We start from the raw sequence: 113,799 nt of genomic DNA, 5'->3' as shown, positions 1-113,799 counted from the left end.
GGCCACCGTGGGCGCCGCCGCGTCGCCGCTGACCAGGATGGTGCGCTGTGCCGTCATTCCCGACCCGTCCCCGTTTCTCGGTGTCAGCCCTCGACGCGCTTCTTCAGGCCGGCCAGCGCGCGGTCGATGATGACCTTCTCCGCCTTGCGCTTGATCATCCCGAGCATCGGGATCTTGACGTCGACGGCGAGCTGGTAGGTGACCTCGGTGCCGCCCTTGCCGAGCGGGGCGAGGGTGTAGGAGCCGTCCAGCGAGCGCAGCATCTGGCTGCGGACCAGCGTCCAGCCCACCTCGCGGTCGCCGTCCCAGGTGTAGGCGAGGACGTGCTCGTCGCGGATGGCGCCGGCGTCGAGCAGCAGGCGCACCTGGGCGGCGCGGCCGTTCTCGGCGGTCTCCAGCACCTCGATCTCCTTGACCTCGCCGGTCCAGGCCGGGTAGGCGGCGAAGTCGGCGATCACGGCCATCACCTCGGCCGGGGTCGCGTCGATGGTGATGCTCGACCTGGTGTGCTCCGCCATGGAATGGCCCTCCGCGTCGTCCCTTGCCTGCTGGTCCGGCCGAGCCTGCTCGGCCGGGTGCGCCCGGAGCAGGCTATCGCGCCCGGCGATCCCCTCTGTTCCACGGGCCTCCGGGCGGGTCCACACACCGTCAGGCGGTCGGGCGGGGCTGGGCGGGGCGGGGCAGGGCGGGCTACCGGCCGGTCACCTCGGGGCTGCCGTAAGGTGCCATTCGAACGACCCGGTCACTGCCTGGTCGGAACCGGCTGGTCGGACCGGTCAGGTGTGACACTTCGAACACCGGAGCCGACCCCCCTGGTCGAATCTGCCTACCGGGCAGTAACGTCCTGCCGTCCCGCAGCGTCGCGAACGAGGAGCAGTCTTGCTCGACTTCAGCCTTCCGGCCCTCTACCAGGTACCGAGCGGCGGTAACCTCTCCGACCTCGTGCACCAGAACGCCGAGCGGCACCCCGACGTCGTGGTGCTCAGCCGCAAGGTGGACGGCCAGTGGCAGGAGTTGACCGCCGCCCAGTTCCTGGTCGAGGTGCACGCGGCCGCGAAGGGCCTGATCGCCGCCGGCATCGAGCCCGGCGACCGGGTGGGCATCATGTCCCGCACCCGCTACGAGTGGACGCTGCTGGACTTCGCGATCTGGTCGGCCGGCGCGATCACCGTGCCGGTGTACGAGACCTCCTCCCCCGAGCAGGTCGAGTGGATCCTCGGCGACTCCGGCGCGGTCGCGCTGTTCACCGAGACCGAGCAGCACGACCGGACGGTCGCCGGGGTCCGGGACCGGCTGCCGGAGCTGAAGCACACCTGGCAGATCGAGCACGGTGCCCTGGCCACCCTCGCCGAGACCGGCCAGAAGGTCACCGACGCCACCGTCACCGAGCGGCGCTCGGTCGCGACGGCCGACTCGATCGCCACCATCGTCTACACCTCGGGCACCACCGGCCGCCCCAAGGGCTGTCAGCTCACCCACCGCAACTTCCTCGCCGAGTGCGGCAACGTGGTGGAGCGCCTCGCCCCGCTGTTCCGCACCGGTGAGAGCTCCGTCCTGCTGTTCCTGCCGCTGGCCCACGTGCTCGGCCGGATCGTCGAGATCGCGCCGGCGATGGCCCCGATCAAGCTGGGCCACGTCTCGGACATCAAGGACGTCACCGCCGAGCTGGCCTCCTTCCGCCCGACCCTCATCCTGGGCGTGCCCAGAGTGTTCGAGAAGGTCTTCAACACCGCCCGCGCCAAGGCCCAGGCCGACGGCAAGGGCAAGATCTTCGACAAGGCGGCCGACACCGCCATCGCGTACAGCCGGGCGCTGGACGCCGGCGGCGCCGGACTCGTCCTGCGGCTCAAGCACGCGGTCTTCGACAAGCTGGTCTACAGCAAGCTGCGCGCCGCGCTCGGCGGCCGGGCCACCCACGCGATCTCCGGCGGCGCCCCGCTGGGCGAGCGGCTCGGCCACTTCTACCGGGGCATCGGCTTCACCGTGCTGGAGGGCTACGGCCTGACCGAGACCTGTGCGGCCACCGCCTTCAACCCGCACGACAAGCCGAAGATCGGTACCGTCGGCCAGCCGCTCCCCGGCTCCGCGGTCCGGATCGCCGAGGACGGCGAGGTGCTGTTCAAGGGCCCGCAGGTGTTCACCGGCTACTGGAACAACCCCGAGGCCACCGCCGAGACCCTCAAGGACGGCTGGATCTCCACCGGCGACCTCGGCTCGCTCGACTCCGAGGGCTACCTGACCATCACCGGCCGGAAGAAGGAGATCATCGTCACCGCGGGCGGCAAGAACGTCGCCCCCGCGGTGATCGAGGACCGGATCCGGGCCCACGCGCTGGTCGGCGAGGTGATGGTGGTCGGCGACCGCAAGCCCTTCGTCGCCTGCCTGATCACCGTCGACGAGGACTTCTTCCCCAAGTGGAAGGAGCTGAACGGCAAGCCGGCCACCGCCACGCTCGCCGAACTGCGCGAGGACGCGGACCTGCTGGCCGCCCTCCAGTCCGCCGTGGACGACGGCAACGCGGCCGTCTCGCACGCCGAGGCGGTCAAGAAGTTCCGGCTGCTGGACACCGTGTTCTCCGAGGAGAGCGGGCACCTCACGCCCTCGCTCAAGCTCAAGCGCAACCTCGTGCTGAAGGACTTCGCCGCCGACGTCGAGGCGATCTACCAGCGCTGACCGGCGCGAACCACCGCCCCGGGTCAACCCCGGGGCGCCGCCGTCACCCCGCCAGCAGCGAGGTCAGTCGGCCGGCCAGCAGGTCCCAGCGCCAGGAGCGGTCCACCCAGCGGCGCCCGGCCTCGCCCATCCGCCGGCGCAGCCCCTCGTCGTTCAGCAGCCGGACGATCCGCTCGGCCGCCGCCGCGGGCGAGCCGCCCTCCACCACGTACCCGGTCTCGCCCTCCAGCACCGCGTCCGGCGCACCGCCGGAGTCCCCCGCCACCACCGGCAGGCCGGTCGCGGAGGCCTCCAGGTAGACGATGCCGAGGCCCTCCACGTCCAGCCCGCCCCGCCTGGTCCGGCAGGGCATCGCGAAGACGTCCCCGGCCCCGTAGTGCGCGGGCAGCTCCGACCACGGCACCGCGCCGGTGAAGCGCACCGAGCCGCGCACCCCCCGGGCGTCCGCGAGCTTCTCCAGGTCCCCCTGGAACGGGCCGCCGCCGACGACCAGCAGGACGGCGTCCGGCACGTCCGCGAGGATCTGCGGCATCGCCTCGATCAGGGTGTCCTGGCCCTTGCGCGGGACGAGCCGGGAGACGCAGACGACCACCGGCCGGTCCGCCAGCCCGAGCCGCCGGCGCAGCTCGGCGCCGCCGGAGTCGGGGTGGAAGGTCTTCTCGTCCACGCCCGGCGGCAGCTGGACCATCCGCCCGGCCGCCTCCGGCCCGACGGCGGCGGCGATCCGGGAGCGGGTGTACTCGCCGAGGTAGGTGAGGGTGTCGGTGCCCGCCCCGATCCGGCGCAGCAGCTGCCGGGCGACCGGCAGCTGCGCCCAGGCGGCCTCGTGCCCGTGGGTCATGCCCAGCAGCCGGCCGGCCCCGGCCCGGCGCAGCGCGGGTGCCATCAGCCCCAGCGGCGCGGCGGCGCCGAACCAGACCGAGTCGCACTTCTCGGCCTTCAGGATCTCGGCGGCCCGCCGGGTGACCCGCGGTGTGGGAACCATCACCTTCGTGCGGTCCCGGATCACCGGGAACGGCTGCTCCGCGTCGAACCGGGCCACCTCGGTGCCGTCGCGCCAGGTCGAGGCGTACACCACGATGCTTCCGGCAGGCTGACGAATCGCCATGTTGTGGACGAAGGCCTGGATACCGCCGGGCCTCGGCGGGAAGTCGTTGGTGACGATCAAGGTTTTGTGCATCAGGCCACGGCTCGCTCGGTCGGGGGGTGCTCGGTGTACCGCTGGGTGATCCGTACGATAGGTCAACACCATGACCCGCCGGGAACGGATCCGCGCACGGCAACCGTTTCACCCCCGGGTCTGTCCTAGTACCTAGGCAGCCGGTGGGGCCCGGCCGAACACTGGCGCCGCGCCCGACACCGACGGCCCGGGCGTCCGTCGCACGACGCCTCCGGTGGGACGTCCGAGACGAACGAGGGAGCGCAGTGGAGTTGGCCCCGGCCACCGAGTCCGGTACTTCCAGCGGCGCCGACGGCACCGGCACGGCGCTGGCCGTCCGCCAGGAGCCCCCGCAGACCCCTGCCCGCCCCGCCGGGCGCGCCGGGGCCCTGTGCGCGCTCGGCGCGAGCTGGCTGGCCAGCCGGGCGCTGCTGCTGCTCCTGGTCACCGGGGTGCTGAAGGTCGGCGGCGGGGACGTCACCGCGGACGTCTCGGTGATCTACCACGGCTGGTACGGAGTCCTGCAGACCGGCACCTTCCCGCTGGACGACGTGACCTGGCAGTACCCGCCGGGCGCCGCGCTGATCATCCTGCTGCCGGGCCTGCTGCCGTGGTCGTACATCGTGTCGTTCTGGGTGCTCTGCGGGGTCGCCGACGTGGTCGCGATGGCGCTGCTGGTGCGGACCGGGCTGCGCCGGGGGCGGGCGCTGACCGGCGCCTGGGTCTGGGTGGCCGGCGTGCCGCTGCTCGGCCCGATGATCTACAACCGGTACGACATCATCGTCACCGCGATCGCGGTGGCAGGCCTGATCGCGCTGGTCCGCCGCCCCGCGCTGGGCGGGCTGCTGCTGGGCGTGGGCGGGATCATCAAGATCTGGCCGCTGCTCGGCCTGATCGGCACGCCCTCCGGCCGGCGCACCCGCCGCGCCTGGACGTCCGCCGCGGCCACCGCCGCCTCGATCGGCTTCCTGCTGGCGGCCGGTATGAACGGCGCGTTCGAGTTCCTGACGTTCCAGAAGGACCGCGGCATCGAGGTGGAGTCGGTCGGCGCGCTGCCGCTGCACTTCGCCCGGATGGCCGGGGCCTGGGACGGCAAGGTGATGATGAACTACGGCTCGGTCGAGATGCTCGGGCCGTGGGTCACCGTGATCACCAAGGTGATGATGGCCGGCACCCTGCTGGGCTTCGGCTGGCTGCTGCTGTGGCGCTTCACCGCCAAGCGCCGCAACGCCGCGACCATGTACGACGCCGGCCTGACCGCGCTGCTGATCTTCACGGTGACCAGCCGGGTGATCAGCCCGCAGTACCTGGTCTGGCTGGTCGGCGTCGCGGCGGTCTGCCTGACCGTGCGCGGCACCAGCCAGCGCCCGGTGGCGGTGCTGGTCCTGATCGCGACCCCGCTGACCACGGCCGAGTTCCCGTTGATGTTCAGCCAGGTGTACAACAGCCAGGCCGGGGGCGTGACGGTCCTGGGCCTGCGCAACGGGCTGCTGCTGGCCGCCACCGTGCTCTCCTGCGTCCGGCTCTGGCGCTCCACCCGGGGCTCGGCCCAGCTGCCGCCGACCATCGTGCTGGCCCGCCCCGAGCCGGCCTCCGTCGGCGGCTACCCGGTGCGGCCCGGTATCGCGTACGAGCAGGACCTGCTGGACGGCATCGAGCGGCCGACCGTGCCGGCCACCCAGACCGCGCCACCGCCCCAGCGGCGGCGCTAGGCGCCAGCCCGTCCGGCCCTCAAGGCAGGCCCCCAAGACCGGCCCTCAAGACCGGCCGGGACCGAGCAGCCTTGCCGTCTCGGCGATCCACAGCCTGGTGAAGGCCTCCAGCCCGAGGCCCAGCTCGGCCCCGAGCACCCGGTCCAGCAGCCGGTCGCGCTCCTGCGTCCCGTCCGCCGCGCCGACCGCCCGGTAGAGGGCGACCAGCCGCTCGGGCCCGTGCCGCCGGGCGATCAGGTCGCAGGCCAGCCAGGACAGCTCGTACGCCTGGGCGATGCCGCCGGCGCCCGCGGTGAAGTCCCGGTCGGCGGGGAGCGCGGTGGGCAGCCTCCCGGCGGCGACGTCCCGGGCCAGCTCGGGGGCGATCTGCCGCGCGGTGCGCCCGGAGCCCAGGTAGCCCGTCCAGTCGGCGACGCCCTCGGAGAGCCAGAGCGGCGTCCAGGCCCGGGTGTCGGCCCGGGTCGCGACGTGCACCGCCTCGTGCGTGACCACCACCTGCCGGCCGAAGGCGCTGAGCCGCCCGTACGCCTCCGGGTTGACCAGGATGCGGTCCGCGGGGGTGTCCAGGGGCGCGCCGGGGGCGGCCGTGGTGACGGCGGCCATCCCGGCCCAGTCCGCCGCCCCGGCCTCCAGCAGCCGGGCGAACTGCTCCTCGGTGGCGGGCAGTTCCAGCAGCAGCCGACCCGCCCAGCCGGTGCCCCAGACCGCCTCCACGGCCGGGACGGCCAGGTCGGCGAGGGCCGCGGGCTCCGCCGGGTCCGGCCCGCCGGCCAGCCCGAGAACGAGGGCGCGCGCGCCCCGGGCGGCCCGGACGGTGCCGAGGTCCCAGATCGGCGGGGCGCCGCCCGCGCTCTCCTCGTGCTCGACCCGCCAGCCGTCGGCGGCCCGGATCAGGGCGAGCCGGCGCGGGTACACCACCGGGTGGTCGTCGTAGCCGTCGATCCGGACCGCCAGCTCGGCGGAGACGGCGAGCCTCCCGAGCTCGCCGGCCGGGCCGGGCACCACGTTCCGGTAGACGGACTCGGCCGCCGGCACTCCCGCGGGCAGCGTGCGCCCGGCCAGCAGCGCGGCCACCTCGGCGCGGTCGTCGGCCGCCGAGCGGACGGGGGCGGCGGGGGCGGCCCGCGGCAGCGAGAGCTGGGCCAGCCCGCCCACGGCGAGCAGCAGCGCGCCGCGCCGGGAGAGCCCGCGGCGGCGCCCGACGGCATCGGCGCCGCCCGCGGAGCCCTCCGCGGCGCCGTCGGCACCCTCCGCGCCGTCGGCCCGGGTCGGATCGGTACGGCTCAGAGCCGGACCACCCCCGCGACGGGCATCGCGTTGACGCTCTCGTAGCGGACCTTGGCACCCGGGTAGGGGGCGTGCACGATCACCCCGCCGCCGGCGTACATGCCGACGTGGTGCATGTCCCGGTAGAAGATCACCAGGTCTCCCGGTCGCGCGTCGGAGATGCTGACCCGCTGGCCGGCCGACGCCTGGGCCTGCGAGGTGCGCGGCAGGGTCACTCCGGCCTGCCGCCAGCTCCAGTACATCAGACCGGAGCAGTCGAACGCGCGGGGGCCGGTGGATCCGTACACATAGGGCGAACCGATCATCCGGACCGCGGCCGCCAGCGCGGCGGCGCCCCGCTCGGAGGCGGGCGGCGCCGTCCCGAGGTCGAGCCGGTCCGTGCCCCGGGTGGCGCGCTGCTCGGCCTCCCGGGCGTCCTGCGCCGCCATCCGGGCCCGCTCCGTGGCCCCCAGGCTGTTGAGCAGCCGCTGCGCCTTGGCCAGCCGCTGCTGGATCTGCTGCTTGCTCTCGGCGAGGGCGTGCCGGGTCTGCTCCAGCTCGGCCAGCTTGGCGGAGGTCTCGGTGCGCCGCTGGTCCAGCCGGCGCTGACGGGCCACCACCTCGTGCAGCGTCTCGTTCTGCCGCTCGGCGGCGAGGTCCAGGGTGCGGGCCTTGGCGAGGTAGCCCTCGGGGTTCGTGGAGAGCATCAGCTGGACGGTCTGCGCCATGCCGCCGCCCCGGTACTCGGCGCCGGCGACCGTGGCGAGGTCGCCGCGCAGCTGGTTGAGCTCGTCCTGGGCGACGGCGATCTGCTGCTGGAGCGCGCCGGTCTCGCCCTGCAGCCGCTGCTGGACGTCCTGGGCGGCGTTGACCTTCTCGGAGGCCTGCTCGGCCTCCTCGTACAGCTGCTCGACCTGGGCCTTGACGTCCTTGCGGCTCGACGGCCCGTCCGGCGGTCCCGGGACGGCCTGGGCACTGCCGCCCGCCGTCACGCCCAGCGCGGTGGTGGCCGCCGCGGTGAGCACCAGCGCACGGGCGAGGACGTGTACACCTGACAGTTGGGGACGGCGGTGCACGGCCATGCGGTGGCGGTTCCAATCCTGCGGTCCGGCCCCGCCGCCACCCCCGGAACGGGCGGCTCGGGAAGCGGGAGTCCGGTGGCAGACGTTAGCGAGTCCCGGCGATCGAGTCCAAACCCCTCCCAACCCGAATATTTGACCCCTAATCGGACATCAGCTCGACCAGCCGGAAAAGCCGCAGGCCCGGCCTCCCGCGAGGGGAGACCGGGCCTGTCGGAGCCGATCGGGGATCAGAGGCGCACGATGACGGAGACCGGCATGTTGGAGGCCGCCTCGTAGCGGACCGAGGCACCCGGCTTGGGGGCGTGGATGACCTGGCCGCCACCCACGTAGATGCCCACGTGGTGGTTGTCGCCGTAGAAGATCACCAGGTCGCCCGGCTGGGCGTCGGCGATGTTCGAGCCGATCCGGGTACCGGCACTGGCCTGCGCCTGCGAGGTGCGCGGCAGCGACACGCCGGCCTGGGCGTACGCCCAGCTGGTGAGGCCCGAGCAGTCGAAGGAGCTGGGACCGGTGGCGCCGTACACGTACGGGGCGCCGAGCTTGCTCTCGGCGGCGGCGATCGCGGCGGCGGCGCGCGAGCTGTTGGCCGCGGGCGCGGCGGGCTTGGCCGGGGCGGGCTTGGCCACCGGGGAGGGCGCCTCGGACGGCGCGCTGATGTCGCTGCGGGGGGCGCTGTCGCGGGAGGCCCGCTCGGCGTCCGCCTTCGCCTTGGCCTCGGCCCTGGCGGCGTCCGCCTTGGCCTTCGCCTCGGCGGCGGCCTTGGCCTCGGCCTGGCGCAGCGCCTCGCGCTCCTGCTCGGTCAGCGTGTTGAGCAGGTCCTGGGCCTTGGCCAGCTTCGCCTGGACGTCCTCCTTGGACGCCTTCAGCTGCTGGGTGGTGGCCTCGAGCTCGCCGAGCTTGCCCTGGGCCTCGTTGCGGTCCTGGTCGAGCCTGCGCTGCTGCTCCTGCAGGTCCTTCAGCGCACCGGACTGGGTGCTGCTGGCCTGGGTCATCGCCCCGGCCTGGGTCAGGAAGTTGTCCGGGCTGGACGAGAGCATCAGCTGGACCGTCGGCGATATGCCGCCGTTGCGGTACTGCTCGCCCGCGAGCTCGGCGAGGCCGCCCTGGGCCTCGGTCACCGAGGCCTGCTGACGCGCCACCCTGTCCTGGAGCTCGCCGACCTGCTTCTGCAGCTCCTGCTGCTTGGCCTGCGCACCGTTGTACTTCTCGGTGGCGACCTCGGCCTGCTCGTTGAGCTGGTCGACCTGCTCCTTGACCTGGTCCTTGGTCGGCGTCGGGTCGGCGTGGGCACCGGACTGCGCGGAGAGCGCGACGGCCGCGGCGGCGGCGGCGGTCAGGATCGAGACGCGGGCGCGGCCGGCGGGCTTGGGACGACGATGGGACGCCACGAAGGCGGACTCCTTCTTCCTACATCCGCCTACCGGGTGAGCTGACGGGTTCGGGCTGGAAGCGTGCCCTACGACGCCTCACCGACCGTTCCACCGGTCGACCTGGCGCCGATTCACCCCGGAGGAACGTGTGGTTCCCCGGCTCCGGTCCACAGCGCCCCCGACTACTGGGCTCCCCGTCGGGCAGAAGACCTGCCCCGCTGCTTCACGAACTCGGCGGTAACCCCCGCCGCCACCCTGAGTGGGTGATCGACTGTGCGGTGGTTCGAATCCCGACCCTAGTGACAGAACCGTGATCCGTTCAAATCCTTGTCAGAAAAAAGACGGAACAAGTCCCAAGTTCATTTGTGAATATGACCGGGCGTGATCGCCGGCGTACGCGGAGCTGATCGATTCTCACCATGTGGTCGACTGACCCCCGTCGATGGCGTGTCCCACATCACAGGAGCCCGACATGGCAGCGGGCGTGGCGATCCGTCAGCAAATGTCCGAATTGAAGGCATTGCAGGGCATTGGCCCTGCAATGCCCGAAGGACCGTCAGACCCGGCGGATCGCGTTGATCTTCATCGCGTCGGCCTTCATCACCTTGACCACGTCACCGGTGTGCGGCGCGTGCACCACCATGCCGTTGCCGATGTACATCCCGACGTGGCTGCGGTCGTCGCGGTAGATGATGAGGTCGCCCGGCTGGGCCTCGGCCAGCGAGGGCACCCGCGAGCCGTAGTTGGCCTGCGCCTGCGAGGTGCGCGGCAGCGAGACGCCGGCCTTCCCGTACGCCCAGACCATCAGCCCGGAGCAGTCGAAGGTGTTCGGGCCGACGTCGCCCCAGCCGTACGGCGAACCCTGCTTGCTCATCGCGTTGGTGACGGCCGCGCCGGCGAACCCGGAGGCCTGCGGCAGGGTGCCGAGGTCGGCCCGGGCCGCGTCGCGCGAGGCGCGGTCGGTCTGCTGCTGGGCGGCCTTGAGGGCGGCCCGGTCGGCGGCGCTGAGCGAGTTCAGCAGCGCCTGGGCGTCCCTGAGCTTCTGGTTGACGTCCGCCTTGGCCTGGTTCAGCTCCTTGGTGGTGTTGTCCAGGGAGGCGAGAACGGCCGCGGCCTCGGTCTTCTGCTGGTCCAGGCGGCGCTGCTGGTCCTGCAGCCCCTTGAGCGCCTCGGCCTGGCTGGAGCTGGCCTGCTGCACGCTGGAGGCCTTGTCCAGGTAGCCGGACGGGTCGGAGGAGAGCATCAGCTGCACGGAGGGGTCGATGCCCCCGGTGCGGTACTGCGCGCCCGCCACCTCGGCCAGGCCGGCCTGAAGCTGGGTCATCTGGTCCTGGCCCCGGGCCACCTGGTCCTGGAGCTGGTCCGCCTGCTTGCGCAGCTGGTCCGTCCGCTCCTTGGCGCCGTTGTACTTCTCCGCCGCCTGCTCCTGCTCCTCGTTCAGCTGGTCGATCTGCGCCTTCACGTCCTCCTTCTTGGAGGGGTTGGGCGCAGCGTGGGCACTGACCTGGGCGGAGAGGGCGACCGCGGTCGCTGCGGCGGCGGTGAGCACGGAGATCCGCGCGCGGCTCGCCTGCTTGGGACGGCGGTGGGAGGCCAAGGGGACTGCTCCTTCTTCCATCGGCCTCACCCGAATGAGTGAGAATCCGGAAAATAGGTTTGACGCCAGACCCTAGTGAAGATCACAGCTTTGCGCCACTCCCCCGATGGCGTGAACCCCCGTCCACCGCCATGACTTCACAAGACCGCCACACCCTCGCAAACCAGCGGCTGACCAGGCGTCACTCCGCTTTCCCCGGCCGTTGCCGGGCTCAGGGGCGGGCCAGCCGGTTCAGCAGCAGCACGGAGGCGACGGGGCGCGCGCCCGCCTTCCGCACGCCCTCCGCGACCTCCCGGTCGGTGGAGACCACCACCACCGGGCGGCCCTGCGGCTCGGCCCTGACCAGTCGGCGGATCAGCTCGTCCGCCGTCTCGCCGGTCCGGCTGAACCGCACCCGCACCCCGCGCGGCGGCGCCATGATCACCGGAACGTCCAGGTCCTGGCCGTCGAACACACAGGTGACCTCCGCCTGGGTGCGCTGGGCCAGCATCGCCAGCCCGCCCAGCAGCCGGATCCGCTGCTGCTCCAGCGGCAGCGCCGGATAGCCGGTCTTGGTCACGTTGTAGCCGTCCACCACCAGGTGGACCTGCGGGATCGCCAGCAGCTGGTCCAGCAGCGCCGGATCGTCCTCCGCCAGCCCCCGCCGGGCCACGTCGTGCGGCGAGGCCGAGCCCGGCACCACCGCCTCCACCAGGTCCGCCGGGCGGATCTGCGAGACCGGCAGCGCCAGCTCCCGCTGCAGGCCCTGGGCCGACTGCAGCACGGTGTCCAGCAGCAGCCTCAACCGCATGTCCTCGACGCTGCGGCCCTCACGGGCCGAGCGGCGGCCCTGCTCGGCGGCGGTCTCCAGCTCGGAGATCCGGTGCCGCAGCCGCCGGACCTCGCTCTCGCCGGTGCCGCGCTCGGCCGCCGTCTGCGCCTTCAGCGCCTCCAGTTCGGCGGCCACCCGGCGGGTCTCGGCCTGCGCCCGGCGGGTGTCGCTCTCCAGCGAACGCACCTTCTTGCGCAGTGAGTCGGCCTCCTTGCGGACGTCCTCGGACTCGGCCCGCTGCCGGTCCAGGTCGACCCGCGCGGCGGCCCTGACCTCGGCCAGCTCCGCCTGCAGCTTCTCCACCAGCCGACCCGCCTCGGCGGCCGCGCCCTCGGCGCCGGCCCGCTCGGCCTGCTCGCCGGCCTCGGCGACCAGCCGGCTCCAGCCCGCCGAGCGCACCAGGTAGGCGGCGGCGGCCACGTCCATCGGGTCGGCGGCGCCGGGGACGCTGCCCGACTCCAGCGCCTTGACCAGGTCCGGCTGGCCCAGCCGCAGCCGCTCCGCTATCCGCACCCGGAAGGCCGGCTCGGACTCCAGCGCGGCCGCCAGCGCGGTGGCCGCGTACTTGGCCCGCCGGGCCGGGGTGAACTTCGCGTACTGGCGCAGGGACTGCGGGAGCTCCGCGGCGGGCAGCCCGCCGAGCGCGTCGGCGGCCAGGCCGACCACCCGGCGCCGGACACCCTCGGGCAGCGGCCGGTCGAGCCGCTCGGTGCGTCCTGCCGCCGGCTCGTCAGCACCGGAGTCGTCCGCGGCGGCCGCCTCGGCCGAGGCATCCGCACCGGGCGGGACGGCCTCGACCGCGTCCGGCGCCTGCCCGTCCACAGCGGGCTGCCGCCCCTGCGGCCCGGCGGGCTCCTTCGCTGCGTCCACCACGTCCTCGGCTCCGATCCTCGTCCAGCGGGGTACGGCCCGCTGCCGCCCGCGTCACACTCCGTGCGCTCTGTCTGCATTGTCCCGTGCGGTGGACGGCCGCGCCGCGCACCGCCCACCACACGGGTCGGGCGTCAGGCCTGCTCGGCGGGGGCCTCCGGGCCCTCGGCACCCGGGCGGGCCACCAGCTCGACCTGGTCGACCGCGTTGCACCAGCGACAGCGCACCGACTCGACGGTCTCGCTGTGCACCTCGGTCTCCTCGACCTTGGAGTCGCCGGCCAGGTCGAAGTGCAGGAACTCGGTCACCCGTGCGGTGCGGGTCACGTCGAAGCGGGTCAGGTTGCCGCACAGGGTGCAGCGCCAGCGCGTCTCGGCGGTCAGGGCGGGGACGGTCATCGGGGGTCCTCTCGGGTGGTCCCTGGATGGGCTCAGGCGCTCCCCCCGAGGCCCCGGCGTCGGCGGCGGGAGGCGGGAATGCCCGCCCCAAGCCTATTGCCTGGGGCAACCGTCCCGACCACCGGTCAGGACGAATCCCCCGCTTCGCCTCCTGCGCCGGACCGGCCGGACGGGCCCTACGCCACATGCCGTACCGCGCGGTGCCGCCCGCGCCGGGCGGCGCGATGCTGGGCCGCATGGCGATCCCGGTCCTCGACCACACCGGAGCACTGGGCGGGCGCCCGGCCGGCCGTCGTCCCGCCGTCACCTACACCCTGATCGCGCTCAACACCCTGGTCTTCCTGTGCGGTCCGGCCGCCGGGCTCAACCCGCTCTACGGGACCGGCCAGAGCCGGGTCTGCGCCGAGCAGCGGTACGAGCAGCGCTGGGGCGCGGTACCGGCCGAACTGCTGGCCGGACGCCCGCTGGACGCCGAGCAGCTGGCCGAGGCCCCCGATCCGGTGCCGGGCTGTCCGGCCGCCCCCACCCCGGGCAAGCACCCGGCCCTGTCGGTCCTCAGCGCGCTCTTCCTGCACGCCGGCTGGCTGCACCTGCTGGGCAACCTGCTCTTCCTCCAGGTCTTCGGGGCCACCGTGGAGGAGCGGCTGGGCCGGGCCCGCTTCGCCCTCTTCTATCTGGCGGCGGGCTCGCTGGCCACCTACGGCTACGCGCTCGCCGAGGCGCACTCCGCCGACTCGACCCGGGTGCTGATCGGCGCCTCCGGGGCGATCGCCGCGGTCCTCGGCGCGTATCTGCGCCTGCACCCCCGCGCCCGGGTGACCACCCTCGTCCCGCTGCTGCTCTTCCTGCCGCTGCGGTTCCCGGCCTGGCTGGTGCTCGGCCTCTGGTTCGCCCTCCAGTGGTGGTCGGTCCACTCGGCGGGCCCCGGCGTCGCCTACCTCGTCCACGTCATCGGCTTCTCGGCCGGCTTCCTCTACGCCTGCACCCTGGCCACCCGCCCCCCGCGACGGCCCGGCTGACGCCCGATACGCTGGCGGGACCCCACAAAGGAGCCCGAACAGTGATCACCGCCATCGTCCTGATCAAGACCAGCGTCGACCGCATCCCGGAGATCGCCGAGGCGATCGCGGCCATCGAGGGTGTCAGCGAGGTCTACTCGGTGACCGGCGGCTACGACCTGGTGGCGATGGTGCGGGTACGACGGCACGACGACCTGGCCGAGGTGATCCCCGGTCGGCTGAACAAGGTCCCGGGGGTGGCCCAGACCGAGACCCAGATCGCCTTCCGCACCTACTCGCAGCACGACCTGGAGGCCGCCTTCGCCCTCGGCCTGGACGGCTAGGCGTCCCCTTCTAGGCGTCCCGGCGGCTGTCGGCGACGCAGCGGCCGCCCTCGTTGCGGTAGGTCCAGGCAGCGCCGTCCGTGACCAGCTCGCGGACGGCGGTCAGGAAACGGTCGATGTGCTCGTCCGGGGTGCCGGCCCCGAAGCTGACCCGGATCGCGTTCAGGCTGCGCTCACCCGGCAGCGACGGCTCGGGCGCCCCGCACTCGGACGGCGCCACGTCCTCGTCCCCGAGCAGGGTCCGCACCAGCGGGTGCGCGCAGAACAGGCCGTCGCGCACCCCGATGCCGTACTCGGCGGACAGCGCCGCCGAGAAGTGCGAGCTGTTCCAGCCCTGGACGACGAAGGAGAGCACGCCCACCCGGGCCGAGTCCGCGCCGAACAGGTTCAGCACCTTGACCTGCGGGACGTCCGCCAGCCCCGCCTTGAGCCGGTCGATCAGCTGCTGCTCGCGGGCCTCCAGCGCGTCGAAGCCGGCCTCGGTGAGCGCCCGGCAGGCGGAGGCGATGGAGTAGACGCCGATCACGTTCGGCGAGCCGGCCTCGTGCCGGGCCGGGCCGGTGTGCCACTGCACGGCCACCGAGCCGTCGGTCTCCCGGGCCACCGTGCGGGTGGCGCCGCCGCCGGCCAGGTACGGCTCGGCCGCGTCCAGCCAGTCGGCCCGGCCGGCCAGCACCCCGGCGCCGAACGGCGCGTACAGCTTGTGCCCGGAGAAGGCGATCCAGTCCACGCCCAGCTCGCGCACCGAGACCCGGTGGTGCGGGGCCAGCTGCGCGGCGTCCAGCACCACCCGGGCGCCGTGCCGGTGCGCGACCCGGGTCAGCTCGGCGACCGGCCACAGCTCCCCGGTGACGTTCGAGGCGCCGGTGACGCAGAGCAGCTTGGGGCCCTCGGGCGCCTCGGCCAGCGCGGCGTCGAACGCGGCGACCGCCTCGGCGTGCGAGCGGGGCGCCCGCAGGTACTCGACCTCCAGACCGGCGTGCCGCCAGGGCAGCAGCGAGGCGTGGTGCTCGGTCTCGAAGGCGAACACCCGGGTGCCGGCCGGGACGGCGCCCGCCAGCAGGTTGAGCGAGTCGGTGGTGGCCCGGGTGAAGACCACCTGGTCGCCCTCGCGCAGGTCCAGGAACTCGGTGACGGTCCGGCGGCTCTGCTCGAACAGGTCGGTGGAGAGCTGGGAGAGGTACCCGGCGCCGCGGTGCACGCTGCCGTAGTAGGGGGCGTAGGCGGCGACGTCGTCCCAGACCCGCTGCAGCGCCGGCGAGCTGGCGGCGTAGTCCAGCGCCGCGTAGGTGACCTTCTCACCGCTGGCCAGCGGGACCTCGACATCCTGGCCGAGGACGGCGAGCGGGGCGCAGATTTCGGTGGCGACGGACATGAGGATGCACTCCTTCGGGGTCAAGGACCCCGGGAGTGCATGTATGCCGGGTGTCCGCGCTTGCCACGCGGACGGTTCGCCACGTGACCCGGTCCTCACCCAGGGCACCCCGCCACGGAAGGAGGGTTGCCGGACAGCAAGCTGGGGCTTGTCGCTGTCACTCATGACCTGGCACGACTCTAGGTCGCGTCCACCCGATGGTCAAACAGGGGTCCGCCATTCGGACAAGCCGAAGGGCCCGCGCCGACTGCCCGGTGCGGGCCCCAACCATCGCGTCACACCCGGCTGGTGGCCTCCGACCAGCGCTTCAGCACGTCCTGGGCGGCGCCCGAGTCGACGGCCGCGGCGGCCCGCTCCAGGCCGACCGCCAGCTGCTCGACGAGCGGCGCGTCGGTCAGGTCCAGCGCCACCAGCGCCGACGCGGCGTTCAGCAGGACGGCGTCCCGGACGGGCCCGCGCTCCCCGGCCAGCAGCCGGCGCGCCACCTCCGCGTTGTACGCCGGGTCCGCGCCGCGCAGCGCCTCGATGCCGACCAGCTCGATGCCGAGGTCGCGCGGGTCGAACACGGTCTCGGTGACGGCGCCGTCGCGCACGATCCAGACCCGCGAGGTGGTGGTGATGGTCAACTCGTCGAGGCCGTCGTCACCCCGGAACACCAGTGCGCTGGCGCCGCGCCGGGCCAGCACCCCGGCGATCAGCCCGGCCAGCCGGGTGTCGAAGCAGCCGATCGCATGCGCGGTCACCTTGGCCGGGTTGGTCAGCGGGCCGAGGGTGTTGAACGCGGTGGGCACCCCGAGGCCGCTGCGGGCCGGGGCGGTGTGCCGCATCGCGGGGTGGAACTTCGCCGCGAAGCAGAAGGTCAGCCCGACCTCCTCGGCGACCTCCGCGACCCGCCGGGCGGAGAGGTCCAGGTTGACGCCCAGCTTCTCCAGCACGTCCGAGGAACCGCTCGCCGAGGAGGCCGCCCGGTTGCCGTGCTTGACCACCTTGGCGCCGGCCGCCGCCGCGACGATCGCGGCCATGGTGGAGATGTTGACGGTCTTCGCCCGGTCGCCGCCGGTGCCGACGATGTCCACCGCCGGACCGGGGATGGACAGCGGCTCGGCGTGCGCGTACATCGAGTCCACCAGGCCGACGATCTCGTCGACCGTCTCGCCCTTGGCCCGCAGCGCCACCATGAAGCCCGCCATCTGGACCGGGGAGGCCTCGCCGCTCATGATCCGGTCCATCGCCCAGGCCGTGTCGGCCCGGTCCAGGTCCTCACCGCGCAGCAGCGCCGTCAGGATGTCCGGCCAGGTGCGGACCACCTGCACGGGGTCGTTGCCGCCGTTCGCAGGGTTCACGTTCACCATGGCCGACTCCAGCTCTGCTCGGTTCCCCGGGGGGTGTCCCCGGGACTGGAGTCAGCCTATCGAGCGGCGGGGTGCCCCCGGCCCGCCCTGGCCCTACTTCTCTAGTAATGAGACGCCGCTCAGCGGGCGGCCGGGGCGCGCTTCTCCAACCGGGCCCGGAGCAGGGTCGCCGCGGCCTCGGCCAGCGCCATCGGGTCCACCGGGTGGGAGATCGCGGCGTCCGCCCGGCTCCAGGCCGCGAGCCAGGAGTCCTGCGGCCGGCCGATCAGCACCAGCACCGGCGGGCAGCCGTAGATCTCGTCCTTCAGCTGCCGCCCGAGCCCGAGCCCGCCGGCCGGGACGGCCTCGCCGTCCAGGATGCAGAGGTCCACTCCGCCCTTCTCCAGCGCGCGCAGCACCGCGGGGGTGGTCGCGCACTCCAGGTAGGACAGCTCCGGCAGATCCGACGCGGGCCGCCGGCCGAGCGCCGTCAGCACCTGCTCACGGGTGTTGCGGTCATCGCTGTAGACGAGGACGGTGAGCGTCTCGTCGGTCGTGTACGCCATGGACCCTGCTCCCTCAAGTGTGATCCGGACCACGTTCGCCTGATCCGGATGCTACTCCCGTTCCCCCGCCGCCGAGGCCGTCCCGCGCGATCGTTCTCAAGCCGCCGCGCCCACGGCTCGCCCGAGCGGAGGACGCCCCGTCACCCCGAGCCGCGCACTCCACCCGTACGGCCGATATCCGGCCTCCCCCATAGCCCCGGCGGGCCCTGGAGGGGTGCAGCGACACGCAGGGCATCAGGGTCGTAGGGCCCTCCGAGGAACCGTCAGAAAAGGGACACGCCGCTGCTCAGCCACTATCCGGACGCCCCGTCGACCCCCAGGGGGGCATACCGCACGCACCGGACACTCCGAGGGACACCCCCCGGCGTGAAGACGGAATAAGGGACCGACATAATGTCCGTCGTGGCGACAGCAACAGCAGTAGAAACCGGGCACGCGCACGGATCGGTCAACCGGCCGAACATGGTCAGCGTCGGAACGATCGTCTGGCTCAGTTCCGAGTTGATGTTCTTCGCGGCCCTCTTCGCGATGTACTTCACGCTCCGCTCCGTCAAGGGAGCCGAGTTCTGGAGCGAGAAGGCGCACGCCCTCAACGTGCCCTTCTCCTCGGTCAACACCACGATCCTGGTGCTCTCCTCACTGACCTGCCAGCTCGGCGTGTTCGCCGCCGAGCGCGGGGACGTGAAGAAGCTCCGTTCGTGGTTCGTCATCACTTTCGTGATGGGCGCGATCTTCATCGGCGGCCAGGTCTTCGAGTACACCGAGCTGGTCAAGAAGGACGGCCTCTCGCTGTCCTCCGACCCGTACGGCACGGTGTTCTACCTGACCACCGGCTTCCACGGTCTGCACGTGACGGGTGGTCTGATCGCCTTCCTGCTGGTCCTGGGACGGACGTACGCAGCCAAGCGCTTCACGCACGAGCAGGCCACCGCCGCGATCGTGGTGTCGTACTACTGGCACTTCGTCGACGTCGTGTGGATCGGCCTCTTCGCGACCATCTACCTGATCAAGTAACCAGCTGATCAGGTCGCTGGCCACCGGCCCCGGGTCCCGCCCTCACCGGCGACGGCCCGATTTGCCGGTGGCGACGCTCCCACCGACCGACCGCGCGCGCAGCCCTAGAACAGGCAGCCTCGTGCCGGCCAGACCGGCCGCCGGGTGCACCCACCAGTCGACCAGATCCTGACACCGGGGTTATTCCGTGAAAAAGCTCTCCGCACGACGGCGCCACCCATTGGCGGCGCTGGTCGTCCTACTTCTCGCCCTGGCGGCAACCGGGGGGCTGTACGCCGCGTTCGCGCCCGCCGACAAGGCGCAGGCCGACGTCGCCGCGCAGTCGCTCGCGATCGATGAGGGCAAGAAGCTCTTCGCCGTGGGCTGCTCCTCCTGCCACGGCCTGAACGGCCAGGGCAGCAGCGACGGTCCGAGCCTGGTCGGCGTCGGTTCCGCCGCGGTCGACTTCCAGGTCGCGACGGGCCGCATGCCGGCCCAGCAGCCCGGCGCCCAGGTGCCGAGCAAGAAGAACATCTACTCGCAGGCCGAGATCGACCAGATGGCCGCCTTCGTGGCCTCGCTCGGCCCCGGCCCGGTGACGCCGACCTCGGAGCAGTACACCTCGACCAACCCCGAGGACATCTCCAAGGGTGGCGAGCTGTTCCGCACCAACTGCGCCCAGTGCCACAACTTCGCCGGCCAGGGCGGTGCCCTGACCCAGGGCAAGTACGCCCCGTCGCTGGAGGGCGTGGACGCCAAGCACATCTACGAGGCCATGCAGACCGGCCCGCAGAACATGCCGTCGTTCCCGGACACCACCATGCCCGAGGAGCAGAAGAAGCAGATCGTGGCCTTCGTCCGCCACACCACCAACGATGAGCCGAACCCCGGTGGTCTCACGCTCGGCAGCCTCGGTCCCGTGACCGAGGGCCTGTTCGGCTGGATCTTCGGTCTCGGCGTGCTCATCGCGGTCGCGATCTGGGTCGCCGCCCACACCACCAAGGCCAAGAAGTCATGAGCCAGGACATGTCAGAAGAGAACCTTCCGGAGTCGCACGGCTCCGCCGGGCACCACGAGGTGGCCGCCCAGGGCGATCCGTTCGCCGACCCGGGCCTGCCGGCCCACGAACCGCGTCGCACCGACATCGACGAGCGGGCCGCCAAGCGCGCGGAGCGCCAGGTCTCGCTGATGTTCGTGGTCTCGATGCTCGCCACGGTGGGCTTCATCGCCTCCTACGTGGCCATCGACCCGGACAAGATCGTCTATGTCTGGCCGCTGGGCAACATCAGCGCGATGAACTTCGCGCTGGGCATGACGCTCGGTGTCGCGCTGTTCTGCATCGGCGCGGGTGCGGTCCACTGGGCCCGCACCCTGATGTCGGACCACGAGATCCCGGCCGAGCGCCACCCGATCGAGGCCGACGACGAGGTCCGCGCGGACGTCATCGAGCAGTTCAGGACCGGCGCCGCCGAGTCCGGCTTCGGCCGCCGCAAGATGATCCGCAACACCCTCATCGGCTCGATGGCCCTGGTGCCGCTCTCCGGTGTCGTGCTGCTGCGCGACCTGGGCCCGCTGCCCGAGGACAAGCTGGAGCACACCGGGTGGGCCGAGGCCACCCCGGCGGATCCGTTGGCGCTCATCAACATGAACACCAACCTGCCGATGAAGGCCGAGGACATCACCGTCGGCTCGCTGACCTTCGCCATGCCGCAGGGTCTGCACACCCACGACGAGGACTTCCAGCAGCAGATCGCCAAGGACGCCCTGATGCTGGTCCGCATCTCGCCGGACGACATCAAGGACGACAAGTCCCGGGAGCTGGGCTTCGAGGGCATCCTCGCCTACTCCAAGATCTGCACCCACGTCGGCTGCCCGATCAGCCTGTACGAGCAGCAGACGCACCACGCGCTCTGCCCCTGCCACCAGTCGACCTTCGACCTGGCGGACGGCGCGCGTGTCATCTTCGGCCCGGCCGGCCACCCGCTGCCGCAGCTGAAGATCACCACTGACGAGAAGGGCTTCCTGGTCGCCACCGGCGACTTCGACGAGCCCGTCGGCCCGAGCTACTGGGAGCGTGCTCGATGAGTAGCGCGAGCAGCACCACCTCCGGTGCCGCGAAGCCGACCGGCAGCACGCGTGCCAAGCCCGCCAACAAGTGGGAGCAGGCTGCTGACTGGACGGACGGCCGGCTGGGGATCTACTCCCTCGCCAAGGCCAACCTGCGGAAGATCTTCCCGGACCACTGGTCCTTCATGCTGGGCGAGATCTGCCTCTACACCTTCATCATCATCATCCTGACGGGCGTCTACCTGACGCTCTTCTTCAAGCCCAGCATGGGCGAGATCATCTACGACGGCTCGTACGTCCCGCTCAAGGGCATCCCGATGTCCGAGGCGTACGCGTCGACGGTGGACATCAGCTTCGAGATCCGCGGCGGCCTGCTGGTCCGCCAGATCCACCACTGGGCCGCGCTGGTCTTCGTGGCCGCGATGCTCGTGCACATGCTGCGCGTGTTCTTCACCGGCGCGTTCCGCAAGCCGCGTGAGATCAACTGGGTCTTCGGCTTCCTGCTGCTGGTCCTGGGCATGTTCGACGGCTTCTTCGGCTACTCGCTGCCCGACGACCTGCTGTCCGGCACCGGTATCCGGTTCATGGAGGGCGCCGTCCTGGCGACCCCGCTGATCGGCACCTACGTCCAGATGTTCCTGTTCGGCGGCGAGTTCCCCGGCCACGACATCGTGCCGCGGTTCTTCACCATCCACGTGCTGCTGATCCCGGGCATCATGCTGGGCCTGCTGACGGCCCACCTGATCCTGGTCTTCTACCACAAGCACACCCAGTGGGCGGGCCCGGGCAAGACCGAGAAGAACGTCGTCGGCATGCCGCTGATGCCGGTCTACATGGCCAAGGCCGGTGGCTTCTTCTTCCTGGTGTTCGGCGTCATCGCCGCCATCTCGGCGGTCGCCTCGATCAACCCGATCTGGGCGTACGGCCCGTACCGCCCCGACCAGGTGTCCACGGACGCCCAGCCGGACTGGTACATGGGCTTCTCCGAGGGCCTGATCCGCATCATGCCGGGCTGGGAGATCAGCCTGTGGGGCCACACCCTGAACATGGGTGTGTTCATCCCGCTGATGGTGGTCTTCCCGCTGGTGCTGGTCTCGATCGCCGCCTACCCCTTCATCGAGGGCTGGATCACCGGCGACAAGCGCGAGCACCACATCCTGGACCGCCCGCGCAACGCCCCGGTCCGCACCGGGCTCGGCGCGGCCTGGATCAGCCTGTACCTGGTGCTGCTGGTCGCGGGTGGCAACGACCTGTTCGCCACCCACCTGCACCTGTCGCTCAACGACGTCACGTACGCCGTCCGGATCGGGTTCTTCGTGATCCCGGTGCTCACCTTCATCATCACCAAGCGCTGGTGCCTCGGCCTTCAGCGCCGGGACAAGGAGAAGGTGCTGCACGGCCGCGAGACGGGCGTCATCAAGCGCCTGCCGCACGGCGAGTTCATCGAGGTGCACGCGCAGCTGCCGCAGAAGGACCTGCACACCCTCACCTCGCACGAGCAGCCGGAGCCGTTCGAGCTCCCGGCCGAGACGGACGAGAACGGCGTGGCCCGCAAGGCCGGCATCCTCACCCGTACCCGGGCGAAGCTCTCCCGCGGCTACTTCGGCGAGGGCAGCCAGATCGCCAAGCCCACCGCCGAGGAGCACCACGAGATCACCAGCGGCCACGGCCACCACTGATCCCGTACGCACCCCCAGCGTCACCCCCGAGGGCCGCCGACCAGAGATCCACTGGTCGGCGGCCCTCGGGCTTTCCCCGTCCGACCGCCCCTCAGGAGCCTCCCGTGCAGCTGTCCGTCGACCCCGCCGCCGCCACTCCCCCGTACGAGCAGATCCGGGAGCAGATCGCCGAGCAGGCCCGGAGCGGGGGCCTGCCGACCGGGCTGCGGCTGCCGACCGTCCGGGCGCTGGCCGAACAGCTGGGCCTGGCCGCGGGGACGGTGGCCCGCGCCTACCGGGAGCTGGAGGCGGACGGGGTGGTGGAGACCCACGGCCGGCGCGGCACCCTGATCGCCGCCACCGGGGACACCGCGCACCGGCTGGCCGCGGCGGCCGCCACCGAGTACGCCGAGCGGGCCCGGCGTCTCGGCGTGTCGTCGGCGGACGCCCTCGCGGCCGTGGCGACCGCGCTGGGGCTGGCCTACCAGGAGGCCGGCGAGGAGGCCTGAGCGGGCCTCAGAGCTCCGGGCGGATCATCCCGGTGGCCCGGGACTGGGAGGGCGGCACGGTGGTGCTCACGGGCTGCCCCAGGGCGCTGTGCTTGACCCAGTCGGCCCAGGTGACGTTCCAGTCCCCGAAGCCGTTGCCGAAGGGCTCCATGCCGGGGCCCTGGCTGTTGACCACCGTCACCAGGTCGCCGACCCGGGTGTTCTGGTAGAACCACTTGGCGTTCTCGGTGCTCATACCGGTACAGCCGTGGCTCACGTTCGCCACGCCCTGCGCGCCCACCGACCAGGGGGCGGCGTGCACGTACTCGCCGCTCCAGGTCACCCGGGTGGCCCACTCGACGTTCAGGTCGTAGGACTCCGAGCTGCCGGCGGCTATCCCGATCGTCTCGCCGCTCATCCGCACCTGGCGCTCCTGGCCCAGCACCACCTTGATCCCGTTGCGGGTGTCGAAACCGGGCTTGCCGGTGGTCACCGGGAGGGTCCGGACCACCTCGCCGTTGCGCTTGAGGGTGAGCTCGTGGGCGGCCGCGTCGACCACCGTCTCCACCCGCTCGCCGATCCGCACGGCCAGGGCGGCGCGGTCGCCGCCGTAGAGGCCGTCCGCGACCCGGCTGCCGGTGCCGTCGAAGGCCAGCGCGACGGAGGTGCCGACCGGCCAGTAGTCCTCCGGCCGAAAGTGCAGGTTCTTGTCGTCCACCCAGTACCAGGAGCCGGTGACGGCGGGCTGGGAGGTGACGGTCAGGGCCCGCTCCACCTCCTGGCGGGCCTGCGGGTCCTTCACCGCCTCGGAGAGCTGGACGGTGAGCGGCTGGCCGACGCCGTAGACGCCGCTGCCGGAGGAGTCCGGGCCGAGCTTGGCGGTGAGCAGGCGCTGCGCGGCCACCGTGCTGAAGCCGGCGGTGGTCTCGCCCCGGCCGCCCTTGCCGTCGTCCGCGGCGATCCGGACGGTGTAGTCGGCGGCGGCCTTCAGCCGCCCGGTGGTCTGCCAGCTGCGCTGGTCCTCGGAGAGCACGCCTGCCACGACCCGGCCGTCCGGGCCGACCACGGTGACGTCGGTGAGCCGGCTGCCGGGGACGGCCGTCACGGTGACGGACTGGGCGGGGTCCACCTTCCCCTCCGCGGACAGGTGGACCAACGGCGCCGCGTCGACCCGGTGGACGGCGCCCACCGTGTCGTCGGGGCCGTCGGACGAGCAGGCGGCCAGGGGGGCCAGCACTGCGAGGGTCAGCGAGATGCCGCCGATGGTTGCGATTCCACGCCTGTCGGCCATGACCGCCTCCGAGGGTTCGCACGATTGATCAGATCGTAGGAACGGCTCAGGGTGAGCGACATCCGGGGGACCCGCCGTTGGACCACTGGAGTGAGGCCCTCACTCCGCGGACGCAACAGGGCCGGGCATCCCGTGCGGGATGCCCGGCCCTGTGCCAGGGGGGAGGACCTACTGGTTCTGGTTCTCGCCCCGGTAGAACTCGAAGACCCAGCCGTACAGGCCGACCAGGATGACCGGGATCGACCAGAACAGCAGCCACCAGCCGAAGATCACGCCGCAGAAGGCGAGCGCGCCACCGATGGCCAGCGAGAGCGGCTGCCAGCTGTGCGGGGCGAAGAAGCCCAGCTCGCCGGCGTCGTCCGCGACCTCGGCCTCGGGGTTGTCACCGGCGCCGCTGTCCACCCGGCGGGCGGTGAAGGCGAGGTAGTACCCGATGAAGGCGCAGAGACCGAAGGAGAGGAACAGCGCGGTGGTACCGGCCGGCTCCTTCGACCAGAGGCCGTAGGTGATGGCCATCGCGAGAATGAAGACCGCGAAGCCCAGGAAGATCTTGCCCTGTTCCTTCATCAGGCGTCCCCACCCTTCTTACCCTTGCCGAGCTGCGGGTTGTCGTACTTCACCGGGGTCACACCGGCGAAGTGCTTGGCCGGCTCACCGTGGTTCTCCAGGTAGTCCAGCGCGGCGATCTCCGGGTGGTGGAGGTCGAAGGCCGGGGATTCGGAGCGGATCCGGGGCAGGGTGGTGAAGTTGTGCCGCGGCGGCGGGCAGGAGGTCGCCCACTCCAGCGAACGGCCGTAGCCCCAGGGGTCGTCGACCTCGACCTTCTCGCCGTACTTGGCGGTCTTCCAGACGTTGTAGAGGAACGGCAGGATCGACAGACCGAGCAGGAACGAGCCGATGGTGGAGACGGTGTTCAGCGTGGTGAAGCCGTCCGAGGCCAGGTAGTCGGCGTAGCGGCGGGGCATGCCCTCCGCGCCGAGCCAGTGCTGGACCAGGAAGGTGGCGTGGAAGCCGATGAACAGCGTCCAGAAGGTGATCCGACCCAGGCGCTCGTCGAGCATCTTGCCGGTCATCTTCGGCCACCAGAAGTGGAAGCCGGCGAACATCGCGAAGACGACGGTGCCGAAGACCACGTAGTGGAAGTGGGCGACGACGAAGTACGAGTCCGAGACGTGGAAGTCGATCGGCGGGGAGGCGAGCAGAACACCCGTCAGACCACCGAAGAGGAAGGTGACCAGGAAGCCGACCGTCCAGAGCATCGGGGTCTCGAAGCTCAGCGAGCCCTTCCACATGGTGCCGACCCAGTTGAAGAACTTCACACCGGTCGGGACCGCGATCAGGAAGGTCATGAAGGAGAAGAACGGCAGCAGCACCTGCCCGGTGACGTACATGTGGTGCGCCCACACCGTCACGGACAGACCGGCGATCGCGATGGTGGCCGCGATCAGGCCGGAGTAGCCGAACATCGGCTTGCGGCTGAAGACCGGGATGATCTCCGACACGATGCCGAAGAACGGCAGCGCGATGATGTACACCTCGGGGTGGCCGAAGAACCAGAAGAGGTGCTGCCAGAGCAGCGCCCCGCCGTTGGCCGGGTCGAAGACGTGTGCCCCGAACTTTCGATCCGCCTCCAGCGCGAACAGCGCGGCGGCCAGGACCGGGAAGGCCAGCAGGACCAGGACCGCGGTCAGCAGCACGTTCCAGACGAAGATCGACATCCGGAACATCGTCATGCCGGGCGCGCGCATGCAGATGATCGTGGTGATGAAGTTGACCGCACCGAGGATCGTGCCGAAGCCGGAGAAGGCCAGACCCATGATCCACATGTCGGCGCCGATGCCCGGCGAGCGGACGGCGTCCGACAGCGGGGAGTAGGCGAACCAGCCGAAGTCGGCCGCACCCTGCGGGGTGACGAAGCCGGCCACCGCGATGGTCGAGCCGAACAGGTACAGCCAGTACGCGAACATGTTCAGACGCGGGAACGCCACGTCCGGGGCGCCGATCTGGAGCGGCATGATCCAGTTCGCGAACCCGGCGAAGAGCGGCGTCGCGAACATCAGCAGCATGATCGTGCCGTGCATCGTGAACGCCTGGTTGAACTGCTCGTTCGACAGGATCTGGGTCCCGGGACGAGCCAGCTCGGCGCGCATGACCAGGGCGAGGATGCCGCCGATCAGGAAGAAGGCGAACGACGTGCCCAGGTACAGGGTGCCGATCGTCTTGTGGTCAGTGGTCGTCAGCCACTTGATGATGGTCGAACCCGGCTTCCGGGTCCGCTGCGCCCCGCCGACCGTGACGGCCCCGGCGCCCCCGCCGGCCGCGGCGGGCTCGTTGAGGATGGTCACTTCTCTTCACTTCCCATGGTCGTGATGCCGGAGGGCAACGCGCCGGTCTGACCCTTGGCCCGGAGCTCCGCCAGGTGCTTGTCGTACTCGGCGCGGTCGACGACCTTGACGTTGAACAGCATGCGCGAGTGGTCGACGCCGCAGAGCTCGGCGCACTTGCCCCGGTACTCGCCCTTGACGTTCGGGGTGACCTCGAACTGGTTCACCACACCCGGCACGACGTCCATCTTCATCAGGAAGTTGATGGGCCAGAAGTCGTGGATGACGTCCCGCGAGGTGAGCCGGAACAGCACCGACTCGTTGACCGGCAGGTACAGGGTGGGCTCCTCCTGGGGGGTGCCCACGTCGTACGCCGCGTCCTTGTTGGCCGGGTCGGGGTTCTCGGTGTTCTCGTAGTTGAACGCCCAGCTCCACTGGAAGCCCACCACGTTGACGGTGTGCTGCGGCTTCTCGGAGACGGAGATCAGCCTCGACTCGTCGCGGGCGACGAAGTAGAAGAGAACCGACACGATGATGATGGGGACCGCGGTGTAGAGCGCCTCGATGGGCACGTTGTACCGGGTCTGCGGAGGGATCTGCACACCGCTGCGGCTGCGCCGGTGGAAGATCACGCTCCAGATGATCAGACCCCACATCAGTGCGCCCACTGCCAGAGCCGCGATCCAGGAGCCCTGCCACATGTGGAGGACCAGGGGCCCTTCCTCGGTGACGGGACTCGGGAGGCCAAGCCTGGGGAGGTCGTTGGCCGAGCAGCCGGTAGCGGTCGCGATGACGAGGCCCAGTGCCAGCGCCTGAGGCAGCTTCCGCCGCATCGTGCGCCGCGGCGAGCGGTCGGAGCCGTTGGGACTCACGTAGCGCCTTCCCGAAGTCTCGCCCGCCTTCGCGTCGCCCCGAGGAGGATTGTGAGCCTCCCCGGCGACCCGTCCACGGGCACGGTTTGAATGCTTATGCGGGCCAAACCCTACTCCAGCCTTATGCGCTGCTGACGGGCAGGTCCCGGTAACGCGCCGCCCGGTCGCCCGATCAGGCCCCGCAAGGGCTGCGCCGCAGGTCATCGTAGCCATTCGAGGCCCGTACGCCCGATCGGGGGATGACCTCGGACAACGTGGGTGACGGTCCGTCGGACGCGGATGAAACGGACATTCGGGGTGATCGACTGACGGACGGTGAGAGCGCGCGGCGGCCGGAATGCACCCGGGAGTGTCGTTAAATGTGAGCGTGTACTTCGATGTGGCCTCCACCGCACCGCTCCACCCCGTCGCGCGGCAGGCGCTGACCGCCGCCCTGGACGAGGGCTGGGCCGACCCGGCCCGGCTGTACCGCTCCGGGCGGCAGGCCCGGATGCTGCTGGACGCCGCCCGCGAGACGGTGGCCGGGGTGCTGGGCGCCCGGGCCGACGAGATCTCCTTCACGGCGAGCGGGACGCAGGCCGTCCAGCTGGGCGTCCTGGGTGCGCTGGCCGGCAACCGGCGGCGCGGCGGGCACCTGGTGCACTCCGCCGTCGAGCACTCCAGCGTGCTGCACACCGCCGAGCGGCACGAGGCGGCCGGCGGCGGCGTCTCGGTCGTCCCGGTGGACCGGCTCGGCCGGGTCTCCCCCGACGGCTTCGCCGCCGCGCTGCGGCCGGACACCGCGCTCGCCGTGCTGCAGTCCGCCAACCACGAGGTGGGGACGGTCCAGCCGGTGGCCGAGGTGGCCGGGCTGTGCGGCGGCGTCCCGCTGCTGGTGGACGCCGCGCAGAGCGCCGGGCGGCTGGACGTACCGGGCGGCTGGTCACTGCTGACGGCCAGTGCGCACAAGTGGGGCGGGCCGGCCGGGGTCGGGGTGCTGGCGGTGCGCAAGGGCGTCCGGTACGCCTCGCCGCTGCCGGCCGACGAACGGGAGGGCGGCAGGGTCCCCGGCTACGTCAACGTCCCGGCGATCGTCGCCGCGGCGGCCTCGCTGCGCGCGGTCCGGGCCGAGGCCGAGCGGGAGAACGCCCGTCTGCACGCCCTGGTCGAGCGGATCCGCAGCAGGGTGCCGCAGCTGGTACCCGAGGTGGAGGTGGTCGGCGACCCGGTGCGGCGGCTGCCGCACGTCGTCACCTTCTCCTGTCTGTACGTCGACGGCGAGGTGCTGCTGACCGGGCTGGACCGGGCCGGCTTCGCCGTCTCCTCGGGGTCCTCCTGCACCTCCTCCACGCTGACGCCGAGCCATGTGCTGGCCGCGATGGGCGTGCTCACCGAGGGGAACATCCGGGTCTCGCTGCCGTTCGACGCGGCCGAGGCCGACGTCGAGCGCTTCCTTGCCGTGCTGCCCGGGATCGTCGACGGGATCCGCGCGCCGCTGGGGCTGGACCTGCCGTCGCCGGCGGCGGCGCGGGGCGCCGAGCGGGAGCGCCCCGGGTCGGACGGGCCGGTCACCGTGGTCGACGCGCTGGGCAAGCGCTGCCCGCTGCCCGTGATCGAGCTGGCGAAGCGGATCGGCGCGGTGCCGCTGGGCGGGACGATCGCCGTGCTGGCGGACGACGAGGCCGCCCGGCTGGACATCCCCGCCTGGTGCGGGATGCGCGGGCAGGAGTACGCGGGCGAGGCCCCGGCCGCCGACTTCGGCGGCGACCGGGGCTCGGCCTACCTGGTGCGGCGGACTACTTGACCAGGTGCGCGCGGACGTCCGCGGCGGCCTCGGCGCCGTAGGCGGCCTCGAAGCGCGCCAGGAAGGCGTTCGGGCGCAGCTCGTACTCCTGGGTGCCGACGGTCTCGATCACCAGGGTGGCGAGCATGCAGCCGAGCTGGGCGGAGCGCTCCAGCTCCAGGTCCCAGGACAGGCCCGCCAGGAAGCCGGCCCGGAAGGCGTCGCCGACGCCGGTCGGGTCGGCCTTGGTCTCCTCGGGGGCGCAGCCGACCACGACCGGGGCCTCGCCCTTGCGGTCGATCCGGACGCCCTTGCTGCCCAGGGTGGTGACCCGGGTGCCGACGCGGGTGAGGATCTCGTCGGCGTCCCAGCCGGTCTTGCTCTCGATCAGCGCGGCCTCGTACTCGTTGGTGAAGAGGTACGCGGCGCCGTCGACGATGTCGCGGATGTCGTCGCCCTCCAGGCGGGCCAGCTGCTGGGAGGGGTCGGCGGCGAAGGCGTAGCCGCGGGTGCGGCACTCCTGGGTGTGGCGGACCATCGCCTGCGGGTCGTCGGCGCCGATCAGCACGAGGTCCAGGCCGCCGACGCGGTCGACGACCGGCTTCAGCTCGATGTTGCGGGCCTCCGCCATGGCACCGGTGTAGAACGAGGCGATCTGGTTGTGGTCCTCGTCCGTGGTGCACATGAAGCGGGCGGTGTGCCGGGTCTCGGAGATGTGGACGGACTCGCAGTCCACGTTGTTGCGCTCCAGCCAGCCGCGGTACTCGGCGAAGTCCGCGCCGGCCGCGCCGACCAGGATCGGGCGCAGTCCGAGGACGCCCATGCCGAACGCGATGTTCGGGGCGACACCGCCACGACGGATGTCGAGGGTGTCGACCAGGAAGGACAGCGACACGGTGTGCAGCTGCTCGGCGACGAGCTGGTCGGCGAAGCGACCGGGGAACGTCATCAGGTGGTCGGTCGCGATCGAGCCGGCAACGGCGATACGCACGGAAGGTCTCCTCAGGATGGCGGCATGCCACTGGACAGCGGGGGCGAACCCACCCACGGTACCGGGCCGGGGGCGGGCGGCAGCAAGACCGCCTCTTTCGGCACTGCCGGGGCTCGAAGGTGTACTACCTCCGGGTAGCCCTGGTGGCGGCCCGACGGGCGGCCTAGGGTCGCTGACAGGGGCCGGTCCGGGCCCTCACAGGACCGTGGCGCCACGGCCACGGCACGGTGGATCGGAGCGATGGCCGATGATGCCCAGTCAGCACCCGATGCGTGTTCCCGCAGCTCTGCGGGGTGACGCGGACGGCGAGACGCTCGACGCGCTGGTGGACTCCTCCCGGCAGCTGCGGCGGTTCTGGCCGCTGCTGGCGACCGGTCCTGAGCCCAGTGCGCCCGCCGGCCCCGGTTTCCGGGTGTCCTCGGGGGCCCAGCGGGTGGTCGCGGGAATGGCCGAATACGGGCTGTAGGGCGTGATCCGGGGGTCCGGGGGCGCGGCGGGAACCGGAATGGTCCGGGGCACGTCACATCCCCGCGGTGCGGCCGTGAAGGCGGTGCCGCTGAACCCTCGGGAGGATGTTCAGATGGATCTGGAGACGATGCCCCGGCGTACCGGTCGTCCGCAGGCCGGCCGGCCCCGCGGACGGCGGGCGGCGGCACTGGCCGCCCTGGTACTGGCCGCGGTCACCGCGGTGGCCGGGTGTGACGGGGACGGCAAGTCCGCCTCGGACTCGGCCGCCGCGAGCGCGACCGCGTCCGCGTCCGCCACGCCCTCTGCTTCGGGCTCGGCGTCGGCCCCGGCACCGGCCACGACGCCCGACCCCGGCTCCCCGCCGGTGGCGACCCCGTCGGCCGATCCCTCGGTGCCCGCCCCCGATCCGCGGCCGGCCAGCCCCTCACCGGCGACCGTGCCGCCGACGCCGCCCCAGTCGCCGACTCCGGCGCCCACGCCCCCGGGCAACGGGATCGCGGTCGGCGAGCCGGCGCCGAACGGGCCGTCGACCCATCCGGCGATCACCTACCGGGCGGACGGCAGCAGGCTGACGGTCTGGTTCTACGGCGGGATCTGCGAGAAGTACGCGCTGAAGGCGGACGAGTCCCACCCGGGCCGGGTGGACATCCGGGTGGTGATCGCGGCGCCGATCCCGGCCGGTCAGGCCTGCAGCGAGATCGCGAAGCGGCAGACGGTGACCGCCGATCTGAAGCAGCCGCTGATGGGCCGGGCGGTGACCGACCTGTCGTCCGGCCAGCCCGTCCCGCTGGACGCCGACCCGCGGATCGGCCCGGACCCGGTCGGTCCCGAGGTCGCCGGCGGGCCGCAGTAGCGGCGGACGCGCGACGGTACGACGGAGGCGGCCCCGGGTGATCCCGGGGCCGCCTCCGTCGTACCGCTCAGCCGCTCAGCCCTTCAGCCTCTCGGCCGCCGGGCTGGTCGGCCGCCTAGCTGAACGAGTCGCCGCAGGCGCAGGAGCCCGTGGCGTTCGGGTTGTCGATCGTGAAGCCCTGCTTCTCGATGGTGTCGACGAAGTCGACGGTGGCACCGCCGAGGTACGGGGCGCTCATGCGGTCGGTGACGACCTTGACACCACCGAAGTCCTTGATCACGTCGCCGTCGAGCGAACGCTCGTCGAAGAACAGCTGGTAACGCAGGCCGGAGCAGCCACCGGGCTGGACGGCGACGCGCAGTGCGAGGTCCTCGCGGCCCTCCTGCTCCAGCAGGCCCTTGACCTTGGCCGCGGCGGCATCGGTAAGGAGGATGCCACTCTCGACGGTGGTCTCGTCCTGGACGGTCATCTGCTTTCTCCCGGTCTTGACGACGGTCTGCCGCCAGTGCCAACCAACGACCGCCCGGATTCATTTCCCGGACGGCGGGTGTGTTTCGCACGACTTCGGCGGCGGAATTTCTCGTGGGCCGGGTGTACCACCCGCTTCCCTACGCTCCCCATGCTCGCACAACCGGCGGGGCACGGTCACCGCCCGAGCTGCGGATCCGGGCGAACCGGCCCCGCGCGGGGGCCCGGACGGCCAGGATGGACGGCATGCTCCTGCGCCAGGTCCAGGACACCGCCGCCGACGCGGAGGCCGTCCAGTCCATCGCCCGCGCCGCGCTGGCCCCGCTCGCGGATCCGCCCGGCGGCGCGTCCGCGGACGCATCGCCGGTCTACCAGCTGGCCCGGACGAGACACCTGGTGGGCACCGACCCGCAGGGCTGCTGGCTGGCGGAGAGCGACGGCGAGCCGGTCGGCACGGTGCTGTCGCTGCGCCGCGAGGGCCTGTGGGTCCTGGCGCTGTTCGCGGTACGGCCCGAGGTCCAGGGCAAGGGGGTGGGGCGGCTGCTGCTGGAGCGGGCCGCCGCGTACGGGCGGGGCTGTCTGCGCGGGATGCTGTGCGGCTCGGCGTCCCCGGCGGCGGCCCGGCGCCACCGGCTGGCCGGGTTCACCCTGTACCCGGCGATGCGGCTGAGCGGGCAGGTGGACCGCTCCGGGCTGCTCGACCCCGGGGACATCCCGGTGCACCCCGGCAACCGCGCCCACCGGCACCTGCTGGACTCGGTGGACCGCCGGCTGCGCGGCGCCGCGCACGGCCCCGACCACGAGCTGATGCTGGCCCACTGCGAGGAGCTGCTGGTCGCCGACGCGCTGGCCGGCAGCGGCTACTGCTACCGGGACGGCGGCGAGGTGCGGCTGCTGGCCGCGACCTCGAAGCGGATCGCGGCCCGGCTGCTGCGGGAGGCGCTGGCCCGGGTGCCGGCCGGGGTGGAGGCGCGGGTGGAGCACCTGACCGCCGAACAGGAGTGGGCGCTGGACGTGGGCCTGGAGCTTGGCCTCACCCCGCAGACTCAGGGCTATCTGGGGCTGCGCGGGATGCGGCCGCCGGCGCCGTACCTGCCGGACGGCGCGCTGTCCTAGGGCCCATCCGGCCCTGGACGACGACACCCCCGCCGGGCGGGCCCGGCGGGGGTGCGTGCGGAGCCCGCCGGGGGCTCCCGGTCAGACCATGGTGTCCAGGATCTCCCGGACCATCTCCATCGTGGTGCCCGGGTGCAGGAAGGCGAAGCGGGCGACCGTCTCGCCGTCCCAGCCGGTCGGGGTGACGAAGCCGATCTGGTCCGCGAGCAGCTGCTGCGACCAGCGGTAGTAGTCCTCGCCGGTCCAGCCGGTGCGGCGGAAGCAGACCGCGGACAGCTGCGGGTCGAACAGCAGCTCCAGGTGCTCGCTGTCGCGGATCAGCTGGGCGGTGTCCCGGGCCAGGGTGAGGCCGGTCTCGATGGCGTCGGTGTACGCCTCGGTGCCGTGCACGGCGAGCGAGAACCAGAGCGGCAGGCCGCGGGCGCGCCGGGTCAGGTGGTAGGCGTAGTCGGTGGGGTTCCACTCGTCGCCCTCGGTGTGCAGGACATCCAGGTAGGAGGCGTCCTGGGTGTGCACGGCGCGGGCGAGCTGCGGGTTGCGGTAGAGCAGCGCGGCGCAGTCGAACGGGGCGAACAGCCACTTGTGCGGGTCGACCACGAAGGAGTCGGCGTGCTCGATGCCGTTGTAGCGCTCGCGCACGGACGGGGCGAACAGGCCGGCACCGCCGTAGGCGCCGTCCACGTGGAACCAGAGGTCGCGCTCGCGGGCGACCTCGGAGAGGCCCTGGAGGTCGTCGACGATGCCCTCGTTGGTGGTGCCGGCGGTGCCGACGACCGCGATGACGGTCTCCGGGTTCGGGTCGGCGGCCAGGGCGGCGCGCAGCGCCTCACCCGTGAAGCGGCGGTCGACGGTCGGGACCTTGAAGGCCTCCACGCCGATGATGTTGAAGGTGTTCTTGACCGAGGAGTGCACCTGGTCGGCGACGGCGATCCGCAGCCGGGCCTCCGGGCCGACGCCGAGCCTGCGGCGGGCGGTGTCGCGGGCGACCACGAGGGCGGAGAGGTTGCCCGCCGAGCCGCCGGAGACGAAGGTGCCGCCTGCCGTGTCGGGCATGCCCGCGCGGTCCGCTATCAGGCGCAGCACCTGGTTCTCGGCGGCGATCGCGCCGGCCGCCTCCAGCCAGGAGATGCCCTGCAGGGAGGCGCAGGAGACGACCATGTCGAAGAGCAGCGCGGCCTTGGTGGGGGCGCACGGGATGAAGGACAGGTAGCGCGGGCTGTCGGCGGAGATCACCGCGCGGGACAGCTCGTGGTCGTAGAGCTTGAGCACGTCGGCCGGGCTGTTGCCGTGCGGGTTGAGCAGTCCGGCCAGCTGGGCGCGCAGGTGCTCGCCGTCGCCGGGGTGGTCGAGCGGGACGGGGTCGTACTGCAGCCGCTCCCGCATGTAGTCGAATACCAGGTCGACCAGCTCGTTGTCGGGCCGGTGCATGCGGTCGGGGGCTGCGGACACGGGTGTCCCTCTCGGCTGTGGGGTGTCGGGGGGCGGCCCGGTGGCGTGTGAGGGATTCGCGGCGCGCTCCGGACGAGATCAGCCTAGGCAGCGGTGGGCCTTCCCCGCGCGTCGGAACGCGGCTGGTCAGGCAGGTTTCGGGCGTCTTCGGCGGGCTGCGCGCAGGATTCCTGCGCAGCCCCGCGCGTGGTCCGGACGAGGTCAGCCGATGAGCTGGGAGAGCACCACCGAGGAGCGGCTGCGCTGGACGCCGGGCTCCTTGCGGATGCGCTCGATGACGGCCTCCAGGTGCCGCATGTCGGGCGCCCGCAGGTGCACCAGGGCGTCCGGGTCGCCGGTGACCGTCCAGGCGGCGACCACCTCGGGGAACTGGCGCAGGCTGGCGAGGATCTCCTCGGGGGCGGTGCGCTCGCGGCAGTAGACCTCGACGAAGGCCTCGGTCTGCCAGCCGAGCACGGACGGGTCGAGGACGACGGTGAAGCCGCGGACGATGCCGCGTGCCCGCAGCCGGTCGATCCGGCGCCGGACGGCGGTGGCCGAGAGGTTCACCTGGAGCCCGATCTCGGCGTACGAGGCGCGTCCGTCACTGCCCAGCCGGGCGAGCAGCAGCCGGTCGGTGTCGTCCAGGGCTGCCCCGCCCACCTCGTGCGCTCGGCTGCTGCTCATCGGTGCGGGGCTCCACTGGTCGTACGGGATCGGCGGGGGCGGCGGCCGCCGAAACGGTTCGGCACCATTCTGGCGGATGACAGGACCGAGTCCACCGCTGGCAGATGACGGCCGGTGGTCCTCCCGCGGTCGGCGAGTCGGACGATCCGCCCCTCCTCAGCCGACGCCATCGGGCCCGGATACCGATTCGACCACGCCGGACGCGGCCTGGCACGCCTGCGGCGGCGCCGGACGGGCCGAACCGGCAAGCGGTTCTCGTCACATCGACAGGATGGCCATCGTCAGTCTGACGCTAACCGGTTATCATAGATAGCGTCAGATAGACGAGAAGGCCTGCACCGACTGATCGGCCGCACAGAAGGGCACCCGCCCGTGACCACCACCATCACCGAGACCTACGGCGTCGACCCCGCACCGACGCCGCTCGCTCTGCTGCTGCTCGGCCGTGAGGCCGACCCGAACAGCGAGCGCGGCGTCGAGTGCCCGGGCGACCTCCCGGCCGCCTCCGACCCCGACCTCGTCGAGCGCGCCCGCGCGGCCAAGGCCGCGCTCGGTGACCGGGTATTCATCCTCGGCCACCACTACCAGCGCGACGAGGTGATCGAGTTCGCCGACGTCACCGGCGACTCCTTCAAGCTCGCCCGGGACGCGGCCGCCCGCCCGGAGGCCGAGTACATCGTCTTCTGCGGCGTGCACTTCATGGCCGAGTCGGCGGACATCCTCACCACCGACGCCCAGCAGGTCGTCCTGCCGGACCTCGCGGCCGGCTGTTCGATGGCCGACATGGCCACCGCCGAGCAGGTCGCCGAGTGCTGGGACGTGCTCACCGACGCCGGCATAGCCGACGTGACCGTCCCGGTCTCGTACATGAACTCCTCCGCCGACATCAAGGCCTTCACCGGCCGGCACGGCGGCACCATCTGCACCTCCTCCAACGCCGAGCGGGCGCTGGAGTGGGCCTTCGAGCAGGGCCAGAAGGTCCTCTTCCTGCCCGACCAGCACCTGGGCCGCAACACCGCCGTGCGCGAGATGGGCCTCTCGCTGGACGACTGCGTGCTCTACAACCCGCACAAGCCGAACGGCGGCCTGACCGTCGAGCAGCTGCGCAACGCCAAGATGATCCTCTGGCGCGGGCACTGCTCGGTGCACGGCCGGTTCTCGCTGGACTCGGTGAACGACGTCCGCGAGCGCATCCCGGGCGTCACCGTGCTGGTGCACCCGGAGTGCCGGCACGAGGTCGTCTCGGCGGCCGACATGGTGGGCTCGACCGAGTACATCATCAAGGCCCTGGACGCGGCCGAGCCCGGCTCCAAGTGGGCCATCGGCACCGAGCTCAACCTGGTCCGCCGGCTGGCCAAGGCCCACCCGGACAAGGAGGTCGTCTTCCTGGACCGGGCGGTCTGCTTCTGCTCCACCATGAACCGGATCGACCTGCCGCACCTGGTCTGGGCGCTGGAGTCGCTGGTCGAGGGCCGGGTGCCGAACGTGATCACCGTCGACCCGGAGACCGAGAAGTACGCCAAGGCGGCGCTGGACCGGATGCTCGCCCTGCCGTAGCCGTGCCGTACGCCGAAGGGCGGGCCCCCTCCGTGGTGGAGGGGGCCCGCCCTTGCGTCTGGCGCGAGACGGCGGCTATTCGGGAATGCCGGGGATCAGGCCGTCACCCTCGGCCCGCAGCAGCTGCCGGACCTCGTCGATCGTCGCATCGGCATCCGGAAGGATCAGGTCGGACGGCTCCAGCGAGTCGTCCGGCAGCGGGGTTCCGAACTCCTTCACCGCGCCCAGCAGCTCGCCGAGCGCTCGGTGGAAGTGTTCCTCGTCCCCCGACTCCAGTGCGGTGAGCAGCTCCTCGTCGAGCTCGTTGAGCCGGTTCAGGTGGGCGTCGCCGACCTGGAACTGCCCCTCACCCATGACCCTCATGATCATGCCGTGCGTCTCCCTGGTTCGTGGGGTGAAGCTCAGATCACTTGTTGTAGTTGATGGTGGGCGGGGTCTGCTGCGGCGGCGCGTCGTGCTGCTGCTGCTTGCCCTGCTCGATGGCCTGCGGGCCGGCGGCCGGGGAGCCACCGGTCAGCTCCGCCTTCATCCGGGCCAGCTCCAGCTCGACGTCCGAGCCGCCGGCCACCCGCTCCAGCTCCGCCTCGATGTCGTCCTTGCGGCCGAGCCCGCTGGCGTCGTCGAGCGCACCGGAGGCCAGCAGCTCGTCGATCGCGCCCGCGCGGGCCTGCATCTGGGCGGTCTTGTCCTCGGCCCGCTGGATCGCCAGGCCGACGTCGCCCATCTCCTCCGAGATCCCGGAGAAGGACTCCGCGATCCTGGTCTGCGCCTGGGCGGCGGTGTAGGTGGCCTTGATGGTCTCCTTCTTGGTGCGGAAGGCGTCCACCTTGGCCTGCAGCCGCTGGGAGGCGAGCGTGAGCTTCTCCTCCTCGGCCTGGAGCTGCTGGTACTGCGTCTCCAGATCGGTGATCTGGGACTGCATGCTGGCCTTGCGGGTCAGCGCCTCGCGCGCGAGGTCCTCACGGCCGAGGGACAGCGCCTTGCGGCCCTGGTCCTCGTACTTCGCGGACTGCTGCTGGAGCTGGGTCAGCTGGAGTTCCAGGCGCTTGCGCGAGGTGGCTACGTCCGCGACGCCGCGTCGCACCTTCTGCAGCAGTTCGAGCTGCTTCTGGTACGAGTAGTCGAGCGTTTCACGCGGATCCTCCGCCCGATCCAAGGCCTTGTTCGCCTTGGAGCGGAAGATCAGCCCCATACGCTTCATGATTCCGTCGCTCATGGGCCTCGGGTGCCCCCTTCTCCGGCCTGCGGTCTCTATCTCGTTACCAGACACGACGAGTGTATGTGCAGCGAGCCCGTCGCCGCAGTGCACCTGCCTGCAACAAGACTGCTACAGCGACCCCGCCGGTGCCTCATCCCCGGGGTGGATCCGCCCCTCATTCCCCGATGCGTCCATCGGAGTGATCCCCTACGGGAAGGGCGCCGGAAACCCTCCGACCGGCCGGGTCGGCGACGATCGATATGCGTTTGGGTCCAAGGCCACCGGAAGAAGCCGCCCGGCACCCCGTACGCTGGTGGTGTGTTCCGACGCCGTTCAGATGATGCCGCCGCCTCCGCCGCCGTGCTGGAGAAGCAGGACGAGACCCAGCCGCGCGACCCGCAGGCGAAGAAGGGCCGACCCACGCCCAAGCGCAGTGAGGCCGAGGCCCACCGGCGCACCCGGGTGACCGTGCCCAAGGACCGCAAGGAGGCCTCCCGCCAGGCCCGTGACCGGATGCGCGTCGAGCGCGAGAAGCAGCGCACCGCGCTGCTGGAGGGCGACGAGCGGCACCTGCCGGCCCGTGACAAGGGCCCGGTGCGCAAGTTCACCCGGGACTTCGTCGACGCCCGCTGGTCGCTCGCCGAGTTCTTCCTGCCCGCCGCGGTGGTCATCCTGGTCCTCAGCATCGTCAAGGTGCCGGCCCTCCAGCTGCTCTCCACCGTGCTGTTCCTGCTGTTCTTCGTCCTCGTGGTGCTGGACTTCGTCCGCCTCGGCTTCGGTCTGCGCAAGCAGCTCGGCGAGCGGTTCGCGGGCCAGAACACCCGCGGCGCGGTCGCGTACGGCCTGATGCGCATCCTGCAGATGCGCAGGCTGCGGCTGCCCAAGCCGCAGGTGCGGCGCGGGGAGAAGCCCTGACCGCCGAACCGGTGGACTCCGGCTGGGCCCCACCGTCCTGGGAGGGGCCCGGCCTGTACGCACTGCCCGGTCAGGGCGGGGGCGGCCACGACCGCCTCGCCCAGGAACGCCAGTCCCATGACCGGCTGCCCTCGCGCAGCGGCTCCTTCGCCGGCGGCACCGGGCCGTGGCTGGAGCGGCTCGGGGGCCTGCGCAACCTCGTCCGGCAGGAGCTGGTCGCCCGGCAGCTCGCCGAGCAGCTGGTCGGCCGCAGCGCCCAGCGCGTCCTCGACATCGGCTGCGGCCAGGGCACCCAGGCGCTGCGCCTGGCCCGGGCCGGCCACTTCGTCACCGGCATCGACTCCGACCCGGTCGCCCTCGGCGTCGCCCAGGGCGCGCTCGCCGAGGAGCCGCCCGAGGTCCGCGGCCGGATGCAGCTGCTCAGCGGCGACGGCCACCAGTGCGGGCGCTGGTTCGGACCGCGCAGCTTCGACGTGGTGCTCTGCCACGGCGTCCTGATGTACCTGCCCGACCCGGACCCGATGATCGCCTCGCTGGCCCGGCTGCTCGCGCCCGGCGGGCTGCTCTCCCTACTGGTCCGCAACCGCGACGCGCTGGCCCTGCGGCCCGCCGCCACCGGGGACTGGCGGGCCGCCCTGCACGCCTTCGAGAGCGACCGCTACTACAACCGGCTCGGCCTGGCCGCCCGCGCCGACCGGCTCGCCGACATCGCCGTCACGCTCTCCGAGGTCTCGGTGCCGCTGCGGCACTGGTACGGCGTGCGGGTCTTCACCGACAACGCGCCCGACGACGCGGCGCCGCCGGTGGACGGGCGCCAGCTGGCCCAGCTGCTGGAGGCCGAGGACAAGGCCGGACGCACCGACCCCTACCGGCAGGTCGCCGCGCTGCTGCACGTCTTCGGCGCCAAGTAGCGCCAACCGAGCCGACCGGACCGATCGGCCGGGGGGCCGCTCAGCCCTCGTGCAGGCTCATCGAGTAGACCTCCCGGTCGTCGTCGAGCAGTACGGCGGTGTCCACGCCGTCCTCGACCAGCTGCTTCCAGCTCTCCCCGATCCAGGTCTCGGCGTCCCCCTGGCCGGCGAACTCCTCCTGCGGCCCGCTCGGGGCCACCACGGTGCCGTCCGTCTTCTCGTACCGCCACGTCCAGACCATGCCCGGTTCCTCCCGCCGACGACGTGCCTGTGTTGCTGCGCACCTTAGCCTGCCCGGTGGGATCTTCCCTATGCCTCGTGGGGCCCGGCAGCGCGGGCCCGGCCCGACCCGCCGGGCGCCCCCTTGGCAGGATGAGCCCATGGCACCCGACCTCGCACCCTCCCGCACGCTGTTCCTCGGCGGCGCGCGCTCCGGCAAGTCCACCAGGGCCGAGCAGCTGCTCGCCGGGTACCCGGACGTGCTGTACGTGGCCACCGGCGGCACCCGGGACGGCGACGGCGAGTGGGCCCAGCGGGTCGCGCTGCACCGGGAGCGGCGCCCGGCGAGCTGGCGCACCGCCGAGACCTGCGACCTGGAGGCCGTCCTGGCGGACTCCGCCGACCGGGCGCCGGTGCTGATCGACTGTCTGGCGCTGTGGCTGACCGCGGTGATGGACGAGTGCGGCGCCTGGGACGACCGGGTGTGGGCGGACGGCGGCGAGGCCGCGGTGCAGGCCCGTTGCGAGGCGCTGGCCCTGGCCTGGGGAGCGAGCGGGCGCCGGCTCGTCGCGGTCAGCAACGAGGTCGGGATGGGCGTCGTCCCGGCGACCGCCTCGGGCCGCCGCTTCCGCGACACCCTGGGTCGGCTGAACATGGCGGTGGCGGACGCCTCGGAGCGTGTGCTGCTGGTGGTGGCGGGGCAGGTTCTGCAAGTCAAGCCCGCCGCCGGCTGAACACCGGCGACGTGTAGCCTTCCGACCGATGGACACGACCGTGGATCTCGATACGTTCTCCTCGCTCGTCGAGCGCCCCGACGAGAGCGCCCGGCGGGCCGCCGACGAGCGCTGGCAGGCGCTGGAGCGGCCGCGCGGCGGGCTCGGCCGGCTGGAGGAGCTGGGCAGCTGGCTGTCGTCCGTACAGGGGCGCTCCCCGGTACGGCCGCTGTCGGCGCCCAAGGTGCTGCTGTTCGCCGCCGACCACGGGGTGGCGGCCCTCGGGGTGTCCCGGCTGCCCCAGGGCGGCACGGCCGCCCGGGTCCGGGCGGTCCTGGACGGCACCGCGCCGGTCGCCCTGCTGGCCCGGCGCTTCGGCGCCGAGGTGCGGGTGGTCGACATCGCGGTGGACGCGGACCCGTCGGACTTCCCCGACGACGTGGTCGCGCACCGGGTGCGGCGCGGCTCCGGGCGGATCGACGTCGAGGACGCGCTGACGCCCGAGGAGACGGCCAAGGCGTTCCGGGCCGGCATGGCGGTCGCCGACGAGGAGGCCGACGCCGGGACCGACCTGGTGGTCCTGGGCGACCTCGGGGTCGGCTCGACCACGGTGGCCGCGGTCCTGGTCGGCGCGCTCTGCGGGACGGACGCCGCCGCGGTGACCGGGCGCGGCTCGGGCATCGACGACAACGTGTGGATGGTCAAGTGCGCGACCATCCGGGACTCGCTGCGGCGGGCCCGGCCCGTGCTCGGCGACCAGCTGGCGCTGCTGGGCGCCACCGGCGGCGCCGACTTCGCGGCGATCACCGGCTTCCTGCTGCAGGCCGCCGTGCGCAAGCTGCCGGTGGTGCTGGACGGCGTGGTCTCCTCGGCCTGCGCGCTGGTCGCACAGCGGATCGCGTTCCGGGCGCCCGAGTGGTGGCGCGCCGGACAGTCCAGCGGCGAACCGGCCCAGGCGAAGGCCTACGACCGGCTGACCCTGACCCCGATGCAGGAGCAGGAGATCACCATGGGCGAGGGCGTCGGCGCGCTGATGGCGCTGCCGCTGCTCCAGGCCGCGGCGGACAGCCTGGCCGAGCACTCGCCCGCACCGTTCATCCCCGCGGCGCCGAAGGAGCAGCCGAAGCTGCCCTCGGCGGCGGAGCTGCTGAGCCGGGTCTGAGCCCGGACGGCTCGGGGCCCTGACCGGCGCCCTGACCGGCACTCCTCCGGCGCTCCCGTCGGGGCGGGCGGCGACCCGATCCCGACGAAGGAGCGATGAGCATGCACGGCGGCGAACAGACGCGGGCCCCCGCCGGCTGGGGCGACGGGCTGCGGTTCGCCTTCGGGACGCTGTCCGTGCTGCGGGTGCGGGTCGAGCGCTGGGACCGGTCGGCGGCGGCGCGGGCGATGGTGGCCGCACCGGTGGTCGGACTGGTCCTCGGCGCCGTGGCCGCGGGCACGGGAGCGCTGGCGGCCTGGCGCGCGGGCGGCCTGCTCGGCGCGGTGGCGGCGGTCGGGGCGCTCGCCGCCCTGACCCGGGGTCTGCACCTGGACGGCCTCGCCGACGTCGCCGACGGCCTGGGCAGCGGCAAGCCCGCCGAGGACGCGCTGCGCATCATGAAGCAGTCCGACATCGGACCGTTCGGCGTGCTGACCCTCCTCCTGGTGCTGCTGACCCAGATCGCCGCCCTGGCCGGAGAGTTCGACGCCTCCCTCGCCCGCGGCGCCCTCGCGGTGCTCACCTCGGCCGTCGCCGCCCGCTGCGCGCTCACCTGGGGATGCCGCCGATCGGTGCCGGCCGCCAGGCCGGGCGGCCTCGGCGCGATGGTGGCGGGCACCGTCCCGCTCGCCGCGGCACTGGCCTCCTCGGCCGGCGCGGCGCTCGCCCTGGCCGCCCTCGGACTTTCCGACGGATGGTCAGTCCTGCGGCTCCCGGCGGCAGTTGCGGTCGGCCTCGGCTGCGCCTGGCTGCTGCTGCGGCGCTGCGTACGGCGGCTGGACGGGATCACCGGGGACATCCTCGGGGCGCTGGCCGAGACCGCGGCGACCGGCTCGCTGCTGGCGCTCGCACTGCTGGGCTGACCACAGGCCCGCAGCGCCCCCGAAGTGCCGTATCCGACGGCGGGAGACCGGGCGGCGCGTGATCCCAGCATGCGGACTACCATGCGTGGAGCACCGCAGCCCTGCACCGTCGCAGGTCCTGCCCGGCCTCCGCGCGTTGAGGAGCCGGGGCCTCTGGTGTGTGCGACCGCCCGACCGGCGGCGCACGCGCCAGGGGCCCCGGGCCCGGCGCCCGGTGGCGGGGCGGCCACCGCGTCGGCCGCACGGCTGCGCCGGTGCGGCAGCCGAGCCGCGACCGGCCGTGGACCGCGAAAGAACAGGACGCATTACGTGACTGCATTGTCTGTGAGCACCTCCTCCGCCGCCTCGCTGCGCGCGGACGCCCTGGTGATCGGCGTGGCGAAGGGCGCCAAGGGCATCGTGCTGACGTCCGGCGCCGAGGCCGTGAGCGAGGCGTTCGAGGGCAAGCTGGCCGAGGTCCTCACCACCCTGGGCGCGACCGGCGCCGAGGGCGAGGCCGTCAAGGTGCCCTCCCCCGCCGGCCTGAAGGCCGCGCTCGTGCTCGCGGTCGGCCTCGGCGAGGCCGCCGAGGCCGGTTACGACCTGGAGACCCTGCGCCGCGCCGCCGGCGTCGCCGCCCGCACCCTGGCCGGTTCGAAGAAGGTCGCGCTGGCGCTGCCGGCCGAGGACGCCGAGGAGACCGAGGCGATCGCGCTGGGCGCCCTGCTCGGCGCCTACTCCTTCGGCACCTACAAGAACGGCGGCGGCAAGGAGCCGGTCGGCGAGCTGGTCCTGCTGGCCGCCCGCAAGGGCAGCAAGGACGCCAAGGCCGCCGTCGAGCGCGCCGCGGTCGTCGGCGAGGAGATGAACCGGGCCCGCGACCTGGTGAACACCGCCCCGAACGACCTGAACCCCAAGAGCTTCGCCGCGATCGCCCAGGCCGCCGGCAAGGAGCACGGCCTCAAGGTCGAGGTGCTGGACGAGAAGGCGCTGCTCAAGGGCGGCTTCGGCGGCCTGCTGGGCGTCGGCAACGGCTCGGCGAACCCGCCGCGGCTGGTGAAGGTGGCGTACACCCACCCGAAGGCCAAGGCGACCCTCGCGTTCGTCGGCAAGGGCATCACCTACGACTCGGGCGGCATCTCGCTGAAGCCGGCCGGCCACAACGAGACCATGAAGTGCGACATGGCCGGCGCCGCCGCCGTCTTCGCCGCCGTGGTGTCCGCCAAGCGCCTGGGCCTGGCCGTCAACGTCACCGCCTGGCTGGCGCTGGCCGAGAACATGCCGTCCGGCTCCGCCACCCGCCCGGGTGACGTGCTGCGGATGTACGGCGGCAAGACCGTCGAGGTGCTGAACACCGACGCCGAGGGCCGCCTGGTGCTGGCCGACGCGATCGTCCGGGCCGGCGAGGAGAACCCGGACGTCATCGTCGACGTGGCGACCCTGACCGGCGCGATGCTGCTGGCGCTGGGCAGCCGCACCTTCGGTGTGATGGCCAACAACGACGAGCTGCGCGAGACCCTGCACACCCTGGCGGGCGAGGCGGGCGAGCAGTCCTGGCCGATGCCGCTGCCGGCCGAGCTGCGCAAGGGCATGACCGAGACCACCATCGCCGACCTGGCCAACATGGGCGAGCGGATGGGCGGCGGCCTGGTGGCCGGTCTGTTCCTGAAGGAGTTCGTGGCCGAGGGCATCGACTGGGCCCACCTGGACATCGCGGGCCCGGCCTTCCACGAGGGCGCGCCGTTCGGCTACACCCCCAAGGGCGGCACCGCGAGCGCGGTGCGCACCCTGGTCCGCTTCGCGGAGCGGACCGCGGCGGGCGCCAAGGCCTGACCGAGGGCTTCCCTGGACGGGGTCCGGCGCACTCGCGCCGGGCCCCGTCGGCGTCCCACCCCGGGTTACCTGTGAGTAGGGGCCCGACGGGAAACGCACCCCTGTTCGCTGCGGGCGAAACTTTGTTCCGCAGTGCGGAACCCGCCGGTCCGCCACCCGGTGAAACCCCCGCGCCGCTTGCTGTCAACCCCGCTTTGAGCTGCGACGATGCCCTTCCGTCGGGGGTGCTGCCACCCTCGTGACCACCCTTCGGGACGCCCCAGGGGTGGACCCGGACATCAGCCGCCACGAACAAGTGCGAAGATGTATTTCCGGCACGACTGGGCGCCCCACAAAGGCTTCCGACCCACCGGACCGCGACCGGCCCGGCGACCCACCCCATTGCATGGAGGACGTGACGTGGCGAACGACGCCAGCACCGTTTTCGACGTAGTCATTCTCGGAGGCGGAAGCGGCGGTTACGCCGCGGCGCTCCGCGCCGCTCAGCTGGGCCTGAGTGTCGCCCTGGTCGAGAAGGGTGAGCTGGGCGGCACCTGCCTGCACCGCGGCTGCATCCCGACCAAGGCGCTGCTGCACGCCGCCGAGATCGCGGACGAGACGAAGGAGGCCGCCGAGTTCGGCGTGCTGGCCACCTTCCAGGGCATCGACATCAACGGCGTCCACAAGTACAAGGACGACGTGATCGCCGGCCTGTACAAGGGCCTGCAGGGCCTGGTGGCCTCCCGCAAGGTCACCTTCATCCAGGGCGAGGGCCGGCTGTCCTCGCAGACCTCGGTGGATGTCAACGGCCAGCGCGTCGAGGGCCGGCACATCATCCTGGCCACCGGCTCCGTGCCGAAGTCGCTGCCGGGCCTGAACATCGACGGCGACCGCGTGATCTCCTCCGACCACGCCCTCAAGCTCGACCGCATCCCGAAGTCCGCCGTCATCCTCGGCGGCGGTGTGATCGGTGTCGAGTTCGCCTCGGTCTGGAAGTCCTTCGGCGTCGAGGTCACCATCGTCGAGGCGCTGCCGCACCTCGTCCCGCTGGAGGACGAGAACTCCTCCAAGCTGCTGGAGCGCGCCTTCCGCAAGCGCGGCATCAAGTTCGAGCTGAAGGCCCGCTTCTCGGGCGTGGAGTACACCGAGACCGGTGTGCGCGTCTCCACCGAGAACGGCAAGCAGATCGACGCCGACCTGCTGCTCGTCGCCATCGGCCGCGGCCCGGTCTCGGCCGGCCTGGGCTACGAGGAGAACGGCGTCGCGATGGACCGCGGCTACGTCCTCGTCGACGAGTACATGCGCACCAACGTGCCCACCATCTCCGCCGTCGGCGACCTCGTCCCGACCCTGCAGCTGGCCCACGTCGGCTTCGCCGAGGGCATCCTCGTCGCCGAGCGCCTGGCCGGCCTGAAGGCCGTGCCGATCGACTACGACGGCGTCCCGCGCGTGACCTACTCCAACCCCGAGGTCGCCTCCGTCGGCATCTCCGAGGCGAAGGCCGTCGAGCTGTACGGCAAGGACAAGGTCGTCACCCTCAAGTACAACCTGGCCGGCAACGGCAAGAGCAAGATCCTGAAGACCGCCGGCGAGATCAAGCTCGTCCAGGTCAAGGACGGCGCCGTGGTCGGCGTCCACATGGTCGGCGCCCGCATGGGCGAGCAGGTCGGCGAAGCTCAGCTGATCTACAACTGGGAGGCCCTGCCGGCCGAGGTCGCGCAGCTCATCCACGCTCACCCGACCCAGTCCGAGGCCCTGGGCGAGGCGCACCTGGCGCTGGCCGGCAAGCCGCTGCACGCGCACGACTGATCACGCCGCAACACCCCCCATTCCAGTACGCAAGACTTGATAGGAGTCGCTGAAACCATGGCGGTCTCAGTAACACTGCCCGCGCTGGGCGAGAGCGTTTCCGAGGGCACCGTCACCCGTTGGCTGAAGGCCGAGGGTGAGCGTGTGGAGGTCGACGAGCCGCTGCTCGAGGTGTCCACCGACAAGGTCGACACCGAGATCCCGGCCCCGGCCTCGGGCATCCTTGCCTCGATCAAGGTCGCCGAGGACGAGACCGTCGAGGTCGGCGCCGAGCTCGCGATCATCGACGACGGATCCGGCGCCCCGGTCGCGGCCGCCGCTCCGGTCGCCGAGGCCGCTCCGGCCGCCCCGGCCCCGGTCGTGGAGGCGCCCGCCGCCCCCGCCCCGGTCACCGAGGCCGCCCCGGCCGCCGCTCCGGCCGGCGACGCCACCCCGGTCGTGCTGCCCGCGCTGGGCGAGTCCGTCACCGAGGGCACCGTCACCCGTTGGCTGAAGGCCGAGGGTGAGACCGTCGAGGTCGACGAGCCGCTGCTCGAGGTCTCCACCGACAAGGTCGACACCGAGATCCCGTCGCCGGTCGCCGGCGTCGTGGTGAAGATCCTGGTCGGCGAGGACGAGACCGCCGAGGTCGGCGCCCAGCTCGCGCTGATCGGTGCCGCGGGTGCCGTCGCCGCTGCCGCGCCGGCTGCTCCGGTTGCCGCTCCGGCTCCGGTTGCCCCGGCCGCCCCCGTGGCCGCCCCGGCCCCCGTGGCCCCGGCTGCTCCGGTTGCCGCTCCGGCTCCGGTTGCCCCGGCCGCCCCCGTGGCCGCCCCGGCCCCCGTCGCCCCGGCCGCCCCCGTGGCCGCCCCGGCGCCGGTCGCCCCGGTTGCCGCTCCGGTCGCCCCGGCGGCCGACAGCGGTGACGGCTACGTCACCCCGCTGGTGCGCAAGCTCGCCTCCGAGCAGGGCGTCGCCCTGGCCTCCGTCACCGGCACCGGTGTCGGCGGCCGCATCCGCAAGCAGGACGTCCTGGCCGCCGCCGAGGCCGCGAAGGCCGCCCCGGCGCCCGTCGCCGCCGCCCCGGCCGCCGCGCCGAAGGCCGCCGCCGCGCCGTCCCCGCTGCGTGGCCAGACGGTCAAGATGACCCGCATCCGCAAGGCCATCGGCGACAACATGCTGAAGGCCCTGCACGAGCAGGCTCAGCTGACCAGCGTGGTCGAGGTGGACGTCACCAAGATCATGTCGCTGCGCGGCCGCGCCAAGGACGCCTTCGCCGCCCGTGAGGGCGTCAAGCTGTCCCCGATGCCGTTCTTCGTCAAGGCCGCCGCCCAGGCGCTGAAGGCCCACCCGGTCATCAACGCCCGGATCAACGAGGCCGAGGGCACCATCTCCTACTTCGACACCGAGAACATCGGTATCGCGGTGGACTCCGAGAAGGGTCTGATGACCCCGGTCATCAAGGGTGCGGGCGACCTCAACATCGCCGGTATCTCGAAGAAGACCGCGGAACTGGCCGGCAAGGTCCGCGGCAACAAGATCACCCCGGACGAGCTGTCCGGTGCGACCTTCACCATCAGCAACACCGGCTCGCGCGGTGCGCTGTTCGACACCGTCATCGTGCCGCCGAACCAGGTCGCCATCCTGGGCATCGGCGCGACCGTCAAGCGCCCGGTGGTCATCGAGGCCGACGGCGGCACCGCCATCGGCATCCGCGACATGACCTACCTGTCGCTCTCCTACGACCACCGCCTGGTGGACGGCGCCGACGCCGCCCGCTTCCTGGTGGCCGTCAAGGAGATCCTCGAGGCCGGCGAGTTCGAGGTCGAGCTCGGCCTGTAAGGTCCGATCGCCCCACGGAACCCCGCGTCGTCCCCGGACGGCGCGGGGTTCCGTGTTGTCGCGGACACCGTATTTTCACCGGCCGACCGGGCGTTTCGAGGCCGCTACGCATGCGCGGGCGCGGGCGAACAGGGATGCTTGAGCGGTGATGGACGAGACCGACTTCTGGCAGATCATCGACGAGACCCGGGAAGCCGCCGAAGGCGACCCCGACGAGCAGGCGGAGCGGCTGGTGGAGCGGCTCGTCCAGCTGACCCCGGACGACGTCGTCGACTTCGCCCGGCTCTTCGAGGCCCGGTTCCAGCGCGCCTACCGCACCGACCTGTGGGGTGCGGCGTACCTGCTGCTGGACGGCGCCTCCGAGGACACCTTCGACTACTTCCGCTGCTGGCTGATCGGCCAGGGCAGGGAGGTCTTCGAGGGCGGGCTGTACGAGCCGGACGACCTGGCCGACCTGCTGCCCGAGTTCGACGAGGAGGAGGACGGCGAGGCCGAGGACCTCGGCTACGCGGCCGACGAGGCGTACGAGCAGCTGACCGGGTTGCCGCTGCCCGACGTGGGTGAGCGGCAGCCCGCACGGCCCTCCGGCGCCGCACTGGACTTCGACGACCCGGACGCCATGGCGAAACGGTTCCCCAAGCTCTGGGAGCGCTACGGGGACTAGTCCCCGCCGGGGCGGCCCCGGGCCGCCCGGGGCCGTCCCAGGGCGTCCTCGGGGACGGCCCGGTCGGTCAGGTGCCGGAGCCGGAGCTGCTGTCCTGCTTGATGCCCTTGACGATCTGGTCCAGCACCGTCGCGTCGGGCGCGTTCGGGTCGTCGTCCACGCCGCCCTCGAAGGCGACGAAGCCTCCGCCCTTGGCCGGCACGGCCACCATCAGGATGTACCCCTGGGTGCCGTCCGAGGTCTTGACGTGCCAGCGGACGGCGTAGCCGGAGATGCCCGCCACGGTGGTGTTGGAGGAGCCCGCGTCGGTGTGCGAGGTGATCCCGGTGAAGATCGCCGCGGCGTAGATCGGCATCGCGGCCTCGGCGGCGGCCCTGGCGCTGGCGCCCTGGATGGTGTCCTTCTCGATCGAGAACTGGCCGCGGATGCACGAGCCGCCGCCCGGGCAGGCGTAGCGGCCGCTGCCCAGGAAGACGGTCGAGTGCGTGGTGTCGCTCTGGGCGTCCCAGCCCTCGTAGATCGGCACGGTGATGCTGTGCTGCTTGTCGGCGACGGTGTCCTTGAGGACCGGCGGCGGCGCGGTGCGCTCGGTGGGCGTGGGTGTCGGCGTCGGCGTCGGCGTCGGGCTGGGCGTGCGGCGGGTCGGGCTGGGGCTCGGACTCGAGGTGCCCGTGGTGGTGACCGTGACGGTCGGCGTCGGGTCGGCCTTCGGGGTCCCGCCGCCGCTGGTGAGGGCGACCGCGGCCACGATGCCGACCACGGCCAGCACCGCAAGACCGATGCCGACGGCCACCCCGGGCTTCATCCGGCCGGACGGCGGGGACGGATAGCCGCCGGACTGCGGGTAGCCGTAGCCCGGCTGCCCCTGGGCCGGGTAGCCGTAGCCCGGCTGCCCCTGGTTCGGGGCGCCGTAGCCGTACGCGGGCGGTTGGGCGGGGGCCTGCTGTGCCGGCGGCTGCCAGGCCTGGGTCGGGGCGTCGGCGAGCTGGGCGCCGCCCGCCTGGACGGGGCGCACGTCGCTCGTCCAGGCGTTGCCGTCCCACCAGCGCTCATGGCCGGCCGTGCCGTCCGCACCCGGTACCGGGTACCACCCGGGAGGCGTCGAGTTGCTCACTGCCGTACCGTACCCGGCCCGGAGGCGGTCCAGACAGGGTGGATGTGTTACGACTCTGCACCACCCGCGCAACCGATCTGACGACTCGTCAGTAACCCTCGGCGGGCGGTGCGGGGGGCGGGTTCAGCCGGTCAGCGAGCGGGCCATCCAGATGTCGTCCACGTACCGGCCGTCGAGCAGGAACTCCTCGGAGAGCGAGCCCTCGACGACGAAGCCGCAGCTCTCGTAGAGCCGGCGGGCCGGGGCGTTGTGCCCGAGCACCCGCAGGGTGATCCGCCGGGCGCCCTCGGCCTCGGCCGTCGCGCAGGCGGCCCCGACCAGGGCCCGGCCGACGCCCCGGCCGCGCGCGGCGGAGTCGACCGCCAGGCCCTGGATCTGGCGCACGTGCCGGTTGCTGGCCAGCGGGGTCGGGGGCACCACCCGGACGTAGCCGACGACCCGGCCGCCGAGCAGGGCCAGCAGGAACTGGTCCGGGGAGTGGCGCTCGTCGAACACGCCGGCGTCCGCGGCCGGCTGCGGGGCGACATCGCTCAGCCAGGACCAGGCGGCCCGGTTGAGCTCGGCGAGCGCCTTCTCGTCCTCGAACCGTGCTGGTCGTATCGTCAGATCTTCGTCGTGCATGCGCGTCATGCTAGTCAGCCGCGCCCCCGGCGCATCCCGAATTCCAGCTGCGAGGATGGCCGCATGCGCATCGCGATCACAGGTTCCACGGGATTGATCGGCTCGGCCCTCGTCCGCTCGCTGCTCGCGGACGGCCACGAGGTGGTGCGGCTGGTCCGGCACCACTCCCGGACCGGGCCACAGGCCGACGGCTCGACGGCGATCGGCTGGAACCCGCAGCTGGGGCAGGTCGACCGGGAGGGGCTGGCGGGGGTCGAGGCGGTGGTGCACCTGGCCGGCGCCGGCGTCGGGGACCGCCGCTGGACGGACGCCTACAAGCGGGAGATCCGGGAGAGCCGGGTGCTCGGCACCGAGACGCTGGCCGTCGCGGTGGCCGGGCTGCCACAGCCTCCCCGGGTACTGCTCAGCGCCTCCGCCGTCGGCCTGTACGGGCAGACCGGCGACCGGGTGATCGACGAGGACTCCCCCGCCGGGGACGACTTCCTGGCCGAGGTCTGCGTCGAGTGGGAGGCCGCCGCCACACCGGCAGAGCGGGCCGGTGTCCGGGTGGTCCATCCGCGCACCGGAATGGTGCTCTCCACCGCGGGCGGGGCCGGCGGGCGGCTGTTCCCGCTGTTCCGGCTCGGACTGGGCGGGCGGCTCGGGGACGGCCGGCAGTACTGGAGCCTGATCTCGCTGGCCGACGAGGTCGCCGCCCTGCGCTTCCTGCTCGACCGGGAGGACCTCTCCGGCGGGTTCAACCTGACCGCGCCGGAGCCGGCCACCAACGCCGACCTGACGGCGGCACTGGGCCGGGCGCTGAAGCGTCCGACGCCGTTCCCGGTGCCGGAGGCCGTCCTGAAGACGGTCCTGGGCGAGCTGGCGGTCGAGGTCGTCGGCAGCCACCGGGTGGTACCCCGTCGGTTGCTGGAGGCCGGCTTCCGCTTCGAGCACCCGGACGTCGACGCGGTGGTGCGCGCCGCGCTGTAGCCCCCGTACGACATTCGCCCTGGCCAAGGGCATATGCCCGGCGGGGTCGGGGCGGGGCTCCGGGAGGGGGCGCACGGGAGCACACGGCGGGCGCGCTGCACGCCCCTGGTGACCGTGCGCGCCCGTCGGCCCCCGAACCCGGCCCCCGGGCGCACAGTCCGTGACCGCGCCGCCACCCGGCGCCGCCGAACCCCTCCCCCGCCCGGATACGGGCCGATGGTCCTGTCTGACGTTCCTACTGACTGGGCATCACATCGTCGGACCGTGTCCCGGCACCCCGCTGCCTGCGTCGGCCGAAGCTCCGGGACCAGGGAGGGAGCACGCCAGTGCCCACGTACGACTTCACTCGCCGCACCCGCCGACAGTCCGATCCGGACGTCATCGTGGTGGGCGCAGGACTCGCGGGCCTGGCCGCCGCCCGCGCGCTCACCGGCCACGGCCTGGTCGTCCAGGTCCTGGAGGCGACGGACCGGATCGGCGGCCGAACGGCCACCCGCGAGCTGGACGGGTTCCGGCTCGACGACGGCAGCCACCTGCTGAACACCGCCTACCCCGAGCTGCGCCGCAGGCTCGACCTGGACCGCCTGGACCTGCATCCGCTCGCCCCCGGCGTGCTGGTGCAAAGCGGCGGCCGGCGGCACCGGACCGGGGACCCGCAGCTGACCGCCGCCCGGCAGGCCGCCGCCCGCGCCCCGCTGGGCAGCCCGCTGGACAAGGCCAGGCTGGGCAGCTGGCTCAGCCGCCTGGCCGCCACCCCGGTCGCGCGGCTGCAGGCCCGGCCGGAGACCACCGCGGCCCGGGCGCTCACCGACCGCGGGCTCGCCCCGCGCACCGTGGACGGCTTCCTGCGGCCGCTGCTCACCGCCCTGCTCAGCGACCCGGCCCTGGGCACCAGCAGCAGGGTCGCCGACCTGGTACTGCGCTCCTACGCGCGCGGACGGCTCTGTCTGCCCGCCGGGGGCATCGCGGCCGTGCCGGCCCAGCTGGCCGCCGCCCTGCCCGCCGGCGCCGTGCGCACCGGGGTGCGGGTCACCTCGATCGCCGCCGACGGGGTGGAGACCGCCGGGCACGGACGGATCGGGGCGCAGGCCGTGGTGGTCGCCACCGACGCGCGGTCCGCCGCCGACCTGCTGCCCGGACTGCGACTGCCCGACTTCCACCCCGTCACGACCTTCTACCACGCGGCCGACCGCTCCCCGATCGGTGAACCGGTCCTGCTGCTGGACGGCGACCGGCCGCACGGCAACCCGCCGCTGGTCTCGCACTCGCTGGTGCTCAGCGAGCTGCACCCCTCGTACGCCCCGGCCGGGCAGGCGCTGATCGCGACCACCGTGCTCGGTCGGCGCGCCTTCGACGCGGGCGGGCCGGCCGCGCTGGAAGGGGCGGTGCGCGGGCGGCTGACGGAGCTGTACGGGACGTCCGCCAAGGGCTGGCAGTTCCTGAGCGTGCGGCACGTACCGGACGCGGTACCGGTCATGCCGCCGCCGCACAACAACCGCCGGCCGGTGCGGCTGCTGGCCGGACTGTACGTCTGCGGGGACCACCGCGACACCAGCAGCGTCCAGGGTGCGCTGGTCTCCGGGCGGCGGGTGGCCCAGGCCGTGCTGCGCGACCTCGGACTGCCGGCCACCGAGCGGGAGGCGGAGGCGGCGGCCTGACACGCGCCGGGCCGGCGTGCGGCGGGCCGGGCGCGGCGGGATAAGACGCGGCGGCCGGGGTGCCGGGGCGGCCGTGGACCGCGTGCCAGTATGCCGATATGACCGCTGTTCGAATGGTTTCCCCCGTCATGTCAGGACCGGCCGTACGGTGAGCGCCGACTTCCAGGTCGAGCCGCTCGCCCTGATCCTGATCCCGGCCGCCGCCGTGGCCGCGCCGCTCCTGGCCGACCGGCTGCTGCGGTGGGTCGCCGTCCCCACGGTGGTGTTCGAGATCGTGCTCGGCGTGCTGATCGGCCCCGACGTCCTGGGCTGGACACACGCCGACGACCTGGTCGGCGCGCTCTCCGACTTCGGCCTGGCCATGCTGATGTTCCTCGCCGGATACGAGATCGACTTCGCCAAGCTGCGCGGCGGCCCGCTCAAACGGGCGGCCGCCGCGTGGCTGGTGGCCCTGGTGGTGGCGCTCGGCGTGGGCGCGATGGTCAACCGGGACCCGCTGAACGGCGCCTTCGCCGGACTGGCGCTCACCACCACCGCGCTCGGCACCATCCTGCCGATCCTCCGCGACTCCGGTGAGCTGCCCACCCCGTTCGGCTCGCTGGTGATGGCCACCGGCGCGGTCGGCGAGTTCGGGCCGATCATCGCGGTCGCGGTGCTGCTCAGCGGCAACACCCCGCTGCGGACCGCCGTCATCCTGGGCGCCTTCGCGGTGATCACGACGGCCGCCGTGGCCTACGCCCGGCGGCCCCGGCCGAGCTGGATGACCCGGCTGATCCGCCGCACCCTGCGCACCTCCGGCCAGTTCGCGATCCGCACGGTGATCCTGGTGCTGGCCGTGATGGTGGCCGCCGCGATCTGGCTCGACCTGGACATGCTGCTCGGCGCCTTCACCGCCGGCATCGTCTCCCACCTGCTGCTGGCCGACGTCCCGGAGGCCGAGGAGGAGGTGATCGAGGCCAAGCTGGAGGGCATCGGCTTCGGCTTCCTCGTCCCGGTGTTCTTCGTGGTCAGCGGGATGAACTTCGACCTGGCGGCGCTGCTGGACCAGCCCGGCACGCTCCTGCTCGTACCGGTGTTCCTGGTCCTGCTGCTGGCCGTGCGCGGACTCCCGACCGCCCTGCTGGCCCCGGCCGGGCTCGGCCGGCACGACCGCGCCGCCCTCGGCCTGTACGGCGCCACCGCGCTGCCGCTGGTGGTGGTGATCACCACGATCGAGGTGGACGCCGGGCACCTGCCGTCCTCCACCGCGGCCGCGCTGGTCGGCGCGGGCCTGCTCTCGGTGCTGCTGTTCCCCCTGCTGGCGCAGCGGCTGCGCGGCACCGTCCGCCGGCCGGCCGCCGTGGACGGCGACCGGCCGAGGGTGAACGCCGAGAGCTGGTAGCCGTACCGGCCGTCAGATCACCCCTGCCTGGCGGGCCGTCTCCTCGAAGGCGCGGGCCACCGGGCTGCCCCGGTACGGGGTCAGCCGGCGGTGGAAGTCCCGCACGTACTCCAGGGAGCGGGCCGAGCGCATCTCCCCCGCCGCCCGCAGCGCGTCGGTGGCCATGGTGCACGCCTCGTCCAGATCACCCATGCCGAGCCGGGCGGTGGCCAGCACCAGGCGGCAGAAGATCCGGCTGCGGGCGTACGCGGGCGAGCGCAGCCGCAGCGACTTCTCCGCGTGCTGGGCGGACGTCCGCCACTGCTGGAGGTCCCGGTAGCAGTGGGCGAACTCGTCGGCCAGCTGCGCCTCGTCGAAGTAGCGCGCCCAGGAGGGGAGTTCATCGCCCGGACGGCCCGTGCCGAGGGCCCGCTCGGAGCGGACCAGGGCGGTGGTGCAGGCCCGGACGTCCCCCAGCAGACCGTGGCCGCGGGCCTCGGCGGCGTGCAGCAGCGACTGGACGGCGGGCGGGACGGCGGTGCCGACGCCCTGCTGGGCGACCCGTGCCAGCTGGACCGCCTCCCGTCCGTGGCCGAGGTGCACCGCCTGCTGGCTCATCGTCACCAGGATGTACCCGCCGAGCGCGCGGTCCCCCGCCGCCTGGGAGAGCCGCAGCGCCTGGACGAAGTAGCGCTGGGCCAGGCCGTGCGCCGCGATGTCGAAGGACGTCCAGCCGGCCAGCCTGGTGAGGTCGGCGACCGCGCCGAACAGGGCCCGGCCGATCTGCTCACCGTACCGGCCGCGCAGCATCGGCTCGGCCTCGCTCTCCAGGTAGCGGACCAGCGCCTGCCGGGCGTGGCCGCCGCCGTACGCGTGGTCCAGCGCGCGGAACAAGTCCCCCACGGCGCGGATGGCCGCGATGTCGCCCCGCCCGACCCGCAGGGCCGGGCGCTGCTCGCGGGCCGGGTCGGAGTACGGCGGTTCCACGGCCACCGGCGGGCGGCGGCTCTGGGTCGGCACCCGGCCCAGTGCGGTGGAGGCGGCGGTCCCCGTCCCGGCGGCCGTCCGGGCGGACGGCGCGCCGGGCGCGGCGCCGCGCGCCGGGGGTGCGACGGGCGCACCGGGCGCGGCCGGTCCGCCGGCGGGCGCACCGGGGACGGGCGGACCGGCCGCGGGCGCGCCGCCGGTGGGATCGGGGCGGGCCAGGGTGGAACCGTCCCGGGCGACCCGCTCGTCGGTGCGGCCGATCAGCCAGTCCCGGCTGGGCACGACCAGTCCGGCCGGGGTGAAGGCGATCCGGCGCAGCTCGGACTGCGGTCCGTTGTCCTTGCGCCACATGCTCGCCACGATGTCCACCGCCTCCTGCGGGGTCTCGGCGAACTCCAGGCCGGCGTAGACCGGGGCGCAGGCGTCCAGGCCGAGGTCCTGGGCGGTGAGGCGGCGGCCGAGGCGGCGGGTGAAGACCTCGGCGATCAGTGCCGGGGTGGCGCCGCGCGGCTGCTGGCCGCGCAGCCAGCGGGTCACGGAGGTCTTGTCGTAGCGCAGGTCCAGGCCGTGCTCCAGGCCGAGCTGGTCGACCCGGCGGGCCAGGCCGGCGTGCGAGAAGCCGGCCTCCTCGATCAGGGCGGCGAGCTGGCCGTTCTGCGGGGCCGGGCCGGCCTGACCGGCCGCCGGCGGCGCGGCCGGGGCGGTGGCTGGGGCGGCGGACCCGCCCTGGGTGGCCTGCGCGGGCAGCCGCGGTTCGTCGGCGGTCGGGGCGTCGGGGGCGTCCGGAAGGGCCCGACCGACCGGACCCGGGTGCTGGTCGAGCGGGTCGAGCGGTCCGTACGCCGGACTGTCGGTTGCAGGCCGTTGGGGCATAGTCAGTCAACACCTCTCGGACGCCGTACCGGCTCCACCAGTACTTCGGCTGCCTGTGGCGGCGCCCCCTGTCGGGAATCGGCGTGAATGTAGCGAGCATTCGGGCGCTATGGGTGGTTCTGACCGAGCAATCCTCCGAACGGGTGAAGCAAGCGCGCCCATTGTGGGGAAGCCCGGACAGGATGGGTTTGGCTCTCACCGCCCGACCGGCCGTTCGACCCTCGTGGTGGTGGTCGACACAGCGGGGCGGGGTGCTGTGGTGCCCCACCACATAGGAGACCGGCCCGCGGATTCCTACCGTTCTCGGCCATGGACACCACTTCAGCCCGCCCGCTCGACGGTCGTACGGCCCTGGTCACCGGGGCCGCCTCGGGCATCGGCCGGGCCTGCGCCGAGGCCCTCGCCGAGGCCGGCGCCCGGGTCTACGTCGTCGACCTGGCGGCCGGCCCGGCCAAGGAGCTCGCCGCCCGGATCGGCGGCGTCGCACACGTCGCGGACCTCTCCGACCCGGATGCGGTGGAGGCCCTGCCCGACGACGCCGACATCGTGGTCAACAACGCCGGCCTCCAGCACGTCGCGCCGGTGCACGAGTTCCCGATCGACCGCTTCACGCTGATCCAGCGGGTGATGGTCGAGGCCCCGTTCCGCATCCTGCGCCGCACCCTGCCGCACATGTACGAGCAGGACTGGGGGCGGGTGGTCAACATCTCCTCCGTCCACGGCCTGCGGGCCAGCGCCTTCAAGTCGGCCTACGTGACCGCGAAGCACGCGCTGGAGGGGCTGAGCAAGACGGTCGCACTGGAGGGCGCGCCGTACGGCGTGACCAGCAACTGCATCAACCCCGGCTATGTGCGGACCCCGCTCGTGGAGCAGCAGATCGCCAGCCAGGCGCTGGCGCACGGCATCCGCGAGGACGAGGTGGTGGAGCAGATCATGCTCGACCGCACCGCCGTCAAGCGGCTGATCGAGCCCGACGAGGTGGCGCAGCTGGCCCTCTGGCTCTGCTCCCCGCACGCCTCGTACATCACCGGCGCCAGCCTGCCCGTGGACGGCGGCTGGACCGCGCACTGACCCCGGTCGCACCGCCTCCCCCGTCTCCCCCGCCCGACCCCCGCGCTCCTTCCCACCCCGAGGTGATCCCGCCATGGCCAAGTCCCCCGCCGCCGCGAGAGCGGACTCCCCGCTCTGGAAGGTGGTCGGTGCCAGTCTGATCGGCACCACCATCGAGTGGTACGACTACTTCCTGTACGGAACAGCCGCCGCGCTGGTGTTCGGCAAGCTGTTCTTCCCGAACACCGACCCGCTGACCGGCACGCTGCTGTCGTTCCTCACCTATGCGATCGGCTTCGCCGCCCGGCCGCTCGGCGCCCTGGTCTTCGGGCACTTCGGCGACCGGATCGGCCGCAAGAAGCTGCTGGTGGTGAGCCTGCTGCTGATGGGCGGTTCGACCACGCTGATCGGCCTGCTGCCGACGTACCACCAGGTCGGCGCCGCGGCCCCGGTGATGCTGACGGCCCTGCGGCTGGTGCAGGGCTTCGCGCTCGGCGGCGAGTGGGGCGGCGCGGTGCTGCTCGTCTCCGAGCACGGGGACGCCCGGCGGCGCGGGTTCTGGGCCTCCTGGCCGCAGGGCGGCGCCCCGGCCGGCAACCTGCTGGCGGCGGGCGTGCTGTCGCTGCTGACCACCGTGCAGTCGGATGCCACCTTCCTCGCCTGGGGCTGGCGGGTGCCCTTCCTGCTCTCTGCGGTCCTGGTGGCGGTCGGCCTGTGGATCCGGCTGGCGGTGGACGAGTCGCCGCTGTTCAAGGAGGCGCTGGCGCGCTCCGAGGCACGCCGGGCGACCCGGCAGGAGGCCGAGCAGCCGCCGCTGGTGGCCGTTCTGAAGCACCACTGGCGGGAGGTGCTGGTGGCGATGGGCGCACGGATGGCGGAGAACATCTCGTACTACGTGATGACCACCTTCGTCCTGGCGTACGCCGTGACCCAGGTGCACCTGCCCAAGCAGACCGCGCTGAACGCCGTCCTGATCGCCTCGGCGATCCAGTTCGCGCTGATCCCGGTGTTCGGGGCGCTCTCCGACCGGGTCGGGCGCAAACCGGTGTACCTGGTGGGCGCGGTGGGCGTCGGCGTCTGGGCCTTCGTCTTCTTCGGGCTGGTGGACACCCGGTCCTTCGGCTCGCTGCTCCTCGCGGTGACCGTCGGGCTGGTCTTCCACAGCGCGATGTACGCGCCTCAGGCGGCCTTCTTCTCCGAGCTGTTCGCGACCCGGATGCGGTACTCGGGCGCCTCGATCGGGGCCCAGTTCGCCTCGGTGGCGGCGGGTGCGCCGGCTCCGCTGATCGCGACGGCGCTGCTGAAGGACTACGGCAGCTCGACCCCGATCGCGGTGTACGTGGCGATCGCGGCGGTCCTCACCGTCCTGGCGGTGCTCTGCGCCCGGGAGACCCGGGGCAGCGACCTCGCGGAGGCCGAGGAGGAGGCCGGTGCGACGGCCGGTGTCCGGACGCCGGCGGAGGGCGCCACGCCGGCCGAGCCCTCGACGGCCTGACGCACCGATGGCCGGCGCCCATACCCCATGGGCGCCGGCCATCGGCGTTCACCCTCGCTGAACAGCTACGATCGCGCTTCCGTCCCTGGGGCCAGAGACCCACTGCCGATTGGCGGCCGTACCGTGAACGACCCCCACCCGCACACCAGCTCCGCGCCGGCGCTGCGGCGGCTGCTCGACCTGCTCGCCTCGGGTGCCGCCACCGAGGACTTCGCCGACGTGCTGGCCGACGCCCGCCGCCAGGGGGCGCCGGCCGCCGTGCTGAGCGAGATCGACGACGCCACCTGGCAGGCGTTGCGGGTACACCGGACCCTGCGTCAGCACCGCCGCCGCGAGGCCGAGCTGACGGCGCTCTTCGACACCGCCGGGGACCTCGCCGCCTCCCGGGACCTGGACACCGTGCTGCAGGCGATCGTGCGCCGGGCCCGGCTGCTGCTCGGCACCGACACCGCCTATCTGACCCTCCCGGACGAGGCCGCCGGCGACACCTACATGAGGGTCACCGACGGCTCGGTCTCCGTCCTCTTCCAGACCCTGCGGCTCAGCCTCGGCGACGGCCTCGGCGGCCTGGTCGCCCAGACCGCCCGCCCCTACGCCACCCCCGACTACCGCACCGACGAGCGCTTCCACCACACCGGCAGGATCGACGCGGGGGTGCTCGACGAGGGCCTGGTCGCGATCATCGGGGTGCCGCTGCTGCTCGGCGGTCAGGTGATCGGCGTGCTGTTCGCCGCCGACCGCTCGCCGCGCGCCTTCTCCCCCGACGAGGTCGCGCTGCTCTGCTCGCTGGCCGCCCACGCGGCGATCGCCCTGGACACCGCCAAGTCGCTGGCCGACACCCGGGCCGCGCTGGCCGAGCTGAACGGCGCCAACGAGCTCATCCGCGCCCACTCCGCCGCCGTCCAGCGCGCCGAGCAGGGCCACGACCGGCTCACCGACCTGGTGCTGCGCGGTGCGGAGGTACCGGACGTGGCCGCCGCCGTGGCGGCGCTGCTGGGCGGGGAGATAGCCGTTCTGGACACCGGGGGCGAGCCGCTGGCCGGCCGGGCCGCGCCCGCCGCGGGACTGGCCGAGGCGGTCGCCGCCTCCCGGGCCGAGGGCCGCTCGGTGCGGCACGGCGGCACCTGGGTCTGCGCGGTGCTGGCCGGCCAGGAGCCGCTCGGCACCCTCGTCCTGCGCGGCCGGCCCGGCCTGGACGACGCCGACCGGCGGCTGTTCGAGCGGGCGAGCGTGGTGACCGCGCTGCTCCTGCTGCTGCGCCGCTCGGTCGCCGAGGCCGAGAACCGGGTCCGCGGTGAGCTGCTCGCCGACCTGCTCACCGCCCCCGAGCGGGACCCGGCCGGCCTGACCGCGCGCGGCCGCCGGCTCGGCGTGGACCTCGGCCGGCCGCACCTGGTGCTGGTCGCCGAGCCCGCCGGCGCCCCCGGCACCGCCGCCACCGACCGCGGCCGGCTGGCGGGCGCCGCCGGGCGGTACCTGTTCGGCTCCCGGGGCATCAGCGCCGAGCACGGCGAGGCGGTCGTGCTGTTGCTCCCGGACGACGGCGGGGCGGGGAGCGGTTCGGGGAGCGGTTCGGGGACGGGCGCCTCCGCGGGCACATCGGCCGGCGCCCAGGGGGCGGCCGAGCTGGCCGCCGAACGGCTCGCCCGGCTGGCCGGCTTCCCGGTCACCGTGGGCGCGGGCCGACCGGCCGCCGGCCCCGTCGCGCTGGCCGCCTCGTACGCCGAGGGCCTGCGCTGCGCCCGGGCGCTGCGGGTGCTCGGGCGGTCCGGGGAGGGCGCCTCGGCCGGGTCGCTGGGCTTCCTCGGGGTGCTGCTCGGGGACGGCCACGACGTGGACGGCTTCGTCGGCGCCGTGCTCGGCCCGCTGCTGGACTACGACACCCGGCGCGGCACCGAACTGGTCCGCACCCTGCGCGCCTACTTCGACTGCGGCGGCAGCCTGACCCGGGCCAAGGACGAGCTGCACGTCCACGTGAACACCGTGGTGCAGCGCCTCGACCGGGTGGAGGTGCTGCTCGGGCGGGACTGGAACCACCCCGAACGCTCGCTGGAACTCCAGCTGGCCCTGCGCCTCCAGCTGCTCGCGGGCACCTGAACGGTCGGATCCGGCCCAGGCGTACAGTGGCGAGGTTGGTCTCGAACGCCTGGCAAGGAGCAGCGGTGAACGAGCGGAGCATCGAGGTCCCCCCGGTCGCGGGTCGGGCGCGGGCCCTCGGAGGGTGCGCGTTTCACGAAGCGACCACCGAGCGCAGCGAGGGGGACGCGTGAGCGGGAACGTGCGTTTCGTACGGATGGGCATCGGCGAGGGCGCGATCCCCTACCCGGAGGCCTGGCAGGAGCAGCGGCGGCTGCACGCGCTGCGGGTCGCGGACGAGATCCCCGACACCGTGCTGCTGCTGGAGCACCAGCCGGTCTACACGATGGGCAAGCGCACCAACCCGGCCGACCTGCCGCTGGACGGCACGCCGGTGGTCGAGGTCAACCGGGGCGGCGAGATCACCTGGCACGGTCCGGGCCAGCTGGTCGGCTACCCGATCGTGAAGCTGCCCGAGCCGATGGACGTCGTCGCGTACGTGCGCCGGCTGGAGGAGGCGCTGATCCGCGCCTGTGGCGAGTTCGGCGTGCGGACCACCCGCGTCGAGGGCCGCAGCGGGGTCTGGGTGCTGGGTGAGGACCTCCCGGACGCGGTGGTGGACCCGTCGCAGGTCGTGGACCTGGGCAGCCTCACGCTGCGGATGGGGCTGCCGCTGGGCATCGACCCGCGGCTGGCCGGTCCGGAGTACGCGCCGTCCAACGCGGGCCAGCGCGGCGACGACCGCAAGCTGGCCGCGATCGGCGTACGGGTCTCGCGCGGGGTCACCATGCACGGCTTCGCGCTGAACTGCGACCCCGACATGACCTGGTTCGACCGGATCGTGCCCTGCGGGATCCGGGACGCCGGAGTGGGCTCGGTCTCCTCGGAGCTGGGTCGGGACTTCCCGGTCGGCGAGGCGCTGCCCGTGGTCGAGAAGCACCTGGCGGCGGTGTTCGCCGAACTGCCGGAGCCGGCGCTCAGCCGCTGAGCGTCCTCCCCTCGGGGAATCTACCGGCCGGTAGCTCTGTTGCCCTGCGATTGCGGGCCGCAGGCCCGGCGAAGGCCGTACAAGCACAGGCGTACCCTGGGGGTACCCCGTCTAGTTCTAGGAGTCGCACGTGTCCGCTGTCGCACCCGACGGCAGGAAGCTGCTCCGCCTGGAGGTCCGCAACAGCGAGACCCCCATCGAGCGGAAGCCCGAGTGGATCAAGACCCGCGCGAAGATGGGGCCCGAGTACAACGCCCTGCAGTCGCTGGTGAAGAAGGAGGGGCTGCACACGGTCTGCCAGGAGGCCGGCTGCCCCAACATCTTCGAGTGCTGGGAGGACCGCGAGGCCACCTTCCTCATCGGCGGTGACCAGTGCACCCGCCGCTGCGACTTCTGCCAGATCGACACCGGCAAGCCCGCCGACTTCGACCGGGACGAGCCGCGCCGCGTCGCCGAGTCCATCGTGACGATGGACCTGAACTACGCCACCATCACCGGCGTCGCCCGCGACGACCTGGAGGACGGCGGCGCCTGGCTGTACGCCGAGACGGTGCGACAGGTGCACGCGCTGACGGCCGCCCGCGAGGCCGGCCGGACCGGCGTCGAGCTGCTGATCCCCGACTTCAACGCGGTGCCGGAGCAGCTGGCCGAGGTCTTCTCGTCCCGCCCCGAGGTGCTGGCGCACAACGTCGAGACGGTGCCGCGGATCTTCAAGCGGATCCGCCCGGCGTTCCGCTACGAGCGCTCGCTGGACGTCATCACCCAGGCCCGCGCGGCCGGACTGGTCACCAAGTCCAACCTGATCCTGGGCATGGGCGAGACCCGCGAGGAGGTCAGCCAGGCGCTGGCCGACCTGGTCGGCGCGGGCTGCGAGCTGATCACCATCACCCAGTACCTGCGGCCCTCGCTGCGCCACCACCCGGTGGAGCGCTGGGTCAAGCCGCACGAGTTCGTCGAGTTGCAGCAGGAGGCCGAGGAGCTCGGCTTCGCCGGGGTCATGTCGGGCCCGCTGGTGCGCTCCTCGTACCGCGCCGGCCGGCTGTACCGGCAGGCCCTGGAGCACCGGGCGAAGACGTCGGCCTGAACCGACCGGAAGTGTTGAGCCACCTGAGGGGCGGAGCCGCGGCTCCGCCCCTTCGGGTTCACCGGGCTTTGACTGAGAGGTCACGGACTGGTAACACGGGGTGGTGAGGATGGAGTCGTTCGATTCCGGATCGCAATGGCACGAGGGGAGCTGTTTCGACATGCAGGTCGGCATCCGGTCGGTGGGTGGCGCGCTGCGGCTCGCCGAGAGCGTGCTCCTGGCCGGCGGCCAGCGGCAGGCCCGGCGCAACGCCTGGGCGGCAGTCTGCGAGAACCGCCGGTACGCGGCGGACCGCGAGCGCGACGCGCTGCCGTCCGGCCGTCCGGCGGAGGCCGGGCGGCACTGACCGCCGGTACCCCCGCGGACACTGACCGCCGGTACCCCCGCAGACACCGTGCGTACCCGTACGGGGCAACCCGGGTCACGGTTCGGGGCGAACGGGTACCCGGGCTTGGATATCCCGCACCTACGGCACGTACCATGAGCGTTATGGCGAGGGAAACATCCGAGAACCCCGGGCGACTGAAGCAGATCCGCCTGGCTTACACCATGACCAAGAAGGTCGACACCAAGATCGGCCTGATCATCGGCGGCGTCGGCCTGCTGACCTTCGGCGTGTTCCTCGCCATCGGCTTCGCAATCGACCACCCCGTCTACCTGGGCATCCTGGGCTTCATCGTGGCCTTCCTGGCCATGGCGATCGTCTTCGGGCGCCGGGCCGAGCGCGCGGCGTTCGGGCAGATGGAGGGGCAGCCGGGCGCCGTGGCAGCGGTGTTGAACAACATCCGACGCGGTTGGAGCGCCAGCTCCACGCCGGTCGCGGTCACCCGCAACCAGGACGCGGTCTACCGCGCCGTGGGCCGGGCCGGCATCGCGCTGATCGGTGAGGGCAACCCCAACCGGGTCCGCCAGCTGCTGGCCTCCGAGAAGAAGAAGATGGCCCGGGTGGTCGGCGACGTGCCGGTGCACGACATCGTGGTGGGCGACGGCGAGGGCGAGGTCCCGCTGAAGAAGCTCCAGATCCACCTGATGCGACTGCCGCGCGCCATCACCCCCGCGCAGGTCACCGAGACCAACGACCGGCTGCGCGCCCTGGGAGACCTGCTCTCCAAGGCGCCGATCCCCAAGGGCCCGATGCCCAAGGGCGCCCGGATGCCCAAGGGCGGCCAGGTCCGCTGACCACCCTTCCCCGTTGACACGAAACGGCCCCGCCGCGGAGATTCCGCAGCGGGGCCGTTCGACGTTCGGGTGCTTGGCCTGAAGGCCTGATCCGAGGGCTGCCGTTGCGGGCTTGGGCTGCCACTCCGGGTTCGGCGGCTGCCGCTCCGGGCCCGAACCGGTCAGATCCGGACCTCGACCGTGCCGACCGCCTTGTCGTGCAGGCCCCGGGTGTCACGGTCCCAGACCAGGGCCGGCACCACCAGGCAGAGCAGCACCGTGCGCAGCAGGACCTGCGGGATGGTGGCGCGGGCGCCGTCGACCCGGACCACCCGCAGGCCGAACAGCCGCTTGCCGACGGTCGTCCCCGTGGTGGCCAGCAGCAGCACGGTGACGGCGAAGAACAGCGGGGTGGTCCACATGTTGGCCGAGCCCGGGGTGCCCTTGGCGATCAGCCCGTAGGCGACCAGGGAGACCAACCAGCCGTCGACGAACAGGGCGCCGATCCGCCGCCCCGGGCCGGCGATCGAACCGGGGCCCTCCTTGGGCAGGCCGAGGCGCTCGCCGCGGTAGCCGAAGTCGGTGCCCATCTTCTCGGCGGCCGCCTTCGGGCCGTCGATCCACGATCCCAACGCTTCTCTGGTGTCCACGAATCCACACTAACCGGACGGGCCCGCCGCTCCGCCACCGCCTCCCCCGGAGGGTGAATCCGCGTCGCCCGGCCTTTCCCCCGCCTCCCCCAGTGGTCCAGACCACTCAACCGGCTCGACCCGGGCCGGGGAGGCTTTTTGTCCCATACCGTACGTCTTTGCCGCCCGTTCAACGACGGCGGTTAACATTCAGGAAACGACCGGGTCACCGGTCGGAAACGGCCCGTTCCTAGGGTGAGCCCCATTCGCACGCCGAGGAGGATGGATGTTCAACAACGCCGCCGAAGTGAAGCAGTTCATTCAGGACAACGATGTGAAGTTCATCGACGTCCGGTTCTGCGATCTCCCGGGCGTCATGCAGCACTTCTCCGTGCCCGCGGCGACCTTCGACCCGTCCGAGACCCTGATGTTCGACGGCTCGTCGATCCGCGGCTTCCAGGCCATCCACGAGTCCGACATGGCACTCGTCCCGGACCTGGCCACGGCCCGGCTCGATCCCTTCCGCAAGGAAAAGCACCTCAACATCAACTTCTTCATCCAGGACCCGGTGACCGGCGAGGCCTACAGCCGCGACCCGCGCAACGTCGCCAAGAAGGCCGAGGCGTACCTGGCCTCCTCCGGCATCGCCGACACCGCGTTCTTCGGCCCCGAGGCGGAGTTCTACGTCTTCGACTCGGTGCGCTTCGACACCAGCGCCAACGCCTCGTACTACCACATCGACTCCGAGGCGGGTGCCTGGAACTCCGGCTCCGCCGAGGGCGACGCCCGCGGCTACAAGGTCAAGTACAAGGGCGGGTACTTCCCGATCCCGCCGGTCGACCACTTCGCGGACCTGCGCGCCGAGATGTCCCTCGAGCTGGCCGCGTCCGGCCTGGAGGTGGAGCGCCAGCACCACGAGGTCGGCACCGCCGGCCAGGCGGAGATCAACTACAAGTTCAACACTCTGCTGCACGCGGCCGACGACCTGATGCTGTTCAAGTACATCATCAAGAACGTCGCCTGGCGCAACGGCAAGACGGCCACCTTCATGCCGAAGCCGATCTTCGGCGACAACGGCTCGGGCATGCACGTCCACCAGTCGCTGTGGACGGAGGGCTCGCCGCTCTTCTACGACGAGCAGGGCTACGCCGGGCTCTCCGACACCGCCCGCTACTACATCGGCGGCCTGCTCAGGCACGCCCCGTCGCTGCTGGCCTTCACCAACCCCTCGGTGAACTCCTACCACCGCCTGGTGCCGGGCTTCGAGGCGCCGGTCAACCTGGTGTACTCGCAGCGCAACCGCTCCGCCGCGATCCGCATCCCGATCACCGGGTCCAACGCCAAGGCCAAGCGCATCGAGTTCCGCGCGCCGGACCCGTCGTCCAACCCGTACCTCGCGTTCGCCGCCATGCTGATGGCCGGCCTCGACGGCATCAAGAACAAGATCGAGCCGCTGCAGCCGGTCGACAAGGACCTCTACGAGCTGGCCCCCGAGGAGCACGCCAACGTCCCGCAGGTCCCGTCCTCCCTCCCGGCCGTCCTGGAGGCGCTGGAGGCCGACCACGAGTACCTGCTCGCGGGCAACGTCTTCACCCCGGACCTCATCGAGACCTGGATCGACTTCAAGCGCACCAACGAGATCGCCCCGATCGCCCTGCGCCCCCACCCGCACGAGTTCGAGCTGTACTACGACCTGTAGAGACCCCTCCGACCTGCGGAAACGCAGTTTGCTCTCTCATCGTTTCCGCAGGTCAGGCAAGGTTCTGACCTGCGGAAACGCCTGGGGAGAGGCCAGCTGCAACACCTCCGGGGCCAAGACCCTCTACACCCCGACCGCGGTCGTCGAAGCCGAACTTCTCGCCACCCCGCACACCCTCACCGCCCGCGCACCCGCCCCTGGCCCCGAACAGCACGGCGCCCGCAGTCCTGACGTGTCGTCGGACGGCGGGCACCGCCGGCGGAGCGGGTCAGCGCCCGGGCGCGGGGCTGACCGGGTGAAGGGCGGCGGAGTCGTCGTCGGCGGCCGGTTCGACGGAGCGGCGCCGGACGATCAGCACCACGATCAGGACGACCTGGAGCGCGATCGGCAGCACCAGCCCGACGGACTTCTTCGGGTCGGCGCCGATCATGTTCGACAGCAGCCCGAAGTCCCACAGGCCGTGCACCAGCATCGGCAGCATCAGGGTGCCGCCGACCCGCAGACACAGGTAGAAGAAGTACCCGGAGGTGGAGACGATCAGGGCCTGCAGGACCGCCTGTGCGCCCTCGCCGAAGGCGTTGCTGACGTGGACCAGGCCGAAGATCACCGAAGACCACAGGGCGACCTTGCCCTCACTGAAGCCGGCCCGCTTGAAGACCTGCACGCCCAAGCCCCGGAACATCAGCTCCTCGCCGATGCCGACGCACGCCGTCATCGCCAACAGGGCCAGCACCATGGACAGCGGCTGGTCGGCGAGGTTGGGATAGTTCACCGCCACCACGGCGACGACCAGCATCGAGATCGGCACGAAGCGCACCCAGCGCCGCACCGGCACCCGGTAGCGCATGACCTCGCCCCACCAGCCGAGCCAGGTCACCACCGCCGCGCCGAACAGGACCGACAGGCCGATCGGGATCAGCCCGTTGCGGACGATCGCCTCGGCGGTGGGGAACTGGCTGTCCGCACCACTGGTGTCGACGCCGATGAGTCTGCCGATGCCCTGGATGATCGCGAGGTAGACGACGACCACGACCAGGAACCACGGCCAGGTCAGCCGTCTCCCCTTCTGGACGGGTGACTGCTCTGCGGACATGGTGCGCTCCGATGGCCGGGCGTGAACGGGATACGGCGCGGGACAGGACTCCGCGCCGCCCAAGATTGTCGCATGAATCGGACAATCCTTATCAAGTGCCACCAATTGATACCAAAGGTGGCGGCTGGGTCGAGGGCAGGCAGGTCGGTGACGATCTCCAGGGCGCGGGCAGGGAGCGGCGGCCCGGGCTCCGGCGCGGTGGGCAGGGCATCGGGGTTCGGTCGCCCGCGAAGCAGGCCGCCACGCGGGGCTCGGAATGCAGCCAGGTGCCGGCTCAAATCACCTTCTGGTTGCGAGCATGCACATTCCGTAAGGCCGTGATCGTGCGTCACGTCCACGTGCGCGGCCGAGGGAGCGGGTTGAATGGGCGCCAGCGACGGCGGCGGGGTTCGACTTTGCGCCCGGCGGTGCGGGCCGGCACGGCGAGTCCGAAGGCGATGGTCTTGCCGGATCCGGTGCGGCCCCGGCCCAGCACGTCGCGGCCGGCCAGCGCGTTGAGCAGTGTGGCGGCCTGGATCGGGAACGGCGTGGTGAGGCCCTGGCGGGTCAGCACCGCAGCAGCGCGTTCGGCATGTCCAGCTCGCCGAAGGCCTCGACGGCGGGCAGCGCCGGTGTGGTGCTCACCGGCATCGCGAACTCCCCCTGCAGGCCTGAGCTTTGGCGTCGCGAGCGGCCGGGGGAACGGCCGCCGCCGGATGGGCGGTCGCCGTAGAAGGAGCTGCCGCCGGTGCCACGGCCGGAGCGGGAGGAGGCGGAGCGGGAGTCGGCGTTCTGGTACGAGGAGCGGCTGGGGCGGCTCATCGGAAACCTTCCTGGCCGGCGCGTCGCGAGACAGCTCCGCAGCGCGGGGCGCCGACAGGAGAGGCGGGGGACGGGCCGAACGTGGGGGTGGGGCGTGGACGGTGAGACCGTGCGGCACGTCACCTCAGGTCCGCCTGGCCGCAGGTGGCGCAAGGCTGATCCTCGAACCGTGAGATCTCACGGCAGGGCGCCGATCCGGACGCGGGCCGGGCGCGGCCGCGATCCCGTCCGGCGCCCGGCCTCCCGGGCCCCGACCGTTTCGCCGCCGGCCAGGCACCGGGGCTGGTGCGACCGCCTTGCCGGGTGGCCGGTCAGGCTGTGCGGGTGAACCCGAAGGCCGCGCGGGTGACGGCACACCCGGGGCGAACTGGCGGATCCATGCACTTCGTGGACGATCTGGCTCCTCCTGCCGCATGGCCGACCGCAGGACCGGGGCACCGCAAGGGGCCTGAACGTCTTCCTCCGCGGAACGTCCGGACCCGTCGGCCGGACCGCCCGGTCCGGGTGCGGGTTGCCGCTACGGGGTGAGGGGTTCGAGGTCGCCGGGCTTCCAGGTGCCGTCGAAGGCGGCCTGCTGGGGGCCGTAGATGCGGAAGTAGGTGAACCAGCCGCGGCCGGGGAGGGTCTGGATCCAGCGCCCCTCGGCCCCGGCCGGTTCGGTGGGACCGAAGTACAGATCGACACTGTCGGCACCGTCGGGGTCGAGCTTGTCGAACAGCGAGCGGAGCGCGGCCCAGCCCTGGGAGGCGTCGACTTCGGAGCGGGTCCGGGCGTCGTAGGCGGTGACGGACCAGAACAGGCCGGCCGGGACGGGCAGGGGCACGGTGAGGCGGTAGCTGCGGCCTCCGTCGAGGTAGGTGCCGGTGGCGTCGCGCAGGCCGAGCCAGTAGACCGAGCCCTGGCCGACGGCACGGCGGAACATCGCGGGTGAGGCGATGATGGCCTGGATGAACCAGCGGTCCTTGGCCTCGACGTCGAGGGAGCCTTCGCGTTCGAAGGTGCCGTTCTCCGGGCGCAGACTGGCCCACTCCCAGGTGCGGTCGGGCCAGGCTATGCGGTCGGGGCGGTCGGAGGCGAAGGCGGTGACCAGCATTTCCTCGCGGCCCTGCCGGGCGGCGTCGGTGAGCAGTGCGGTCAGCCGCTCGTCAGGTGCGAACGGTTTGCCGGCTTCGATGCCGAGTTCGGCGAGCAGGCCGAGCATCGGGCGCATCTCCTCGATGGCGGGTTCGGTGTCGATCACCTGGTGCAGGACCCGCCAGTACTCCAGGTTGTCCTCCCACGTCAGGCAGGTGCAGTCGATGGCCTGGTCGCTGAAGTCGGTGAAGGTGTACGGGGGCGGGCTGTCGGCCCGGGAGAGCGGGTAGAAGCGGACCGAGGCGAGGAGTTGCTTGGCCTTGTCCAGGTCGCCGCCCAGGGGCAGGGCCCGCAGCGGGGCGAAGACGGTCCAGGTGTCGCTGCGGACCACCTCGTAGCCGTCGGCGGGCACCGGGCCGTCGTAGCCGGGCGGCAGCAGCAGGTGCTTGCCGCCCTCGGGACCATACGCCCCGGGCAGGCCGAGGTCGGTGATCCAGCGGTGGTGGTGGTCGTCCACCAGACCGACCAGCGGTCCCGGTGGCAGGTCGATCACCATCGGGCCGCTCTTGCGCAGGTCCAGGATGCCGCCCGAGTACGGGGTGTCGGAGTTCAGGGTGAACCCGACGTGGTACGGGCGGGCGATGAAGAGGAGCGCCGTCTCGTTGTCCACCGCCCCCGCCCGCCGGGTGCCGTGGAAGATGCCCTCCAGCGACACCGTCGGGTAGAAGAACCGGTACGCCTCCACCGCCCGCCGCCGGTCCCGGCGCTCCCGCGCCGCCCGCGCGCTCGCCGCCGTCGGATACCCGCCCTCGAACATCACCTGATCCGTCACCACGGCCCCTTCCGCATGCTCCCGGGGCCGCCGCCCGCGGTAAGGGTGGCGGCCACGCCTTGCCAGCCACCCTTCCGCCACGTCGGTACGGCCGCCATCACGGACGGCCGAACGAGTGATCGACGCACTACGTGAGCACGCGCTCGTGTGGACCCGGCCGAGCACACGGGCTGCAAGGAGAGCCCGGGCGACCGCCGTCCGTCCCGGGACTGGGACGGACGGATGGACGGTGGTGTCGGAGGCTCTGGAGGTCAGCAGGGTCCGGGTGGGGTGACGGACGAGGCGGTCGCCGGAGCGTCAACCGTTCTGGGTCCTGCGTGCGGTCTCCTCGATCCACTGCCTGGCGCGGGCCGCGGCTTCCTGCTGGGCGCCGAAGATGTCGCTGGTGGGGGGCAGGACGGCGTCCTCGCCCAGTTCCGCGGTGAGGCCGGTGCGGCGGAGGACGGTCTGGAGCCGGGGTTCGACGCCCGCGAGGTAGAGGCGGCCGCCGTGGGCGCGCAGGTCGCGTGCGTAGCGTCGCAGCAGTTTCAGTACGGCTGAGGAGGGGACGTCGGGGACGCCGCGCAGGCCCAGGATCACGGCCGCGCCGCGCGCGTCGGTGGTGTCGGGCCACTGTTCGTCGATCCGGGGCGTCTCGGCGAACAGCGAGACACCGTCGTAGTGGAGGACCGTGACGGTGCCGGGTTCGATCCGGGCCGGGACGTCCGAGATCCGCCACCTGCCCTCGCCGTCCTCTTCCAGCAGGTGGAGCCGGCTCTGGCGGGCCGCCTGCACGCAGTACAGCACGAGGGAGAGGACCGCTCCGATGACGATGGCCTGCTGGAGCGGGAGCTGGGTGGTGGCCAGGAAGGTGGCGATCATCGCGATGGCCGACAGCGGGGAGGTGCGCAGCACGAGAGCGATGTCCGGGAGGCGGCCTGCGATCAGTTCGCAGCCGATCACGATGATCAGGCCGCCGATCACCGGCATCGGGATGCGTTCGGCGAGCGAGCCCAGAGTGAGGACGAGCAGCGCGAGCCACAGCGCGGCGAAGACGCCGGTCCACCGGGTGCGGGCGCCCGCGCTGACGGCGACACCCGTGCGGGACATCGAGCCGCCGGTGGGCAGTGCCCCGAACAGGCCGCCGCCGATGTTGCCGAGGCCCTGGGCGACGAAGTCGCCGTTGACGGAGGTCTTGCTGCCGTCGGGGTTGGGCACGCCGGGCCCGATGGAGGCGGCCTGGGCGAGTCCGACGAGGGCGACCGCGAAGGCCCCGGGCAGCAGCGCGCCGGCGGCCGACAGGTCGGGGGCGGTGAAGGCGGGCAGGGCGCCGGGGATCGGGGCGATGTCGCCCGCCAGTTCCACCGAGGTGCCGAGGACGCCGACGGCCACGCTGACCACGAGCAGGGCGACCAGGACCGGCTTCAGCCGCTCCACCAGGCGCACCAGGGCCCAGACGGCGACCGCAGCGAGGGCCGTGAGGACCGCCGCCGGCTTCCACTCGCCGATGTGGACGATCCAGTCGCCGAGCTGGAGGAGCTTGTTGTGGCCGGCCGGCTTGTAGCCGGTGGCGTCCTTGAGGGAGCCGGTGATGATCTGCAGGGCGATGCCGGTGGAGAAGCCGGTCATCACCGCGTTGGAGACGAAGGACATGACCACCCCGAGCCGGAGTGCGCCGAGGAGCAGCATGACCGCCCCGGCCAGCACGGCCAGGGTGGCGACGTTGCCCGCGTCGAGGGCGTCGAGTCCGGCCTCCTTGACGACACTCTGCGCGGTCAGGGCGAGCGCCGAGGTGAGCGTGGTGACCATCAGGACGGTGCGGGCGAAGAGGGAGCCCACCAGGGTGGGGACGACGCCGGCATAGATGCCGGCGACCGGGTTGAAGCCGCCGATCGCCGCGTACGCCATGCCCTCCGGGATGGAGAAGAGGCCGGTCACGAGACCGGCGGACACGTCCGAGGCCTTCGGCCTGCCGACCGCCCGCAGCCGGGCCCACGCGGCCGTGGACCTCATGAGGTGAGGCCGGCCGCCCGGCCTGGGGTGAACTGGTCGATCGCCCGCATCCAGCCGGGAAGCGCGTGATCCTGCCCTTCCCGCGGCCGGTCCTTCCACTGCTTGACGCCCATGAGCAGGAAGAGCACGCCGAGTGTGAGCTTGAGCCAGTACGTCCAGCGGGCCGGCCCGCCCTCGTCGGCGGCCCCGGCACCCGAGCCGACGAGGACGACCGCGGCGGTGACCGCCCCGAGCGTGACCATCCAGCCCAGTACGAACGCCGTGCCGTTGACCTTGCCGCGCGGGGTGGCCGGCATCAGCACCACAGCGATCAGCGGCAAGGGGCTGATGGCGATGCCCACCGCCGACGCCAGCATCTGTCCGACGGCGTCGCCCATCGCTGCCTCCTCGGTACCGGACCCGATCCACCCCCGCCGGGCAGGCGGTAGCCCAGAGCCTTCCCGCGCACCCGGGCAACCGCAACGAAGGCTCGGCCGAACGGGTGAGAATGCACAGCTTCGCCTACGTCGGCACCCGCACGGGCGACACCACCGGCGGCGACTACCTGCTGGCCGGACCGGGCTGGCGCGGCACCGTCCCCGACGGCATCACCCGGGTCATCGCCGCCCCCACGCCCCTGGTCTGTCTGCTGGCCCGCGTCACGATCCTCGACGACGACGTGCCCGCCGCCGTCGCCCTCCAGCAGCGAATCGCCCTGCGCCCCGCCGACCCGCTCGGCCTGCTCGCCAACAGCGCGAAGGAGGCCTACTACCTCGGCGCCGTCCTCGACGGCGACGGCAACCCGCTCTCCGGCGAGCACCGCTACGAACTCCGCTTCGGCCCCGACGACTTCCCGCCCGTGGGCGCCTTCTGGTCGGTGACCATGTACCTCAACCCGCAGGACTTCCTCGTCGAGAACCCGATCGGCCGCTACCACCTCGGCAGCCTCACCAAGGGCCTCACCTACGGACCCGACGGCTCCCTGACCCTCTACCTCCAGCGCGACAACCCCCGGCCCCGGACGCGAGTCCAACTGGCTCCCCACCACTGAGGCAGGCGTCCTGTTCCGCCTCATCCTGCGCCAGTACCTGCCCACTCCCGCCATCCTCACCGGCCGCTACGCACCCCCGGCCGTCGTTCGCGTCGACAACTGACCGCAGGCGCCACGGCTCACCGTCCGGCCCGGCTCGGGCCGGACGGTGAGCCGGACACCACGAAGCCCGCGGCCCGCACGGCTGCTTCGCGCAGCTGAGCTGTCCCGGGTCTCGCCCGGGCCCGTCCGCCCGTACCCGGACTGCCTGTCCTGCCAGTACTCGTACCCGGACAGTCCGGGAGAAGCCCCGCGCCGTGATGCCATCGAGGGGTGGAGCTGGCCGAGTGTCCGGCTATCGGAGACCTGTTCGAGCACTGCTACGACCTGCAGGTCGGGCACCTCTGTGCTGGCGCGTCGTCAGGCCGCCTGATAACGCCGGGTCTTGCCGCGCCCCCCTGGGGCGTTGGGGGTGGGGTTGGCAGGAGGGTCAGTGGTAGTGGGGTTCGACGACGGCGCGGATCTCGTCGAGGAGAGCGGGGCCGGACCGGGGGACGGGAGGGCGGTGGGGGGCCGGGCGGATGTCCAGGAGCTGCTGGGCGGACAGGGCGAAGACCACGCGGTGGAGGCCGGCCTGTCGGATGACGGCCTCGCACATCGTGCAGGGCTCGCAGCTGGTGTACAGGGTGGTCTGCGCCGCCGTGGCCGGGTCCAACTCCCTTGCGGCCCAGCGGGCGAGCTTCAGTTCGGGGTGGGCGGTGATGTCCCGGTCGGTGAGGGTGGTGTTGTAGTCCTCGGCCAGGACCGTGCCGTCCGGCCCGGCCAGCAGGGAGCCGAACGGGGGGTTGCCGCTCGCACGGGCCGCGGCCGCCAGGGCGATGGCCCGGCGGAGGAGGGTGTCGGCGTCGGCGTCGGGTGCGGTCATGGCTGTTCCGTTCGGCTGCGGGGGTGGAGGTGGGCGGCCACGGTGGCGAGCGCCTGCCAGGCCGTGTGCGGGTGACGGGTCTCGTCCGGGTTGCCGTGGTAGGGGTCGAGGATGACGGACTCGGCGCCCAGCAGGCGGAGTTGGGCGAGGTCGTCGAGGACCTGCCCGATCGTGCCCACCCCGGCGAGGCGGTCCGGCCCCTCGACCGGCGCCTCGGTCAGTCTGAGGGCGATCCGGGGGGCGAAGGCGGGTACGGGCAGGTCGAGTTCGGCCGCGGTGGCCGCCAGCCGGCCGACGGCCGCGCGCAGCCACGGCATGGTGCAGCGCAGCGGATGCCAGGCGTCCCCGAGCCGGACGGCGCGGCGTTGGCCCGCGTCGCTGTTGCCGCCGACCCACAGCGGGATCCGCCGGCCGCCGTAGGCGTCGGTGTCCCAGGCCGCCCGGATCGCCGTCAGGTGGTCGTCGGTCAGTCGTCCGCGCCGCTCGAACGGGATCCCGAGGGCGGCGAACTCCTGCCTGGCCCAGCCCACCCCCACCCCGAGGACGAGTCGGCCGCCGCTCAGCTGGTCCAGGTTGGCGGCCATCCGGGCGGTGAGCAGCGGGTGCCGGTAGGGGGCGATGAGGACCGTCGTGCCGAGCCGGACCCGGGTGGTGAGGCCGGCCAGCCAGGACAGCGTGGTGAAAGGCTCGTAGAAGGGCGCCGGATAGCGCTCGGCGACATCGGGTGTGATGGCGATGTGGTCCGAGACCATCAGCAGGTCGAAGCCCAGACCCTCCACGGTCCGGGCCCAGTCGCGCAGGACCCCCGGGTCGGTGCCGGGGCCGAAATTGAGGACGTTGACTCCGATCTTCACACCGCAAAGGCTAGCCAGCCGATACCGGCCGCCAGAAGGGATTCCCCCCTGTTCGGGGGCGGTTCGGCCGTGGATCCCCCGGTAATCTGGGCGGATGACCGAGAGTCTTGACGCGACGGACTGGGCGATCCTGGACGAGCTCCAGCGGGACGGCCGGATCGCGTTCACCGAGTTGGCGCGGCGGGTGAACCTGAGCGCCTCGGCCACCACGGAGCGGGTGCGCCGGCTGGAGGCGACCGGGGTGATCACGGGGTACCGGGCGGAGGTGGATCTGGAGCGGACGGGGTACGGGCTGCTGGCGGTGGTCCGGCTGAAGTACCCGGGGACCCGGCACGAGCCGCTGCGCCGACTGCTCGGCGAGCGCACCGAGATCCTGGAGTGCGTGCGCACCACCGGGGACGACTGCTACGTCCTGAAGGTGGCGGCCACGTCGATGGGCCACCTGGAGGAACTCGTCGACGCACTGGCCCAGTTCGGGAGCACGACCACCAACCTCGTGCTCAGCCGGACACTGCCGCTGCGCGGCCCGCGGGAGCCTGTGGCGAGCCCTACGCCGGGGTGAGGGCGATGACCGCGAGGTCGTCGGCGAGCAGGCCCGCGTACGCGCGGACGTCCTGGGCGAGGAAGGAGACCACCCGGTCCGGGGCGGTGGTGCCGAGGGCGGCCAGGCGGCGGGCCAGCGGGTAGAAGGCGCCGGAGGCGTCGCGGGCCTCGCTGACGCCGTCGGTGTACAGCAGCAGGGTGTGGCCGGGCGGCAGGGCGGTGTGCGCGGGGCGGGCGCACGGGTCCCCGGCGGTGAGGTGGCCCAGACCCAGCGGCAGCTCGTCCGGGCAGTCCACCGCGGCGATGGTGCCGCCGGAGAGCAGCAGCGGGGTGACGTGGCCCCGGTTGACGATCTCCACCTGGTCCGAGCCGGGCCGGTGCTGGACCAGCACGGCGGTGACGAACAGCTCCTCGTCGCCCCGGTCCGCCGCGTCGCGCAGCACCGCGCGGTCCAGCTGTTCGGCCAGCTCGACCAGGTCGGCGGTGTCGTGCGCGGTCGCCCGGAAGGCTCCGAGCACGTCCGCGACCGTCCGGACCGCGCCGAGGCCCTTGCCCCGGACGTCGCCGAGCAGCACCCGCACCCCGAACCGGGTGTCGCACACCTCGTACAGGTCCCCGCCGACCAGCACCTCCGCCTGTGCCGAGCGGTAGAGCCCGGCCACCCGCAGGCCGCCGACCCGTTCCGGGACCGGGCGCAGCACCGTGCGCTGCAGGGTCTCGGCGACCGTGCGGGCGCGCAGCAGGTTGCGGTTCTGGTGGATCCGCTGCCAGGACAGGGCGGTGCCCATCACCCCGGCCAGCAGCGTGGAGACGTAGACCCAGACGTGGTGCTGCTCGGAGAGGTGGCCGGCGCGCACGGCCAGGGCGAGCTGGAGCCCGAGCGCGCCCCCGGTCGCGAGGGCTGTCTCCACCGGGCCGTAGCTGAACGCCACCACCACCGGCAGCGCCGTCAGCAGGAAGCCGGCCGCCACCGCGTCCGGGACGATCGCCTCGGACACCAGGTCGAGCACCACCAGCACCACGGGCAGCCAGGGGACCCAGCGCGGCATCCTCGGTTCCACGGCCACCGGGTGCGGCGGGCGGGGTGCTGCAGGCACGGCGGGAACCTCCTGGCCGGCCGGCTCCTGGACGAGCGGCTCGTCCTCCCATGCTCCCCCACCGCCGGTGGTTCGGCCCCTCGCCCTCGTCCCGGCCACCGTCGGCCCGCGCCCGGCCCGTCCCCGACCGGCGGTGGCCGGGGACGGGCCGACGGTAGCCGGGGACGGGCGTGCGGTGGCCGGGGACCGACGCAGGCGGACGGCTCAGCGGACGGTGATCGGCAGCGTCTCGTAGCCGCGCAGGACCAGGCGGTCGCGCCGGGTGGGCACTCCGCCCCGGGCCAGCCGGGGAAAGCGCTCCAGCAGGGCCGATATCGCGACGGCCGACTCCATCCGACCCAGCTGCGCGCCGAGGCAGTAGTGCGCGCCGCCGCCGAAGCTGAGCGGCTGGCTGTCGGTACGGGTCGGGTCGAAGAGCTCCGGGCGGTGATAGCGCGCCGGGTCGTGGTTGGCGGCGCCCAGCAGGACGACCACCGAGCTGCCCAGCGGCGCGGCCAACTCCTCGACGGTGCGCCCCTCGGCGAGCACGCTCCGCATGGTGAGCTGGACGGGCGAGTCGAAGCGCAGCACCTCGTCGGTGAAGCCGCTCCGGGCGATCGCGCCGGAGCGCAGTCCTGCCATCACCTCCGGGTGGCGGAGGAGCTGCGCGAGGCCGTTGCCGAGCAGGTTGGCGGTGGTCTCGAAACCGGCCACCAGGACGAGCACCAGGTTGCCGAGCAGCTCGGTGCCGGACAGCCGCCGCGGGTCCTCGGCACCGATCCGCACCAGGTCGCTGACCAGGTCGTCCTGGGGGTGGGCGAGGCGCTCGGCGGCGAGTTCGGTGAAGTACTCGGACAGCTCGTCGGCGGCCCGGTCGGCGCCGGCGAGTTCGGAGGGCTCCCGGATGAACTCCAGGGCGACGGTCAGATCGCTCGCCAGGCCCCGGAAGCGGTAGCGGTCCCGCTCCGGGACGCCGAGCAGCTCGCAGATCACCCCGACCGGCAGCCGGAAGGCGAAGGCGTCCATGAAGTCGACCGGAGAGCCGTCGGCGCCCTGCTCGGCCATCTCGTCCAGCAGGTCCCCGACGGCCGCCTCGACGGCCGTCTGGAGGGCCGCGACCCGGCGGGCCGTGAAGACGGACGTGATCAGTGAGCGGACCCGGCCGTGGTCCGGCGCGTTGCGCTCCAGGATCGAACTGTTGATCACCGTCAGCGAGGAGTGCTGGGCGAGGCCGATGTTCTCACCGCCCTGCACGACGGTGTCATCGAAGCCGAACGACTGGTCGCGCAGGACCCGGTTCGCCGCGGCGTGGCCGTTCACCAGGATCAGGCCTTCTCCGGCCGACACCGCCGCGCCCATCCGGTGCAGTTCGTTGTACAGGGGGTAGGGGTCCGCCCTTCCCTCTCTGGTCATCAACTGTTCGATAATCGCCGTGCCGTTCATGTCCCCGACCCCTCCCGAAGCAACAGATGCACCCCCTCAACCGCCGCCGGCACAGCACGGTTCCCTACTTCGGACACCGATTATCGAACAGCAGGACGCGGGGCGGGGTCGGTACCCTGGCGGCATGGAGATCTGGATCAACCCGCGCTGCGGGAAGTGCCGAACGGCGCTCGGGGCCCTGGAGGGCGCGGGCGCCGAGTACACCGTGCGGCGCTACCTGGAGGACCCGCCGACCGCCGTCGAGCTGGAGCAGGTCCTGGAGCGGCTGGGGCTGGAGCCGTGGGACATCACCCGGCTGGACGAGAAGTCCGCCCAGGACCTCGGGATGAAGAAGTGGACCCGGGAGCCGGGCGACCGGGCGCGCTGGATCAAGGCGATGGCCGACCACCCGATCCTGATCCAGCGCCCGATCATCACCGCGGACGACGGCCACGCCGTCGTCGCCCGGACGCCCGAGGCGCTCAAGTCCGTCCTGCCGTAGCAGCCGTCCGGGCGGGCACCGCAGCCGGCGGCGCTACAGCCGCTGGATCCGCCGGACCGGCTCGCCCGGACGCCAGGACGTGATCCACAGCTGGTCGTCGCTCACGGTGGTGTGCACCACCTGGTCCAGCTCCAGCCGGAAGGCGTGGAACGGGCCAGGCGGCGCCTGCGGCAGGTCCGCCACCCAGGCGGCCAGCTCGACCTCGTCGGTGATCTCGACGGCCCGGCCCGAGATCTTCGAATCCCCGCCCTCCATCGTCTCGTCGCCCGGATGGGCGTGCAGCGCGAAGCGGGCGTCCCGCTGGAGGTCGCGGGCCTTCATCGCCCCCTCCATCGACCCGATGGTGAGGTCGGCGCCGATGAAGTCGACCTCGGTGCCGCTCACCCGCGGTGAACCGTCCCTGCGCAGCGTCGCCAGGACGTGATGCTTGTTCGCCTCGAAACGGGCCCGTACGAGGGGGGCCAGATCCGGTGCCGCGTACTCGAAGTCCTGCCAGGTAGCCATGGCGCCAGTCTGGCACCGGGCACCGGCGATCCCGGTGAGGCCGGGGCGTTGTCGGCGCCCGGTGCCAGACTGGACGGGTGACCACCACGACCGAGTACATCGCGTTCCTGCGGGCCGTCAACGTCGGCGGGCGCACGGTGCGGATGGAGCGGCTGCGCGCCCTCTTCACCGAGCTGGGCCTAGGCGACGTGCGCTCCTACATCCAGAGCGGCAACGTCTTCTTCACCACCGGCGAGACGGACCGGGCCGCCCTCGCCCGGCGGATCGAACGACACCTGGCCGAGGCCCTGGGCTTCCCCGTGCCCGTCATGCTGCGCACCCCGGACGAGGTCGAGGCGCTGCTGGCCGCCGAGCCGTTCGCCGGGATCGAGGCGACGCCGGACGTCCGGCTGATGGTGGTCTTCCTCTCCGAGCCGCTGCCGGACGACTACCCCGTCCCGCGGACGTCCGAGAAGGGCGACTTCGAGGTCATCGGCGCCGACGCCGGTACCGCCTTCGTGGTGATCCACCTGCGGGGCGGGCGGGTGAGCACCAACCCGGCCGACGTCTTCGGCAAGGCCTACCCGGGGCAGGGCACCTCGCGCTTCCTGCACACCACGGCCAAGATCCTGGCGGCCGCCAGGAAGTCCTGACCCGGCACCCCGCGCCGGGCACCTCGCGCCTCTCGCCTCACACCCGCACCGCACGCCGCCGCGGCCCGGTGCGGGCGGCGGGGTCCACCGCGGTCCGGCGGCTGCCGGATCCTGGACAGGCGGGTGCCGGTGAGCCGACAATCAGGCCATGACGTCACCTGAGATCCGGACGCATGTGGTCCGGCCGTCCGAGGCCGAGCGGGAGCAGGCTCTCGGGGTGCTGCGGGAGGGGGCGGGCAGCGGACGGCTGTCGCACGAGACCTTCCTCGGGCGGATGGACGTCGTGCTGCACGCGAGCAGCCGGGCCGAGTTGAACGCGGCGATGGCGGACCTGCCGGCCGGGAACCCGGTCGGACGGTTCCTGCTGCGGACGGTGGGTCAGATATCGGCGTTCGGGGTGCGGCTGCGTGGGGCCTGGCGGGTCGAACGGCTGCCGGGGCTGAGCCTGCCGCATGCGGGGGCGGGGACACTGACGATCGGCCGGATCCCCGGGTCCGGGCTGCGGCTGCACGATGCCTCGGTGTCGCGCCAGCACGCCGAGCTGCGGCGCGAGGGCGAGGGCTGGGTGCTGTACGACCTGGGGTCGACCAACGGCACGCATGTGAACGGCCGTCGGATCGCGGGCGGAGTGCGGGTACGGCCGGGCGACCAGGTGCGGTTCGGCAATCTGGAGTTCCGGCTCGCTCCGGGCTGAGGACCTGTCCGGCGGGCCCGGCCGGCGGGCCCCTGCGGGCCGCGGTGGACAGCTCGGCTGCCGGTGACGGGGTTGTCGGTGGCGGGTGCGAGTATTCGACCATGAACCAGGAGACCGATCCCACCCCCGATGTGCTGCGCGACGCCCGGGAGCGCGCCCGTGAGTTGATCCGGTGCGGCTTCCAGGAGTCGGACGAGATAGCCGAGTCCCTGGCCGACGAGTTCGACGACCAGGGGCTGACGGAGGAGCAGGCGGGTCGGCTGGTCGAGCCGTTGTGGCAGGAGCGGCTGGCCGAGCAGGCGTCCTGGCCGCGGACCACGGACGTGGACCGCCTGGAGGAGGCCTTCGACGCGCTGGAGGAGCAGGACATCGTCGCCGCGATGGACTTCACCTGCTGCGGCAGCTGCGGATACGCGGAGATCGGCGGCGAGGCCGACGCGGACTCCCGCGGCTTCGTCTTCTTTCATGAGCAGGACACCGAGCGGGCGGCCGCCGGGGGCGGCCTGACGCTGCGGTACGGCGGGTTCCGGGCGGACGGCGCGCCCGCGGAGTCGGCGGCGGAGGCGGAGCTGCGGACGGTGCTGATCGGCCGCGAGGTGGTGGCGGCGCTGGAGGCGGTCGGCCTGCCGGTGGAGTGGGACGGATCGCCGGGGCAGGCGATCACCGTCACTCCGCTGACCTGGCTCAACCGTCTGCCGGAGTAGGCGGAACGGACGGACCGGCCTGAGCGGACGGAGCAGGAGTAGGAGTAGGAGCAGTAGTCGAAGACGGTGGCGGCCGGTCAGCGGCTGACGTGGAGTTCGGCGTAGTGGTCGCCCGCGACGGCCCTGCGCAGGGTGATCCTGGCCTGGCCGATGGCGGCCTCGGTCTTCTCGGTGAGGGTCCTGGTCTCCTCGCCGACCTTCACCTCGGCCGAGGTGTCGGTGATGTGACTGACGGTCAGTTTCACGCTGCGGTCGCCGCCGAAGACCTCCACGGTGTTGGCGGCGTCCGCACCGTCGGTCCGGACGACGACATCGCAGCTGTCGTCGTCGCTGCAGAGCGCGGCACTGGCCTTGCAGGCGGTGAGCCCGGTGGTGAGCAGGAGCACGGCGCCGGCCGCGAGCAGCGCGGTGCGGGCCGTCCGGGCGGGACGGGCAGTACGGGCAGTACGGGCAGGGGGCCGGGCCTCGGGCCGGGCGCGGAGGGGTCGCTGCGGTCATGGCACCGACGGTAGGCGGCCGTGCACGCCGGGCCATCGGCCCCGGGCGGTACCCGCCCCCTGGCCCGGCCCGGAGCGGTCGGGCCACCCCGACCCCGAGAAGAGTGGGTCCAATCCCCTAGGGGTCCAAGGCAGTTGATGGCCGGAGGGCCAGATCCCGCTACGGGTTGACGGCGGCTGCAGGGCCGAGGACCCGCTCGACCCCGGCCACGACGACGGCGAGGCCGCGCTCGAAGCGCCGCTCGTAGTCCCCGAAGAGGTCCCGACCGGCCGCGGCGGCGAGTTCGTGCGCGGGGTCGATGCCCGCGGCGCGCTGCTCGGGGTCGTAGCCGGGGGCGCGCTCGCCGGGCCGGGGGTGGACGGCCTGCTCCTCGATGACGAAGCCGATGGTGTAGGCGTACCCGGTGGTGTACGCCTGCACGGCGTCGGCGAGTTCGAAGCCGGCCCGGGTGAAGGCGGCCAGCATCACGTGCTGGCCCTCGGTGTGGCCCTGGTCGGTGAGGCGGGTGCCACTGAAGACCTTGGCGCCGTCGCGGTAGCCCAGCAGGGCGCCGCGCAGCGTGCGGCAGGTGGCGGTGAGCGCCTCCTGCCAGGACGCCGGCGGGGTGATCGGCCCGTCGGTCATCCGGCGGAGCATCTCGGTGGCCATCTCGTCCAGCAGCGCCTGCTTGTTGGCGAAGTGCCAGTACAGCGCGGGCGCCTTGACGTCCAGCTCGGTGGCGATCCGCCGCAGGGTGAGGCCGTCGAGCCCGGTCTCGTCGAGCAGGCGCAGGGCCGTGTCGACGACCTGCGCACGGTCCAGCTTGGGTGGCATTCCGGCCTTTCCGGTGGGTGTCGGCCGGCCCGCCCCACTCTTCACCTTGACAACTTAACACCGTTAAGCCCATGCTCGGACCAGTCGTCAACTTAACGCCGTTAAGGAGCTTCCCATGGAGCATGTCGTGCACCCCGGGCACCCGGACGTCCTGATCGTCGGAGCAGGCCCCACCGGCCTCACCCTGGCCTGCGACCTCGCCCGCCGCGGGGTGTCCGCCCTGCTGGTGGAGAAGGCCGCGGCGCTGTTCCCCGGCTCGCGCGGCAAGGGGCTGCAGCCGCGCACCCTGGAGGTCCTCGACGACCTCGGGGTGCTGCCCGCGGTCCGCGCCGCCGGCTGCCACTACCCCCGGATGATGTCCTGGCAGGACGGCGAGCGGCAGGGTGAGTGGGACCTGATCGAGCGCAACGCGCCCGACCCGACCGTGCCGCACCCGGACACCTGGATGCTCCCGCAGTGGCGCACCCAGGAGGTGCTGTACGACCGGCTGCGGGAGCTCGGCGGACAGGTGGCCTTCGGCACCGCGCTGACCGGCCTCGACCAGCACCCCGACCGGGTCGAGGCCCGGCTGACCGGCCCGGACGGCATCGAGCGCACCGTCACGGCCCGCTACCTGGTGGCCACCGACGGCGGCCGCAGCACGGTTCGACGCGCGGTCGGCATCCCGATGGCCGGCGAGCAGGTCGACCCGCGCCCCGCCCTGGTCGCCGATCTCCGGCTGACCGGCCTGGACCGCGAGAACTGGCACATCTGGCCGAAGGCCCCCGGCGGTGCGCTGCTGCTCTGCCCGCTGCCGGGCACGGCGGACTTCCAGCTGTTCGCCCAGTTCGACGCGGACCAGGAGCCGGACACCTCGCCCGAGGGGGTGCGCCGGACGGTCGCGGCCCGCACCCACCTGCCCGCGGAGGCGGTCGGCGAGGTGCGCTGGGCCTCGGACTTCCGGCCCCGGGCGGCGCTCGCGGAACGGTTCCGGGACGGCCGGGTCTTCCTCGCCGGCGACGCCGCGCACATCCACTCCCCGGCCGGCGGCCAGGGCCTCAACACCAGCGTCCAGGACGCCTACAACCTGGGGTGGAAGCTCGGCCAGGTGCTGCGGCACGGCGCGGCCGATGAACTGCTGGACAGCTACGAGGCGGAGCGGCTGCCGATCGCCGCCGACGTGCTGGACATCTCCACCCGGCTGTACCGGGCGGGCGGGGTCCGGGCCGGCGCACTGAGCCGCGGGCCGCGGACGGAGCAGCTGGGCCTCGGCTACGAGGGCGGGCCGCTGACCGTGGAGGCCCGCTCGGGCCTGGCCGAGGAGGCGCTGCGCGCCGGGGAGCGCGCTCCGGACGCGCCCCTGGAGGAGCCGCGGGAGACGGGCGGTCCCGGGCGCCGACTGTTCGACGTGTTCCGGGGGCCGCAGTTCACGGTGCTCGCCGTGGAGTGCGAGCTGCCGGACCTGCCGGCGGGCGTCGGCGCGCTGCGGGTCGACCCCGGAACCGGCGGCGGGATCGCTGCCCGGGCGTACGGCCGGGGGCTGTTCGTCGTCCGGCCGGACGGCTACGTCGGGCTGGCCACCCACGATCCGGCCGATCTGCCGGGCTACCTGGCCCGGCTGGGGGTGTGATGACGCGAGACCGTGTGCATATGCCGAATGCATATGCCACGCGCGTAGATCAAAGGGCCGCGAAAGGCCCCGCGGTCACTCGCGGGAGACGCCCCAGCCGTCGGCCGGGCCCCAGAGCGGAGCGGTGCAGCGCTGGTAGGTGGCCTGCCAGTGCGGCCAGTTGCGGACCACGTCGTCGTCGCAGTCGGCCAGCAGCCGGTCGACGACCGCCGGCTCGACGCCGTCCAGCAGCCAGGCCAGCGCGTCGGCGGTGCCCGGACCGTCGGCGGAGCGCAGCAGGTCCAGCAGCTCGGGCAGGCTGCCCAGCCGGGAGCCGGGCGCGAACACCCGCTCCATCCGGGGCATCAACTGCCGCTCCTCGATGCGCAGATGGGTCTCCAGTCGGGCCGCAAGGTCCTCCATCGCGTAGGCGACCGGCCAGGCGCTGCCCGTGTCCCGGCTGGCGATCCGCACCAGGGTGGTGACCCGGGTGAAGGAGTGGTCCAGGTTGTGGTGGTCGGCCTCCAGCCAGTTGAGCAGCAGTCGCAGCTCGGGGGCGAAGCGGCGCACGATCGGCCAGATCCGGGTGTCCTGCTGCTCGTGGTGGCAGGTCAGCATCGCCGTGACGAAGGTCCAGTGCCGCAGCAGCGCCTCGCCCTTGTCGTCCTCGCCGGGCTGGAGCAGGCGCAGCGAGTTCGGCAGCCGGGTCAGGTCGCGGCGGAGGGCGGCGTGCACCAGCCGCAGCCCGGCGAACCGGACGGCTTGCGGCTCCTCGCCGGCGGTCCGCTCACGGTCGGAGCCCGACTGGGCGGGGACGGCGGGCGGGGACGCGACGGGAAGCAGGTAGCTCGGCATGGCTCTCTTCTCACGGCTTGGCAGGGCTGGTGGAAATGCGCTCCCACCAAAGTGCTCACAGTCGATCAGAGCCGAATCAATATCCGATTGACGCGCAGGTCAGGGGCCCGGCGGGGCAACACCGCGGCCCTCGTCCGCGAGGCGGGCGAGGGCCGACAGGTGCGAGGTCCGATACGTGCGGGCCGAGACCGGCGAGGGCCGCCGGTTCAGTCGGCCGCCGGGCCCGCCAGGTTCTTGGTGAGCCAGGCCAGCGTGTCCGGGATCATCTTCTTGAAGTCGGTGGTGAGGTGCTTGCCGCCGGGCTGCTCGTAGTACTCGACGGACAGCGGCGCCACGGCCTTGGCGACCCACGCCTTGACCAGCTTCGTCTCGTACCCGTTGGCGCCGCCCGCGGTGGCGAGGATCTTCACGTCGGCCTTGCCCTGGGCGACCATCGCGTCGGGGCTGTTGGCCTGCCGCTCGGCCTCGTGGCCCTTCCAGAGTCCCGAGTCCGGGTTGAAGTAGCCGTCGATCGGGACGGCCGCCTTGAACTTGTCCGGGTGCTGGAGGGCGAGCTTCGCACTGCAGAACGCACCGGTGGAGGCGCCCATCAGGCCCCAGCCGTCGCGGCCCTTCACGGTGCGGAAGTTGGCGCGGACGAAGTCCGGGATGTCCTCGGCCATCCAGGTGCCCATCTTGGGCTGGCCCGGGATGTCGGCGCAGTCCAGGGCGTTCTTCTCGTCGCTGTTGAAGTTCTGCACCGGCATGATCATGATGAACGGGTGCGCCTTGCCGGCCTTCGACAGCTCGGCGTCGTACTGCTGGATCGGCAGCTGGTCGTCGGTCCAGGTGTTGTAGCCGTTGCTCTGGCCGCCCGCGAAGAGGGTGAGCACGGGGAAGCCGGTCTTGGCGAACTTCGGGTCGTTGTACTCGGGCGGCAGCCAGACCCAGACCTTGCCGGAGACGCCCGACTTGGGACCGGTCAGCGTCGTCATCATGATCTGGCCGGCGACGGTGTCCCGGGACTTGGTGAGGGCGGCGGCCGGACCGGTCGGCATCAGCACCTTGCCGGAGGCGGCCGGGGTGGCGCTGGTGGGTGCGGCGGAGGTGCCGGACGCGGCCGGGCTGCTGCCCGAGGCCGACGGGGTGCCGGGGGCGGTGCTGCCGGCGGCGCCCGCCTTGCCCGCGTCGCCCTTGGCGGTGTCCCCCTTCCCGCTGCCGTCCGTACTGCCACAGGCCGCCAGCGAGGCGGCCAGGGCGAAGGCGGCGGCGCCGGTCAGGACGGCGCGAATGCGGGTGGACTGCGGCTGCACGGTGAGGACTCTCCGACCGGTGTCGCGCCCGCTCCGTCGGGAGCCGGGCGGTGGCCCCCGGGGTGGGGCCGGACAGGCCCGGGCGCGACGCGTACTGCGGCCCCCGGGGGCGGTGCGCCGACCATCGCGGTGGCGCGCCGTCCTGCGATCTTATGACGTGGTGCGGGGGCGACCGGTTGCGCGAGGGCCGACGGCGGTCCAATGTTTGCTCCCGATCCGGTAAAGCCCTTCGCCCACCCCGCCGTCCGGCGGGGGGCGACCCCCGCCGGACGGCGGGGAGCACAGCCGGACGGGTGTCGGCGCGCGTGCCGTTTGGTCCCTCGTACCAGTGACTGCGGGCTCCGGATCGGCGACGATCAGCTCGCCAGCACCACCGTCCGAGGAGTCGCCATGCCCCAGCAGATCGCCGTCGTCACCGGAGCCGGCAGCGGGGTGGGACGCGCCGTGGCACTGGAGCTGGCCGCCGCCGGGTGGCTGCTGGTGCTCGCGGGGCGGCGGGAGGAGCCGCTGCAGGAGACCGCGCGGTCGAGCGGTACCGAGGCGGCCGCGGTGCCGACCGATGTCACCGACCCCGCGGCGGTGGACGCGCTCTTCGCGGCGGCCGTCGAGCGGTTCGGCCGGGTCGACCTGCTGTTCAACAACGCCGGGACGTTCGGCGCGCCGACCCCGGTGGACGAGCTGGAGGTCGCCGAGTGGAGGGCCGTGGTGGACCTCAACCTCACCGGGGCGTTCCTCTGCGCCCGGGCGGCGTTCCGGCAGATGAAGGCCCAGGACCCGCAGGGCGGCCGGATCATCAACAACGGCTCGATCTCGGCCCACGTCCCGCGCCCGCAGTCGATCGCGTACACCGCGACCAAGCACGCCGTCACCGGGCTGACCCGGTCGCTCTCGCTGGACGGCCGCCCGTACCGGATCGCCTGCGGGCAGATCGACATCGGCAACGCCGCGACCGACATGACGGCGGCAATGGGCGTGGGCGTGCGGCAGGCGGACGGCCGGATCGCGGTGGAGCCGACCATGGACGTCGCCGATGTCGCCCGGACCGTGCGGCACATGGCCGAACTGCCGCTGGAGGCCAATGTGCAGTTCGCGACGGTGATGGCGACGGCCATGCCGTACATCGGCCGGGGCTGAACAGCCGGGGCCGGGCAGCCGCGGCCGGGCAACCGGACCCGGGCCACGACAGCGGGCGGCCGCCCCCCGTACGGAGGGCGGCCGCCCGGCGCGGTCAGCTGCGCCAGGTGTCGTTCAGGCTCACGGAGCCCGAGGCCGGCACGGTCGCGGTGCGGTTGGCACCGGACTCCCAGGTGACCGCCCCGGAGGCGTCCTTGCGGATGTACTTGTACTCGAACGCGGTGCCGGCGGTCATCGACACGTCCAGCTTCCAGACCGGGTACGCGGCCGAGGAGAGCGGCAGCGCCTTGCCGGTGTCCCAGGCGCCGAGCGCGGCGCTGCCGCCGACCACGTAGATGTTCTGGCCGAACACGGTGGTGGCGTTGACCGCGAAGGAGGCACCGCCGACGGCGGGCACCGTCCCGCCCGAGCCGCCCGCGCCGACGTACAGCGCGACCGCGTCGCCGGCGCCGACGGTGGCGGTGAACCGGCCGTCCGAGCCGACCGTGTAGGAGGGTCCGGTGCAGCCGCCGCCGGCCGGGTCGCCGTGCTGGACGTCGCAGTACGAGCCGGCCGGCAGCGAGGTCTGGAAGGTCTGGGTGACCGCGCCCGACTCTCGGTTGATCGCCACGAAGCCCTTGCCGCCCCGGCCGAACGCGATCGCGTTGTTCCCGTTGGACCACCAGTTGGTGATCCCGGTGCCCGCGACCGCGTTGCGGAAGCCCACCATGTTGGCGACCTGCCGCCAGGCGTGGGTGCAGTTCCAGCCGTCGCTGTAGCAGGCGTTGACGGTGCCGCCGTTCGGCGGGCCGTCGTCGTGGCCGGAGAAGGCGTAGCCGGAGTAGACGTTCGGCGAGCCGTACGGGTTGGCCAGCATGAAGACGTTGGCCAGGGTGTAGGCGCTGCCGTCCTTGTAGGTCAGGGTGGAGCCGTTGCGCTCGGTGTCCCAGTTGTCGACGAAGGTGCGGGCCTTGCCGCTCTCCAGCAGGCCGGAGCCCCAGCCGGAGAGGTCGGCCAGCCGGCCGCCCTGGAAGGCGCTCTTCAGCCAGGTACCGGAGCGGAACTCGTCCACGTCGCCGGTGCCGGTGTACTCGGAGGGCTGGATCGGCTCGCCCGCGCCGTAGATCACCTCCTGCACCCAGTAGGCGTTGGGGTTCGCCGTCCTGGCCTTGATCGCGGCGAGGTCGGCGGCGGCGATGTGCTTGGCCGCGTCGATCCGGTAGCCGTCGACGCCGAGCGAGGCCAGGTCGTTCAGGTACCCGGCGATGGTCTGCTGGACGTAGGCGCTGCCGGTGTTCAGGTCGGAGAGGTTGACCAGCTCGCAGTTCTGCACGTTGGAGCGGTCGGCGTAGTTGCTGATCGCGGCGCGGCAGGAGTGGAAGTCCTGGTCCTGGTAGTACCCGGGGTAGGTGTACTTGGTGTAGGCGGTGCCGCCGGTGCCCGTCCCGGAGCCGGCCGACATGTGGTTGATCACCGAGTCGGCGACCACCTTGACCCCCGCCGCGTGGCAGGTGTCGATCATGTTCTTGAAGGAGGTCCGGTCGCCGAGGCGCCCGGCTATCTTGTAGGAGACCGGCTGGTAGGAGGTCCACCACTGACTGCCCTGGATGTGTTCCTGGGGCGGTGAGACCTCGACGAAGCCGTACCCCTTGGGGCCGAGCGTGTCGGTGCAGGCCTTGGCGACCGAGTCGAAGCGCCACTCGAAGAGGGTCGCCGTGACGTCCTTGGTACCGGGCGGGGAGGCCTGGGCGGTGGGCGCGGCGCCGAACGCCGCGGTGAGCGAGAGCGCGAGTGCCGCCGAGGCGGTGAGCGCGCCGGCCGCGCGGGCGGACCGGCGGGTGGGGGCGGTGGTGACCACGATGTCTCCTGGGGGCTGAGGTGGGGCAGCCGGTGCAGGCTTGCAGCAGATTTCAGAAACTTGCCGGAAACTTGCAGCGCTGAACCTAGAGCCGCCCGCAGGGGCCGTCAAGAGCCAAGGAGGAACGTTTCCGCAGCCCCGGAAAGGTCGCATACGACCCCTCGGGTCGGACGAAGGCGCCCGGGCGCGCGCGAAACGCCGGCCCCGCGAGGGGGCCGGCGCGGCAATGCGCGTCCGACAGGCGTCAACCAGGCGCCGACCAGACGTCAGGCGGGCGTCAGACCGCGTCCGGCCCGCGCTCGCCGGTACGGACCCGGACGATGTCCTCCACCGGGACCGACCAGACCTTGCCGTCGCCGATCTTCCCGGTGCGGGCGGCCCGGACGATCTCCTCCATCACCCGCTCGGCGTCCGCGTCCTCCACCACGACCTCGATCCGGGCCTTGGGCACCAGGTCGATCCGGTACTCGGCTCCCCGGTAGACCTCGGTGTGGCCGTGCTGGCGCCCGTACCCGCTGGCCTCGGTGACGGTCAGTCCGTGCACGCCGACGGCCTGCAGCGCGTTCTTGACCTCGTCCAGCTTGAACGGCTTGACGATCGCGGTGATCAGCTTCATGCGGAGGGGGTCCTGTCGGACGAGTGCGTGAGCACGGAGGCGGCGGTGGCCCGGGCCACCGTGGCGTGGGCCGTCGTACCGTGGCCCAGGACGCCGTGATCGTACGCGGTCTCGGCGTGCACGGCGAGGTCCAGACCGGCGAGTTCCTGCTCCTCGTCGGCCCGGAAGCCCATCAGCCGGTCGATCACCCGGCCGATCGCGTACGTCATGGCGAAGGCGTACACCGCCACCGCCGCCACCGCCGCCAGCTGCCGGCCGAGCTGCCCGAAGCCTCCGCCGTGCAGCAGGCCGGCCGGGCCGCCGGTCATCGCGGTGGTGGCGAACAGGCCGATCAGCCCGGTGCCGATGACCCCGGCCACGAAGTGCACGCCCACCACGTCCAGCGAGTCGTCGTAGCCGAAGCGGAACTTCCAGCTCACCGCGTACGAGCAGACCACGCCCGCCAGCAGCCCGATCACCAGGGCGCCCACCAGGTCGACGCTGCCGCAGGACGGGGTGATCGCGACCAGTCCGGCCACCGCGCCGGAGGCCGCGCCGAGCGTGGTCGCGTGGCCGTCCCGGCGCTTCTCCACCAGGAGCCAGCCCAGCAGCCCGGTGCAGCCCGCCGCCTGGGTGTTGAGCAGCGCGGACGCCGCCAGGCCGTTGGCGCCCAGCGCCGAGCCCGCGTTGAAGCCGAACCAGCCGAACCAGAGCAGTCCGGCGCCGAGCAGGACCAGCGGCAGGCTGTGCGGGCGCATCGCCTCCTTGCCGAAGCCGATCCGCGGGCCGAGCAACAGCGCCAGGGCGAGGCCGCTCGCCCCGCAGTTGACCTCGACCACCGTGCCGCCGGCGAAGTCCAGCGCGCCCAGCCTCGACAGGATCCAGCCGCCGGGCGCGAACACCCAGTGCGCCACCGGGACGTACACCAGCAGCGTCCAGACGGCGGTGAAGGCCACCCAGGCCCCGAACCTGGCGCGGTCCGCGATGGCGCCGCTGATCAGCGCGGCGGTGATGATCGCGAAGGTCAGCTGGAAGGTGGCGAACAGCACGGTCGGGACGTGCCCGGTGAGCGAGGAGGGGGTGATTCCGGCCATCCCGAGGTGGTCCAGGCCCCCGATCAGGCCCCAGCCGCCGGCGTCCGGGCCGAACGCGAGCGAGTAGCCGGCCAGCAGCCAGACCACGGTGACCACGGCGATCGACACGAAGCTCATCATCAGCATGTTGAGCACGCTCTTGGTGCGCACCATGCCGCCGTAGAACAGGGCCAGGCCGGGGGTCATCAACAGGACGAGCGCGGTGCTGGCCAGCAGCCAGGCGGTGTCACCGGTGTCGAGGCCGGGTGACGGGTCGGCCAGGAACGACGGGTCAGCCAGGAACATGGGCGTGCCTTCCCAGAGGCCTGCGCGGACAGGGGTGCCCCACCCGGCGCGCCCCTGGAGGGTGGTGGCGGGCGACGGGTGGGCGGGGTCGCAGGTCGGATGGGAGAGTTTTACGGGGGCGGATTTCTTGTTGCGGACGGACACGTTTCGGCCGTGTTTCGTGTTGCCCGACCGTTGCCCGGCGGTTGCCGACGGGTTTCCGGAACCTCACCGACGACGCAGGGCCCGGCAGCCGATGGCTGCCGGGCCCTGCTCCCTGTCTTACCTGGTTCTACTGGCCCTGGATCAGGGTCAGCTGGTGGCGATCGAGGCGTCGTCGATCACGAAGCTCGTCTGCAGCGAGGAGTCCTCGGTGCCGGTGAACTTCAGGGTGACCGTCTGGCCCGCGTAGGCCGAGAGGTCGAAGGTGCGCAGCTGGTAGCCGGTCGCCTTGTCGACGTTGGAGTAGGTCTTCAGCGCGGTGCCGTTGACCGTGACCGCCAGCTTGTCGTACACCGTGGTGCCGGTCTCGGCGGTGTCGATGTGCAGGTAGAAGCTCAGCGAGGCCTTGCAGTTCGCCGGGATGGTCACCGTCTGCGAGAGGGTGTCCGTGTGGGTGGAGCCGTAGCCGTTCATCCAGGCCTTCCAGGTACCGCCGTGCGCGGCCTGCGAGGAGCTGGAGTCGACGACGCCGCTGGAGGCGGTCCAGGGGGCGGCGGTGCCGGTCTCGAAGCCGGCGTTGCCGAGCAGCTCCGCCGGGGTGCAGGTGCTGGTCCCGTCGGTGACCGTCCAGGTGAAGCTGGCGGTGCCGGTCTTGTTGGCGGAGTCCTTGGCCGTGACGGTCACGGTGGACGTGCCGACGGCGGTCGGGGTGCCGGTGATCAGGCCGGTGGAGGCGTTGATCGACAGGCCGGCCGGCAGGCCGGTGGCCGAGTAGGTCAGCGGGGCGGTGCCGCCGTTGGCCTTGATGCTCAGGTTGACCGCGGTGCCGACCTTGGTGCTCTGGTTGCCCGGGCTGGTGACGGTGACGCCACCCGGGTTCTGGGGCACGGTGCCGACGTTGACGCCCGCCCAGGCGGTGCCGACCGCGAGGAGCTCGGCGCTGCCCGCGCCGTAGAGGTCGGTGGCCGCCTTCTCCGTCGCGGTGCGCGCCGCGGCGTAGTTGGTGTTGGAGGTCATGTAGGTGGTCAGCGCCTTGTACCAGATCGCCGCCGCCTTGTCCCGGCCGATGCCGGTGACGGTGATGTTGCCCTGGGTCGGCGAGTTGTAGCTGACGCCGTTGATGACCTTCGCGCCGCTGCCCTCGGACAGCAGGTAGAAGAAGTGGTTGGCGACGCCCGAGGAGTAGTGGACGTCCTTGTTGCCGACCGTGGAGGACCAGTAGTCGGCGGAGCCGCCGTCCTTGGACGGCTTGTCCATGTAGCGCAGCGGGGTGCCGTCCCCGTTGATGTTGATCAACTCGCCGATGAGGTAGTCGGGGTTGTCGGTCGGGATGTTGGCGTAGAACTCGACCATGGTGCCGAAGATGTCCGAGGTGGCCTCGTTGAGGCCGCCGGACTCGCCCGAGTAGGTGAGGTTGGCCGTGGCGGCGGTGACGCCGTGGCTCATCTCGTGGCCCGCGACGTCGAGCTCGGTCAGCGGGTGGGTGTTGCCGTCACCGTCGCCGTAGGTCATGCAGAAGCAGTCGTCGTCCCAGAACGCGTTCACGTAGTTCTGGCCGTAGTGGACGCGGCTGTAGGCGCCGACACCGTCGTTGCGGATGCCGCTGCGGCCGAAGGTGTTCTTGTAGTAGTCCCAGGTGGCCGCGACGCCGAAGTGGGCGTCGACCGCGGCGGACTCGCTGTTGGCGACGGTGCCGTCACCCCAGCTGTCGGTGGACTTGGTGTACAGCGTGCCGGTACCGGAGGTCCCGTGGTTCAGGTTGGTGGTGTACATCCCACCGCGGGCGCCGTCCTTGAGCTGGTACGTCGAGCCCGACTGGGTGGTGCCGACGGTCACGTTGCCGACGAAGACGCCCTTGCCGGTGCCGGTCTTGACGCCCTCGAACTTGAGGATGACCTGGCCGGAGGTCGCGTCGGTGACCACGTGCAGCTTGCTCGGGGTGCCGTCCTCCTCGGTGGAGGAGACGACCGTCTCCCAGGCGAGCCGCGGGCTGCCGTCCGCGGCCCAGACCACCAGGCGCGGCGCGTTCTCCAGCGAGGAGCCGGACTCGGCGGCGAGCGCGGCCGACTGCGCGGCCGGCGCGGCGAGCTTCGGCGTGGTGTTCACACCGGTCAGAGAGGCCTCGGTGGCCTTGGTCACACCCTGGGTGGCGCCGGTGGCGTCCTGGTGGACGATCAGGTCGCCGCCGAGCACCGGGAGTCCGGCGTAGGTGCGCTCGTAGCGCAGGTGGCGGGCGCCGTTGGCGTCCTGGACGACGTCCTTGGTGACCAGCTTCTCCTCGCTGCCCAGGCCCAGGGTCTGGGCGAGGGTGGAGGTCTGCTGGGTCGCGGAGGCGATCAGCTGGGCACGGCTCGTCTGCTGGGCCGCGACGGCCGTCGGGGCGTCGGCGGTGGCCGCCTGCGCGATGACGGGGAAGCCGGTCACCAGCAGCGCGGTGGTGGCGGCCATGACAACCGCAGCCTTCCGAGCCTGGGTGTAACGGGACATGCGGACTCCTTTTCCGACCGGCGCGGGGTTCGCGTGCGGTGGAGAGAACCTGGACCGCGGGGTTGCGGCACAGTGGGGGCCCCCGCCACCGGTGTGCGGCGCGGGTGCGGTGTGCGGAGCTGGTTGCCTTGCCGAGGGGGTGCGCTGTACCTGGCCTGGGGCAGCTGCACCGGGGGGTGGGGCCCCCACGTCTGCAGCCGGAGGAATCGTGGCAGCAAACGAGTCGTGAATGACAGATGCATGCCACGGATTGGCCGATTCGCACCAGCGACCGTTCATCCACCGGGCCGCCAACCGTGTTACAGCCGGACGAAGTTCTGGACACCGTTTTCAATAGCACCGGAAGGTTTGACCACACCCGGCGGTCACTGACCAGCACGCCGGGGCCGCGATCGGTCCGAAACCCGGACGACAGCGCCCGGCCGGCGCGGCACGTCACCATTCCGGCCGTGCCAGCGTCGGTTTCCGGCCAATCACCGAATGAAACTGCTGCAAACGGAACCGGAACGGCACGGGCCCCGCACCGCCTGACGGCGGTGCGGGGCCCGGATCCGGCGGACCGTCAGTGCTGGACGAACACCGCCACGGTGCGGCCCGGCACGGTGAAGGTCCCGGTCGCGGCGTCGAAGCCGGACCGCCCGACCACCGCGTCCGCGCCGCCCGCCTGCACCGGGTGCAGCCCCTGGGTCGTCCCCTTCAGGGCGGCCACGGTCTGGCTCTGCGCGGTCGGCGTCGCGTTGAACACCACCGTCAGGCCCTTCTCCGCGCCCGGCAGGCCGGTGCCGTCCAGGTGCAGCGTGATCACCCCGGGCGCCTCGCCCGGGGTGCCGGACAGCGGGTAGGAGAGCCGGCGCTGCACCTCGGCCAGGGTGGGCAGGGAGAACAGCGGCGAGGACTGCTTGATCCGCAGGAACTGCTGGTACTGCTCGGTCGTCGCCGCGATCTGCGCCGCGCCGACCTTCAGCCTCGGGTTGGCCAGCAGGGACGCGGACAGCGGCCACATCCCCTTGTTGTCGGCCGCCATCGGCACGCCCCGACCCCAGCCGTTGCCCTGGGCCGGATCCCAGTGGATGGCGTTGAACCAGTCACCGGAGTCGTAGGAGTTGGCGTCCAGCGACTTCGAGCGCAGCAGGTCGCTGCCGGCCTGGGCGAAGCCCGGGCCCTGGGTCAGGGCGGTCAGCGAGAGCGCGAGCGCCTGCATCCGGGCCCGGTCGGCGGGATCGGTGCCCGCGGGGAGCTTGAAGGCCAGCGCGTCGAACAGGTCGGCGTTGTCGTGCGCGTCCACGTACTCCACCGACTCGCCGGGCCTGGCCGCGTAGCCGGTCGGGGAGCCGTTGTAGTCGACCCCCGCGCCGGTGACGGTCCGCCCGGAGCTGTCGGTGAAGGTGTAGCCGGCCAGGTTGCCGGTGAGCGCCACCTTCAACTGGTCCATCTGCTGGAGCAGCCGGGCCTTCTGCTGCTCCGGGGTGCCGTTGTCCGCCGAGCCGTTCGGGTCGGTGTACAGGCCCGAGGCGAAGCCCTGCTGCGGGGCGGAGGACAGCTGGTAGTTGCCGCCGCGCGCCGCGTCGCGGATCCGGTCGTCGAAGGTGGCGATGCCGGTGCCGGCCATGTTCAGCTGGGTGGCCTGCTCGAACCGGGCGTTGTTCGCGACGGCGCCGAAGTTCCAGCCCTCGCCGTAGAGGAAGACGTTCTTCCCGTCCACGCCGTCCGAGTCCGGCGTCATCCTCCGCAGCGCCGCCTGCACGTCCAGCATGGTGGACTTCGGGTCCAGGCCCATCAGGTCGAAGCGGAAGCCGTCCACCTTGTACTCGCGGGCCCAGGTGGTGACGGAGTCCACCACCAGGCGGTTCATCATGGCGTGTTCGGGCGCGGTGTCCGCGCAGCAACTGTCGGCCGTCACCTTGCCGTTGGCGTCGAGCCGCTGGTAGTACCCGGGGACGACCTTGTCCAGCACCGAGTGCTCGGCCTGCCCGGCGGCGGCGGTGTGGTTGTAGACCACGTCCAGCACCACGCGCAGCCCGGCCTCGTGGATCGCCTGCACCATCTGCCGGAACTGGACGGTGCGGGCGGTGCCCTGCGGGTCGGTGGCGTACGAGCCCTCCGGCACGGTGTAGTGCAGCGGGTCGTAGCCCCAGTTGTAGGCGTCCTCGGCGGCGACGGCGGCCACGCACTCCTGCTGCTTCTCGCTGTCCGCCGCGAGGGCGGCCAGGTCGCAGCCGGGCAGCCTCTGCTCCGCCCGGTTCTCCCGGATGGTGGCGATGTCGAAGGTCGGCAGCAGGTGGACGGTGGTCACCCCGGCCTTGGCCAGGTCCCGCAGGTGCTGCATGCCGGCCGACTTCGACTCGGTGAAGGCCAGGTAGGTGCCGCGCTCGGCGGCGGGCACGGTGGTGTCCTCCACCGAGAAGTCCCGGACGTGCAGTTCCTGGATCTGCTGCCGGGCGGGCGGGACGGCCTTCGGGACGGTGTGCTCCTCCCAGCCGCGGGGCTTGAGCTCCGCGGCGGAGAGGTCCGCCACCAGGCTCCGCGCCGAGTCGGTGGAGAGCGCCACCGAGTACGGGTCGGTGACGGCGTTGGTCACCACCCGCTGGACGTCCGGCGCCCAGACCTTCACCTGGTACAGGTAGTACTTGCCGTCCAACTCCGCCTTGTCGCGGACGAGTTCCCAGACGCCGGTCTCGTCGTCCAGCTTCAGCGGCAGCGTCCTCGGGGTGCCGCCGGACGGGCCGTCGAAGACCTGGACGGACACCTCCTGCGCGGTCGGCGCCCACAGGGACAGCGCCACCTTGCCGCGGTAGTACGCCGGGCCGAAGTCGACCTTCCCGGTGCGGCGCGCGTACAGGTCGTCCAGGACGCCGGGGGTCTGCACCCCGGTGGCGGCGAGCACGGCGCCGCTGGGCAGGTGCTCGGTGAACAGCAGCTGGCCGCGGAGCGCCTGGGCGACCCGGCCGGCGTCCCGGGCGTCCACGGTGAAGGCGCGGTAGCCCGCCAGGTGCGGGTACGCGGCCTTCTGCGCGGCGGTCAGGCCGCCGGGGGCGGGATCCAGGCGGATCCACTGGCCGGGCCTGGAGAGCACGCCCTTGTCCGCGGTGATGCCGCCCGCCGGGTCGTACACCAGCTGGGCGCTGGTCCCGCCGGCCAGGGCCGCGTCGTTGGCTCCGTACGCGGCGGGGACGACCACCGTGCGGGCGTCGATCCACTGGGCCTTGGCGGAGCCGAGGTCCACCTGCGCGGAGGCGGTCGAGCCCTGCGGCAGCAGGTAGCCCTCCCGGCCGCCCAGGATCCAGACCTCGCGGCCGTTGACGGCGAAGTCCAGCGACTGGTCGCTCGGCAGGTCCTTGTCGTTGCCCTTGTGCAGGATGTAGCTGAGGCTGGTCGCGCCGGGGGCGAGCGGCACCTCGAAGACGGCGCCGAAGGCGTCCCGGCGCACCGGCGTCAGCGGGCCGCCCCAGTCGGTGGGCTTGGCGGCGCCGGTCCAGTCGTGCAGGCCCCAGCCGTCGTAGTCGCCGTCGGCCCGGTTGTAGTGGATGACGGCGGTGTCGGCGGGCAGGGTGGCGACCGGGCCGGGGTTGGCGGTGCGGACGGTCGGGTCGCCCTCGGCGAGCCAGACCTCGCCGGTCGCGCCGACGTCGATGTGGCGGTCGGCGTCCACGTCCTTGACGCCGTCCTTCTCGACGATGAACCCGACGTCCGAGGCCCCGGCCTTCAGCTTCACGTACGCGAAGGCGCCGTACGCGTCGCGGCCGGTGAAGCCGTGCCCGGCGGGCCACTGGGTGCCCTCGCCGTCGGCGAGGTCGCCCCAGGCGTAGAGGTTCCAGCCGTCGTAGGCGTTGTCCTTGCGCTGGTAGTGCACGACCGCGTACGGGCGGGCGGCGGCGCTGGGCACCGGCTTGGGCGCGGGGGTGCCGGTGGTGAACGAGCCGGTGGCCGAGCGCAGGTGGCCGGAGGAGTCCTGGACGACGGCCTTGTAGCGGACGACCGTGCCGGGTGCGACCGCGCTCAGGTCCTGGGTGACCTGGTACGCGCCGGTGTCCGAACTGCCGAGCACCTGCCAGCCGCCCGTGCCGATCTGCGCGGCGAAGGAGACCCGGTCGAAGCCGCCGCCGTCGACCTGCGCGCCGATGGTGACGGTGCCGGTCGAGCCGTCGGCGGGGGTCTTCAGCGCGAGCTGCGGGGCGGCGGGCACCGGCGCCAGCCTCCCGGCGGCCTTGAACACCACCGAGGAGAGCGCCGGCACGGTGACGGTGACCCTGCGGTCTCCGCCGCTGGCGAGCCGCTCCCCGGCCGCCGGGTAGACCCGGTCGAAGCCCTGCCCGGCCGAGAAGGTGTCCAGGGTGACGGTCTTCGCCTCGGTGGCGTTGTTGACCGCGACCAGGTACTCGACCTGCTGTCCGGCGTCGATCCGGGAGAAGGCGTACACGCCCGCGCCGTCGGCGGCGTAGCGCTGGATCTGGGCGCCGTCCGCGAGCGCCGGGTGGTCCCGGCGCAGCTTGGCCAGGCCCGCGACGCCCTGGTACAGCTCGCCGCCCTGCCCGTAGCGGTCGGCCGGGCCGGTGGCGCCGCCGAGCACCCGGTCGGCGTTGTACGACGCGGTCCTCGAGGCGAACAGGTCCTGCCGGGCGTCCTTGTCGCCGCCCGCGCCGGTGAAGCCCTGCTCGTCGCCGTAGTAGACGACGGGCTGGCCGCGGGTGAGGAACTGCAGCTCGCTGCCGAGCCGGTCCTTCCTCAGCAGGGTGGCCTCGTCGGCGCCCGGGTTGTCGGCCAGCAGGAAGGAGCCGAAGCGGCCCATGTCGTGGTTGCCGAGGAAGGTCGGCAGCTCGTAGGCGTCGGTGTCGGCGGTGGTGTACCGGTAGTCCTGGCCGTACACGTCGGCGAGGCCCGCGGCCGAGCCGCCCTGGGAGACGTAGGAGCGGGCGGCGTTCTGGAACGGGAAGTCCAGCGTGGCCTGGAGCCTGCCCTTGGTGACGTAGGGCGAGGTGACGGCCGGGTCGCCGGAGTAGACCTCGCCGAACATGAAGAACCGCTTGTTGCCCTGCTTGGCCGCGAAGTCCTTGAGCGCGGGCGCCCACTGCTGCCAGAACGCCATGTTGACGTGCTTGACGGTGTCGATCCGGAAGCCGTCCACCCCGGCGTCCTTGACCCACTGCTGGTAGACCTTCTCGAAGCCCTGGACCACCCGGGGGTTCTGGGTGTCGAGGTCGTCCAGGCCGGAGAAGTCGCCCTCGGTGGCGGACTCGCCGGCGAAGGTGGAGTCGCCCCGGTTGTGGTAGAGCGAGGGGTCGTTGAGCCAGGCCGGGGTCTTGGCGGTGGCGTCGGCCGGGTTCCGGAAGACCGGGCTGTAGGGGAAGGAGTCCCGGCCGGTCCTCGGCCAGGCCGTGCCCGCGTCGGCGACGGCGGTCTCGTCGACCGGCCGGCCGTCCGCGTCCAGCACCGGGTAGGCGCCGGTGGAGCGGTAGCCGTACTGCTTCTGCTGGTAGTCGATGACGTCGGCGGTGTGGTTGGTGATGACGTCGAAGAAGACCTTGATGCCCCGGGCGTGGGCCTTGGCTATCAGTTCCTTGAGCTGGTCGTTGGTGCCGAAGTGCGGGTCGACCCGGGTGAAGTCGGTGATCCAGTAGCCGTGGTAGCCGGCCGAGGCGTTCTCCCCCGTGCCCTGGACGGGCTTGTTGGTGAAGATCGGGGCCATCCAGATCGCGGTGGTGCCGAGGTCCTGGATGTAGTCGAGCCGCTGGATCAGGCCGGCGAGGTCGCCGCCGTGGTAGAAGCCCTTGTCGGCCGGGTCGAGACCGTTCTCCAGCCGGCTGCCGGTGATGCCGCCGCTGTCGTTGCCCTGGTCCCCGTTGGCGAAGCGGTCCGGCAGGACGAAGTAGAACTGCTCGCGGGTGAGGTCGTGCCGCCCGGCGGTGGCGGCGAGCGCGGCGTCCGAGGGCGGGGCGGGCGGGGCGGCGGCGAGGGCCGCGGGGGTGGTGCCGAGGGTGGCGGCGGTCAGTGCGGCGGCGAGCAGCACGGCCGCACGGCCCGGTCTGCGCAGGGGGGTGGTGCTCCGCGGGCGGCGGGGCGGTAGATCGGCCACTGAGGGCTCCCTTGCGGGGGAAGGGGGATCGGGTGGCCAGGACGCTAGCGGGCTGCAATATGTTTCAGCAAGATGCAGAAACCGTTTCGTGCCGGGAAAACACGGCCCCCGAGGCACTGGCCGACCCCCCGCTTGCGCCGCCCGATCGACTCGGCGTGACAATGGGACGTATGCCCGTCCCACCGGTTCGTACCAGACCCGACAGCACCCCCTACCCCGGTGGGAGCCGCCCCCTAACCCTCAAGGGGGACATCCGGTGAAGAATCCACTTCCAGAGGATGAGCAGACGGCTACGGGACGTCTGGCAGACTTCTCGTCCATGGGGGAACCGACCGAGATCCAGCAGACCGGCGCCGATCGCGCCGGCGCGGCGCACGGTGGCGGTTCCGGAGCAGGCCCGGCCGAGCCCGGCCGGATGCCCGACGGAGCCACCCGTGTCGCCCAGTCCCGCTCGGCCGCGCTGCGCAGCCGCATCCGCGACCAGCGCCGCTCGCCGACCCGGCCGCGGATCTGGTTCGAGTTCGCCCTGATCGGGATCAGCTACTGGGTGTACTCGCTCGTGCGCAACGCCGTGCCCGAGCAGGAGGCGATAGCCCAGAAGCACGCCTCCTGGATCTGGGACTTCGAGCAGAGCCTCGGCGTCGCGATCGAGCGCTCGGTCAACCACGCGGTCGACAAGGCCTCGTGGCTGATCGTCGGGATGAACTACTACTACGCGACGCTGCACTTCATCGTGACCATCGGCGTGCTGGTCTGGCTCTACCGCCGCCATCCGGGCCGCTACGCCGCGGCCCGCACGGTGCTGTTCGTCACCACCGGCATCGCGCTGGTCGGCTTCTACTTCTTCCCGCTGGCACCGCCCCGGCTGATGACCGACGGGGGGTTCATCGACACCCTGAAGGTCCACAACACCTGGGGCTCGATGGCCTCCGGGCCCGCGACGCACGTCTCCAACCAGTACGCGGCGATGCCCTCGATGCACATCGGCTGGTCGATGTGGTGCGGTCTGGCGATCTTCTTCCTGGCCCGCCGGGCCTGGGTCCGGGTGCTGGGCCTGCTGTACCCGCTGGCCACCCTGGTGGTGATCGTCTCGACCGCCAACCACTTCTGGATGGACGCCGTCGGCGGTGAGCTCTGCCTCCTGGTCGGCTTCCTCGCGGCCCGCTGGCTCTACCACTCCTGGCCCTACCGGTTGCCCCGGGTGCCGGCCCGGGGCGCGCAGGACGAGCCGGTCACCGTCCCCGAGCAGTGGAGCGAGCCCGCGGTCGGCGCCGGGCGGCGCTGACCCCCGCTCCTGTCGAAGGGTCCCGCAGACCTGGTCTGCGGGACCCTTCGACGTACCGGCCCGCGTGCTCAGCCGTCGTAGAACAGCCGCTCCACCACCGCGCGGGCCCGCCGGGTGGTGCGCCGGTAGTCGTCCACCAGCTCGCCGCTGTGCCCGGCGCCGTAGCCGAGGTAGCGGGCCACCCCGGACAGCTCCCGCGCCTCCGCGGGGAAGCTGTCCCCCGGCCGGCCGCGCACCAGCATCACCGCGGAGCGCACCCGCGAGGCCAGCACCCAGGCCGCGTCCAGCACCGCCGCGTCCTCGGTCCCGACCAGTCCGGCCTCGACGGCCGCGGCCAGCGCCGCCCTGGTCCGGGTGGTGCGCAGGGCGGGCAGCTCGTGGCCGTGCTGGAGCTGGAGCAGCTGGACCGTCCACTCCACGTCCGCCAGGCCGCCCCGGCCGATCTTGGTGTGCGTGGTCGGGTCGGCGCCGCGCGGCAGCCGCTCGGCCTCGATCCTGGCCTTGATCCGGCGGATCTCCACCACGTCCCGCTCGGGCACGCCCGTCCCCGGGTAGCGCAGCGGGTCGATCAGCTGCCGGAACCGCTCCCCCAGCTCCGCGTCCCCGGCCACCGGCTCGGCGCGCAGCAGCGCCTGGCTCTCCCAGGCGTGCGACCAGCGCCGGTAGTACGCCGCGTACGAGGCGAGGGTGCGCACCAGCGGGCCGTTGCGGCCCTCGGGGCGCAGGTCGGTGTCGACCAGCAGCGGTGGTTCGGTGGACGGCGCACCGAGCAGGGTGCGCAGCTCGTGGCAGACCGCCTGGGCGGCCCGGGCGGCGTCCTGGTCCAGCGAGCCGAGCAGCGGCTCGTGGACGAAGAGCACGTCCGCGTCGGAGCCGTAGCCGAGCTCGCGCCCGCCGAAGCGGCCCATCGCGATCACCGAGATCCGGGTCGGCAGCTCGCCGTTCCGGGCCTCCCAGCCTGCGGTGCAGGCGCGCAGCGCGCCCTGGAGGGTCGCGGCGTTCAGCGCGGTGAGCGCCTCCCCCGCGGCGTCCAGCGCCTCGGCCGGGTCGTCGCCGAGCCGGCCGAGGACATCGGCGGCGGCCGTCCGGAACAGCTCCCTGCGGCGCACCGAGCGGGCCGCGACAACGGCGCTGGCGGCGGTGTCGGCCCGGCCGACGGCGGCCAGTATCTCCTGCTCCAGGGCGGGCCGGCCGCGCGGTGTCAGGCCCTGCGGGTCGCCGAGCATGGCGACCGCCTCCGGGGCGCGCAACAGCAGGTCGGGGGCCAGCCGGCCGGCCGACAGGACGCGGGCCAGCTGCTCGGCGGCGGCGCTCTCGTCGCGCAGCAGCCGCAGGTACCAGGGGGTGCGGCCGAGCGCGTCGGAGACCTGGCGGAAGTTGAGCAGCCCGGCGTCCGGATCCGCGGAGTCGGCGAACCAGCCGAGCAGCACCGGCAGCAGGGTGCGCTGGATGGCCGCCTTGCGGCTGACGCCCGAGGCGAGCGCGGCGAGGTGGCGCAGCGCGGCGGCCGGGTCGGCGTAGCCGAGCGCCTCCAGCCGGGCCCGGGCGGCGTCCGGGGTGAGGCCGGCGGCGCCGGCCGGCAGCTCGGCGACGGCGTCCAGCAGCGGCCGGTAGAACAGCTTCTCGTGCAGTCGGCGGACCTCGACGGAGTGCCGCCGCCACTCGCGTTGGAGGGCCGCGACCGGGTCGGCGCGGGTGTCGTCGTTGATCAGCGGCGCGAGCGAGCGGGCGAGCCGGCGCTGGTCGCCCTCGTCCTTGGGCATCAGGTGGGTGCGGCGCAGCCGGTGCAGCTGGATCCGGTGCTCCAGCGAGCGCAGGAAGCGGTAGGCGGTGTCCAGCGAGACGGCGTCGGCCCGGCCGACGTAGCCGCCGCCGGAGAGCGCGGCGAGCGCCTCCAGGGTGTTGCCGCTGCGCAGCGCCGGGTCGGTGCGGCCGTGCACCAGCTGGAGCAGCTGGACGGAGAACTCGACGTCGCGCAGGCCGCCCGGGCCGAGCTTGAGCTGGCGGTCCAGCTCGGTGGCCGGGATGGAGTCGATCACCCGGCGGCGCATCTGCTGCACGTCGGCGACGAAGTTCTCCCGGGCCGCGGCCTGCCAGACCATCGGGGCGAGCGCCTCCAGGTACGCGGCGCCGAGCTCGGCGTCCCCGGCGACCGGCCGGGCCTTGAGCAGGGCCTGGAACTCCCAGGTCTTGGCCCAGCGCTGGTAGTAGGCGAGGTGGCTGGCCAGGGTGCGGACCAGCGGGCCGTTGCGGCCCTCGGGGCGCAGGTTGGCGTCCACCGGCCAGATGGTGCCCTCGCCGGTGGTGTCGGAGCAGATCCGGGTGAGGGCGGCGGCGAGCCGGGTGGCCGCCTTGACGGCCTCGTGCTCGTCGACGCCCTCCTGCGGCTCGGCGACGAAGATGACGTCGACGTCGGAGACGTAGTTGAGCTCGCGCCCGCCGCACTTGCCCATGCCGATGACGGCGAGGCGGCAGGACCGGGCGGCTTCCGGGTCCTGTTCGGCGGCGATGTCGAGGGCGGTCTCCAGGGTGGCGCCGGCCAGGTCGGCGAGCTCGGCGGCGGTCTGCGCGAGGTCGGTGGTGCCGGTGAGGTCGCGGGCGGCGATGGCCAGCAGGCAGCGGCGGTAGGCGACCCGCAGGGCGTCCGGCCGGTCGGGGACGGCGTGGCCCCGGACGCCCTGGTCGAGCGCGCGCCGGAAGTCGTCCGGGCCGGGGTGCATGTCGCGCAGCTCGAAGGTGACCAGGGCGTGCCAGTCGTGCGGGTGCCGGGCCAGGTGGTCGGCGAGCGCGGTGGACGCGCCGAGCACGCCGAGCAGGCGGTCGCGCAGCGGCTTGGAGGTGGTGAGGGTGTCGCGCAGGGTGTGCCGGTCCTGCTCGTCGGCGGACTCCAGCAGACGGGCGAGACCGAGCAGGGCGAGGTCCGGGTCGGCGGTCGCGCCAAGCGCGTCCAGCAGCACGGGGTCGTCGGCCAGCCCCTCCAGACCGGGCCCGGCGAGCAGCCTGACGGCCTGCGCCGGGTCGGTGAATCCGCGCCGCACCAGCCTGATCTCCGGCCGGCTGACCCGGCTCCCGGCCCGCTGATCCTCCACCGACATCGCCCCTCCGGCTTCCGGCCTGCGCGGCCCGCGCGGCCCGCTCCCGACCGGTCCGAGCCGCCTCCAGCAGGGTACGCGGCCGCGCTCCGCGCCGCGCGCCCCGCCGCCGACCGCGGGCGGTACGACGTGGCGTGTCCGGTGGCGTGTCCTGGGCCGGCCCCGGCTCGTTGGACCGGAGCCGACCCGTCCAGCCCCGTCCAGCCCCGTCCAGCCCCGCCTGCTCCCGGAGCGCCGATGCCCGCCCGACTGCCGTCGCTCACCGGGCTGCGGTTCTGGGCCGCGCTGCTGGTGGTGCTCTACCACCTCGCCCGCAAGGTGGGCGAGGTGCCGGTGCTGGGCCCGCTCGCCTGGTACGGCCGCAGCGGTGTGACGTTCTTCTTCGTGCTCTCCGGCTTCGTCCTGGCCTGGACGTACGACGGGGCGCCGACCACCCTGCGGCGCTTCGCCCGCCGCCGGTTCGCCCGGATCTGGCCGCTGCACGTGCTGAGCACCGCGGTGTCGCTCGGCGCGGACGCCCTGATCGGCGCGGCGCTGCCGCTGGCGGCGGCGCTCTGGTCGCTGCTGCTGCTGCACCCGTGGGCGCGGGAGACGGTCTTCGGCGGCAACCCGGCCTCCTGGTCACTGGGCGCGGAGGCCTGGTTCTACCTGCTCTTCCCGTTCCTGCTGCGCGCGTTGGCACCGCGCCGCCGGTGCCGGCTGCCGCTGGCCCTGCTCTGTGCGGCGCTCGGCCCGGCGCTCTGGGCGGCGGGCGCGCTGCTGCCGGACGACCCGGCGGTGCGCGGCTGGCTCTTGGACTACCTGCCGCTGACCCGCACCCCGCAGTTCGTCCTCGGGGTGGTCACCGGGCTGGCCGTCCGGCACGGGCGGCTCCCCCGCGTCCCGCTCGCCGGCGCCGCGGCGGCCGTGGCCGGCTGGCACCTGCTGCTGGTGCCGTGGCACGCGGCCGCCCCGGACTCCGCCTGGTGGGGGCCCTACAGCGCGTCCCAGCTGCTGGCGGCACCGCTGTTCGCCGCGCTGTTGGCGGCCGCCGCGCAGCGGGACGCCGCCGGGGCCGGGCCGCGGCTGCTGGCCGGGCCGGTGGCGGTACGGCTCGGCGAGTGGTCCTACGCCTGGTACCTGGTGCACGAGATCGGCATCCGCTGCTGGCTGGGCACCGCGGGCCGCCCGGCGCCCGGCGCGCCGCTGCTGGGCGTCTGGCTGCTGCTGGCCGCCGGGAGCCTGCTGCTGGCCGGCGGGCTGTACCGGTGGGTGGAGCGGCCGTGCGAGCGCGCCCTGCGCGGCCGCCCCGCACACACAGCGGCGCCGCTGCCGCACCCGGGCCTGCGGGTGCTGTGGCAGCGGCGCCGGGCGGTGAGGCCCGGTCAGCCCTCCGGCACTTGACCGGACGTCAGCGCAGCCCCGCGACTACAGCACCTGGAGGTTCTTCCGCAGCTCGAACGGCGTCACCTCGGAGCGGTACTCCTCCCACTCCTGGCGCTTGTTGCGCAGGAAGAAGTCGAACACGTGCTCGCCGAGGGTCTCGGCGACCAGCTCGCTGCGCTGCATCAGGTCGATCGCCTCGCCGAGGTTCTGCGGCATCGGCTGGATGCCCATCGCCCGCCGCTCGGCGTCGGACAGCGCCCAGACGTCGTCGTCGGCGCCGGCCGGGAGCTCGTAGCCCTCCTCGATGCCCTTCAGGCCGGCGGCCAGGGTGACGGCGTAGGCGAGGTAGGGGTTGCAGCCGGTGTCCAGCGAGCGGACCTCGACCCGGGTGGAGCCCTGCTTGCCGGGCTTGTACATCGGGACGCGGATCAGCGCGGAGCGGTTGTTGTGGCCCCAGCAGATGTACGACGGCGCCTCGCCGCCGGCGCCCGCGGTGCGCTGCGAGCCGCCCCAGATCCGCTTGTAGGAGTTGACCCACTGGTTGGTGACGGCGGCCGTCTCGGCGGCGTGCCTGAGCAGGCCGGCGATGAAGGAGCGGCCGACCTTGGACAGCTGGTACTCGGCGCCGGACTCGTGGAAGGCGTTGCGGTCGCCCTCGAAGAGCGAGAGGTGGGTGTGCATCCCCGAGCCCGGGTGGTCGGAGAAGGGCTTGGGCATGAAGCTGGCGTGCACGCCCTGCTCCAGCGCGACCTCCTTCATGACCAGGCGGAACGTCATGATGTTGTCGGCGGTGGAGAGCGCGTCGGCGTACCGCAGGTCGATCTCCTGCTGCCCGGGGGCGCCCTCGTGGTGGGAGAACTCCACCGAGATGCCCATCGACTCCAGCATGGTGATCGCCTGGCGGCGGAAGTCGTGGCCCACCCCGCGCGGGGTGTGGTCGAAGTAGCCGGACTGGTCCGCGGGGATCGGCGCGGTGCCGTCGCCCGGCAGGTTCTTCAGCAGGAAGAACTCGATCTCGGGGTGGGTGTAGAAGGTGAACCCGAGGGCGGAGGCCTTCTCCAGGGTCCGCTTGAGCACGAACCGGGGGTCGGCGAAGGACGGCGAGCCGTCCGGCATCAGGATGTCGCAGAACATCCTGGCCGTCCCCGGGGTCTCCGAGCGCCACGGCAGGATCTGGAAGGTGGTCGGGTCCGGCTTGGCGATCATGTCCGACTCGTAGACCCGGGCGAATCCCTCGATCGCCGACCCGTCGAAGCCGATGCCCTCCTCGAAGGCCTGCTCCAGCTCCGCCGGCGCCACCGCGACCGACTTCAGGAACCCGAGCACGTCGGTGAACCACAGTCGGACAAAACGGATGTCACGCTCTTCGAGCGTCCGAAGCACGAACTCCTGCTGCTTGCCCATGGGGACAGTCTCACCTCTGCTCTTTACGTTCGTGTTACGCCCGGAAACCACCCGAAAGCGACTGCCCCCATCATGGCGGATCACCGGCCTTGAGGGCAGTGGCGACCCCCGGGCGGAACGACATCGCGTCAGATCGACGATTACACTCGGGACATGCCCAATCTCCGTCTCGCCCTGAGCCAGACCGACCCCTGGGTCGGTGACATCGCACGCAACGGCGATGAGGTGGTGCGCTGGACCAGGCAGGCCTTCGAGGCCGGCGCCCAGCTGGTCGCGTTTCCCGAGATGGCCCTGACCGGGTACCCGGTCGAGGACCTCGCCCTGCGCGGGTCGTTCGTCGAGGCGTCCCGGTCCGCGCTGGCCGGGCTGGCGGAGCGGCTGGCCGAGGAGGGGCTGGGCGGGCTGCCGGTGGTGGTCGGCTACCTCGGGCGCTCCGAGCACGCCTCGCCGCGGTTCGGCCGGCCGGCCGGCTCGCCGCAGAACTGCGCGGCGGTGCTGTACGGGGGCGAGGTGGTCACCCGCTTCGCCAAGCACCACCTGCCCAACTACGGCGTGTTCGACGAGTACCGCTGGTTCGTGCCCGGCGACCAGCTGCCGGTGCTGCGGCTGCACGGGGTGGACGTCGCCCTGGCGATCTGCGAGGACATCTGGCAGGACGGCGGCCGGGTCACGGCCGCCCGCGAGGCCGGGGCCGGCCTGCTGCTGGTGGTCAACGGCTCGCCGTACGAGCGGAACAAGGACGACGCCCGGCTGGACCTGGTCCGCCGCCGCGCCGCCGAGGCGGGCTGCCCGCTGGCCTACGTCAACATGGTGGGCGGCCAGGACGAGCTGGTCTTCGACGGCGACTCGATCGTGGTCGCCCCGGACGGCGCGGTGCTGGCCCGCTCCCCGCAGTTCGAGGAGCACCTGATGGTCCTCGACCTCGACCTGCCGGCCGCGAGCAGCGACCACACCGACGGCCTGCTGCTCGGCGACGGGCTGCACCTGGTCCGCACCGAGCTGGGCGGCGAGCCCCGGCCGGCGCCGGCCGAGCCGCTGACCGCCGAGGTGGCCCCCCGGATCTCGGACGAGGCGGAGATCTGGGCCGCGCTGGTCTCCGGCACCCGGGCGTACGTCACCAAGAACGGCTTCGCGTCCGTGCTGATCGGCCTCTCCGGCGGCATCGACTCGGCGCTGGTGGCGGCCATCGCGGTGGACGCGGTCGGCGCCGGCAACGTCCACTGCGTGTCGATGCCGAGCCGCTACTCCTCGCAGCACTCCAGGGACGACGCCGCCGAGCTGGCCCGCCGGACCGGGCTGCACTTCCGGACCGTGTCGATCGCCCCGATGTTCGACGCCTACCTGGCGGCCACCGAGCTGACCGGCCTGGCCGAGGAGAACCTGCAGTCCCGGCTGCGCGGCACGCTGCTGATGGCGATCTCCAACCAGGAGGGGCACCTGGTGCTCGCCCCCGGCAACAAGAGCGAGCTGGCGGTCGGCTACTCCACGCTGTACGGCGACTCGGTCGGCGCGTACGGGCCGATCAAGGACGTCTACAAGTCGTTGGTCTTCCGGCTCGCCCGCTGGCGCAACGAGGAGGCCGAGCGGCGCGGCGAGCAGCCGCCGATCCCGCAGAACACCATCGGCAAGCCGCCGTCCGCCGAGCTGCGGCCGGACCAGGTGGACACCGACTCGCTGCCGGACTACGACCTGCTGGACACCGTGCTCGACCTCTACGTCGAGGGCGACCAGGGCCGGGACGCCATCGTCGCGGCCGGTTTCGACCCGGCCGTGGTCGACCGGATCATCCGGTTGGTCGACACCGCCGAGTACAAGCGCCGGCAGTACCCGCCGGGCCCGAAGATCTCGGTCAAGGGCTTCGGCCGGGACCGCCGGCTGCCGATCACCAACCGCTGGCGCCGCGGCTGACCCGCGGTCGCCCCCGGCACCCGGGGGCGGCCGCGGTCGGTAGCGGTCAGTACCGGTAGTCGGCGGCGATCGCGAGGTGGTCGCTGCCGTCCTGCCCCAGGGTGCGGGAGTCGGTGGGCTTGAGGCCGCCCTTGCTCATGATCTGGTCGATCCGGGCCATCGGGAACGAGGCCGGCCAGCTGAAGCCGAAGCCGTCCCCCGCCGCGCCCTGGGCCGAGCGCATCTGCGAGGTGATCGGCGCCAGGCTGCGGTCGTTCATGGTGCCGTTGAGGTCGCCGAGCAGCAGGACCTTCTTCAGCGGCTCGGCCTCGATGGCGTCGCCGAGCGCCTGCGCGCTGGCGTCCCGCTGGTCGACGGTGAAGCCGCCCTCGGCCTTCAGCCGGACGGACGGCAGGTGCGCGACGTACACCGCCACCGGGCCCTGCGGGGTGGCGACCTGGGCGCGGAACGCCCTGGTCCAGCCCATCTTGATGTCCACCACGGACACCCCGCTGATCGGGTACTTCGACCAGAGGCCGACCGTGCCCTCCACCTCGTGGTACGGGTAGGCGTCGGCCAGTCCGCTCTCGTAGCCGCGCAGCGGCTTGCCGGCCAGCTCCTGGAGGGCGACGATCTGGGCGCCGGAGTCCTTCAGCAGCTGCACCGTGCGCTGCGGGTCGGTGTTGGCGGCGGCGACGTTGTGGCTGACCACCGTCCAGTCGCCGGCGCCGCCGCCCTTGTCGCTGAGCAGCCCGCCGAACAGGTTGAACCAGACCAGGGTGGGCGCCAGCAGCGCGATCAGCGCGGTGGCGGAGCGCCGCAGCAGGGCGGGCAGCAGCAGGACCGGGACGGCCAGGCCCAGCCAGGGCAGGAAGGTCTCCAGCAGGCTGCCGAGGTTGCCGACGGAGTTCGGGACCTCGGAGTGGAGGACCAGCAGGGCCGTGGTGAGCAGGGCGAGCACGGCGAGGACCAGGCCGCGCCGCCAGGTGGTGCTGCCGCGGTCGTCCCGGCCCCAGTGCCGCAGGCCCAGGAAGCCGCGGCCCGGGCGGGATCCCCCGGAGGCGCTCCCGGCGGTGGCCGGCCCGCTGCCGTCCTCCGCCGGTTCCGCCGCCCGGTCCGCCCTGTCCGCCTGTGCCATGCCGTGGCTCCCGTCGTTCGTGCCGTCTGCCGGTCCGATCCCGCGCCGCCCGGGTGGGCGGACGGCGTGCCGGACTGGTGCCGGTTTGATCGGATTCCCGGCTCAGCCTATGCCGGGACAGACGCGGGCTCCGGGGAGCGGGTTCCGGCGTGGCCGGGATTGGTGAGGCAGGCCACGCCGCAGGTCACAGTCCCGCTACAGGCCGCCTCCGGGGAGGTCCCGGACGGCCGGATGGGGAACCGGACCGAGCCCCTGGAGCAGGGCGTCGACCATCCGGGCGGCCAGCCCGGGGTCGTCCAGGTCGGAGTCGTCCCACAGGATGCTGCGGGCCAGGATCGGCCCCATCAGCAGGTCGCCGAGCAGGTCCTCGTCGAGGTCGGCCCGCAGCTCGCCCTGGAGGATGCCCCGGCGGATCAGCTCGTAGGCCGCCTGCCGGCGCGGCATGATCACCCGGTCGCGGTAGGCGGTGCGCAGCTCGGGCCAGCTGTGCATCTGGCCGAGGGCGGCCTTGAGCACCCAGCGGGAGCGCTTGGTGAGGCCGCGGATCCGCATGTACTCGATCATGGCGACCAGGTCGTCCCGGACGGAGCCGCCGGTCGGCTCGGGCACCGGGGCCTCCAGCCGGCTGACCATGTCCACCAGCAGGGCCTCCTTGTTGGGCCAGCGCCGGTAGATGGTGGCCTTGCCGACGCCGGCGGCGGTGGCGATGCCCTCGATGGTCAGTTCGGCCAGGGCCGTACCGCCCGCCATCAGCTCCTCGACCGCGGCGAAGATCGCCTGCTCGGCCGCCTCGCTGCGGGGGCGGCCCCGGCGCGGGCCGGGATAGGCCGCAACGACCGTGGTGTCCGTCTTCATCCCCGCTCTCTCCTCCTGGGTGCGCGCGGGCGCGCGGTGCCGTCCTCTTCGATTGTCGTCCGTGGTCCCGGCGCGGTGGAAGGCCGGCACGGACGGCGGCCCCGCCCTCCCGGTACACCCGGGGAGGCGGGGCCCCCTATTCTCACCCGTCGCGGTCGCCGGTCAGGCTCCTGCGGCCTCCGGCTCGCGGGCCGGTCCGGACAGATCGGGCTGCTGCTGCTCACCGGGCTTGGCCGCGCCGGGGGCGCCGGGCCCGCCGGCCGCGATCCGGCCGGGGAGCAGCAGCCAGGCCAGCAGGGCGCCGAGCGCGGTGATGCCGGCGGACAGGCCCGCCACCACGTGCATGGCGTTGATGAACGACTCGTTGGCCGGGCCGACCAGGCCGGCGCCCTGCGGGCCGAGCCGCCCGGCGACGGCCAGGGTGGCCTCCAGGGACTCGCCCGCCTTCTCCCGCAGCGCCTCGGTCGGCAGCTGGGCCAGCTTGTCCGACATGCCGTCCCGGTAGACGGTGGAGAGCACCGCGCCGAGCACGGCGACCCCGAGCGAACCGCCGACCTGGCGGAAGGTGTTGTTGATCGCCGATCCGGCACCGGCCTTCTCCCGCGGGAGCGAGGCCATGATGGCGACGGTGACCGGCGGCATCACGTGCGCCATGCCGGTGCCCATCAGCAGGCCGAGCACGACCAGCACCCAGATCGGCGTGGTGGCGTTCAGCAGCAGGTAGCCGAGGAAGCCGAGCGCGATCAGCACCATGCCGCCGGCGCAGGTGGCGCGGATGCCGAAGCGGTCGACCACCAGCCGGGCCCGGGGGGCGAACAGCAGTTGGGCGACGGCCAGCGGCAGCATCAGCACGCCGGCCTGCAGGGCGCTGTAGCCGCGCACGCTCTGGATGTAGAAGACGCCGAAGAAGGAGACGCCCATCAGCGCGAAGAAGACCACGCCGACGACGACCACGGAGGCGCTGAACACCTTGTTGCGGAACCAGGTGACGTCCAGCGCGGGGTGCGCGGTGCGGCGCTCGAACCAGACGAAGGCGACCAGTGCCAGCACGCCGATCAGCATCGGCACCCAGGCGCCGGCGGCGGTGAAGTCGGCGAGCTCGCCGCCCTTGATGATCCCGTAGATCAGCGCGACCAGGCCGATGATCGAGAGCAGCACGCCGATCGGGTCGAGCCGGCCCGGGTTGGGGTCCTTGGACTCGGGCACCAGCAGCACCATCATGACGACGGCGACGATCACGATCGGGACGTTGATCAGGAAGACCGAGCCCCACCAGAAGTGCTCGATCAGCAGGCCGCCGGTGATCGGGCCGATCGCGATGGCCAGGCCGACCGCGCCGGCCCAGATGCCGATCGCCTTGGGCTGCTCGGCGCGCTCGAAGACGTTCATGATGATGGCCAGCGTCGCGGGCATCGCGAGGGCGCCGCCGACGCCCATCAGGGCGCGGTAGCCGATGAGTTCGCCGGGTGAGGCGGCCAGCGCGGAGAGCAGCGAGGCGAGCCCGAAGACCACCATGCCGGCCAGCAGCGCGCGCTTGCGGCCGAAGCGGTCGCCGAGCAGGCCGGAGGTGAACAGCAGCCCGGCGAACACCAGGGTGTAGGAGTTGATCGACCATTCCAGGTCGCTCTGGCTGGCGCCGAGGCCGGTCGGCGCCGGGGAGGCGATGGTCTTCATCGCGACGTTGAGGATCGAGTTGTCGAGCACGACGACGAGCAGGGCGAGCACCAGGGTGCCCAGGATCGCCCAGCGGCGGCGGTGGATGGCTTCCGGCACACGGGGTGGCGCGGCTGCGGTGGTCATTGGAATTCCCGTCCGTGGTGGCGTGGCACTGGCGGGTCTGCACACGCCGCCTTTTCGAGTCGACGGCGTCTCGTAACCCCCTGGAGCAGCGTAGCTCGATTTTCGATACGAGACGACTCCGTTTCATAAAGTTTGGGCAAAGGCCCGGCCCCGGCGGGCGGTGTGCCACAGATCGCACCGGAGGGGATGCACCCCTCTTTGCGCCCGCGCGCAGGCGTGCAAGCATGGAGGTGATCCGGGGACGCCGCACGGCGCCACGAGACGACAACCCTTCAGGAGCCTGTTCGATGAACGCTTCTTCGCCTTCGCCTGCCCAGAACCAGGCGTCGACCGCCAGCCTCTACGGCGGGGTCACCAACCGCCGCGTCACCGTCCGCGACCTCGCCGCCGCCAAGCAGCGCGGCGAGAAGTGGTCGATGCTCACCGCCTACGACGCCCTGACCGCGGGCGTCTTCGACGAGGCCGGCACCCCGGTCCTGCTGGTCGGCGACTCCGCCGGCAACTGCCACCTCGGCTACGAGACCACCGTGCCGGTGACCATGGATCAGATGGTGATGCTCTCCGCCGCCGTCGTCCGCGGCACCAGGCGGGCGATGATCGTCGCCGACCTGCCGTTCGGGTCGTACCAGGAGTCGCCCGCCCAGGCCATGCACAACGCCGCCCGGCTGATGAAGGAGGCCGGGGTCGGCGCGGTCAAGCTGGAGGGCGGCGAGCGCAGCGCCCGCTCGATCGAGCTGCTGGTCGAGGCCGGCATCCCGGTGATGGCGCACATCGGCCTCACCCCGCAGTCCGTCCACGCCTTCGGCGGCTACCCCGTCCAGGGCCGCGGCGACGAGGCGGCGCACCAGCTGCTGCGCGACGCCAAGGCCGTCCAGCAGGCCGGCGCCTTCGCCGTCGTCCTGGAGGCCGTGCCCGCCGAGCTGGCCGCCCAGGTCACCGGGCAGCTGTCGGTCCCGACCGTCGGCATCGGCGCCGGGGTCGACTGCGACGCCCAGGTCCTGGTCTGGACCGACATGGCCGGGATGACCGCCGGCCGGGTGCCCAAGTTCGTCAAGCAGTACGCCAACCTGCGGGCCGTCCTCGGCGAGGCCGCCCGCGAGTTCGCCGCCGACGTCTCGGCCGGCACCTTCCCGGCGCCGGAGCACACCTTCCACTGACCGATCGGCACACCGGGGAGGGCCCCGCACCC

General features: G+C 72.7%; 96 protein-coding genes, 1 pseudogene and 2 riboswitches (1 of these 99 cut by a window edge). Of the genes and pseudogenes, 46 read left to right on the top strand and 51 right to left on the bottom strand.

Annotated elements, in window-relative coordinates; translation table 11 throughout:
- Positions 1-57: the start of an ArsA family ATPase gene (locus tag ACIGZJ_RS01970; protein WP_396455461.1), read on the bottom strand. It extends 1,116 nt beyond the left edge of the window; the window shows 57 of its 1,173 coding nt (coding positions 1-57); the start codon lies at positions 55-57; its stop codon lies beyond the left edge, outside the window.
- A gap of 26 nt (positions 58-83) precedes the next feature.
- Positions 84-518 (bottom strand): SRPBCC family protein, encoded by a 435-nt coding sequence (locus ACIGZJ_RS01965; RefSeq protein ID WP_387940383.1) that lies wholly within the window; start codon positions 516-518, stop codon positions 84-86.
- Between the two features lie 361 nt (positions 519-879).
- Here ACIGZJ_RS01965 and ACIGZJ_RS01960 point away from each other — a divergent pair, with 361 nt between their 5' ends.
- Positions 880-2,673, top strand: a complete 1,794-nt coding sequence (locus ACIGZJ_RS01960) for an AMP-dependent synthetase/ligase (RefSeq protein WP_396455460.1) — start codon at positions 880-882, stop codon at positions 2,671-2,673.
- Positions 2,674-2,716: 43 nt separating this feature from the next.
- Here ACIGZJ_RS01960 and ACIGZJ_RS01955 read toward each other — a convergent pair whose 3' ends face one another.
- Complete coding sequence (locus ACIGZJ_RS01955; protein WP_396455459.1) at positions 2,717-3,853, bottom strand: glycosyltransferase family 4 protein; 1,137 nt, start codon at positions 3,851-3,853, stop codon at positions 2,717-2,719.
- Between the two features lie 245 nt (positions 3,854-4,098).
- Between ACIGZJ_RS01955 and ACIGZJ_RS01950 the strand changes: the two genes are divergently transcribed.
- Positions 4,099-5,544, top strand: a complete 1,446-nt coding sequence (locus ACIGZJ_RS01950; protein ID WP_396455458.1) for a glycosyltransferase 87 family protein — start codon at positions 4,099-4,101, stop codon at positions 5,542-5,544.
- Positions 5,545-5,589: 45 nt separating this feature from the next.
- On the opposite strand, the gene ACIGZJ_RS01945 is transcribed toward ACIGZJ_RS01950, so the two are convergent.
- The 6 genes from ACIGZJ_RS01945 to ACIGZJ_RS01920 form a co-directional block, all read right to left on the bottom strand.
- A complete protein-coding gene (locus tag ACIGZJ_RS01945; protein ID WP_396455457.1) occupies positions 5,590-6,699 on the bottom strand; it encodes a hypothetical protein in 1,110 nt (369 codons plus the stop codon).
- Between the two features lie 128 nt (positions 6,700-6,827).
- On the bottom strand, positions 6,828-7,892 hold the full coding sequence (locus ACIGZJ_RS01940; RefSeq protein WP_396455456.1) for an NlpC/P60 family protein: 1,065 nt from the start codon (positions 7,890-7,892) through the stop codon (positions 6,828-6,830).
- Positions 7,893-8,119: 227 nt separating this feature from the next.
- The gene (locus tag ACIGZJ_RS01935) at positions 8,120-9,280 is read right to left on the bottom strand and encodes an NlpC/P60 family protein (RefSeq protein ID WP_396455455.1); all 1,161 of its coding nucleotides are present in this window, start codon (positions 9,278-9,280) and stop codon (positions 8,120-8,122) included.
- 10 nt (positions 9,281-9,290) lie between these two features.
- A riboswitch (cyclic di-AMP (ydaO/yuaA leader) is annotated at positions 9,291-9,447 on the bottom strand.
- A gap of 371 nt (positions 9,448-9,818) precedes the next feature.
- A complete protein-coding gene (locus tag ACIGZJ_RS01930; protein ID WP_392927637.1) occupies positions 9,819-10,859 on the bottom strand; it encodes an NlpC/P60 family protein in 1,041 nt (346 codons plus the stop codon).
- 211 nt (positions 10,860-11,070) lie between these two features.
- Positions 11,071-12,543, bottom strand: a complete 1,473-nt coding sequence (locus ACIGZJ_RS01925; protein WP_396455454.1) for an NYN domain-containing protein — start codon at positions 12,541-12,543, stop codon at positions 11,071-11,073.
- Between the two features lie 131 nt (positions 12,544-12,674).
- Complete coding sequence (locus tag ACIGZJ_RS01920) at positions 12,675-12,938, bottom strand: hypothetical protein (RefSeq protein ID WP_392927634.1); 264 nt, start codon at positions 12,936-12,938, stop codon at positions 12,675-12,677.
- 236 nt (positions 12,939-13,174) lie between these two features.
- On the opposite strand from ACIGZJ_RS01920, the gene ACIGZJ_RS01915 reads away from it, so the two are divergent.
- Both ACIGZJ_RS01915 and ACIGZJ_RS01910 read left to right on the top strand, forming a co-directional pair.
- Positions 13,175-13,957 carry a rhomboid family intramembrane serine protease gene (locus tag ACIGZJ_RS01915; protein ID WP_396455453.1) on the top strand — a complete coding sequence of 261 codons (783 nt, stop codon included), beginning with the start codon at positions 13,175-13,177 and terminating at the stop codon, positions 13,955-13,957.
- A gap of 41 nt (positions 13,958-13,998) precedes the next feature.
- Positions 13,999-14,280 carry an Lrp/AsnC ligand binding domain-containing protein gene (locus tag ACIGZJ_RS01910; RefSeq protein ID WP_392927630.1) on the top strand — a complete coding sequence of 94 codons (282 nt, stop codon included), beginning with the start codon at positions 13,999-14,001 and terminating at the stop codon, positions 14,278-14,280.
- Positions 14,281-14,290: 10 nt separating this feature from the next.
- On the opposite strand, the gene ACIGZJ_RS01905 is transcribed toward ACIGZJ_RS01910, so the two are convergent.
- From ACIGZJ_RS01905 to ACIGZJ_RS01895, 3 genes are all read right to left on the bottom strand, one after another.
- Positions 14,291-15,655, bottom strand: a complete 1,365-nt coding sequence (locus tag ACIGZJ_RS01905; protein WP_396455452.1) for an aminotransferase class V-fold PLP-dependent enzyme — start codon at positions 15,653-15,655, stop codon at positions 14,291-14,293.
- A 51-nt stretch (positions 15,656-15,706) separates the two neighbouring features.
- A riboswitch (SAM riboswitch) is annotated at positions 15,707-15,824 on the bottom strand.
- A 106-nt stretch (positions 15,825-15,930) separates the two neighbouring features.
- Entirely contained in the window at positions 15,931-17,007 is a 1,077-nt protein-coding gene (trpD, locus tag ACIGZJ_RS01900) for an anthranilate phosphoribosyltransferase (protein ID WP_392927627.1), read from the bottom strand.
- Between the two features lie 119 nt (positions 17,008-17,126).
- Positions 17,127-17,552, bottom strand: a complete 426-nt coding sequence (locus tag ACIGZJ_RS01895) for a hypothetical protein (protein WP_396455451.1) — start codon at positions 17,550-17,552, stop codon at positions 17,127-17,129.
- Between the two features lie 393 nt (positions 17,553-17,945).
- On the opposite strand from ACIGZJ_RS01895, the gene ACIGZJ_RS01890 reads away from it, so the two are divergent.
- The 5 genes from ACIGZJ_RS01890 to ACIGZJ_RS01870 all read left to right on the top strand — a co-directional run bounded on the left by ACIGZJ_RS01890 (position 17,946) and on the right by ACIGZJ_RS01870 (position 22,779).
- Positions 17,946-18,566, top strand: a complete 621-nt coding sequence (locus ACIGZJ_RS01890; protein WP_387940355.1) for a heme-copper oxidase subunit III — start codon at positions 17,946-17,948, stop codon at positions 18,564-18,566.
- Between the two features lie 187 nt (positions 18,567-18,753).
- Positions 18,754-19,563, top strand: a complete 810-nt coding sequence (locus ACIGZJ_RS01885) for a c-type cytochrome (protein WP_396455450.1) — start codon at positions 18,754-18,756, stop codon at positions 19,561-19,563.
- A gap of 8 nt (positions 19,564-19,571) precedes the next feature.
- The gene (locus tag ACIGZJ_RS01880; RefSeq protein WP_396455449.1) at positions 19,572-20,630 is read left to right on the top strand and encodes a Rieske 2Fe-2S domain-containing protein; all 1,059 of its coding nucleotides are present in this window, start codon (positions 19,572-19,574) and stop codon (positions 20,628-20,630) included.
- Positions 20,627-22,291, top strand: coding sequence for a cytochrome bc complex cytochrome b subunit (locus ACIGZJ_RS01875; RefSeq protein WP_396455448.1), 1,665 nt, complete (start codon positions 20,627-20,629; stop codon positions 22,289-22,291). Before ACIGZJ_RS01880 ends, ACIGZJ_RS01875 begins: the two co-directional genes overlap by 4 nt.
- Before the next feature lie 104 nt (positions 22,292-22,395).
- Positions 22,396-22,779 (top strand): GntR family transcriptional regulator, encoded by a 384-nt coding sequence (locus tag ACIGZJ_RS01870; protein ID WP_392927619.1) that lies wholly within the window; start codon positions 22,396-22,398, stop codon positions 22,777-22,779.
- A gap of 7 nt (positions 22,780-22,786) precedes the next feature.
- Here ACIGZJ_RS01870 and ACIGZJ_RS01865 read toward each other — a convergent pair whose 3' ends face one another.
- The 4 genes from ACIGZJ_RS01865 to coxB all read right to left on the bottom strand — a co-directional run bounded on the left by ACIGZJ_RS01865 (position 22,787) and on the right by coxB (position 27,245).
- Positions 22,787-24,049 (bottom strand): Ig-like domain-containing protein, encoded by a 1,263-nt coding sequence (locus ACIGZJ_RS01865; protein WP_396455447.1) that lies wholly within the window; start codon positions 24,047-24,049, stop codon positions 22,787-22,789.
- A gap of 168 nt (positions 24,050-24,217) precedes the next feature.
- Positions 24,218-24,616: a cytochrome c oxidase subunit 4 gene (locus tag ACIGZJ_RS01860; RefSeq protein WP_387940344.1), complete on the bottom strand. Its 399-nt coding sequence runs from the start codon at positions 24,614-24,616 to the stop codon at positions 24,218-24,220.
- The gene (gene ctaD / locus ACIGZJ_RS01855) at positions 24,616-26,394 is read right to left on the bottom strand and encodes a cytochrome c oxidase subunit I (protein ID WP_392927616.1); all 1,779 of its coding nucleotides are present in this window, start codon (positions 26,392-26,394) and stop codon (positions 24,616-24,618) included. The genes ACIGZJ_RS01860 and ctaD overlap by 1 nt, the downstream gene beginning before the upstream one ends.
- On the bottom strand, positions 26,391-27,245 hold the full coding sequence (gene coxB / locus ACIGZJ_RS01850; protein WP_392927614.1) for a cytochrome c oxidase subunit II: 855 nt from the start codon (positions 27,243-27,245) through the stop codon (positions 26,391-26,393). Before coxB ends, ctaD begins: the two co-directional genes overlap by 4 nt.
- A gap of 337 nt (positions 27,246-27,582) precedes the next feature.
- Here coxB and ACIGZJ_RS01845 point away from each other — a divergent pair, with 337 nt between their 5' ends.
- A complete protein-coding gene (locus ACIGZJ_RS01845; protein ID WP_396455446.1) occupies positions 27,583-29,028 on the top strand; it encodes a cysteine desulfurase/sulfurtransferase TusA family protein in 1,446 nt (481 codons plus the stop codon).
- Here ACIGZJ_RS01845 and ACIGZJ_RS01840 read toward each other — a convergent pair.
- Positions 29,021-29,998 carry a carbohydrate kinase family protein gene (locus ACIGZJ_RS01840; RefSeq protein ID WP_396455445.1) on the bottom strand — a complete coding sequence of 326 codons (978 nt, stop codon included), beginning with the start codon at positions 29,996-29,998 and terminating at the stop codon, positions 29,021-29,023. The two genes, ACIGZJ_RS01845 and ACIGZJ_RS01840, sit on opposite strands and share 8 nt — an antisense overlap.
- 268 nt (positions 29,999-30,266) lie before the next feature.
- On the opposite strand from ACIGZJ_RS01840, the gene ACIGZJ_RS01835 reads away from it, so the two are divergent.
- Positions 30,267-30,464, top strand: coding sequence for a hypothetical protein (locus tag ACIGZJ_RS01835; RefSeq protein ID WP_392927610.1), 198 nt, complete (start codon positions 30,267-30,269; stop codon positions 30,462-30,464).
- 114 nt (positions 30,465-30,578) lie between these two features.
- Positions 30,579-31,319, top strand: a complete 741-nt coding sequence (locus tag ACIGZJ_RS01830; RefSeq protein ID WP_396455444.1) for a hypothetical protein — start codon at positions 30,579-30,581, stop codon at positions 31,317-31,319.
- A 115-nt stretch (positions 31,320-31,434) separates the two neighbouring features.
- Here the strand turns inward: ACIGZJ_RS01830 and ACIGZJ_RS01825 are convergent, their stop codons facing one another.
- Positions 31,435-31,788: a HesB/IscA family protein gene (locus tag ACIGZJ_RS01825; RefSeq protein ID WP_392927606.1), complete on the bottom strand. Its 354-nt coding sequence runs from the start codon at positions 31,786-31,788 to the stop codon at positions 31,435-31,437.
- Between the two features lie 245 nt (positions 31,789-32,033).
- Here ACIGZJ_RS01825 and ACIGZJ_RS01820 point away from each other — a divergent pair, with 245 nt between their 5' ends.
- Positions 32,034-32,903, top strand: a complete 870-nt coding sequence (locus ACIGZJ_RS01820) for a GNAT family N-acetyltransferase (RefSeq protein ID WP_396455443.1) — start codon at positions 32,034-32,036, stop codon at positions 32,901-32,903.
- An 81-nt stretch (positions 32,904-32,984) separates the two neighbouring features.
- Here the strand turns inward: ACIGZJ_RS01820 and ACIGZJ_RS01815 are convergent, their stop codons facing one another.
- Together ACIGZJ_RS01815 and ACIGZJ_RS01810 are read right to left on the bottom strand one after the other, a co-directional pair.
- Positions 32,985-34,352: a pyridoxal phosphate-dependent decarboxylase family protein gene (locus tag ACIGZJ_RS01815; RefSeq protein ID WP_396455442.1), complete on the bottom strand. Its 1,368-nt coding sequence runs from the start codon at positions 34,350-34,352 to the stop codon at positions 32,985-32,987.
- A gap of 201 nt (positions 34,353-34,553) precedes the next feature.
- Positions 34,554-35,018, bottom strand: coding sequence for an Lrp/AsnC family transcriptional regulator (locus ACIGZJ_RS01810; RefSeq protein WP_387940324.1), 465 nt, complete (start codon positions 35,016-35,018; stop codon positions 34,554-34,556).
- Between the two features lie 372 nt (positions 35,019-35,390).
- On the opposite strand from ACIGZJ_RS01810, the gene nadA reads away from it, so the two are divergent.
- Positions 35,391-36,575 (top strand): quinolinate synthase NadA, encoded by a 1,185-nt coding sequence (gene nadA / locus ACIGZJ_RS01805; protein WP_396455441.1) that lies wholly within the window; start codon positions 35,391-35,393, stop codon positions 36,573-36,575.
- Between the two features lie 75 nt (positions 36,576-36,650).
- On the opposite strand, the gene ACIGZJ_RS01800 is transcribed toward nadA, so the two are convergent.
- Positions 36,651-36,944, bottom strand: coding sequence for a hypothetical protein (locus ACIGZJ_RS01800; RefSeq protein WP_392927599.1), 294 nt, complete (start codon positions 36,942-36,944; stop codon positions 36,651-36,653).
- Between the two features lie 37 nt (positions 36,945-36,981).
- A complete protein-coding gene (locus tag ACIGZJ_RS01795) occupies positions 36,982-37,791 on the bottom strand; it encodes a PspA/IM30 family protein (RefSeq protein ID WP_387940318.1) in 810 nt (269 codons plus the stop codon).
- A 300-nt stretch (positions 37,792-38,091) separates the two neighbouring features.
- Between ACIGZJ_RS01795 and ACIGZJ_RS01790 the strand changes: the two genes are divergently transcribed.
- Together ACIGZJ_RS01790 and ACIGZJ_RS01785 are read left to right on the top strand one after the other, a co-directional pair.
- A complete protein-coding gene (locus tag ACIGZJ_RS01790) occupies positions 38,092-38,688 on the top strand; it encodes a DUF3043 domain-containing protein (RefSeq protein WP_392927597.1) in 597 nt (198 codons plus the stop codon).
- Positions 38,689-38,858: 170 nt separating this feature from the next.
- Positions 38,859-39,599 (top strand): class I SAM-dependent methyltransferase, encoded by a 741-nt coding sequence (locus ACIGZJ_RS01785; protein WP_396455738.1) that lies wholly within the window; start codon positions 38,859-38,861, stop codon positions 39,597-39,599.
- Between the two features lie 40 nt (positions 39,600-39,639).
- On the opposite strand, the gene ACIGZJ_RS01780 is transcribed toward ACIGZJ_RS01785, so the two are convergent.
- Positions 39,640-39,840 (bottom strand): hypothetical protein, encoded by a 201-nt coding sequence (locus tag ACIGZJ_RS01780; RefSeq protein WP_396455440.1) that lies wholly within the window; start codon positions 39,838-39,840, stop codon positions 39,640-39,642.
- A gap of 139 nt (positions 39,841-39,979) precedes the next feature.
- Between ACIGZJ_RS01780 and cobU the strand changes: the two genes are divergently transcribed.
- The 7 genes from cobU to ACIGZJ_RS01745 all read left to right on the top strand — a co-directional run bounded on the left by cobU (position 39,980) and on the right by ACIGZJ_RS01745 (position 48,677).
- Positions 39,980-40,552: a bifunctional adenosylcobinamide kinase/adenosylcobinamide-phosphate guanylyltransferase gene (gene cobU / locus ACIGZJ_RS01775; RefSeq protein ID WP_396455439.1), complete on the top strand. Its 573-nt coding sequence runs from the start codon at positions 39,980-39,982 to the stop codon at positions 40,550-40,552.
- 28 nt (positions 40,553-40,580) lie between these two features.
- Complete coding sequence (cobT, locus tag ACIGZJ_RS01770) at positions 40,581-41,693, top strand: nicotinate-nucleotide--dimethylbenzimidazole phosphoribosyltransferase (RefSeq protein WP_396455438.1); 1,113 nt, start codon at positions 40,581-40,583, stop codon at positions 41,691-41,693.
- 95 nt (positions 41,694-41,788) lie between these two features.
- Positions 41,789-42,595 carry an adenosylcobinamide-GDP ribazoletransferase gene (locus ACIGZJ_RS01765; RefSeq protein WP_396455437.1) on the top strand — a complete coding sequence of 269 codons (807 nt, stop codon included), beginning with the start codon at positions 41,789-41,791 and terminating at the stop codon, positions 42,593-42,595.
- 309 nt (positions 42,596-42,904) lie between these two features.
- Positions 42,905-44,407, top strand: coding sequence for a leucyl aminopeptidase (locus tag ACIGZJ_RS01760; RefSeq protein WP_396455436.1), 1,503 nt, complete (start codon positions 42,905-42,907; stop codon positions 44,405-44,407).
- A gap of 399 nt (positions 44,408-44,806) precedes the next feature.
- Positions 44,807-46,195 carry a dihydrolipoyl dehydrogenase gene (lpdA, locus tag ACIGZJ_RS01755; protein ID WP_392927587.1) on the top strand — a complete coding sequence of 463 codons (1,389 nt, stop codon included), beginning with the start codon at positions 44,807-44,809 and terminating at the stop codon, positions 46,193-46,195.
- 57 nt (positions 46,196-46,252) lie between these two features.
- Positions 46,253-48,013 (top strand): 2-oxoglutarate dehydrogenase, E2 component, dihydrolipoamide succinyltransferase, encoded by a 1,761-nt coding sequence (sucB, locus tag ACIGZJ_RS01750; protein ID WP_396455435.1) that lies wholly within the window; start codon positions 46,253-46,255, stop codon positions 48,011-48,013.
- A gap of 148 nt (positions 48,014-48,161) precedes the next feature.
- A complete protein-coding gene (locus ACIGZJ_RS01745) occupies positions 48,162-48,677 on the top strand; it encodes a DUF4240 domain-containing protein (protein WP_392927583.1) in 516 nt (171 codons plus the stop codon).
- A 67-nt stretch (positions 48,678-48,744) separates the two neighbouring features.
- On the opposite strand, the gene ACIGZJ_RS01740 is transcribed toward ACIGZJ_RS01745, so the two are convergent.
- Entirely contained in the window at positions 48,745-49,791 is a 1,047-nt protein-coding gene (locus ACIGZJ_RS01740; RefSeq protein ID WP_396455434.1) for a DUF2510 domain-containing protein, read from the bottom strand.
- Between the two features lie 123 nt (positions 49,792-49,914).
- Entirely contained in the window at positions 49,915-50,421 is a 507-nt protein-coding gene (locus ACIGZJ_RS01735; protein ID WP_396455433.1) for a GNAT family N-acetyltransferase, read from the bottom strand.
- A gap of 54 nt (positions 50,422-50,475) precedes the next feature.
- On the opposite strand from ACIGZJ_RS01735, the gene ACIGZJ_RS01730 reads away from it, so the two are divergent.
- The 3 genes from ACIGZJ_RS01730 (at position 50,476) to ACIGZJ_RS01720 (ending at position 54,420) form a co-directional block, all read left to right on the top strand.
- On the top strand, positions 50,476-51,381 hold the full coding sequence (locus ACIGZJ_RS01730) for a TIGR01777 family oxidoreductase (protein ID WP_396455432.1): 906 nt from the start codon (positions 50,476-50,478) through the stop codon (positions 51,379-51,381).
- A gap of 326 nt (positions 51,382-51,707) precedes the next feature.
- Positions 51,708-53,039, top strand: a complete 1,332-nt coding sequence (locus ACIGZJ_RS01725) for an FAD-dependent oxidoreductase (protein ID WP_396455431.1) — start codon at positions 51,708-51,710, stop codon at positions 53,037-53,039.
- A 148-nt stretch (positions 53,040-53,187) separates the two neighbouring features.
- Positions 53,188-54,420: a cation:proton antiporter gene (locus tag ACIGZJ_RS01720; RefSeq protein ID WP_396455430.1), complete on the top strand. Its 1,233-nt coding sequence runs from the start codon at positions 53,188-53,190 to the stop codon at positions 54,418-54,420.
- A gap of 12 nt (positions 54,421-54,432) precedes the next feature.
- On the opposite strand, the gene ACIGZJ_RS01715 is transcribed toward ACIGZJ_RS01720, so the two are convergent.
- Positions 54,433-56,259, bottom strand: a complete 1,827-nt coding sequence (locus tag ACIGZJ_RS01715; RefSeq protein WP_396455429.1) for a regulator — start codon at positions 56,257-56,259, stop codon at positions 54,433-54,435.
- Between the two features lie 309 nt (positions 56,260-56,568).
- On the opposite strand from ACIGZJ_RS01715, the gene ACIGZJ_RS01710 reads away from it, so the two are divergent.
- From ACIGZJ_RS01710 to ACIGZJ_RS01680, 7 genes are all read left to right on the top strand, one after another.
- Complete coding sequence (locus ACIGZJ_RS01710) at positions 56,569-57,330, top strand: 3-hydroxybutyrate dehydrogenase (protein WP_396455428.1); 762 nt, start codon at positions 56,569-56,571, stop codon at positions 57,328-57,330.
- Positions 57,331-57,403: 73 nt separating this feature from the next.
- A complete protein-coding gene (locus tag ACIGZJ_RS01705; RefSeq protein ID WP_396455427.1) occupies positions 57,404-58,804 on the top strand; it encodes an MFS transporter in 1,401 nt (466 codons plus the stop codon).
- 123 nt (positions 58,805-58,927) lie between these two features.
- On the top strand, positions 58,928-60,901 hold the full coding sequence (locus tag ACIGZJ_RS01700) for a helix-turn-helix domain-containing protein (protein ID WP_396455426.1): 1,974 nt from the start codon (positions 58,928-58,930) through the stop codon (positions 60,899-60,901).
- 196 nt (positions 60,902-61,097) lie between these two features.
- On the top strand, positions 61,098-61,868 hold the full coding sequence (gene lipB, locus ACIGZJ_RS01695) for a lipoyl(octanoyl) transferase LipB (RefSeq protein ID WP_396455737.1): 771 nt from the start codon (positions 61,098-61,100) through the stop codon (positions 61,866-61,868).
- Positions 61,869-61,998: 130 nt separating this feature from the next.
- Positions 61,999-62,952 carry a lipoyl synthase gene (gene lipA, locus ACIGZJ_RS01690; protein WP_392927558.1) on the top strand — a complete coding sequence of 318 codons (954 nt, stop codon included), beginning with the start codon at positions 61,999-62,001 and terminating at the stop codon, positions 62,950-62,952.
- Between the two features lie 160 nt (positions 62,953-63,112).
- Positions 63,113-63,298: a hypothetical protein gene (locus ACIGZJ_RS01685; RefSeq protein WP_392927557.1), complete on the top strand. Its 186-nt coding sequence runs from the start codon at positions 63,113-63,115 to the stop codon at positions 63,296-63,298.
- A gap of 134 nt (positions 63,299-63,432) precedes the next feature.
- Positions 63,433-64,131, top strand: a complete 699-nt coding sequence (locus ACIGZJ_RS01680) for a DUF4191 domain-containing protein (RefSeq protein WP_392927556.1) — start codon at positions 63,433-63,435, stop codon at positions 64,129-64,131.
- A 161-nt stretch (positions 64,132-64,292) separates the two neighbouring features.
- On the opposite strand, the gene ACIGZJ_RS01675 is transcribed toward ACIGZJ_RS01680, so the two are convergent.
- On the bottom strand, positions 64,293-64,760 hold the full coding sequence (locus ACIGZJ_RS01675; RefSeq protein WP_392927554.1) for an RDD family protein: 468 nt from the start codon (positions 64,758-64,760) through the stop codon (positions 64,293-64,295).
- Between the two features lie 265 nt (positions 64,761-65,025).
- Between ACIGZJ_RS01675 and glnA (ACIGZJ_RS01670) the strand changes: the two genes are divergently transcribed.
- Positions 65,026-66,438, top strand: coding sequence for a type I glutamate--ammonia ligase (glnA, locus tag ACIGZJ_RS01670; RefSeq protein WP_396455425.1), 1,413 nt, complete (start codon positions 65,026-65,028; stop codon positions 66,436-66,438).
- Between the two features lie 268 nt (positions 66,439-66,706).
- On the opposite strand, the gene ACIGZJ_RS01665 is transcribed toward glnA (ACIGZJ_RS01670), so the two are convergent.
- From ACIGZJ_RS01665 to ACIGZJ_RS01645, 5 genes and pseudogenes are all read right to left on the bottom strand, one after another.
- Entirely contained in the window at positions 66,707-67,531 is an 825-nt protein-coding gene (locus ACIGZJ_RS01665; RefSeq protein ID WP_396455424.1) for a CPBP family intramembrane glutamic endopeptidase, read from the bottom strand.
- Positions 67,532-67,910: 379 nt separating this feature from the next.
- Positions 67,911-68,332 (bottom strand): annotated as a pseudogene (locus ACIGZJ_RS01660) (DEAD/DEAH box helicase); the annotation flags it as partial.
- Positions 68,333-68,849: 517 nt separating this feature from the next.
- Complete coding sequence (locus ACIGZJ_RS01655; RefSeq protein ID WP_396455423.1) at positions 68,850-70,238, bottom strand: DUF1254 domain-containing protein; 1,389 nt, start codon at positions 70,236-70,238, stop codon at positions 68,850-68,852.
- A gap of 297 nt (positions 70,239-70,535) precedes the next feature.
- Positions 70,536-72,230, bottom strand: coding sequence for a SulP family inorganic anion transporter (locus ACIGZJ_RS01650; protein ID WP_396455422.1), 1,695 nt, complete (start codon positions 72,228-72,230; stop codon positions 70,536-70,538).
- Positions 72,227-72,607 carry a GAP family protein gene (locus ACIGZJ_RS01645; protein WP_396455421.1) on the bottom strand — a complete coding sequence of 127 codons (381 nt, stop codon included), beginning with the start codon at positions 72,605-72,607 and terminating at the stop codon, positions 72,227-72,229. Before ACIGZJ_RS01645 ends, ACIGZJ_RS01650 begins: the two co-directional genes overlap by 4 nt.
- A 110-nt stretch (positions 72,608-72,717) precedes the next feature.
- On the opposite strand from ACIGZJ_RS01645, the gene ACIGZJ_RS01640 reads away from it, so the two are divergent.
- Positions 72,718-73,260 carry a DUF1214 domain-containing protein gene (locus tag ACIGZJ_RS01640; RefSeq protein WP_396455420.1) on the top strand — a complete coding sequence of 181 codons (543 nt, stop codon included), beginning with the start codon at positions 72,718-72,720 and terminating at the stop codon, positions 73,258-73,260.
- A gap of 469 nt (positions 73,261-73,729) precedes the next feature.
- Here the strand turns inward: ACIGZJ_RS01640 and ACIGZJ_RS01635 are convergent, their stop codons facing one another.
- Both ACIGZJ_RS01635 and ACIGZJ_RS01630 read right to left on the bottom strand, forming a co-directional pair.
- On the bottom strand, positions 73,730-74,164 hold the full coding sequence (locus ACIGZJ_RS01635; protein ID WP_396455419.1) for a nucleoside deaminase: 435 nt from the start codon (positions 74,162-74,164) through the stop codon (positions 73,730-73,732).
- Complete coding sequence (locus ACIGZJ_RS01630) at positions 74,161-75,018, bottom strand: LLM class flavin-dependent oxidoreductase (RefSeq protein WP_396455418.1); 858 nt, start codon at positions 75,016-75,018, stop codon at positions 74,161-74,163. The genes ACIGZJ_RS01635 and ACIGZJ_RS01630 overlap by 4 nt, the downstream gene beginning before the upstream one ends.
- Positions 75,019-75,112: 94 nt before the next feature.
- Between ACIGZJ_RS01630 and ACIGZJ_RS01625 the strand changes: the two genes are divergently transcribed.
- Positions 75,113-75,580 carry an Lrp/AsnC family transcriptional regulator gene (locus tag ACIGZJ_RS01625; protein WP_396455417.1) on the top strand — a complete coding sequence of 156 codons (468 nt, stop codon included), beginning with the start codon at positions 75,113-75,115 and terminating at the stop codon, positions 75,578-75,580.
- Here ACIGZJ_RS01625 and ACIGZJ_RS01620 read toward each other — a convergent pair.
- Both ACIGZJ_RS01620 and ACIGZJ_RS01615 read right to left on the bottom strand, forming a co-directional pair.
- Positions 75,567-76,610, bottom strand: coding sequence for a PP2C family protein-serine/threonine phosphatase (locus tag ACIGZJ_RS01620; RefSeq protein ID WP_396455416.1), 1,044 nt, complete (start codon positions 76,608-76,610; stop codon positions 75,567-75,569). The two genes, ACIGZJ_RS01625 and ACIGZJ_RS01620, sit on opposite strands and share 14 nt — an antisense overlap.
- A 252-nt stretch (positions 76,611-76,862) precedes the next feature.
- Complete coding sequence (locus ACIGZJ_RS01615; RefSeq protein WP_396455415.1) at positions 76,863-78,050, bottom strand: cytochrome P450; 1,188 nt, start codon at positions 78,048-78,050, stop codon at positions 76,863-76,865.
- A 154-nt stretch (positions 78,051-78,204) separates the two neighbouring features.
- Here ACIGZJ_RS01615 and ACIGZJ_RS01610 point away from each other — a divergent pair, with 154 nt between their 5' ends.
- Positions 78,205-78,561, top strand: coding sequence for an arsenate reductase family protein (locus ACIGZJ_RS01610; RefSeq protein WP_387940260.1), 357 nt, complete (start codon positions 78,205-78,207; stop codon positions 78,559-78,561).
- 33 nt (positions 78,562-78,594) lie between these two features.
- Here ACIGZJ_RS01610 and ACIGZJ_RS01605 read toward each other — a convergent pair whose 3' ends face one another.
- Positions 78,595-79,065, bottom strand: coding sequence for a pyridoxamine 5'-phosphate oxidase family protein (locus tag ACIGZJ_RS01605; protein WP_396455414.1), 471 nt, complete (start codon positions 79,063-79,065; stop codon positions 78,595-78,597).
- 77 nt (positions 79,066-79,142) lie between these two features.
- Here ACIGZJ_RS01605 and ACIGZJ_RS01600 point away from each other — a divergent pair, with 77 nt between their 5' ends.
- The 3 genes from ACIGZJ_RS01600 (at position 79,143) to ACIGZJ_RS01590 (ending at position 81,095) form a co-directional block, all read left to right on the top strand.
- Positions 79,143-79,697, top strand: coding sequence for a DUF1697 domain-containing protein (locus ACIGZJ_RS01600; protein ID WP_396455413.1), 555 nt, complete (start codon positions 79,143-79,145; stop codon positions 79,695-79,697).
- Between the two features lie 148 nt (positions 79,698-79,845).
- Positions 79,846-80,391 (top strand): FHA domain-containing protein, encoded by a 546-nt coding sequence (locus tag ACIGZJ_RS01595; RefSeq protein WP_392927535.1) that lies wholly within the window; start codon positions 79,846-79,848, stop codon positions 80,389-80,391.
- Positions 80,392-80,492: 101 nt separating this feature from the next.
- Positions 80,493-81,095 carry a DUF6891 domain-containing protein gene (locus ACIGZJ_RS01590; protein ID WP_396455412.1) on the top strand — a complete coding sequence of 201 codons (603 nt, stop codon included), beginning with the start codon at positions 80,493-80,495 and terminating at the stop codon, positions 81,093-81,095.
- Positions 81,096-81,172: 77 nt separating this feature from the next.
- Here ACIGZJ_RS01590 and ACIGZJ_RS01585 read toward each other — a convergent pair whose 3' ends face one another.
- Together ACIGZJ_RS01585 and ACIGZJ_RS01580 are read right to left on the bottom strand one after the other, a co-directional pair.
- The gene (locus ACIGZJ_RS01585) at positions 81,173-81,481 is read right to left on the bottom strand and encodes a hypothetical protein (RefSeq protein WP_396455411.1); all 309 of its coding nucleotides are present in this window, start codon (positions 81,479-81,481) and stop codon (positions 81,173-81,175) included.
- A gap of 271 nt (positions 81,482-81,752) precedes the next feature.
- The gene (locus ACIGZJ_RS01580) at positions 81,753-82,406 is read right to left on the bottom strand and encodes a TetR/AcrR family transcriptional regulator C-terminal domain-containing protein (RefSeq protein ID WP_396455410.1); all 654 of its coding nucleotides are present in this window, start codon (positions 82,404-82,406) and stop codon (positions 81,753-81,755) included.
- Between the two features lie 115 nt (positions 82,407-82,521).
- On the opposite strand from ACIGZJ_RS01580, the gene ACIGZJ_RS01575 reads away from it, so the two are divergent.
- The gene (locus tag ACIGZJ_RS01575) at positions 82,522-84,015 is read left to right on the top strand and encodes an FAD-dependent monooxygenase (protein ID WP_396455409.1); all 1,494 of its coding nucleotides are present in this window, start codon (positions 82,522-82,524) and stop codon (positions 84,013-84,015) included.
- A gap of 75 nt (positions 84,016-84,090) precedes the next feature.
- Here ACIGZJ_RS01575 and ACIGZJ_RS01570 read toward each other — a convergent pair whose 3' ends face one another.
- A complete protein-coding gene (locus ACIGZJ_RS01570; protein WP_396455408.1) occupies positions 84,091-84,849 on the bottom strand; it encodes a hemerythrin domain-containing protein in 759 nt (252 codons plus the stop codon).
- A gap of 206 nt (positions 84,850-85,055) precedes the next feature.
- On the bottom strand, positions 85,056-86,141 hold the full coding sequence (locus ACIGZJ_RS01565) for an alpha/beta hydrolase (protein WP_396455407.1): 1,086 nt from the start codon (positions 86,139-86,141) through the stop codon (positions 85,056-85,058).
- Between the two features lie 390 nt (positions 86,142-86,531).
- Here ACIGZJ_RS01565 and ACIGZJ_RS01560 point away from each other — a divergent pair, with 390 nt between their 5' ends.
- Complete coding sequence (locus ACIGZJ_RS01560) at positions 86,532-87,275, top strand: SDR family oxidoreductase (protein ID WP_396455406.1); 744 nt, start codon at positions 86,532-86,534, stop codon at positions 87,273-87,275.
- Between the two features lie 94 nt (positions 87,276-87,369).
- On the opposite strand, the gene ACIGZJ_RS01555 is transcribed toward ACIGZJ_RS01560, so the two are convergent.
- From ACIGZJ_RS01555 to pulA, 5 genes are all read right to left on the bottom strand, one after another.
- Complete coding sequence (locus ACIGZJ_RS01555; RefSeq protein WP_396455405.1) at positions 87,370-89,112, bottom strand: carbohydrate-binding module family 20 domain-containing protein; 1,743 nt, start codon at positions 89,110-89,112, stop codon at positions 87,370-87,372.
- Positions 89,113-89,389: 277 nt separating this feature from the next.
- Entirely contained in the window at positions 89,390-89,728 is a 339-nt protein-coding gene (locus ACIGZJ_RS01550) for a P-II family nitrogen regulator (protein ID WP_387940236.1), read from the bottom strand.
- The gene (locus tag ACIGZJ_RS01545; RefSeq protein ID WP_396455404.1) at positions 89,725-91,086 is read right to left on the bottom strand and encodes an ammonium transporter; all 1,362 of its coding nucleotides are present in this window, start codon (positions 91,084-91,086) and stop codon (positions 89,725-89,727) included. Before ACIGZJ_RS01545 ends, ACIGZJ_RS01550 begins: the two co-directional genes overlap by 4 nt.
- 291 nt (positions 91,087-91,377) lie before the next feature.
- A complete protein-coding gene (locus tag ACIGZJ_RS01540; protein WP_396455403.1) occupies positions 91,378-93,714 on the bottom strand; it encodes a M4 family metallopeptidase in 2,337 nt (778 codons plus the stop codon).
- A 562-nt stretch (positions 93,715-94,276) separates the two neighbouring features.
- Positions 94,277-99,784, bottom strand: a complete 5,508-nt coding sequence (gene pulA / locus ACIGZJ_RS01535) for a pullulanase-type alpha-1,6-glucosidase (protein ID WP_396455402.1) — start codon at positions 99,782-99,784, stop codon at positions 94,277-94,279.
- Positions 99,785-100,103: 319 nt separating this feature from the next.
- Here pulA and ACIGZJ_RS01530 point away from each other — a divergent pair, with 319 nt between their 5' ends.
- Positions 100,104-101,069: a phosphatase PAP2 family protein gene (locus ACIGZJ_RS01530; protein WP_396455401.1), complete on the top strand. Its 966-nt coding sequence runs from the start codon at positions 100,104-100,106 to the stop codon at positions 101,067-101,069.
- A gap of 68 nt (positions 101,070-101,137) precedes the next feature.
- On the opposite strand, the gene ACIGZJ_RS01525 is transcribed toward ACIGZJ_RS01530, so the two are convergent.
- Complete coding sequence (locus ACIGZJ_RS01525) at positions 101,138-104,164, bottom strand: bifunctional [glutamine synthetase] adenylyltransferase/[glutamine synthetase]-adenylyl-L-tyrosine phosphorylase (RefSeq protein ID WP_396455400.1); 3,027 nt, start codon at positions 104,162-104,164, stop codon at positions 101,138-101,140.
- 234 nt (positions 104,165-104,398) lie between these two features.
- Here ACIGZJ_RS01525 and ACIGZJ_RS01520 point away from each other — a divergent pair, with 234 nt between their 5' ends.
- On the top strand, positions 104,399-105,544 hold the full coding sequence (locus ACIGZJ_RS01520; protein WP_396455399.1) for an acyltransferase family protein: 1,146 nt from the start codon (positions 104,399-104,401) through the stop codon (positions 105,542-105,544).
- 24 nt (positions 105,545-105,568) lie between these two features.
- Here the strand turns inward: ACIGZJ_RS01520 and glnA (ACIGZJ_RS01515) are convergent, their stop codons facing one another.
- The gene (gene glnA, locus ACIGZJ_RS01515) at positions 105,569-106,930 is read right to left on the bottom strand and encodes a type I glutamate--ammonia ligase (protein ID WP_392927507.1); all 1,362 of its coding nucleotides are present in this window, start codon (positions 106,928-106,930) and stop codon (positions 105,569-105,571) included.
- 153 nt (positions 106,931-107,083) lie between these two features.
- On the opposite strand from glnA (ACIGZJ_RS01515), the gene ACIGZJ_RS01510 reads away from it, so the two are divergent.
- Positions 107,084-108,838 carry an NAD+ synthase gene (locus ACIGZJ_RS01510; RefSeq protein WP_396455398.1) on the top strand — a complete coding sequence of 585 codons (1,755 nt, stop codon included), beginning with the start codon at positions 107,084-107,086 and terminating at the stop codon, positions 108,836-108,838.
- Between the two features lie 46 nt (positions 108,839-108,884).
- On the opposite strand, the gene ACIGZJ_RS01505 is transcribed toward ACIGZJ_RS01510, so the two are convergent.
- From ACIGZJ_RS01505 to ACIGZJ_RS01495, 3 genes are all read right to left on the bottom strand, one after another.
- Positions 108,885-109,955 carry an endonuclease/exonuclease/phosphatase family protein gene (locus tag ACIGZJ_RS01505; RefSeq protein ID WP_396455397.1) on the bottom strand — a complete coding sequence of 357 codons (1,071 nt, stop codon included), beginning with the start codon at positions 109,953-109,955 and terminating at the stop codon, positions 108,885-108,887.
- A 195-nt stretch (positions 109,956-110,150) separates the two neighbouring features.
- Positions 110,151-110,810 carry a TetR/AcrR family transcriptional regulator gene (locus ACIGZJ_RS01500; protein WP_392927501.1) on the bottom strand — a complete coding sequence of 220 codons (660 nt, stop codon included), beginning with the start codon at positions 110,808-110,810 and terminating at the stop codon, positions 110,151-110,153.
- Positions 110,811-110,972: 162 nt separating this feature from the next.
- Positions 110,973-112,610, bottom strand: a complete 1,638-nt coding sequence (locus ACIGZJ_RS01495; RefSeq protein ID WP_396455396.1) for an MFS transporter — start codon at positions 112,608-112,610, stop codon at positions 110,973-110,975.
- 287 nt (positions 112,611-112,897) lie between these two features.
- Between ACIGZJ_RS01495 and panB the strand changes: the two genes are divergently transcribed.
- Entirely contained in the window at positions 112,898-113,767 is an 870-nt protein-coding gene (gene panB / locus ACIGZJ_RS01490; RefSeq protein WP_396455395.1) for a 3-methyl-2-oxobutanoate hydroxymethyltransferase, read from the top strand.
- Positions 113,768-113,799: the final 32 nt, after the last annotated feature.

It is taken from the genome of Kitasatospora sp. NPDC052868 (assembly GCF_044547105.1).
Classification (GTDB): Bacteria; Actinomycetota; Actinomycetes; order Streptomycetales; family Streptomycetaceae; genus Kitasatospora.
The sequence above is the reverse complement of the archived record's forward strand: the minus strand, read 5'-3'. Positions and strand labels throughout refer to the sequence as shown.

Coding starts and splice junctions, on each gene's coding strand:
- ACIGZJ_RS01800 (WP_392927599.1), bottom strand. CDS start 36,944: ATGATCATGAGGGTCATGGGTGAGGGGCAGTTCCAGGTCGGCGACGCC.
- ACIGZJ_RS01665 (WP_396455424.1), bottom strand. CDS start 67,531: ATGTCCGCAGAGCAGTCACCCGTCCAGAAGGGGAGACGGCTGACCTGG.
- ACIGZJ_RS01510 (WP_396455398.1), top strand. CDS start 107,084: ATGCCCAATCTCCGTCTCGCCCTGAGCCAGACCGACCCCTGGGTCGGT.
- ACIGZJ_RS01540 (WP_396455403.1), bottom strand. CDS start 93,714: ATGTCCCGTTACACCCAGGCTCGGAAGGCTGCGGTTGTCATGGCCGCC.
- ACIGZJ_RS01735 (WP_396455433.1), bottom strand. CDS start 50,421: ATGACGCGCATGCACGACGAAGATCTGACGATACGACCAGCACGGTTC.
- ACIGZJ_RS01530 (WP_396455401.1), top strand. CDS start 100,104: ATGGGGGAACCGACCGAGATCCAGCAGACCGGCGCCGATCGCGCCGGC.
- ACIGZJ_RS01560 (WP_396455406.1), top strand. CDS start 86,532: ATGCCCCAGCAGATCGCCGTCGTCACCGGAGCCGGCAGCGGGGTGGGA.
- ACIGZJ_RS01505 (WP_396455397.1), bottom strand. CDS start 109,955: ATGGCACAGGCGGACAGGGCGGACCGGGCGGCGGAACCGGCGGAGGAC.
- ACIGZJ_RS01880 (WP_396455449.1), top strand. CDS start 19,572: ATGTCAGAAGAGAACCTTCCGGAGTCGCACGGCTCCGCCGGGCACCAC.
- ACIGZJ_RS01615 (WP_396455415.1), bottom strand. CDS start 78,050: ATGACCAGAGAGGGAAGGGCGGACCCCTACCCCCTGTACAACGAACTG.
- ACIGZJ_RS01940 (WP_396455456.1), bottom strand. CDS start 7,892: ATGGCCGTGCACCGCCGTCCCCAACTGTCAGGTGTACACGTCCTCGCC.
- ACIGZJ_RS01620 (WP_396455416.1), bottom strand. CDS start 76,610: ATGCCGCGCTGGGTCCCCTGGCTGCCCGTGGTGCTGGTGGTGCTCGAC.
- ACIGZJ_RS01635 (WP_396455419.1), bottom strand. CDS start 74,164: ATGACCGCACCCGACGCCGACGCCGACACCCTCCTCCGCCGGGCCATC.
- ACIGZJ_RS01545 (WP_396455404.1), bottom strand. CDS start 91,086: ATGTTCCTGGCTGACCCGTCGTTCCTGGCCGACCCGTCACCCGGCCTC.
- ACIGZJ_RS01875 (WP_396455448.1), top strand. CDS start 20,627: ATGAGTAGCGCGAGCAGCACCACCTCCGGTGCCGCGAAGCCGACCGGC.
- ACIGZJ_RS01625 (WP_396455417.1), top strand. CDS start 75,113: ATGACCGAGAGTCTTGACGCGACGGACTGGGCGATCCTGGACGAGCTC.
- ACIGZJ_RS01520 (WP_396455399.1), top strand. CDS start 104,399: ATGCCCGCCCGACTGCCGTCGCTCACCGGGCTGCGGTTCTGGGCCGCG.
- ACIGZJ_RS01745 (WP_392927583.1), top strand. CDS start 48,162: ATGGACGAGACCGACTTCTGGCAGATCATCGACGAGACCCGGGAAGCC.
- glnA (WP_392927507.1), bottom strand. CDS start 106,930: ATGGGCAAGCAGCAGGAGTTCGTGCTTCGGACGCTCGAAGAGCGTGAC.
- ACIGZJ_RS01890 (WP_387940355.1), top strand. CDS start 17,946: ATGTCCGTCGTGGCGACAGCAACAGCAGTAGAAACCGGGCACGCGCAC.
- ACIGZJ_RS01680 (WP_392927556.1), top strand. CDS start 63,433: ATGAGCGTTATGGCGAGGGAAACATCCGAGAACCCCGGGCGACTGAAG.
- lipB (WP_396455737.1), top strand. CDS start 61,098: ATGGGCATCGGCGAGGGCGCGATCCCCTACCCGGAGGCCTGGCAGGAG.
- ACIGZJ_RS01610 (WP_387940260.1), top strand. CDS start 78,205: ATGGAGATCTGGATCAACCCGCGCTGCGGGAAGTGCCGAACGGCGCTC.
- ACIGZJ_RS01730 (WP_396455432.1), top strand. CDS start 50,476: ATGCGCATCGCGATCACAGGTTCCACGGGATTGATCGGCTCGGCCCTC.
- sucB (WP_396455435.1), top strand. CDS start 46,253: ATGGCGGTCTCAGTAACACTGCCCGCGCTGGGCGAGAGCGTTTCCGAG.
- ACIGZJ_RS01905 (WP_396455452.1), bottom strand. CDS start 15,655: ATGTCCGTCGCCACCGAAATCTGCGCCCCGCTCGCCGTCCTCGGCCAG.
- ACIGZJ_RS01685 (WP_392927557.1), top strand. CDS start 63,113: ATGCAGGTCGGCATCCGGTCGGTGGGTGGCGCGCTGCGGCTCGCCGAG.
- ACIGZJ_RS01595 (WP_392927535.1), top strand. CDS start 79,846: ATGACGTCACCTGAGATCCGGACGCATGTGGTCCGGCCGTCCGAGGCC.
- ACIGZJ_RS01495 (WP_396455396.1), bottom strand. CDS start 112,610: ATGACCACCGCAGCCGCGCCACCCCGTGTGCCGGAAGCCATCCACCGC.
- ACIGZJ_RS01705 (WP_396455427.1), top strand. CDS start 57,404: ATGGCCAAGTCCCCCGCCGCCGCGAGAGCGGACTCCCCGCTCTGGAAG.
- ACIGZJ_RS01715 (WP_396455429.1), bottom strand. CDS start 56,259: ATGCCCCAACGGCCTGCAACCGACAGTCCGGCGTACGGACCGCTCGAC.
- ACIGZJ_RS01895 (WP_396455451.1), bottom strand. CDS start 17,552: ATGGCGTACACGACCGACGAGACGCTCACCGTCCTCGTCTACAGCGAT.
- ACIGZJ_RS01590 (WP_396455412.1), top strand. CDS start 80,493: ATGAACCAGGAGACCGATCCCACCCCCGATGTGCTGCGCGACGCCCGG.
- ACIGZJ_RS01710 (WP_396455428.1), top strand. CDS start 56,569: ATGGACACCACTTCAGCCCGCCCGCTCGACGGTCGTACGGCCCTGGTC.
- cobT (WP_396455438.1), top strand. CDS start 40,581: ATGGACACGACCGTGGATCTCGATACGTTCTCCTCGCTCGTCGAGCGC.
- ACIGZJ_RS01825 (WP_392927606.1), bottom strand. CDS start 31,788: ATGACCGTCCAGGACGAGACCACCGTCGAGAGTGGCATCCTCCTTACC.
- ACIGZJ_RS01845 (WP_396455446.1), top strand. CDS start 27,583: ATGCACCCGGGAGTGTCGTTAAATGTGAGCGTGTACTTCGATGTGGCC.
- ACIGZJ_RS01860 (WP_387940344.1), bottom strand. CDS start 24,616: ATGAAGGAACAGGGCAAGATCTTCCTGGGCTTCGCGGTCTTCATTCTC.
- ACIGZJ_RS01550 (WP_387940236.1), bottom strand. CDS start 89,728: ATGAAGCTGATCACCGCGATCGTCAAGCCGTTCAAGCTGGACGAGGTC.
- ACIGZJ_RS01955 (WP_396455459.1), bottom strand. CDS start 3,853: ATGCACAAAACCTTGATCGTCACCAACGACTTCCCGCCGAGGCCCGGC.
- ACIGZJ_RS01835 (WP_392927610.1), top strand. CDS start 30,267: ATGCGTGTTCCCGCAGCTCTGCGGGGTGACGCGGACGGCGAGACGCTC.
- ACIGZJ_RS01780 (WP_396455440.1), bottom strand. CDS start 39,840: ATGGTCTGGACGTGGCGGTACGAGAAGACGGACGGCACCGTGGTGGCC.
- ACIGZJ_RS01605 (WP_396455414.1), bottom strand. CDS start 79,065: ATGGCTACCTGGCAGGACTTCGAGTACGCGGCACCGGATCTGGCCCCC.
- ACIGZJ_RS01915 (WP_396455453.1), top strand. CDS start 13,175: ATGGCGATCCCGGTCCTCGACCACACCGGAGCACTGGGCGGGCGCCCG.
- ACIGZJ_RS01575 (WP_396455409.1), top strand. CDS start 82,522: ATGGAGCATGTCGTGCACCCCGGGCACCCGGACGTCCTGATCGTCGGA.
- ACIGZJ_RS01500 (WP_392927501.1), bottom strand. CDS start 110,810: ATGAAGACGGACACCACGGTCGTTGCGGCCTATCCCGGCCCGCGCCGG.
- ACIGZJ_RS01640 (WP_396455420.1), top strand. CDS start 72,718: ATGCACAGCTTCGCCTACGTCGGCACCCGCACGGGCGACACCACCGGC.
- ACIGZJ_RS01830 (WP_396455444.1), top strand. CDS start 30,579: ATGGATCTGGAGACGATGCCCCGGCGTACCGGTCGTCCGCAGGCCGGC.
- ACIGZJ_RS01580 (WP_396455410.1), bottom strand. CDS start 82,406: ATGCCACCCAAGCTGGACCGTGCGCAGGTCGTCGACACGGCCCTGCGC.
- ACIGZJ_RS01820 (WP_396455443.1), top strand. CDS start 32,034: ATGCTCCTGCGCCAGGTCCAGGACACCGCCGCCGACGCGGAGGCCGTC.
- cobU (WP_396455439.1), top strand. CDS start 39,980: ATGGCACCCGACCTCGCACCCTCCCGCACGCTGTTCCTCGGCGGCGCG.
- ACIGZJ_RS01765 (WP_396455437.1), top strand. CDS start 41,789: ATGAGCATGCACGGCGGCGAACAGACGCGGGCCCCCGCCGGCTGGGGC.
- glnA (WP_396455425.1), top strand. CDS start 65,026: ATGTTCAACAACGCCGCCGAAGTGAAGCAGTTCATTCAGGACAACGAT.
- ACIGZJ_RS01525 (WP_396455400.1), bottom strand. CDS start 104,164: ATGTCGGTGGAGGATCAGCGGGCCGGGAGCCGGGTCAGCCGGCCGGAG.
- ACIGZJ_RS01645 (WP_396455421.1), bottom strand. CDS start 72,607: ATGGGCGACGCCGTCGGACAGATGCTGGCGTCGGCGGTGGGCATCGCC.
- ACIGZJ_RS01650 (WP_396455422.1), bottom strand. CDS start 72,230: ATGAGGTCCACGGCCGCGTGGGCCCGGCTGCGGGCGGTCGGCAGGCCG.
- ACIGZJ_RS01920 (WP_392927634.1), bottom strand. CDS start 12,938: ATGACCGTCCCCGCCCTGACCGCCGAGACGCGCTGGCGCTGCACCCTG.
- ACIGZJ_RS01810 (WP_387940324.1), bottom strand. CDS start 35,018: ATGAGCAGCAGCCGAGCGCACGAGGTGGGCGGGGCAGCCCTGGACGAC.
- ACIGZJ_RS01795 (WP_387940318.1), bottom strand. CDS start 37,791: ATGAGCGACGGAATCATGAAGCGTATGGGGCTGATCTTCCGCTCCAAG.
- ACIGZJ_RS01570 (WP_396455408.1), bottom strand. CDS start 84,849: ATGCCGAGCTACCTGCTTCCCGTCGCGTCCCCGCCCGCCGTCCCCGCC.
- trpD (WP_392927627.1), bottom strand. CDS start 17,007: ATGGTGAACGTGAACCCTGCGAACGGCGGCAACGACCCCGTGCAGGTG.
- ACIGZJ_RS01965 (WP_387940383.1), bottom strand. CDS start 518: ATGGCGGAGCACACCAGGTCGAGCATCACCATCGACGCGACCCCGGCC.
- panB (WP_396455395.1), top strand. CDS start 112,898: ATGAACGCTTCTTCGCCTTCGCCTGCCCAGAACCAGGCGTCGACCGCC.
- ACIGZJ_RS01865 (WP_396455447.1), bottom strand. CDS start 24,049: ATGGCCGACAGGCGTGGAATCGCAACCATCGGCGGCATCTCGCTGACC.